Origin of the sequence: Paenibacillus sp. FSL M8-0334 (assembly GCF_038000405.1) — a bacterium.
Classification (GTDB): domain Bacteria; phylum Bacillota; class Bacilli; order Paenibacillales; family Paenibacillaceae; genus Paenibacillus_AQ; species Paenibacillus_AQ campinasensis.
Window position 1 is genome coordinate 2,017,104 of record NZ_JBBOCH010000001.1, and the last position, 115,343, is coordinate 2,132,446.

Consider the following 115,343-nt stretch of genomic DNA (forward strand, 5'->3'; position numbering starts at 1 on the left):
TTCCTCAAAATTTGCTCGATGCTGGCCGTGGTCCCGTCACCATCCGCGGACACGGGCGACACCGGCGGCAGCAGAAGTCCAACCGCGGACAGCACCACAGTGAAGGCCAGAATCGCCGACACATACCTTGAGAGCGTTCGTTTCATCATCACATCTCCTCTGTAATGGAATACAACCCAGCGACACGTGCAGCTATAGGAAGCATCACCTCTTTCGGGAAATGGTAGGGGGATACACTAGTTGCTAGTAAAGGTAAGTAAAAGATATATCTATGATTGTAAGCGCTTACTATAAGTATAATTTAGATGTAATATTATGTCTATAGTATATTTATTTGTAAAATACTACTCTGCATCTGTCCATGCAAAAAAGAGAAACCCTTCAAACTTCCGGGTTTCTCTATCCACGGTGCAGTGACGTTCATCTTCCCAAGCAGCAAGTTTCAATTCAATCTCGTAAACTTCCACAGCTGGGCATCGGATCCGTTGTCCTCCCACTGCTGTACAGCTGCCCCATCAGCCCTGGAAGCCCCGGACACATCCATCACCAGTCCGCTCGCCTTGGACACCAGTTTGTAATATCCCCCGCCTACAGAGACGATTCGCCATCGCTGGGCATCGGTGCCATTATCGGTCCACTGCTGGAGCTGCACGCCACTATTCCTGCTGGAGCTGGGCACATCAACCACCTTCCCGCTGTGCATCGCTACCAGCTTGTAGTAGCCGTCTCCCGTACTCTCTAATCTGAAACGCTGGTTGTTGCTGTTGAAATTCGTCCACTGCTGCATCTTCGCCCCATCTGCTGTCGACACTTCAGCCACGTCCAGCACTTTGCCGCTGGCTTTGGACGCCAAAGTATACACGCCACCATTCACAATACTGGACAGGTTACTATCCTGGTAAACGCGTACGTAGTCTACCAGCAACTGAGCCGGGAATGGTGTCGATGCATTCGGGCTCCCTGGCCAATTGCCACCTACCGCCAAGTTCAGAATAATAAAAAATGGTCTTTGAAACTCTTCCGTGTTCCCAGTTCCATTCGCAATGTAGAACTCGTTATATTGGACCCCATCGACGAACCAGCGAATATAATTCGGGTCCCATTCCACACTGTAGGTATGATATTGCGAGAAATCCAGATTCCCCGATGTCCGTCCGTACTCTGCATGACCGTTCGCATCCCAATGGACCGTTCCGTTCACATGCGGATTATTGTTCACCCGCTCCATAATATCGATCTCACCACAGTACGGCCAGCCTACCGAGCTGAAATCCTCCCCAAGCATCCAGAATGCCGGCCACAGTCCCTGACCGGACGGCAGCTTAATTCTCGCTTCGATCTTGCCATACGTAAAGCTCTGCAGTCCTTGGGTTTTAATTCGTGCAGAGGTGTAATTCATCCCTCCGTATGACTCCCTTTGTGCTGTAATGATCAGATTGCCGCCGCTCACCTGCAGGTTCTGAGGGCGACTCGTATAATACTGCAGCTCGTTGTTGCCCCAGCCCCCACTGCCAGTTCCGATCTCGGCGGTCCAGTTGGCCGGGTTCAGCGAATTTCCGTTGAATTCGTCACTCCAGACCAAACTCCAGTTAGGTGCAGCATTGGCGTTTCCAGCAGGCACGAAAGCAAAGAGGAGTGTAAACATCAGAAATAGGCACAACGGTTTACCTCGTTTCAACATTTCAATCGCTCCTTTAATGAAATATTGCCTTGCAAATTCCCTACACACACTGCACCCTGAAGCTAATCGACACTTGGATGACTGTATCATCTTCTATTTCTATCATTTTATGTAATCTCATTATAAGATAGATAATAATGCGCTTACAACCTATTTTTGGAATTTAAAGCGGGGTAGTATCGCTAAACGGTCCACACCTGGAGCTGCCCTACATATCACAGCAAAAACCCGACCTTGGACAATCCAAAGACGGGTTCAGTAAGCAACGATTTCAATTAGCCTTGACTCACTTCACAATGCTAGAATCGAATATGTCTTATTTTCGTGATAAACCGATCGAGCTTCCTTCGAAATCGCCCACGAGGATCGGGCTGGATCTCAATCCCGCACGCCCCTGCAATCCGATCAATCACCTGTTCCGGTGTTAAATCATCCGTATGAAGATGCATGCGAAACATATCCTCAGACAAGCTGGATACACAGCGGTCAATTTGCTGGGCAGGCCATGACTATGCATGGTCGCCTCTGCTCTTCAGCCGCTTCAGCAGCCTCTCCGGGCTTGCCCCTGTGGGGTACAACGCTGGGTACAGACCCCAGTCATTTCGCTGTTCACAACAAGTTTTTACCCGCAATATAGTTTAGAAATTTTTTTCAATAGCAGCCACAGGTCCAAGCATATTAAGCCTTTGACGTGTCTATTTAACCGACTTATTTTTAAACATTACATTCGTAATCGTGCCAAAAATAAAACTAACAAAAATAGAGATAATGACCGAAGCCACAACAGCCCCCATAATTGAATTTGTCCCCGCAATATTTAGAAGTGTTAAAATAAGAGAAAAGGTAAAAAATATAATATAATCCAACATCCTAAACTTTTTCATACATTCCGACACTCCGTTTCTTCAAATAGCCAGAGGAAGCTATTTACATATAGTATCCAAATAGTAGGATATTCCTGTAATATCATACCATATTTAGGGAGTGGGAATGAAAAAAGCTTTTGTCCGCCTTTTATTCATTGTTCTTGTCATTTCATTAATGTCAACGGTACTCGCTGCAAAAGATAAAAAAGAAAACGCTCTAGTAAAGAACAGAAACAGCCCGAGTTACACTTCCCAAAGGTTTGAATGTAACGCCCTTGTAATCAAGCACCCTCTCAATAGCCGCCAGGAACTCAATATCGTTTATAACCCAGTAGGAAAACATATCGCTATCCGCGAACTTACTAACACTGCTGATTTCCTCATCAGTTAAGTTACTAACGAATTTAGCGAAGATATTACTACAACGTGACCTTTTAAATAAAGATTTCAATTGGACTCCGCTTCTGTCCATGTCGTCCTGACATAACCCAGCTTCATCCCGGCCCGCTCCATATTGCGTTGGCTTTGAGATAGGAAAGCACACTGGCCAACCACCAGCTCACAATTTTGCTGATACGCCCGCGCAATTCGGGTATTCAGCAGAAGCTGATGCAGGCCTTGTCCTCTGTACTCCGGCAAAGTCGCCGCAAAGGTCAATGAGCAGATGCCATCCCGGATATACATGACGGCCGCTGCCGCAGGCTGCCCGGAAGCATAGGCGATGTAAAATTCCCAGCCCGGCCGCCGCCACAATACGTGATTATTGCGAGCCACATGCGGAATCCCCTCTTCCGGCAGTCCTGTCCCGCGACAATGGATGGCCGCATAGGTCCTAAAGTCCCCCTCTTCGACCTTCCTAATCTCAATATGATCCGGCCTGCTCAGCAGTTCCTTAGAGGGGACACCATAGGTGGAGGCATGGAAGCCCGATGGGTACAATCCGCGGCGGGTTAACTCGGCCAACAGATGGCCATCCACTCTGGTCGGGACCATTTCAAATTGCATCTTCCGCCCCCGGCTTCTGTAGAAGGCTATGATCTCATCCAGATAAATCCGATCCTCAGATGTCATTCCTTTCACCGTGTTAAAAGAAGGCCAGGGCATCGTCCGGCTATATAAACACAGCGCTTGCCCGAAACGGACCATTTCAATCCCTTCCGGATTCCCTTCTCGCTCTTGAATCGCTAACATTCTGTCGCTCATATAATCTTTCTCTGACTGTTCAATCTGCATGATTAGTTCTGGAGAAGGCAGTCGCATATTCAACCTCATCACCTCATTATGTACGGATAGGTCGCCCTTTTCCTTGCAGACGATATCTACTTGCGCTCTTCTTGGGATCCCGCTTTATTCATCCCTTCCTGCTTCCGAATCTTGTGCACAATATGGTTCGTTCCCCATTCATGCATTGCTTCGAGAATCGGCTCCAGGCTTCTTCCATACGCCGTGATCGAATACTCGACCTTCGGCGGGACTTCCGGATACACGATACGCTCCACGATATCCTCCTCCTCTAATTCCCGCAGCTTTTGGGTAAGCATTTTCTGCGTGATCCCCGGCATACTCCGCTTCAGCTCGCTGAAGCGCTTCGTTCCTTGCTGAAGCAGATGCAATAGAATAATCGGCTTCCACTTCCCCACCAATATGTCCAAGGCGTCCTCAACACGACACAGATCAGGTTGCTTTTCCATAGGAAACCTCCTTGGTATCTTTTTAGATACTATACCACTTTTAAGTGTGTACTTACTATCAACAATAATGACTTATATAATAGCAGCATGAAGGGCATAGTCCCGTCAAGAATGAACACCATAAATCAAGAGGTGATGACATCATGGAACAATACCGTCTGGACCCTCACAAGGGACTGGAGTTTGGCATATATACACTGGGCGACCATCTGCCCGATCCGAATACGGGAGAACGGATATCGACCCAGGCACGAATCCATCAGATTATTGAATACGCGAAGCTTGCAGAACAGGCAGGGCTCGATTTCTTTAGTGTGGGTGAAAGCCATCAGGATTATTTTGCGACCCAGGCTCACTCGGTAGTGCTGGCGGCGATCGCGCAGGCCACCCGGAAGATCAAAATTGCCAGCTCCTCCACCATTATCAGTACGTCAGATCCGGTTCGCGTCTATGAAGACTTTGCCACCATCGATCTGATCTCGGGGGGACGCGCGGAAATCGTCGCAGGGCGTGCTTCGAGAATCGGCCTGTTCGAGCTTCTCGGTTACGATGTTCGGGACTATGAAGAATTGTTTGAGGAAAAATTCGAGCTATTGCTGCAAATCAACGAGCAGGAGATTGTGAATTGGAGCGGAGAGTATCGTGCCTCACTGCGCAATGCGAAGGTGCTACCACGACCGCAAGGCGGCTCGATGCCGATATGGCGGGCCGTCGGCGGCAGTCCTGCCAGTGCCATCAAAGCCGGGATGGCCGGCGTTCCGATGTTTATGGCGCATCTGGGCGGCCCCGTATCCGTCTTCAAGCAGACGATTGACGCTTACCGCCAAGCGGCCCGTCAGGCAGGGCATGACCCCGCTCAGCTGCCGGTTGCCACCGCAGGCTTCTTCTATGCGGCAGATACATCGCAGCAAGCGCTGCAGGAGCTGTACCCCTATATCAACGAGGGCATGAAGAAAACGAACGGACAAGGCTTCTCCAAGCAGCTGTTTGCCCAGGGCATCGACACACGCAGCATTATGAATATCGGCAGTCCGCAGCAAATCATCGAGAAAATATTGTACCAGCATGAAATGTTCGGTCACCAGCGCTATATCGCCCAGATTGATTTTGGCGGCATGCCGTTTGATAAGCTGCAGCGAAATATCGAGTTAATCGGCACCGAAATTTTACCTGCCATTCGAAAATATACAGCTAAACCATGAATAGGAGGCCCGGCAGATGAACATTGTATTGTTATCCGGTTCCATCGTCGGTTCCAAGACGCGAACAGCCATGAATGAAGCCATGCAGGTCCTGGCCGACAAATATCCTGACGTAACCGCCACGATGATCGACCTTGCCGAATATGATGTGCAATTCAGTGACGGTCGAAACTATCTGGAATATCCAGGGGACACCGGCTATGTGACAAGCGCGATCATGAGCGCCGACGCACTGATGATCGGGACCCCCGTGTTTCAGGCATCCATTCCTGCTACATTGAAAAACATTTTTGATCTGCTTCCGCAGAACGCATTGCTGGATAAAGTGGTCAGCATGATTGTGACCGCTGGGTCCCCCAAGCATTTTCTAATGCCGGAGCAGCAGCTGAAGCCGATTCTGGCTTATATGAAGGCCCATATCGTTCAGACTTATGTATTTATCGAGGAAAAGGATTTTATGCGCAAACAGATCGTCAACGATGATGTGAAATTCCGCATTGAGCGGCTGGTTGAGGATACCGTCACGCTGACCGAGACCCATGCGCAAATCCGGGAGACGAAGGAAGCTGCATACGATTTCTAGCAAGGACTGGCGTATATTCCCGCCTCGCCATACAAGAACCCGCTATGATCAGCCAAAGCGCTGCCATTAGCGGGTTCTTTTTTATTTCATACACTTATTCGAGTTTCATACACTTATTCGAGGCACAGCTCCAAGTACCATGTGTAAGCACCCATACCCGGAGCTTCGGCGGCTGCGTAGGCGATATCGATCTGTCTCCTGTCCAGAGTCACATCTTGTATGAGATGAATCGTCAACAATAGATCGTCCATGAAGCTAATAGCCGACGCTCGGCATCGATATTACGACGCTCAGCCGTCAAATCCAGCCCTTAATCAAACTGAAGCTAGTACAAAAAACACCGATACCTCGGATCGAAGAGTAGACATTTTATCGCTGACCCGCAGAAGGAAAATTCGTAGCAACAACCATTGATCATTAATGAACACATATGGAGATGAGGTCATTTCTTACATGAGTGAGTTCGACTGAGAAATGGTGATGTGTTCTATTAATGCATGCTGATCGATGTTATGATCATGGAGAATTTATTGTAGTGCCGCTCACAAGTGCTTCCACCACACCCCCGCACACTCTGGCACGGTTGACCATTGATTGACCGTAATCTGATGTGCGATACTTTCACCGAAGAAAAAGGCCATGTTCTCCTTCGCCTCCTCCACGTCCCGGAATGTATAATCCGTGCGTATCCATGTATGTTGAAATCCGTAGTCCTTTTCAAGAGAACTGTAGTATAGCTTCAAAATTTCTGGGGGATCTGGAGTTATCGTCCCCGTACCCAGCGTCTCGAAAATGACGATCGTTCCATGCACCCTGACGACACGGTATAATTCTGACATTATACGTTCAAGATTGCTTCTCCATTCCGGGTTGCCCGAGTTTGTTAAATAACTGATGCTCCAACCGGAAACCGCTAAATCTACGGATTCGTCCGGAATAGGAAGCTGACGGTGATCAGCCACAACAGTCTGCCAGTGACGAGCCGTTCCCTGCTGAATGAACTTACGCTCTAATAAGTCCAGCATCGAAGAAGAACGGTCCGTACACACCAATGAACGGGCCTTCTGGGCAAGAATCATCGCCAACCTCCCAGACCCTGCCCCCAGATCAAGTACATCCAGATCGTGAAAACCTTTGATCTCACTTATCACTTCGGTCAAATCAGGCTGCCGGCTAATCATCAAATCATAAGCAACCGCTTGGTTTGCATAGATCTCTTCATGTGTTGTCATCCGTTATCCCCCCTGTAAAATGCATCGCTACAAACTCCATATCGCGCTCGCCGACTTTGCTGCTGAACTTTTTGCCTTTCACAAATCCCGACCGTTCATAAACGGCTATCGCTCTCTTGTTAAACAGAGCGACGACCAGCTGGAGCCGCTTAGGCTCAAACCGTTCCTTCAGGAAGGCGATTCCCTCCAGCAGAAAGTCCCGTCCCTTCCCCCTCCCTGTGACATCGGGTCTTAACCCCAGCCCCATATCCATAACATCAGCATCATCATAGAGGCCGGCCTGTACCCCGCCGGGAACCCGGGCTGAATTGCCCTTGCATATAAATCCTGCCAGAGCATTCTGCATATCCAAAGCGTAGAAATAATCTCCATTCATCAGTTCAGCGATATCTTCATCACTGTGCTCCATACTGTATAACGAGTAAGGCTCCGGGTATTTCCAAGTCGAGAATTCGGCTGCATATTCCTCAGTCATTGGGTGGAATCGATATTCTGTCATGGTTATCCTCATTCCTATTATAATTCTTATAACACCTTAATCTATCAACCAGCTCGTGAGTGAACGCATGCTATTCCCGGATATAATCCAACACATCTTGGATATAACTGTCGAGTGGCTGGGAAGAATTCACTACCAAGCTTTTGATATGGGATGGAGGCCGCTTGCTGTCCTGAATGGCAGCTATAAAATCGGCTTCCGCCGTCTCCGAGATTTGGCTGATCATCCGCTGGCGGGTCCGCAATCGGCGGTTGATTTCGTTGAAATCATGAAATAGACACTCCACATATTTATATGTAGCTCCATACTTTTCCGCTAGATTCATGCCATTCTCAATCATCTCGGAATATAAACATGGACTATCAAAAATCACATCATACCCTTGTGATAAATAAAACTCAACCAATGCCCAATCCACCGTGTATGAGAGCCTGCCGAGTGTCCTCAATTCGATTCCTTCGCCCTCTGACGCCTTTAATAGTGCGGTTTTGGAAACATCATGATCAATAATGAGCGCCCCCGTCATGGCGGCGATTCGTCTGCTCAGCGTCGATTTCCCGGAACCGGGGAAACCCGACATTTGAAGAAAATACATGAAAGCACCCCGCTTTATATGTTCGCTCCCATCGTTTTACATAGCGAAGAAAGTTTGCCTTGATCAGAAGCATGAGCAGCGTGAATGCCTTGTTGAACATCCCGCTAGCCTATATCAAGAAATCCGACCTGTCCCTCACGCCCTCTCATCTCATAACCATTCGATGTAAACGTTCCTGTCAGCGCCCAGTCGATGTGTGGAATTATGTCCTTAGACCATGGGAGCTGCGCGAATTCACCGAACTCTGCCGCTAATGCTTCCTCTTCCACCAGAACAACCCGCTCGCGATCCCCGGCAGCCTCACCACCCAGTCCCGAGCATCCGGTCACTACTACGATAACCAGAACAAAGAGTAGGTATCGCTGCTTCCTTTCATCATAACCCCTCCGCTCTACACCATTTTATTTCGAGGTTGCAAAATAGGGCCCGCACATAGCTTCATGCGTGTGTATATAGGTCCAGCTAAATTCCCTGTCAAAAACATAGATATCCTGCTGTGCATCAAAATCCGTGGATATCAGATCCTTCGCATGCTCATATAGGAATACATCAGGCCCATGCTGATACATCACATACAAGTCACCTTTCATCATCGAATCGAAGGCTGCTCTGGCCTCCTCGGCCTGAAGACAGTCGGCCTGTTCATAGCTGAACAGATGCCACTTGTATTGGTCATAGTGGATGGCTTCCTTGATCTCGTCCGGAACATGATGAGCAAATGCTTTGTCCCAACATGCTTTGATATGTTCTCTATCCTCGTACAGCGGAGAGATGACCACACCTTTATCCTGTATGGTTCTGTTGAAGGCATAATGTTCATGAAAAATCCGAATAGACCAATACAGCTTCTGCAGCTCCTCATCCGGCAGTTCATCCAATATCTCATTGATGGCATCCCTTATCTTCATAATAAGCTCCTCCTGCAGTGACGTTCTCGCTATGGCTCCTGACCGTGACCTTCGTTTCTTTTCGTTTCCATATGATACCATTTAATGGATCTGTAAAGGTATCAAAAACGTTATAAAAAGACTGCCATAAAAATGGCAGTCTCGTTCTTATCTATGATGTTATTTCCTCGCATGAAGAATAAACTTCTCAAGCTGTTCGGTATCGGTAATGCTCTGATTGCAAGCCTGGTTATCCATGCATACGTACTGACCGATCGCGGAGATATTATCCGGCGAAGAGTGGGACGGCTTGGTTCTGACCGAGAAGAACGCCAGCTCCTGATGCCGATTGCAGAACATGCAGTAGCCTTTCTTGTTGGTCGGCGTAATTCTCCCCTCAATGCCCACAAACTGGCCTTCTAGCGGATAGACAATAAACAACCTGCTCGTGGCAATATCCACCCAGCTCAGATACGTGATATAACGGAAATCTACCGATGGGAGATCCGGAATTTTCAGCTTCTTGCTCTTGGGGAACAGCTTCTGGATCTGTCTCTCCGTAATCGCCGGGAAAGGCTCCAAATACCGTTCAAACCCGCTCAGATAGCTCTGGAAATCATAGGCCGTCTCGCAGGCCAATATGGATTCCAGCATCCGTCTCTGCTCCTCGGTGACAACAGGAAAAGCCTCCACAATGTTCGTCACGGCACTGTATCTTACCGTCTCCAACACTCCCCGATCCGCAACAGATCGCAATGTCTTCAGGAGGAACTCGGATTGTTTCTTAATGACGTTGTACTGATGGTTTCTAATAAATGGTGTGCTCATCGCTTTTTACGCCCCTTATTATGATTTTAAAAAATTCAATAAGGCGCAAAGCCAATCATTAGAAACGATAATATGAAGTTTGGGCGATCGAATTTCATCCTAACCGCACCTCACGCAAAGTATCGCCCCAAATCAGGCTTTGCATGAGGACTTCCTAGCAAATGAGCAAGTTAACACTGCCACAAAACCTACCCCCAATCCTATCTCATACGCAAAAGTATAGCAGCAGGAAACGAGGGAGGCAATTTGATTGACTTCTTTTGACTTCTTTTGATTTCTTTCGAGCAGTGCATCGCCTTAAACGAAAGGTAGCTACCTTCCAGAAAATGAGGTTTGAGAGATCCGCTCACCCTCCAGATCAAATCTGTGCAATCTATCGCCAGACACATCATGATAATACCAGTGAATAGGGGTGTCATCCGTTAACCCCGGGTTGAGATTATTCAGGTCCATACGCTCTATATCCGACACCAAGCCTTCTCGTACAAGAACTTCTGCAATTTGCTCATAGGTTAAACGCCCTTCCATTCCCAGCGGAATCTCGGTCCATTCAGCAGAGGGAGAGATGACCACGATATACTGCTGGCCATTAAGCTCGGAACATAAGCAGAGCCAGGGCCGCTCTTGGTGTTCAAAGTTCTGGCTTTGATTCAGCTTTAATGGTTGATAGGCACGCTCCTCCAGCAGTTCCTCCACCTGTTCGACGGAAATGCCTTTACCGCTTTGGCATCCCATAATGGCAAACAACATGGTGAGTAACAATACGACCCTTTTCACACATTCCATAGATTCACCTTAGTTTCGGGAATATCTCCAGCCCTACGCTTGGTCCAGGAGCTTATACAGCTCCCTTTTCGTTACAGGATGGTAGGTTAGCAGCTTGCCGTTATAAATCACATTGAACGACCCGTAGGCCGATACAGCGTGCTGCGCGTCCCCCGAGCTTTCCATATCCATCACCTGGATCGGTATATTTCGTTCTTGGGCAACCTCCACGATGGTTGTCACCGCATCCTGAATGTAAGGGCATTGGTCCGATTTCAGAATGGTCAAGCCTTCACGATAACTGGCAGCCCTCTCCTCCCATCCATGAACCAACCGGGGCACAGGAGAATCGTCAAATCGCCTTGCAAGCAGCTCGAAGCCAGACGGAGTCTGATCGACCAGCTCGAACCCTTGTTTAGTAAAAAAGCTTTTGTCAGCCAACCAGGTCTGACTGCTTGTCATGATGGAAACTCCTGATTTACGGCTGCGCCTGGCGTCTTCCATGCAATCATTCAGCAGCTGCTTGCCGTATCCTTTGCCTTTGCCCCGGCCTACAATCCACAGACAGTGGATAAACAAATAATTCTCCCCGGTAACCCCACGCCAGGCAAACTCAATGGGGGTGTACTCCATAAACCCCCGAGGATAACCATCTTCCTCGATGATCTTCAGCTTCAGCCCTTCCTCAAATCGGCGAAGCAGCCACTCCTGCTTTCGTTGATAGCCCTCCGTTTTCGGTTTGCTTCGCATGCAGAAAAAACCCTTGTCCTGGATATTATCCGCCGTTACCTCGACAATTTCGATCAACCCGGCTCCTCCTCGATCCGTTGGTTATGATATAGACACCCGTTTGCTATAGCTCTTTGATCATATGGATATCATAAGGCTCCTTTTGAAAAAGCTCCTCATCTACCTCCTCTGCAATGGCGCTCCCCATATGCTGATAGAAGAATACCGCTAATCCGCAATCAAGGTCAGCTGAGGCCATAGCTCCAGCCATCCCTTCTTCTGTACGCGATTCAAGAATACATCCCTCTTCTTGAACAGCGGGCTTTGTCTAACTTTCAGTTCAAAAAGATCATCCACCCCATACGGCGCAACCAGAACCAGATGGTCACGCTCGTCCAGGCGAACCCCCACCGCTGTGGCCGTTTCCGGCCAATGCGCCATCGCATTCGCAGTATCGGCATACGGCGAGTCCCCATTGTTCACATGCATTCTGGCTTGATTTTTAACCGACCACTTCCCGTTTCCGGTCACTTCGCGCAAATGCCGTTCAAGCAAGCGATCTCTGTCTTCGGACAGATTCTGGCGATCATAATAGACGACATCAATATCGCTGTGGTTATCCCGGACGTCGTAACCGTGTAATCGGTCCCACACGTAGTTGCGGATATATCCTGCGGCGATGCACCAGTCCGGCAGCTCCAGCGCTCTGACCCGCTTCAGGTCTGATATCAGCGATGCATGCTCTGACAGGCAGGCTTGCAATCGATCCTCCATCCGCTGCAAAAAGGCACCTCCATTCCGTGAAGCTCTTCTCGTTAACGCTATTGTATCACTTAGTTGATGTCCTCCTCCTTAGTGAGCCTGACGGTTGTGTGAATACTGCCAGATTATCCCGTCCAGGCCAGAAGATTGGTCATCCATCCAGGTATCCCTGGTAAAGCTTGTTACTCCCAGTAGAACGGACCATACCCTTTCAATCGCGCCAGACCCTCTACAAAGTAGAAATCGCCGTAAATCAGCGGAACGTCTATATTGGTGCCCTGCGGGTAATTGCTGGTGCCGGACAGGATCAGCCCCTCCTCATCCGGACGATCCCAGGCGCCGTAATTTTCGTATAGCGACTTCAGGATTCGCACAGCACCTGCTCGGTAAGCTTCGGCATCTCCGCCTTCACTTTTATCCGCGAGAAGAAGCAGACCGCTTGCGGCACATGACCCAGCCGAGGTGTCCCGCAAGCTGCGCAGCTCCTCCGGAGCACGAAAATCCCAAGCCGGCACCTGGTCCTCCGGCAGCCTGCTGAGGAAGAAGTTCGCCACCCGTGTGGCTGCTTGGTAATATTCGTCCTTGCCGGTATGGTGATAAGCCAGCGTCAAACCATAGATCGCCCATGCCGCTCCCCGCGACCAGGCTGACTCTGGCGCATAGCCTTGCCCTCCTACCGCCTTCCGTCTTTCTCCCGTATGGGGATCAAAAATCACGATATGATATACGGAACCATCCGCACGGATAAAATGCTTCAGCACCGTATCCAGATGTGCCTCGGCAATATGCGCATACCGCGGATCACCGCTGATGCGCGATGCCCAGAACAGCAGCGGCATGTTCATACAGCAGTCGATAATCGCCCATCCCTCGTTGCGCTCGCCTTCCGACCATGGATTCCAGGCCCGGATGTATTGTCCTTTGACATTGAAGCGGGCGGCTAAATAGTTCGCTGCTTTTAAGCCCCTGATCCGTGAAGCCTCACTGCCGGTCAACTTGTAATTAGCCACGCTCGTTAACGTCCACATAAACCCGATATCATGGTCCAGCCGCACATATCCGTCCAGCACTTCGTCCAGCTTCGCCTCACACGCTTCGGCCAGTGCTCTCAGCTCTTCCTTCCCGCTCTGGGCATATAACAGCCACAGCTGCCCCGGCCAGAAACCGGCGGTCCACCAAGCCGGCTCCGCCAGCTGGTATACACCGTCCTGACTGGCATGCGGAAACCCCGAACCGATCCTAGTCGTATTGCGCAGCGTCTTGTCGAGCGACCTCTGCCACGCTTCGTCCACCCACGCATTCACCATTTCCATCCCTCTCCCTTCTCATTTGCCGTATCCCATGTGTCACTAAGCGTCAGCCTGCTGCTTGTTTAACGTCTTACAAACTGAAATATAAAGTCCAATTCCACATGCCGCTCTGGCCGAAGCACATGAAAATCCAGCGTATACCATACCTCGTCCTCCCCATCATGATTGCGCCAGATTCGTTCGGTCACCTCCAGCCGCAGCAGCTCCCGGTCATAGGCGAGCTTCAATGCAAGCGTCCCGCGGTCCAGCAGCAGCTGCCCTTCGTCATCCTCCGCTTGCTCCGGTCGAATCAGCGTCACGAATCGCTCCAGCAGCGCGTCCGGTCTGTCAGTCAGCACAAAGACATCCTTTAATTCCAGGCACGGAAGCTCATGCTTATGCCACCGCCAGGTGCGCCGCAAGCTCTGAAGCGAAGGACATTCATAGGCGGCGGCCAGCTCAATCGTAAGCCGAGCCTCCTGACCGGTGATCGCCTGCTCCACGACAGATGCCTTCCGCTGCCTTCCCGCAGCTTGCAGACAGCCGTTCACGATCGGAACCGAATGCCCCTGAGCACCATTGCAATCGTAGACATAACGGCCAGCACTGAAGTAACCCTTCGTATATTCTCCACAGCCCAGATCCGATAGATAAAACTCCCCGTCTCCTGCGAGCATAAACTGCCCGAGATCCAGATGGTTATGCGGCTCGTCATTATGACCGCCCTTGGCAGCGAAGCCGAAGATTCCGGCGCTCGATACCGTGCGGGAGATCAGCCAGCCGGCATCCTCCAGCATGTAGTCTCGGGGGGGCCAATCCGGTACGTCGCCAGCCTGCTCCCGCCACATCAAATTGCGAAGGGCCGGTGCCCACCTGCTGCAATGATCCTTCCGGTAATCTGCGCGAAGCGCGGACGGTGGCGACTGCACGCTGTCATAACGGCCGGCAAGATAACGGGACAGCCCAAGCTGCACCTGCTCATGTGGGAATGAATCCGAGAAATTGACGACGGCGTTTCCGCCCAGGAAACACTTCTGCTGGAACCCCGCAATCGCCTCAACTTTCTCGAGGCTGAACCAGTCCAGCTCCCCTTGGGTACGCTTGAACAACAGATCCGCGTAATACACAAAATAACCGAACCCGTAGTTCCAATAGCCAAGCCCCTCCAGGCATCCCCCGTCTTCCCCGAAGCCCTTCAGGTAACAGGCCATACTGCGCTCGGTTTTCTCCAGAATCCGGATCAGCAGGTCCTGCTCCCGCTCTTCTTGCAGCAGCAACAGGGAAGCAGCGCCAATGGATCCCGCGCATACTGCCGCCCAGTTATGCTCAGCTTCCTCCCATTCATACGGGCCCTTCTCAAGGAATGGCAGAAGCAGCCTGCGGTGCACCAGCTCCAGGATGTGCGCCTTCAGCATCTTCGGCAGCCGATCCCCGAGCAGCAGCGTAAGCTCAGCGAGTGTAAACCCGGTCTCCGCCGAGAAAAGATCTATCGTATCCGCAACCGGACGCCGCTCGCCAACATGCGCAGGCAGACACCAGGTCAGTTCACTGCAGATCGCCCAAACCGCATTCAGCAGCTCCTCCACATAATCCTCGCGTTCCGGCTCCAGCAGACCTAACAGCGCAAAAGTGTTCAGCCGCCGTCTCCGCTCAAAATAAACCCGCTCATATTCCAGTCTCGAACCCTGCTTCGCAAACAAAGAGAACAAGGCATAGGTTAGCTCCGGGACCGCTTGCCCCAGAAGGTGCTCGCCTTCCGCCTTGATTTCGGCTACATCAGTAGCATACGCCTTGCTTTCCCTAACCCTTTGCCAGAATGCCGGTCCATCCCCGTCAGGGTAATAGAAATGCAGCCCTGGAGGTACCATCCTCTCAACTACATCCGATAGTTGGCGCTGCCCGATTCTGTTCACATTCGGATTGTCCATGACGATTCCTTTCCTCATCTAAATCTAGTAGAGCTGGGTCGTTCTATGTAACAAAGTGAGACCACGATCATCGTCGTGCTTTTAGAATTGCTGCCGATCTAGCGGCAGCCTAAGCTTGATCTTCTTGTCCCGCCCGCTATAAATGATCATATCATCCTGACCGATTTCCACATTCAGCCCGATCTGCGACAAACCGTCCAGCCCATCTTCAGTCAGAACGAATGGCTGCTTGGCACAAGCGCGGCCGCTTTCTGTCTTATCCATCACCGGACTGCCGTATATAGCAGAGGCCAGCCAGTGAACGCCGGGCTGAAGCGACGCGGTCAGCGTCGGAATCACGGTGCGCGGCCGCAGCACGTTGGTATTCGCATTCGGCCAGATGAGGCGGGCCCCGTCATAGCCAAGCAGGCTCCTCACCCCGCTGATGCCCCAGGCACTCCCTGCCCAGGCTTCGTCATCCCCGACGCGCTGAAAGGGCGGTTGCTCAATACCCAGCGCAAATCCTCCCTCGGCTGCATCCAGCACCCGCTGGGTCGCGATCCGATGAATCCGGATATGCCACGGCAGCCCTGCGATGAGCCATGTGCTGACCTCTACATCGGACCATGGCTTCCACACGGCATGGAGCAGATCATCCTCGATCAAAGTGCTCCTATTATGTCGTCTCACCCGGTACAGATTGTCCCCGCCCTCGCTCAGGGCAAGCATGGAGTCAAAGGCCCCCTGGGACAACCCCCACTCGGAGCGCGGCACGCTGAACCCGAACCCCGTCGAATACACAAACTTCTCATACTTGGCCGACGTAAGCGTATGTTCATTCGTCCCGGCATGCCCGCTGTTGAATGCCGCCACATGCCCCGATGCCGGATCCCGCACCAATACCAGATGAGCGGGCTTCTGAACGTCCACGGCAGCCATCTCTGGTAAAGGCTGCTCCTCCGAGACCCAGAACGGGTGGTCAGCAGGCAAAGCCAGCGGCAGAAACGCCTTGAGCGCCCAGTAAGGAGAGCCTGGCGAATTGTAGTTCTCCGCCATCACCAAATTCGGGTAGGCGTATCCAATGGACAAGAGCCCTCCGGAATCCACAATCGGCTGGCTGAACCACCAGCGCAAATGGCGGAGGAGCAGCCCTTTTAACACGCCCGGTGCCACTCCATCCGTATCCGCAAAAGCCATCGCCCCCCAGAACGCCGCTTGTGAGAAGCGGTACGTCAGGCTGCGTCCATAAGGAAGCGCCGCGCCGTTCGGGGAGAACCAGGCCATGAAATGCGGAGCAAAGGCATTCGCCCGCTCCCGGTACAGCGCCGCTCGCTCCGGATCCTCCCCGGACATGAGCTTGGAATAGAGCAGCCCATAGTAATGAAAGGCAAACGGCACGTAATAATCGCTATGTCCCTCCGGCCCGTCACTGTACCAACCGTCCCCCAGATAAAAAGTGTCAAGCCGCTCCAAATTCCGCTGCAGCTGCACTTTATCATAGGGAAGACCGGCTTTGTGAAATCCGATATTCACCAGCACCTGAAAGAACAGCCAGTTGCAGTCATGACAAGGATGCGCATTGATTTGATGAAGCCAGGTGTACAGGTTATGCCGCGCCTTCTCCCCAAGCGGCTTCCAGATTCGATCCGGAATCAGGGCCAGCGCATAACCGAACACCGCCATTTCCACCAACCGCTGGTCATAGTCCGAAACAACGCCCCAGTACTCCTCGTGCTCAGGGTCCGTACCGTTTGCAATGCCTTCAAGCACATGCTCCCACAACTCACTCTCTCCCCCGCCGGCGAGCAAAGGCACCAGTCCCCACAGCACCCGAGAGAACGCTTCCATCTCAGCGATGGCGGATGGATAGCTTGCTCCGGAGTGGCCCAGCGCAAGCCGGGCCTTCCCCTGACTGTAGTACGGCTCCAAAGGTGCAAGCAGCTGCTGAAGCAGGGCTTCCATGTCCTCGCGGGACCGAAGCGGATTCGCCGCCAGCGCTGCACGGATATCCTTATCCCCCGTATTGCATGCCATCTTGGCCACTTCCCTTCATTAGAATCTGATCCTAATAGCCTGCCACTATCCTTTAATGCCGGTGGAAGCCACGCCTTGCACAAAGTTTTTCTGCAGCACCAGGAACACAATCAGCACCGGTATAATCGATATGACGCTGGCCGCCATGATCAGCCCATATTCCGCTGAATATTGAGAGATGAACATTCGCAGACCGATCTGGATCGTTTTGAGCTCGGTTTTCGTCAGATAAATCATCGGTCCCAGAAAGTCGTTCCAGGTGGAAACGAAGGTGAAAATAGTCAGCGTGGACAACGCCGGCTTGGACAGGGGCACCATAATCCGCGCCCAGATGCCGTACTCGCTCAGCCCGTCAATGCGGGCTGCCTCGCACAGCTCATCCGGAATGCTCTGGTAGAACTGCCGCATCAGAAATACGCCAAAAGCCGAAAATGCCTGCAGTAAAATAATCGCCAGGTGCGTATTGTTCAGCCCCATGGAACGCATCATGATAAACTGCGGCACCATGTACGCCTGCCAAGGAATCGCAATGGTCGCGATATAACCAAGGAACAGCGCATGCTTGCCTGTAAAATTAAGCTTCGAGAACGCATAGGCGGCAAAGCTCGAGGTCAGAATCTGAAGCGCGGTCACGATCACCGACAACTTGGCCGTATTGTAAATAAAGGTTCCCAGCGGAATGCGCGTCCAAATCTCCTTATAGTTGTTCCAACGCGGAGATTCCGGGATCCACTGCATCGGAAAGGTGAACACGTCCTTGTTCAGCTTGAGCGAAGAGGAAAGCATCCATAAATAGGGAACAAGCATACATAGGACAACAACAAACAATATCAAATAGGCCAGCACCTTGACCCCGATTTTAACCCTTTTGTTAGTTCCTACCATATCTGTTTATCCTCCTATTGTCCATACTTCTTCTCACCCTGGAACTGAATCAACGTAATTCCAAGGACGAGCAGGAATAATACGATGGCGATGGCACTGGCATAACCGTAATCCAACGAACGAAATGCCGTATTGTAGATTTGATAGACCAGGACCCTTGTCGCATCGTTCAGCTGGTTATCCGCACCGGCAAACAGGTTGATGAAGATATCGTAGACTTTAAACGAGTTAATGATCAGAATCATCAGGACAAAAAAGCTCGTTGGCGCTAACTGAGGAATCGTCACATTCCGGAATCGCTGCCAGGCATTTGCGCCGTCGAGCTCGGCGGCTTCATACAGTTCGGGGTTGACGCCCTGAAGCCCGGCCAAATAAATCACCATATAATAGCCCATGTTCTTCCATACGGTGAACAGCACGACCGTGAACATGGCCCAATCTTTATCCGCAGCCCAGCGAGGCAGATCCTCGATCGGCACGCCTGTCAGTGCGTGCAGGAGATTGTTTACGGGGCCCATCGTCGGACTGAATATAAAGTTCCACACCGCAGCAACCGCAACGAGGGAGGCCACATACGGGAAGAAGAACACCGTTCTCATAAAATCGCGGGCGAACAGCTTCTGATTGAGCAGAATCGCCAGCCCCAGCGCACACACCATCGTCAGCGGCACGACGCCGACGGTATAAACAATGGTGTTCCACAACGCTTTATGAAAAGTGGGGTCCTTCCATAAACGAATAAAATGACTGACCCCGGTAAATTCCATCGGGTTTGCGCCATCCCATTTTACAAAGGCCAGAATAAACGCAAATACCATCGGCACCAGCGTAAAGAGCGCAAAGCCGATAAAGTTCGGGGCAATAAAGCTATAGGCAATCAAATGCTCTCGGGTCTTTTTGGATAAGCGACTCTTTCTTATCGTTTTCGGATTGATTGTCGTTTCGTTCCGCATCCGTTCTCCTCCAAACTTGTTGGCGCTACATAGGAAGGGCGGGCTGCTATAGCCCGCCCTCGATACATGCCCTTAGGTTGCTTGATGCCGCGCGCTTGCACCGCTGGTCAAGACCGTCAATTCATCGGTACCCGGCATACTGTCTCAGTTGTTCAGAATCAGCTGTACCCGTGTTGTCATATCCTCCAACCCTTGTTCGATGGTGGTGTTTTGGGTCATAATGCTGTCATGTGCTTCATTAAGAATGACTTCGATGTCCGCGCTCTTGTCATGCAGAGGCATCTCGAGATAGGTGGTTGCCGTCGTTAATGCTTCCTTGCTCGCTTCATCCGTCGGGAATCCATCCATGGATGCAATCGAGTTGATCACTTCCTCGTTCTTGATCGCCGGAAGCGTGCCTGTGGAGGCAATGACGGCTGCGCCTTCTTCACCGGTCACGAATTTCAGGAAATCTAGCGCCGCCGCTTTATTCGCGGATTTCTGGTTTACCGCCAACGAGGTGATGGTGCCGAGCGTCGTGCCTGCTTCTACCCCCTCCGGATGCGGATACTTCACAATCCCCCAGTTGGTTGCCTGTGATTCACCACTCTTAACCTTCTCGATTTGAGTGGATATGAACCAGCTGCCCATGTTCATCATCGCCACCGAATTGTTGTAGAACACGCCGGAGTAGTGGGTGCTGGATGTTTTCAGTGTCGCGTAATCCATCACGATCCCGTCCTCCTGCTGCTTCAGAATTCGCTCATAGGTCGGCTTCAGGAAATCATACTCCCCCTCAACCACCGTATGCTGCCCGTCCAGAATGCCGAATAACTGAACCGCGCTTCGCCACGTGTGATAATGAGCGCCATATACTTTCTCCGCTCCGCTGCCGGAGGTTACCTTCCGGGCCAGCTCATCATATTGGTCCAAGGTCATGTCATTCGTCGGATAAGGAACGCCCGCTTGGTCGAACAGATCCTTGTTGTAATAAATAATCCAGAAGTCACTGCGGAAAGGAAGCGCATACACTTCATCGTTCATTACGATCTGCTCAACGGTTCCGTCATAGCGCGCCGGATCGATGTTCTGCTCGCTCATGAACGCTTTCAGCGGCTCCAGATGATTCTGCTTCACCAGGTTGGCGTAACCCGGAATGTCCTTTACGGTCAAAATGTCCAGATCGGCCCCTCCCGAAAGCTGCGTGCTGAGCATCGTCATATAATCGGTGGAGCCCAGATCCACGTATTCAATCGTGACATTCGGATTCTTCTCCCGATACGCGTCGATCAATGGCTGATAATACGTCGTTGCCTCCCAGTCCCACAGCGCCCACTTCAAAGTGACCGGGTCTGTCGACGGAGACTCGGAAGCGCTTCCAGATTGGTCCGGCGCAGGAGACTCGGCCGAAGGTGTGGTGCTTTTCTGACCGGAGCAACCGGCCAGCAGAGTGAATGACAGGATCACCGTCAACGTCATTCCTAACAATTTACGCATGCTCATATGTGCTCCCCTTTTCGTCTGGTTTGGATGCCTGACTTCCTTGTCGAACTTCTATAAATATCCTAGTTGAATTTATAATGAAAGGGCATACATTTTTGTTGTCTGTTCATTCACTTTTGTGTTGCTTTCTCTAAGCTCAGGTCAGAAAGCTGTATTATTGTGATGAAAACCTGTAAAAATTGCAGTTTCTGTCCTGAGAGGAGTATCAGCTGAAAAATGATTCTGGTATGGTAAGAATACCCACACTTTGGAAGCGCTTTTAATTTTGCCGGCAAGGAGGAGGCGGTTCTGACGAGACGAAAAGCGACCATCAAACGTCGAATTATTATGCTGATGACGATTTTTGCCCTGCTCATGGCTTCGTTGCTGTCGTTTTTCAGCTATGAGCTGATCTCCTATTTTCAGCGGAAAACGACGATCCAGGCGACCGAGTTCAATCTGCAGCTGGTGTCTCATATTATCGAACAGGATTTTATCAATTTGTCCATGCTGGCGATGACCAGCAGCACCAATTCCTCGACGAACCGGATGCTGAATGAATATTTTCGTTCGAGCCCGGCCAGCTCCGCTATGGGGGCGATACATGCGTTCACCTCGCTGCAGGAGGACTTCCGGGTGAACCGCTCCAACAGCTATGTGCGTCGGCTGATCGTAACCGACAATGAGGATAAGTTTATTCAGGTGGACAATTCCGTCAGTGCCTCCGTTCCCTTAACCATTCATAATCTTAGCCAGCTGACCGGGCTGTTTCCGGACGTCTCCGAGGAGTGGGTGCGAATCATTCAAGACCCGTTCTCCCTCACCCAGACCATCCCGTTTGTCTTGCCGATTTACGGAGACCGGGCCAGCCACACCGGGACCGTATACCTGCTGGCGAGCACCAACATCATCACTGACAAATTGAAAGGTTACCCTCTGCCGTCAGATTCGAGGCTGCTGCTGACCCTGGGCAGCAACAGCTATGAAATTCAAGGGGATCGCATTCTCCCCATAACGGCGAGCTATACGGTCTCCCCGTATGAAGAAGATACGGCCAGCGGCAGCGTGACATCCGTATCTCTGCTGGAGAATGAAGCTGGGGACCGAATGATCTCGGTGACGTATCCGATACGCAAAGGGGTTGCTTTATCACAGACCTTAATGAAAGGACAATTCGCCCCCCAATGGAATATCTGGCTGCTGCTGATGATCGGAGTATGCCTGCTTGTCCTGGCTTCCAGCGGGTTCATTACGGTGTATTTGACGAGAACTATCAGTCTCCCGGTCGAAAAGCTGAAGAAACGCATCGATAAAATCGCACAAGGAAACTTCCTCGTTGACCGTAATATGGAATGGAACAGCGAGCTGGGCGATGTCGGTCGGGGAATTAACCGGTTGTCCCAAGATATCGTTGCTCTTATGGAAAGACGGGTGGCTGACGAGAAGCTGAGGCAGGAGCTGGAATATCGCATGCTTCAGAGTCAGATTAACCCGCACTTCCTCTACAACACACTCAACTCCATCAAGTGGATGGCCACCATCCAGAACGCAACCGGGATTGCCGAGATGACAACGTCCCTCTCGCGCCTTCTGCGGAGCGTCGCCAAGGATATGCGCAAGCTGGTGACGCTTAAGGAGGAGCTCAGTCTGCTGGATGATTATTTCCTGATTCAGAACTACCGTTACGGCAATAAAATCACGATGGAAACGGCCATCGAGGATGAACGGCTGCTGTCCGGGCTAATCCCAAGGTTTACGCTCCAGCCGCTCGTGGAAAACGCAATCTTTCACGGGGTTGAACCGAAAGGCGGCGGCCATATCAGGCTCAGTGTAAAGCGCAGCGGAATGAACGAAATTATGATTGTGCTGGAGGATAACGGCGTGGGGATGAGCGAAGCACAGATTGCCAGCATCTTATCAAAGCACGCTCCTGACCCGGAGGGCTTGACCACTGAAGGTATGGGCCTGCGCAATGTCAACGAGCGGCTCCGCCTGACCTACGGCGAGAGATACGGCATATCGATTGAGAGTGTCCTGAACGAATACACCAGGATGCGCATTCTGCTGCCCCATCTCCGAACCGAGTCGCCCGGCCGATTCTGACACTCCCCTTACTGCCAGATAAGGGCAGAGCAGTACCAGGATAATGAAGAGAAACGGAGGATGTCATCATGATCAAATTGCTGATTGCCGATGATGAAGCGCTGGTCTGTATCGGGCTGCAGTCCATGCTGAAATGGGAGGATTACCATATCGAGATTGTTGGGGTCGCTCATAATGGCGCGCAGGCCGAGGAGATGATCGAAGCCCTTCGTCCTGATATCGTTCTCTCGGATATCAAAATGCCGGTCAAGTCTGGCCTCGAGGTTGCGGCTTCCGCCCGCGAGCGGTATGGACGCCTTCCGCTGTTCATTATGCTGACCAGCTATGAGGAATTTGAATATGCCCGCAGCGCCATCGAGCTGCAGGCGGTGGATTATCTCGTCAAGCTTGATTTGACTCCGCAATCGCTGGGCGAGTCCATCCGCAAGGCGGCTTCCTTGCTCCGGGATTACCGAACGATGGAGACTTATCCCGAGCTGCTGCAGCGAGGCAATTTGCAGGCACAGCGGGATAAATTTTTCATCCGTCTGTTCAACCATCTGTTTGAAAGCAAAAGCCAGTATGCGCTTCAGAAGGAAGACCTGGGGATCGAATTTCCGGCTCCAGCTTACCTGGTTTGCACCTGCCGTATTCTTGGGCCGGATACCGTACCGTCTCGGGGTGACAAACTGGTGGCCTTATGCGCCAGCACCGTACAGATGGCCAAGGACACCCTGAGCACGGTCAGCGACTGCTATGTCACCAGTCTGGACCTGCGCAATTTCGCCATCACCCTGCCGGCCCTAGGAACGGCCCCGGACACCTGGATGCCGGAAGTACAGAAGCTGCTAGCGGACATGGCAGGCGTCCTGCATAATTACTTCAACGTCACCGTGATTGGCGCGGCGGGCTTTGCGGTAGAAGACCCGTACCAGCTGCGGGACAGTTACTGGGCCGCCCGGAAGATATTGCCGGCAGCCGTGAAGGAGCAGTCATTCGTCTTCTATGACCAAGCGGAGCATGGGGATGCAGAGCAGCCCCTGTTCGATTTCACCGAACTTCGTGCCGAGATCCGGCGCGCCTTCGAGGAGCTTGATACGCACGCTCTACATTCGGTAATATCCAGCATGATCAACAGTTTCGAGGAGCGGCCTGACCTGCTCGTTCCGGCCATGGACGCCGCTTGCAGCGTCCTGTACATGGCCACATCGCTGCTGACAGACGGCGAGGACATCGTCGAATCGATTTTCGAACATGAACCGGAAGGATATCGCGCCCTCTACCAAATGAAATCCATCGATGGCATTGTAAGCTGGCTGGTCCGCTTCCGCGACGGCTGCTGCGAGATGCTCGCCTCGCGTAAGACGAGTTACAAAGAACAGGTGGTGCGAAACGTTCAGGCATATATTCGCCGGAATCTCGATACCAAGCTGTCCCTGAACCAAGTCGCCGATGTGTTCAACTTCAGTCCGAATTACTTGAGTCATCTGTTCTCCAGAATTGCCAAGGTCAACTTTGTGGAGTATGTGACGAATACCAAAATCGCCGCAGCCAAGGACATGATGCTTCGCGGTGAGGGAAGAATCTACGAGATCTCCCAGAAGCTCGGGTACGAAAGTGCATTCTATTTTAGCAAGGTGTTTAAGAAAGTGGAGGGCGTCTCGCCAAGGGAATACATGCAGCGCATGGAGTCGGTTCGATGAGTTAGAGGAAGGTCATAACGTAAAGCCGGAAATACTTAGCGAGGAAAGAAAAAAGACTCGATGTCTGGGTAAGTAAACATCGAGTCCAAATTATGTAGGGATACCTTTGGGGTGACTGCGCCTTCTTGCGTCATTATCCCTTTTGCTCAGGGGCTTAGTGTGACTGCGTCTCCTTGCGTCATTATCCCTTTTGCTCAGGAACTTGGTGTGACTGCGTCTCCTTGCACCGTTATCCCTTTCGCTCAGGAAATTGGTGTGGCTGCATTTCCTTGCACCGTTATCCCTTTCGCTCAGGAAATTGGTGTGGCTGCATTTCCTTGCACCGTTATCCCTTTCGTTCAGGAGACAAGGGGCCGGAGGTGGAAATAGAGCGGTGGAAATGGAATGGGTAGTGTGCCGTTGCCGCCCTGATCAAACGGGATAATGATACAAAGCGGCCGGGGTGTTGATCTACCGCCAACCCACCGGCCACCGTCCATTGGCACCGACCTGCTTTTGTACACACGCTCTTATTGCCCTTCCACGTTTCTTGCCACCTTCCACGTTCCTGCCACGATCTGTTACGGGACGAACTGGCGTACAAGGAGGATAAAGTCCCCTAATTTCCTTACTTGTGCTGTTCTTCCATCAACCCGCACTGTCTTATTGAGCGAACACGTAGATCCTGGGCACAGCCACTTTCTCGCTTATATCTTTACTCCGCGAACAATCTAAACGTATGTGTAATCGGTGCTGCCTCCGTAACCTCCGCCGAAGGGAGTGTGACCACCAGTCCCGCCGCAGTGCGCTCATAGGCCAATTCGTCACTCGTACCCACAAGCTCGATCCGCTTCACGCCTCCGGTATAAGGAATCACCAGCTGCTGCTGCACGTCCTCGTCCTTCTTGTATAGACGGAAAGCATAGGTGACGTTCTCCTTGCGTGTAAAAGCCCAGCCATCTGTAAAATAAGGATCACAGATTCGGGTTCCGTAAATCCCTTCTCCGTGAACTTTCAGCCATTCGCCAAGCGCCTTGATGCTTCGAATCGCGCCGGCGGGCAGCCGTCCATCCGGCTGCGGCCCCACGTTCAAGGCCAGATTGCCGCCTTTGGCCACCACTTCCAGCAGGATGTGGGCCAGCTGTCTGGCCGATTTGTACTGGTCATCATATCCGAAGGCAAATGAATGCCCCACCGTAATGCAGCTCTCCCACGGAATATTCATCGGCCGATCCGGGATGGTCTGCTCTGGTGTTACGATATTTTCGTACGGGCCTCCTACCGTGCGGTCTGCCACCAGCAGCCATGGCTGGTGCTTCCGGGCTCTCTCCACGACCTCGCCCAGACGAATGTCCTGAGGGACACGTCCTCCGTCACGGACCCAGCCCGCGTCAAGCCACAGGCACTCGATCCGGCCGTACCGGGTCATCAGCTCCATGATCTGCTCATGCGTAAACTGTACGAATTGCTCCCATAGCCACGGGTATTTCTGCGGGTCATAGGATGGCCCGCGCCACATATGCCGCCCACGCTCCATCCCTGGCGCCCAGTAGTATGGCGTGTGCCAGTCCGCCTTGGAGAAGTATGCCGAGATGCCCAGCCCCTTGGCGCGGAAGGCATCAAACAGCTCCCGGCAAATATCGGCATATCTATGTCTATGGAACGGCGTGTCCGTCCCTGTAATCCGGTAGTCGGTCGTATGCGTGTCCCACATGCAGAAGCCGTCATGATGCTTGGTGGTGAACAGCAAATATTTGAAGCCGTTATCGGCAGCAAGGTCCGCCCACTTATCCGGCTGAAACCGGATCGGGTTGAACGTCTTGTTCAGGTCGAAGTATTCCCGCTTGAACTCTTCCATATCGTCAGTCCAATCCACATGATCCCTGGACCAATCGCCGTCTTCGTCACTCAGCGCCCAGGATTCCACCATCCCGAGCTGGGAGTATGGACCCCAGTGCATCATCAGACCAAGCTTCTGATCCTTGAACCATTCCAGCCGCTCGTTCAGCAGCGGCTCTTCCGGCTTGACCCATGACTCCTCCTTGCTGAAGTTATGTACTCCGGCTTCAACCACTTGCTCTTCCGCTTCCTGCAGCGTTTCCTTGATCTCACTCATCTCTATCATCTCCCCATCTCGTTTTAACCCAAATCAGGCTCGTCCACGAAACGAACCACTGGCTCTGCCGTACCGTGCAGTTCAAACACTACGATCTCATTCTTGCCTTCCCGCAGAAGCGGCCCTGGCACATACAGCGTCTGCTGCGGGCCGCGATGCCAGTAGCGTCCTATATTGAACCCGTTCACATACGCCACGCCTTTCGTCCAACCATCAAGCCGCAGGAATGTGTCCTTCACCTCATCAACAAGCAGCGTTCCCCTATAGAAGGTTGGTTGCTCCTTCTGGTCGTTCCCTGACAGGCTGCTATATTGCAGTGAGGACAAGTCCTCCAGCGGAAGACAGTGGATCGTCCAGTCATACAGGAACTGAAATCCATGCCGAACCCCTTCCGTGATGCCCTTGGGGTCTCTCAAGTACGGCCCATAATTGACCCGCCCCATGTTTTCAACGAAAATGGACAGCTCCGCGCCCCCCGCTGGCACTTCAAATGCAAGGCTTGTTTCCGTATCATTGCGCTCCAGCACACCCTGCAGCTTCCCATCCAGGAAGACCAACGCCCGGTCCCGTACCTCCTGCACGACAAGCTCCTGCTTCTCTCTCGGGCCGGTGATTCGTGTACGGTACAGAATATAACCGTAATGCTGCCCCAGCTTCTCCATCGGCTCCGGGGTCGTCCGCCGCACGGGTGTAGCTAACTGCTCTACCTGGGCAAACAGCCCTGCTTGCTCCGTCATCTCCACCTTGCCGTAGGCGCGTGTTCCGATTCGCTCCGGCAGCGTCAGCGGACCGATATCCTTATAACGCGCAATCACCTCGCGCACGGCGTGAAATTTTGCCGTCGGTTCCCCCGATTCACTGAGCAGCGAGTCATAATCATAACTCGTGATGGTCGGCTCATATTGATTCTTCTTCTGACAGTTCGCCCCGTTGTAAAACCCGAAGTTGGTCCCGCCATGAAACATGTAGAAATTGACCGACGCCTGCTCCTCCAGCATCTCCTCGAACACACGGGCCACATCAGCAGCGTCTCTCGTATGATGCTCCTCGCCCCAATGGTCGAACCAGCCGTTCCAGTATTCCATGCACATCAGCGGCCCATCCGGCTGATATTCACGCAATTTGGCGAATGCCTCTTTCGTTCCTGACCCGAAATTGACGGTCATCAGCATCCCCGGCACCGGTCCGCCCTGCAGCATATGATCGGTCGGACCGTCCGAGGTGAACAGCAGCACATCCATGCCGCGCCGGATCATCCCTTCACGAAGGTAAGCTAAATACTGTGCGTCATTGCCATAGCTTCCATACTCGTTCTCGATCTGCAGCGCAATGATCGGACCGCCGTTCGTGCTCAGCAAAGGCCTTAATCTCGGCAGCAGCTCATCATAATAGCGATCCACATGCTCCAGAAACCTCTCATCGTAACAGCGAAGCTGAATCCGGTCATCTGCCAGCAGCCAGGCAGGCAATCCCCCAAACTCCCACTCCGCGCAAATATATGGGCTGGGGCGAACAATGACCCACAACCCCAGCCCTCCGGCCAGGCGAATGAATCGCTCAAGGTCAGCCATGCCATCAAAACGATACTCCCCCGGCCGAGGCTCGTGGAAATTCCAGGGCACATACGTCTCGACCGTATTCAGTCCGCATGCCTTGAGTTTCAGAAGCCGGTCCTCCCAGTATTCCGGAACGATCCGGAAGTAGTGCAGCGCTCCGGACAATAGCTGAACAGGCTTGCCATCATATACAAACTGAGATTCCTTCACTTCAAGATTTGCCATCTGCCAGTCCCTCCTCCTGTTCGCTCATATATATCCCGATCCTGGACAGGGTTGGATACCATCTGGATTCATGGATCGTAAGACGAATCCACCTTGCCGTTACCGGTGCAAAGCGGCAGATCCGCTTGTACCCCACAACCGTCCCATTACACAATTCAGTCCATTCCTCGCTGCCCTGCCTCCGCGCCTCCAATGTAAACCGTTCAATCCGCTGACCCGAGCGAATATGCTCCATCAGCACGACATGGTCGAAGGTCGCCTTTTCCCGGAGGTCGATCTCCAGCCAAGCCTGCTCCGTCCCTTCCCGCGGTCGCCAGTAGGAGTGAGGATCATCGCTCAATATCGCAGACGCTGCGTACAGCTCATCCGCCGTCTCCGATGCCTGAATAATCGCCGGCTTGGCCAGGTTGTGGCGAAATATGCTCCGCAGCCTGTCGCCGAGGGCCTGCAACCGCTCCGCATCCGTCTCGTGAATCCGTCCCCGCTTGTCAGGCGGCAGATTGAGCAGGAAGTTCGCATTCCCTCCAACGGAGCCATAGTAAATACGCATCAGCTCATCCACCGATTTTACAAGCTCACCCTCGGAGGCATGGTAGAACCAGCCGGGGCGGATCGACGTATTCACTTCTGCCGGATACCAGATCAGATCTCGCTGCCCCCTGATCACATCCCGGCTGCCAAGGTCGATATCCTGCGTATCCATTCTGCTGGCAAAGGTACCGTCATCCACCTGCTGTGACTCCTTCTGGATCTTCTCATTATCCTGAAGATAGGCAGGTACAACGCTCCATTCCGACGGCCGGGTATGTCCCGCCTCGTTGCCGCACCAGCGCACATCCGGGCCGCACACCGAAATGACCGCCTCAGGCTGGAGTTCCCGAATGAGTGCATAGTATGCATCCCAGTCATAGACCTGCTTTTTGCCGTTCGGCCCCTCCCCGCAAGCGCCGTCAAACCAGACGCAGAACACCTCCCCGTAATTCGTTAACAGCTCGCGCAGCTGATGCAGGAAAAATTCATTATATACGTCCGAGTCTCCATACGAGCGCTCATGACGGTCCCATGGCGACAGGTAAATCCCAAACTTCAAACCGCCTTCCCGGCAGGCATCGGCGACTTCCTTCACCAGATCTCCTCTGCCGCTGCGCCATGGGCTGGCAGCCACCGTATGATCCGTGTACTTGCTCGGCCATAAACAGAACCCGTCATGATGCTTGCAGGTCAGAATGAGCCCCGTCATGCCCGCAGATTTGCATACCTCTACCCATTGCCGTGCATCCAGGTCGGTCGGGTTGAAGATCTGAGGCTCCTCGCTCCCCAGCCCCCATTCCCGGTCCGTAAACGTATTGACTGTAAAATGGATAAACGCATACAACTCCATCTCCTGCCACCTTACTTGGCGTTCCGACGGCACGATCTGCGCTGCCGCTTTTATCCAACCCGGAGTGCTCGCACTGTTGCTCATGGCACATCTCTCCTTTCCCTGCCCCTATTCGCTGTGAAGTCGGTTACCTGGTCCTCACGAGCACCGCTTTCCTTTCAATATAAAAGCACGGTCCGGGCCCTGCCATTCACAAAACGTCCGAGTTTTTGACCTTTTGTGCCGGGTTTGATGATATAATCCAGGTGTGTTGAGCAACAAGGCGAGGAAGTGAATCCCATGTACCCTGACATCATCTTTCCGGATATGACCAGCACGCTGCAAATTACAGGATGCCATTTCGGGAACAAGCCTGCAGGCTGGCACTACCCGAAGCATCATCACCATTTATATGAAGTACTCCACTGCCAGGAAGGCGAAGCCGGGCTGGTCATCAATCGTGCGGAGCTGACGCTTTATGCTGGGGACTGGCTGCTGATCCGCGCCGGTGTCCGGCATGAGATCCGTAACGGATCGCCGAAGGGCAGCTTTTCATTTTTCAATATACACTTTGATATCGACGATGCGGATATGCGCAGGTCTTTAAGCCGTACTGACTACAGTCTGCTTCAGGCTTCCGTCGCTGCCACAACGAAGCTCCCGAGCTATATTCAGGCCATCGAGTCGCAGATGCATCGGAGCCTGGATCCGGAACGATCCAGCCCCTCTTCCTCACCTACAGAGCGTAGGCTGACCCTGACTCCAGTGCAGAAAATCAACCTGCAAGCCCATATTCTCCTGATCATTCAGGAGATCATCTCCCTGGAGCAGGCGGATAGTGCAGAGCAGAGGACGGTCGCCCCGGTCACAATCCATGCAGCCGATACGGCCCACCTTATCGAGGAGCAGCTGCGGCGTCTCGTCTCTGCCGACGGCTCCATCGCGCAAATTGCGGACGAACTGAACATGAGCCGCAGCCAGTTCAGCAAACTATTCAAGCAAATCTACGGGGTATCCCCTCGCCAATATGTGACCGACATGAAGCTGAATCTGGCCAAGCAGCTGCTGGTCAGCACCAACCGTACCATTGAGGATATCGCGGATGAGCTTGGCTATCACTCGGCGAGCCATTTTTCCAGACAATTTCGGCGGGGCACCGGCCTGTCTCCCAACCAGTTCCGCCCGCGGCACAGAATATGATATCAAGATAGGCTGCGGTACAGCTTCGTAATCCTCTAATAAAAACACCCCCTGACAGCTTGGTATGCGTCAGGGGGATTGCGTCGTTATGGACAGTGATGGCTCTCCACCAATTAGGGAATTAGAGGATGACCGCTTGTTTTTCAATATCTTGTTACAGGAAAGATAAACTATAAAAAATCGAGACTATTAAAAATAAGCAGCAGGCCGACAATACACATGACCCAGGATAGCGCAGACCCGGACATCGCACCTACCTTCTCGCTGAGGCGGTTCAGCGGCCTCCATGCCCGGCGTCCAAACAGCAAGTACATACCGTACAGAAATAGCGGCGGGAGCACCATCACGAAATTGTAGCCGAACAGGATTGGCAACCATTGCAGCATGTTCAGCTCCGCGCTGGCCATGAGTCCAATCGCCGCAAAATACGGAAACGCCGTCCCCGCCTCCACCAAGGAGGTCGTCAACCCAAGGATCGCCATGGCTCCCAAGCTGTATGATCTTACCCTTGGCAGCTCCTTCCGTTTCTTCGTTGGCACATAGAAGCTGGCGATGAACAAGAGAGCGCCTATACCGAACAAGATCCAGCTGACCAGACGATTTTGAAAAAAAGAGGTGAACGTATGGGCCAGCGCTTCCATCCCGAGCATCAGACACACCCCGATAACAAAGTACACGCCAGCCACCACCGACAGGTAGACAAATAGCCGGGAACCAAGCCGCCGCGTCTCGCTGAGCAGCAAATAGAGCGTCACGCCGATCGTCGCCGGACTCAACGTATCCAGCAGTGCAAGTCCGCCAATCGTAACCAGCAGCTGGATACTCATAAGGATGCTTCTTCCTGGTCCTGCGAATCCTGCTGCAAGCCGGAATGATATAGTTCAAATGCTTTCTCCAGAAAATGAAGCACTTCGGCATCTATCGGATAAAACCCCAACTGTTCCGAAGCTTCCGGTGATTTGCGAAGCTCCCACAGCTTGTCCAGAAACTCCGGCTCCTCTGCAAATTTCTCTTCTGTTTTTTCAGCCATACGCCTTATAATGCTCTGTATTCTAGGCGAGGACGGTCCCTCCTTCATGCAGCGCTGCACCTGCCCAATCAGGGCGATCCATTCCAGCGAATCCGGATCTTCCGCTTTCATACGTGGGAGCTGCTGCCATAAGCCCATCTCCTTCTCACTCAACACAGCCGTCTTAAAAGCCGCTTGCTTCTCCCTGTCCTGCCGCGACAGACGGATCAGCTTCTGCATCGCCATTAGATTTCCTTCCCCGTCCATTGCAATCCCGCTAATCAGCTCACGCAGGGAGGATTCCATATGACGCAGCCGCTCCTGCTCTTCCAGCACGTAAGCCAGCTGACTTTTCAGTGCCGAGTTCCAGTTCCAATCCGGCTTGAGCAGCATCGACTTGATTTCGTCCAGCCGAAAGCCCATCTCTTTTAGAAAACGGATCTGCTGCAGCTTCTTCAAATTATCCTCGGTGTACAGACGGTGTCCGCCCTCGGTTTTCGACACAGCCTTCAGCAAGCCGATCTGGTCATAATATCGCAACGTCCGGACGGTGATACCCAACTGTTTCGCTACCTGCTGAATTGGGATCATCTCCCTCATGGCCCTCGCCACCTCCTTCTGTTATGCATTGCCGAGTTACCGGTCGCCCTTCGGCTTGATCCCTTCCTTGATGAGATAGCCGAGACTAAGACCGATCAGAACCCCGGGGATCGCATTGTCCAGATACAAACCAACACCTGCCCCGATAATAACACAAGCGTAGATCACCACATCTCCTTTGTTCAAATCCATGTCTCCTTCAACCGATATTGGTAGCTGCTTCCCAACCAGTATATAAAATGACGTAACGTCACTTTCAACCCCTAAAATCTTGCTTGAAAGTGACGTTGCGTCATCGCTTATGATGAGAGACGTAATGGATGGATGATGGATGCCTATCTGCTAGCTTGGTCTTTAACGCATGTTATCAGGTGAGGCAGTCCTTTATATTAGGAGGGGAACCCAATGAAGCATACCCAGCTCATGTCACGTTTATCGCTTCTATGCGTGCTCATGGTCACACTACTTCTCAGTGCTTGTACGAGTGATGATACAGCAGAAGATATCCGGCATGCATCACTTGAAGATATTCATACGGTTCACATTGACCACGGCAGCACACCGCTCACCCTGGAGGTTGCGGATGTCGATTCGCTAAAGGCCTCGCTGCTGCTTCCTCGGGGCGGGGAAGGCATAATCGTGGATGAAAGTCAGAAATCCTTAAACATTCGATTGAACAGTGATATCTCACGATTGATCAATCTCGGAAAAAAGCCGCGGCTGCATGTTGTCATTCCTGCTTCTTTTGAAAGAAGAGTTGTGGTCAAGGGGAGTTCGGGCAGCGTCACAGGGCGAGAGCTTCGCTCGCATAGTCTCCATATTGAAGGGAAAAGCGGGGGCATCTTGCTTGAATATGCGGAGCTGAATCAGGATCTGAACGTATCTGTCCATAGCGGCAATGTGCGTTTACGACTAGCGGACAGCGAGCCTGATGCTTCCTGGCGGCTTCAATCCTCAAGCGGCAGGCGATCTGTCGCCTTTCCCTTAGACGGTCAGCGCGAGCAGAAACGACGGACGGAGGGGACGACCGGCAGCGGCTCGGTTCATGTGAGCATTGAAACCAAGTCCGGCAGCATTACAGTGGAATAGATGTTTCCTGAACGAAAGGGATAATCGCACAAAGGCAGCAGGCCGGACACCGGATGTTGGGTGAGATCGGCATAAAAAAAGCTGGATGACGGGAAACACCTCGTGATTCCGCTGTCCAGCTTTGTATTATACGGATTATTGATTCCGAATCATGTAATCGAATGCGCCCAGTGCAGCTGTTGCACCCGATCCCATGGAAATGATAATTTGCTTGTACGCGCTGTTCGTGCAGTCGCCTGCCGCGAATACGCCAGGGATGCTAGTCATACCATGATTGTCAACGACAATCTCACCCATGCGTGTACGTTCCACAGTATCCGCGAGCCAGTCTGTATTCGGTACAAGACCGATTTGGACAAATACGCCCTGCAGTTCAATATGCTTATCTTCGCCGCTTTCACGGTCCGTGTAGGTAATCCCGTCTACTTTAGTAGCACCTGTGATTTCCTTCACTTGTGCATTTTTGATGACAGTCGTATTTGGCAAACTATTGAGGCGATCCTGCAGTACCGAGTCCGCTTTCAACTCAGACATGAATTCCAGAACGGTAACATGTGCTGCAACACCAGCAAGATCAATCGCTGCTTCAACACCGGAGTTGCCTCCGCCCACCACCGCAACATGCTTGCCTGCGAACAGAGGACCATCACAGTGCGGGCAGTAAGCCACGCCCTTGTTCTTGAATTCGGCTTCTCCCGGCACACCCAGGTTGCGCCAACGGGCTCCCGTGGAGAGGATGACGGTTTTGCTCTTCAGCACCGCGCCATTTTCCAATTCAATTTCAACAAGATCCTTCTTCTCCAGACGTTTCGCACGCTGGGACTTCATGATGTCAATGCCATATTCCTTCGCATGCTCTTCAAGGCTAGCTGCGAGTTTAGGACCTTCGGTGTACTTCACGCTGATAAAGTTCTCGATACCCAAAGTATCATTCACTTGTCCGCCAAAACGCTCCGCTACGATGCCTGTGCGAATCCCTTTACGAGCAGCATAGATCGCCGCGCTTGCGCCAGCTGGGCCGCCTCCGACAACCAGTACGTCGTATGGCTCCTTGTTCTCGAACTCCGATGCATCCGAGGTGCCAAGCTTAGCCAGGATATCCTCGATCGTCATTCTGCCGCTCTCGAAGAACTCGCCGTTCAGGTGAACCGTAGGCACGGCCATGATCTCTTTGCTTTCCACTTCTTCCTTGAAGGCAGCGCCGTCGATCATCGTGTGGGTAATGCCAGGGTTCAGGACGCTCATCATGTTGAGTGCCTGCACAACGTCAGGGCAGTTATGGCAGGACAGGCTGACATAAGTCTCGAAATGATACTCGCCTTTAATGCTCTTAATCCGGTCAATGACGTCTTGTTCAACTTTTGGTGCTCTTCCGCTGACCTGAAGCAATGCCAGAACGAGCGAAGTAAATTCATGCCCAAGAGGGACACCGGCAAAGGTAACACCGGTGTCTTCTTCACCAACGCGATTCACGCTAAAGCTTGGTGTTCTAGGCAATGATGCTTGCTCAACTGTAATTTTATCCGACATGCTGGACAGTTCATTCACCAGATCCAGCATGTCAGCCGATACAGAGTCGGTTCCCGCATTGACCTTCAGCAGAACATTCCCTTCCAAAAGCTGCAAGTACTGCTCAAGCTGCTGTTTGATGTCTGCTTCCAGTTTCATAGTTCGTCTCCTTAAATCTTGCCTACAAGATCAAGGCTTGGTTTCAAAGTTTCAGAACCTTCTTTCCACTTAGCAGGGCAAACTTCGCCTGGATGGTTGCGTACATATTGAGCCGCTTTTACTTTGTCGATCAGCGTGCTTGCATCACGTCCGATGCCTTCAGCTGTAATTTCGATAGCTTGTACAACACCGTCTGGGTCGATGATGAATGTACCGCGGTTCGCAACGCCCTCTTCCTCGATCAGAACGTCGAAGTTACGGGAAATGGTATGTGATGGGTCGCCAATCATGATGTAAGTTACTTTTCCGATAGCTTCGGAGCTGTCATGCCAAGCTTTGTGTGTGAAGTGAGTGTCTGTGGATACAGAGTATACTTCAACGCCAAGCTCTTTAAGCGCTGCATATTGGTTCTGCAGATCTTCAAGCTCAGTTGGGCAAACGAAAGTGAAGTCAGCCGGATAGAAGCAAACGATGCTCCATTGACCTTTGAAATTTTCCTCAGTAACTTCGATAAATTTGCCGTTGTGATAAGCTTGTGCTTTAAATGGGAGTACTTCTTTTCCAATCAATGACATGGCAATCTCTCCTTTGGATTATGGTATGGTTTCGAAACAGCACAGCGTCAGGACCCTCAACTACCTTTAGCCCCCGACCATCTGCACTACTTATAACTATTATTATATGGGAACGATTCTCAACGTTCAATTCCCTTCACCAAGTCTTCATAATTAAAACGGAAAAAATGAAAAGAGCTTGAACAACTGCGCGTCCGGGAATACGTACCTTGCAGGCGGTGCATACTAAAGTTCGCACCTGATATGACAAGGAGGATCTTCTCATAGTGAACAGAAACGAGCCAGATAAGAACCTCATCAATACGGTGAAAGAACTGGAGACGACACCTGTAAACAGTTTAGACGCCCAGCAACAACAGCAAGACCGCAATGACCGCCGCAAAATGGCGCTGCATGACGGCGACGAAAAGTACAATGAAAGTGAATCGGATAACCATCGTTAGTCGTAACAACTATCCGAATACACAATCTAAAAAAGCGACCGATCACGGTCGCTTTTTTAGTGCGGGATCAGCAGCGAACCACGGCTCTTGCAGTTGAAGCCTTTCGTGTTCAAGCGCTGGACTATCTGCTCAAGCGGATGACGCTGAATATGGTGAATCAGCTGGATGAACGTCTTCAGAAATACTATGGACAGAGACCAAAACAGACGGCGAGGAACGAACTTTCAACCATACCATCATTATGGAACCGAAAGAAAAACCGGATGACATGCGGCTGGAATCGAAAGGATACTTATGGGCGTATCACTGCTAGGTAGCTTTTTCTGCTATCGAAGAAGCTCGCACGGGAGCTCCCGCGCTTGTAAGAACAAAATTGGACTCTACGAAGCTGGCGGAGCTGTTTCAAAACACTAAAGAGGAACTGTACCAAAATGGTTATCCGGCACCACAAAGTAGAACCCTATTAACAGCCAGGAACCCGCGGCATAAGCGCCGCCTTATGGTTTCTGGCTGGTTGGGGTGTAAAGAGAAGCAAACCTCAACTTAAACATATATCCCTTGTACCAAAATTCTTTAACAAACCCTAAATTTCTAGCGACCGCATTCGATGGATGATTGTCTTCCATACAGTCCCAGTATGGCCTGTACCCCCTGGCAAAACAGTGATCCACGAAATAAGACGCAGCCTTGTACGCCAGTTTCCTTCCTCGATACGATGGAAGGGTTTCGATCGCAATCCCGTGAACGTCCTTATATCGGTATCCTGACATGCAGATGCTGACAATCGACTGATTGTGAAGAATACAGTATCCCATTCCCTGTTCAAAGAACCTTTCTTCGCTTTCCCAGCAGTCCAGGATTTTGGTTATAGCAAACGCCACATTCTCGATAGTCCCTTGATGTAGAAGCTCCTTCGTCAGCTGGGCAACGGTAAACTCATCATCCTGATGCCGCTCTTTCCCTATAGCGTTAAACGTGTCCGGGCATATCATATATACATTCTGATCCCACGAATCCAGTTTCTTATCGTGGAAGATGTCATGAAATGCTGTATACCAGCTTGAATGATTGCCGATGCATTCGAACCAGTTCAGCCCTTGCGCCTTCGCCTCAAATGCGATGGCTTCATCAACGTATCTTTTCACATCCTGATTGAATGCTTCATTTCTTGAATCTCCAACAAATATAAACCCATCATGATTCCCCTGCCAGATGAGACCGCTCCTTGGCTTCTCGATGTGATCCACAAAGATTCTGCCCGGATTTATCCCTTCTACAATCGCCTTCTCTTCGATGTTCACCCCACGGTTTACGAGGTCCCTGCATCTATGAAACTGATGGTTGTCGAGTTCATATATCATTTTCACCGCTCCAATTCTTCAGGATTCACTGTCCTGTAAAAATTGTACGGATTCACTCCTTCTTTATATAGAGAGACAACAAGTATAGGTGTTTAATACACAATAAAGCCCGGCAGCGGAAACTGCCGGGCCTTGGCTTTAACATTTCTTCGAATAGACGATCTTCCTTATCGTTTCATGGGATAGATGGTACAGCTTCGTAAGTCGCTCAATGGACTCGCCTTTCATGTACAACTCACGAATTTCGTTATTTCGGCGATCCAATTGTTCTCTTAGACCTGACTTTTCACCCCATCGTTTACGTGATCCTGGTTGTGGAATGTATACGAACTCACCTTGAATATACTGCTGAATTTCCTTGAGCAAAGACTCAGGAAATATAACATTCCCGTTTACATATTTCATGCTGTTCCGCTCCTTATTTAGATGTTCTATAAGGGAAAGCGGAACGGTTAACTATGATTAACACAAGAAGAACAACAGCATCATATCCACCCTCTTTCAACCATCCATAAACTGGGACTTTGTATATGTACTTTATTATAACACACCCGAATCATCATGGTCGGTATAGATGCTGCCAGCGAAGGAGGACGACACCGGTTGTGGAATATCGATATGGAGTCCCGGATTCGTACCCCGCTGTGATGAGAATTTCCTGAATGTTGATGGTGGAGTAATGACATTCATCACTTCCAGTATGATCTGGTTTGATGACACGTTTGAACAGGTAATATTGCGAGTAATTGGGGACACCACAAGGAACTGTAGTGGTTCATCGTTTCTGGATCTTCTTATTGAGGAGGCCATTGTTGATGCAACAGCAGTGCGTGATGCGTATGGCTCGACGTTTGTCCCGCGAGAGTAGACGTGACAGGCTACCATTCGAGCCAAGAAAAACAGAAAACCCGCTCATAGAGCGAGTTTGTTATATGAAGGAAATGGCGCGCTGTTATTCTTTCTCGATCTGAATGCCCTTCTTGAGGAATTTCTGATCCTCTCTCTTATTCACGAGCACAGGCAGCTCACTCATGCTTCTCTTCATAGGAGACTGACATTGATGGCAGGTCGGTACCTCCGCAAAAGCAAAATTGTCCCTGATCCATCCGTTACAATCCTCCTGAATACAGGACCATATTGCGGTAGCCTCTTGGGGGATATCCTCCAACCTTTTCCGCGAATAGTACATAAACGTACCCTCCCTCTTGGTATCTTGTCGCTCTGTACCTAAGGCAAATCTGGCCATGCTTTCAGCTGTCCATATCCGTTTACGATGATCATCTATTCATCAAACAAAAAGAATAAATGCCCCAAAACACAGGGTTCGGGGCATTAGCTTCATTCTTTTTTACAGTACTACGACATTCTCAGCCTGCGGTCCACGATTACCCTGTACCACATTAAATTCAACACGTTGACCTTCGTCCAACGACTTATAGCCGTCGCCTACAATCGCACTGAAATGAACGAAAACGTCGTTACCGCCTTCAACCTCGATAAAACCGAAGCCTTTCTCCGCATTAAACCATTTCACTGTTCCAGCTTCCATCGGAACACCTCCTTCAAAATTTATATGAGCTCTTATTCAGAAAATAAAAATTCACATATTGCACAAGGTCGTTTCCATAAAATAACAACCCTCTGCAAAATGTGAATTTATAGGCAGGTCAGTATTCCATTGACTCCATCATACCCCACCTGGGGCCGAATAGCAAGGATTACTTCACTGTGGCCTCTCCCTCCAGGCTGCGAACAGTGTAGATATATATTATATATACAGACATGGCGGTGACTGGCCTATCGCTGGGCAAGCCTCACAGCTTCACCATGCCGGACATCGCTCGCGATGCCCGGACTGCCATTTCCATACTAGGCATCGTATTGCCATACTAGCCCAGATCCAATCCTAATGCTTCAAAACTTTACACACTTTAACCTTCGAAATCATTCTTCCATCGACTTCCTCAATCTTAAATACCAATCCGGCATACTCAATGGAATCTCTATCTCCAAGCTTAGGAATCCGGCCGAGTTGGCCAATCATAAACCCATTCAACGTCTCGTATTGCTCAATCGGCAGATCTACCTTGAAATAGTCCACAACATCATCCAGGCTGATGCCTCCATTCACATAGAATGTGTTGTCATCTACCTTAATGATATCCCTAACAATCTCATCGTCCTCATCAAATATTTCGCCGACAATTTCCTCCAATAAATCTTCAAGGGTTACAATACCTGCCGTACCCCCAAACTCGTCGATAATGATCGCAATATGGATTTTGTTCTGCTGGAAGTCCTTGAATAGTTGATCCATCGTCTTGTACATGGGTGCGATATAAGCTGTTCTGCTGAAATCCCGTACATTAAATTCGTCCACAGTATGAGGACCACTTAAGTACTTAATGAGATCTTTGGCATGCAGAATCCCTACAATATTGTCTATGCTGTCTTCGTAAATTGGCAATCTGGAGTATTTCTCCTTGCTGACCACAGATACAACCTCGTCCAGAGAAGCGTTCACGGAAAGGGCGACAATATCGGTACGATGCGTCATGACCTCATGTACTCTGATTGCCTTACGTTTGATGATGCTTTGGATGATTTTGTTCTCGTCTGCCTCGAATACACCCTCTTCCGTACCTACATTCGCCAACACAGATAATTCCTCTCTGCTCGTCGTTGTGGACACGTGAGATTTATTAGCTATTATTTTGGTAATGTATTCAGATATGATAACTAAAGGATATGTGATATAGATGAGATACTGAATCAGTTGAGCAGAGACAAGCGCTAAGCTTCTCCAATACCTGGCCCCTATCGTTTTAGGAATGATTTCCGAAAAAACAAGAATCAGTATAGTCAGCACAACGGAGATAATGCCAAAGTACACTTCGCCAAATACTTTAGTCGCTTGCGCCCCGACCCCTGCGGCACCAACGGTATGGGCTATTGTATTCAGTGTAAGAATTGCGGAAAGGGGGCGGTCCACATTTTTCTTCAACTCGATGAACAATCCCGCTCTTTTGTTACCGTTCTCCAGCTTGACATTTAAATACGATGGGGTTGTGGATAGCAAAACTGCCTCGAGCACAGAACAAAGAAACGAAATACCCAATGCAAGAAACAGATAAATCAATAGGAGCGTCATACCTCAACCTCTTTCTTTCGTATAGTATCCCTATGCAAAACGGCGATGAGTATACCACACCATCGATCATTACGGCATGCCCGATCGCCCAAGTCGCCTTTCATTTCATCCATCAGGTAATATTTACCCACGGTCTTGCACATCCATTTCTGAACGAGATAAACAGTCTACCTTATGTAAAGAAATCACTTTCGTTGCATTTCAACTGACTTATGTATAATTCCTTCCTATAAATCCCCCCAAACTTATTGTATATATTGTATACATTCTCTAATCGATATTCAAATTGCACAGAATGACTGGGAAAATGTCTGACCGCTGACCTACTTACACGCATTTGTAACAGATTCCCTGAATAGAATGGGCTATTTCAAAACCTCTCATTTCTACAGGGGCGATGTATCATGCTCCAGAAAACAAAAACCCGACCTCGTGAGGCCGGGTTTCTTCCGAAGATGTGGTGCAGGGCACCATGGCTGTGTACAACCACCATATACTGCTGAGTACTCAGATTCGATTTTGAATGGGATACAGACTACAAGCCTCAACAGCACATGTTATAAAAAGACCGATGTTAAAACTCCCTGTGAGCTGGCCGCATCGTCCCTTGAGCGGGATAATCCTCTTCGTACTCATCATATTGCGACGGTATGGGTTCGTGTACTTGTTCCTCCATTAGCGACGTTGACTGCCGCTGATAGGGCTCATCCACATACATGACTCTACGCAGAACTTGCATAAGCCCGTTCACGACGCGCAGCGCGATCCAGAACAGGATAAGGCCCACGCCAACGTACAGCAGATATTGCTGGTTATACGTCCAATCGATATGAAAATAACTGAACAAGCTCTTCTCCAAAATATCAACCTGAATTTCATTCATTAAAATGATATGGACGACGGGAAGAGTGATGAATCCTAGTCCGAGTGCAATGGCCGTTACCGTAATCACGAAGAATACGATACCCGTAACAAATCTTAGGAATACGAGGAGCAGATTACGAATAAAGAGTGCTCCGTCAAAGCCTCCCACCATTCGTTTCAACCAGTTCTGCCCCGCTTCAGACCGTGGATTGGAGGGATACGCTGCTGAAGGAGCAGGTAAACCCAAAATTTGTCGAATCATGCTTTGTTCGAAAACCACAATCCCATTCAACAGCTTGGCTACTGCAAAAAACAGCGGAATCCCGATAAAGATTGGCGTTAATCCAATGGATAGTACAACTCCTGTTATTGCCACTGTAAAATAGATAATCCCTAACGGGAGGGATAACAGGAAGTATAGGAGGGTGGCATAGGTTTTTGGATTAAACAGCACCCAATTCACCTTGCCTGCCTGCTCCATTGCAGCCGTTTCTGTTGCCTTCATATTCAAACACCCCTTATGGCTTCATAAGTCACGCTCCAAGTTATAGATCCATTATATCTGTGTGATTTGGCTGACATAACCGTCTTAGGGGGTATCTGAACCTAGACTTTAGACTAGGGAGTGGGCTAAACTAACGCACTGCCTATAAGATACTTCAGAGTATTGCTATCTCTTTACCATTGGGTATCAATTTTATTCGAAAATAATCAAGCCTGCTATCTCTTAAAACTCGTTTCATCAAGGCTATGCTCCGTTATCCCACTCAGTCATTCCAGCTAATACAACATAGAGTTTAATAGCTCCCTGATCCTCTGTTCCTCCCCGCTCTCGTTTGTACGAAACCTTGCTAATTCTATTCCAAATTTCTTGAAAATCTCTTCTTTTTTCTTATCTCGCTTTAGTTGTTCAGGATTGTTCTCATGAAAGGCAAATCCATCGACTTCAATTGCCAGTGCTAGCGATCTGTCCAGTTTATGATAAATCACAAAATCAACAGAAGAACGCTGTTTCACAAATTTACGTTCTTCCTCATCTAACCGTTCTAGGTCAGTAAACAAATTCATCAGTAAAATCTGATTTCCTAATTCAAAATCCTTAAACATAGGCTCCTGTAACATCTCATCGAGCAAGGCGTGCATAATATTCTCGCTGCGATGCCTTGATTTATTAAAGAAACGAACACGTTCTCGAAATTGCTGGAGATTATCAGAGTATTCCTTGTACAACAAGTCAAAAACAGAATGAATCTCACTCTCCACGACATTGTCGTCCATCGTGCTATATTCCATATATCGCATGAGATCTCCCACTTCATTCCCATACTTGTGAAACGCAGACTGATCGGTCACCAGAATAAATCTCGCCTGCGCACGGGACACAGCCACATTAATCATGCAAGGATCATTAACAAACCTCATCCCCATTCCACCTGCTCTTGTTCGATCGAGTACCGTAGACATGATCATAACAGACTTCTCACGTCCCTGATATTTATGGATTGTATCGCTCTCGATACCAATAGTGAATTGCTCGGTCGCTTTCTCAACCTGCTTGCGATATGGCGTCACAAAGCCGATATCCTCATGACCGGATGCCGCTTCGAGGTACCCTAACAGGATCTCCTGTTCAATAACATCAAGTTCCCTGGCATTGAACTTCCCTTTTTTGCCATGGGTCACCTCCCTCATGTGATTACCCGGTGACGTCTTATAGATCAATAAAGGGGATTCGGAAATCCCGGGATCGGTAAAAGCGATCAATTCGCCGTCGTAATATTTCCTGTTGCAGAATTCAATAATTTGGGGATGACAGCGGTAATGCTCTCGTAACATTACTTTCGGAACCGAATCCCCGTATAAGGCCAACATGGACGACAACAAATTATGCTCAATATAATCGTAAGCTTCATCCATGTCAGGAACCGTATGGTTCTGGATCCTATGTTCAATCTCCTTCTCCACGATATGCGGCAGTTGCTTAGTATCGCCGACGATAATAGCCTGCTTGCAGCAGGATAAAGCCAGAGCCCCTGTCAGCAAATCAACCTGCGAGGATTCATCAATGATGCAATAATCAAACAAGTAATTCGCAGGTATACAATTACGCAAAGAATGCGTTGTACTAAGCACAATCGGATAATGCTCGATAAACGTTTTAAATTTGTTGCTATAAGTGTATGTCTTCTCATTGCATTCCACAGCCGGGCGGTTATGATATTTCTCGTGTAATCGGTGCCGAAAAAGCGTTTCGGAGAGCTGCTGGTGCTGATTCATTAAGGCTTGATAGTCCTGGGCCTCTAATTCTTTTTCAAGCTTCTGTATACGATCTGATAGCTCCTCAACTTTTAATGTGTAAAATTCACGCTGAACATTCAGAATGACATCCAGCCCCTGCTCCTTCAAACGTTTGAAATCCGTAAAACCATGTCTGAAGAATAACTTAAATTGGTATAGGAACTTGTATTTCCTTGTCACCTCTACAGCCAGAAAACTATCTTTCATAAACTCCAATATTCGTTTCGGTGTCTGCCTATAAAATGACCACTTCTCTATAGGCTGGATATCCTGCCTAGCATAATAATGTTCAAAATGCTCCTGCTCAAGCAAATAAGCCGACAGTTTTTGCCTAAGCTGTGCCTTCTCCCTATCCAGTTCCATCAAACGATGAATACGCTGATTCAATTCTTGTAATTTGGCGTTTAATTCATCCTCTGGTACGTCACTTGACCATTCCGATACATCCCAATTGGGTAAGTTGGCAAAAAACTTTTTCTTGTTCTCTTGTTTGCCCAAACTAGCTACAAAAAAGTGGTACCCGTGCCGTTCCATCTTTTCTTGTACATTCAGAACTGCAGCGTTGTTACCAGAAACAACCGCTATCTTTTTCCCCTGCATAACCGCCAGATTCGCGAGGATGTTCAAAATCGTCTGGGTTTTACCCGTACCTGGAGGACCTTCGATAATACTGATAGTACTTTTTAAAGATTGCTCAAGCGCGGTCCTTTGGCTCAAATTGTACCTGAAAGGGAAAATCGGTTCTGTTGTAACCGGGATATCGCTCTTTATAGGTTTTTTCAGAAGATAATGGCTCAAAGCACTATCCGGATCTACGTAATTTAGGTTCGCAAATTGCTTGGCCAAAAATGTTCCTTTGTTCTCCTGTTCATCCTCACTTTTCGCATATTTTGAAATCTCGCGCCAATAGTCCAGAATCTTACGTCCTTCAGCGTTTTGAGTGCTACTACTTCTAATTTGAATACGTTCCCTATCATATGTACGAATACTCCCATTGTTAAAACACACCCGAACCCTTTGGCCGAAATCTAGCACCCGTTCTACATTATAAAAAGGATATCCCTCATGAAAAACAGCCGTATCCTCCGTTATGTCCTGAATGGTTGGCGTCAGTAGCTGTACATCACTGGACTGATAAGTATAAACCTTGGAAGACCCTTTATATACAATCCTTACGATTGGAGGATCTTTTTCGTATGAAGATACGTCCTGTGTTTTGTCCTCACCTTTAACAATTATCATAAATCTCTCTTGGTCCATAGCAGCCTCTCTGTATGAAATCAATGTTATATACAGAGTCTTCTATAAATTTGTGCTACATTCCTGCCATGGAAGGATTATTAGCACACAAATACCTTATCTAAGAGCAGAAAATGGAAACCGTGTGATCGTCCACACAACAATAAAACAAACGGACGCCGGCAGAGTACCGACGCCCGATTACGTTTCGTTTTATAAATGTCCATAATAGGGGGTTTATCATTAAGCCATTGATGTTCATCAGGTTAACTGCGGCACACCGAATCCGCAATACGCTCTCTTATGACGTAGAAAGTATCCTTTTTTGACCCGTGAGCTCCTGTATCGGTTTAATGTTTTGGGTGAATTCAAGCGTTCCTAAGTACGTTCCTTCTTGATCCCTTATGGCAAAATAACGAATATACACAAACTTATCTTTAACCGGAATCCAGAAATCTTCTACATCTTTAACACCGGCTTTGAAATCAGCAAGCAGCTGATTGACGACGTGTACGCTTTGCGGAGGATGGCAGTTCTGCACACTTCGGCCGATCACCGCTTTGGTCCGAACGAAGATTCGTTCTTTGCCCTGGGAGAAATATCGGACGATATCGTGTTCATCAATAAAGGTCAGGTCGACCGGCAAATGATTCAATATGGCTTCCATCTGTTTGACCGATACAATGCCTGTGCTCAGCCGGATATATCCCTCTTGCAGCGGAGAAGCATCCAATCCCTGGCCTGTGCCAGGTTCATCTGCTCTTTCTGGAATCCACGTTTGATCCGGCGCAATCAAGCAATAACCGACCTCTTCACTTTGGTCAGCAATTTGAAGCCATTCGTCTTCCGTCAGCTTTTCCAGAGCCATAGGTAATAAAATATGTTCTTCTTTATAGATCATTTCTGTTACTTCGTTTAAGACGCGTTTGGCAAGGTCCACTACAAGCTCGGCATTCCCTTCAAAGTGAGTGAGTTTAGATTTCACCTCTTTTATTCCCATTCGGATGCCGTCATCGACTGCCCACATCACCTTGGTCGGTCCATAAATTCCGTATTTCTCAAGAAAGGGAAACAGCAAGTTTTCCTTGCGGCTGTAGTGTTTGTCCACATCATAGAGGAGACTGAAATCCTCCAGCAATTTGAGACGATTCGCCTCCCCCGGATCGTTCAGAAATTGATCGAGATGCAGCGCGATTTTAAAATTCGCCAGTCGATCGATTTCTTGGTTCTCCCTTTTAAACGTATACACGGGATGCCCAGGCTGGTCCTCAGGCTTATGCGCTCTGTGGATGTCTTGGATGGAACCTTTGAATACAGCCGCATGGACACTGCACAGTCGCTGTACTTCGGTGACTGGTATTCCTTCCTCCTGCATCAGCACTTGCTCCAGCTCCGAAATTTCGTCAACCGATATTTCACCTACAGCTTGGTTGAATTTTGACTTAACTTCCTCCACGCTTTTTCCATGGTGCAGCTCCTTAATGATTTCCTTGAGCAAATGGATACGGGCTGTTCGATGAGCAGAAATTCCTTCCTCACGGTTATTAATGAGTTCACTCATGTTCATCACCTCTGTCTTATTTCAATGTATATAAAGACCAAGCTCTATCTTGTTTACCTCTCTTCTCTAAGCTAGCACCCTCATGCCCCACGACTTGTGATTAAAAGCACAGAGGGAATGAACATTCAATGACTAAGGAAGGATGAATAGTGACCCAAGTTCTTCGAAAGTTCTTCTTCCTACTCCCCTTGTATTCTGGGTGTTTCTGTACGCTGTCGAGCCGGTTTGTTCGTTTCGCCAACAAAAAAGCGACCGAGTCGCGGTCGCTTTAATAACGGTATGAGAGACGAGGGAGCCTAACCCTGGCCGAAACGTTGGCACACCATCCCCCCAAGTGGCCACCATGAAATGTCGGCAAAATGAATGAGCACGTTACAATTTCTGCATAGACTTCAGTCGGTCGAAACCACAGTTTCCAATCCTTTTTACTCAGTTGTCCTTTTTTTCATTGGACGATGTCTGTAGTTAGCGATACAGATACGCCAGATCAGCTTCATAAGATTGGGAACAGTGCGTGCGTTTTCTTTGAGATAGGACCATGCCGGACGGTTCCCTCGTTTCGTATTGCATTCGCTGCATGAAGCGATGAGGTTATGGGGAAGGTCCGAGCCCCCTTTGCTTGAGGGGATTATATGGTCCACGGTCGTCGCGTGTTGTCCGCACCACAAACAAGTGTGATGATCTCGTTTCAGGGCAGCTTTTCGATAGTCCCGAAATAAGAACGGATTATACAGCAATTGGATCGTCTGCTCATCAATCCAAACTGCTCGCGAGCGCTCAACTTCCCGCCAAGCCCGATGAGGCAAGCATGGTGTTAGCTGTTGACCATCCATATTGAGCACCTTTATCAATTGATCCTCTCCATCATGACCCTGATTCATCGACTTCCCCCCACCTGTACGACATGCTCCTGCCTATAGTATTAATATAAAACAAAAACACCATTCTCATGCGGATAGTCTTCATGATAGTGGAGGGGAGAGGAGTAAGCCCCCTCTTGTTAGGGAAAGTCAAGCTTGCGATGACTTCTGCTTTGTACGTCGACCCTTGATTCCCGTTCTCCCGTTGAGACAAAATCCCGACCAGAACCAATCTGGTCAATATCACTCCTGCCTCCGAACGATGACTATCGATTTCAGCGAGATTTTGACTGATGGCTCCAACGCAATTTGATCCCTGCCCCTCACCAGGCCAACACGGTTTCTCCCAACCACAACACATAAGATAATGCAAAAAAGCGACCTTGACAGGTCGCAGGCAAAGTTATATCTCGCTGGAATGCATTGAATTATTCTACCAGTTCTCCATTAATAAATGTCATCGACTTATCTTTGAATTCTAGAATAAATGAGTGCTGATAATCCGGTTCGTTACTGAGCTGTGTCCCTAACATATATTCATTACCGACATTATCAAAAGGGTTATGAAGCACACCTTTAGGGATGTATCTTGTTTCATGTCCTATTACATTGCCATTTTCATCATAAATAAATGTGCTTTTACTTGAGACCAGCAAGTCCTTGCCGTTCTCCAATGTTAAATGAACCTCCAGACGACCGTTGGACATATGATGAGCAATGTTTACATCTTCAGACGACACCCGAGTCCCAATGGCGAAAAGCCAAATAACAGCTACAGCCAGTAGGAGTACCGCAGAGACGGAGAGAATAATCTTTCTTTTGTTTATTTTTCTCACTTTTTTTAAGTAATTAAGTTTTTGTGCCTCATCTTTATCAATTGAGGGCATATAGAGACCTGTTTCCTCGGTCATTTCTCGATAAAACTGACGGCATGCCTCGCATGATTCCAGATGCTTATCGATTTCTTCATTACTGTATGAAGAGGTTAGCTTTTCAATATAGGAAGGCAATAGATCCCGAATCATATCACATTTCATGATGATCTTCCTTTCATCAACTTTTGTTTTCCGCGGTAAAAGGTAACTCGTGCCCATGTTTCATCTCTGCCGAGAATTTCTCCAATCTCTCGAAAACTAAATTCCCCGGTCAAACGCAGGTACAATACTTCTTTCGTATTCGGATCCAGCAAATGAAGCTGTTTGAATAAGTCCATTTTGTTCTGAGCCAAAATAAACTGTGATTCTGGCGAATTTGAATCGGTAAAGGAAGGATCCTCTAGTACGTCAGAGGAACTCTTCCGCCGCTTGTCCAGTTCCTGGTACCAAACATGCTTAGCAATCTGACAAAGCCAAACGTATACTTTACAGCTTCCATCGTATCTATGTATTGACTTTATCGCTCTATAAAAGGTTTCTTGGGTGATCTCTTCCGCCAACAAATGGTTATGGCAAAAGCTAAATATGAATTTATATACTTGGGTCGAATATTCCCTGTATAATTCCTCGGTGTCCCGCATCTATTCACCTCCTCAAGTATATATCCATAAATGTTGATAAACGTTACAACTTATTTTGCAGTCAAGCTAATTTTTTTCTAAACAACTTCATTTATCCTATACCCCTCAAGCCAATCCCATCAAGCTTTTCGCCTGAAATGTTATCTTCATTGAACCCCAGAAATGCAGAAAGACCACCTCTCGGGTGGTCTCACTGATAATATAAAATAGAGGCGAGGGGATTGGAACCCCTGCCGGAAGATAACGACAACACAAGTTTCTACGGATGTAGTGACTTGAGATGTTTTCCCCTAGAGAGCTGCCAAGTCACCCGCTACTCCCTAGACTAGTCTGATTGTCTTCTTCCGCTAGCCCCTGACGGAGACTAAATGGCGTATCCCACTAAAGTTGAGACCTAATCCAGTTTTGAAGTCCACGCAGCCAGTGTTGTATACGCGGTGGCCTACAATGTACCGAAGAGTTCGAAAGCCTACTTCTGTCAGGCATTCGGACACTTTTCCTTTCCTTATGCGACCCTTTTTCCGAGTATTATCAGCTGTTTGCTACTGCCAAATACGCATGTCAAAACACATTATGTATAAGAAGTATCTGTTGGGATGGAGCGGAGATAGTTTTCCCAATCTTCTGGGAAACCTATTCTGTATAATTCACACACATGGTTATAGCGATCGAGCAGCGAATTCAACTCTGTAATCCAACTACTCCACGTGGTCTGGTCTTGAACAAGGTACTTTAAAGTGAAGATTGCCCCAAATAGCGTATTTGGCTTAATCTTTAATTTTTGAGCGTCGAAAGTAAGAGCCACTTGATGAGTCAGCTTGGTATCATATATTCTGGAAAAATGAGCGCATCGATTTCGCAGAATACATAAGGAATGCAACCAGCTATCCATAAGCTTGTTCGTCTTCAAGCCAAATTGTTTACAAATCACCCGTTTATCTTCTGGTTTCATATTAGTGTACAAAATGGATAAACTGGAGAACGAAAGCACTTCAACCGCAACCCAGATAGGATATCTTTGGCGATAGTTGTGCTTATGATGTGAAACAAATATTTCTTTGCTTCGATCCAGTTCTTCGTACAATTTGGAGATAAGCTTATCGTAATCAATGGACTTTCGAAAAGAAAAATTTGCAGGTTCGTTGTAACATTCCACACCGTATTTATGAGCAAGATGATATGAAATCAATGAGCGCATACTTATTTCTACATATTCAAAGATGTCCAACAAAAGAGACCGTAAACGCATATCGAAATGATACAGGTCTACAATGTTTTCGAAAGCCGTCCCTTCCCTGTACTGATTTTCGTCCAATTTGTAAGGAAGCAAATAACCTGTTAAACGGTAATAATTGATTCGTTTTAGTATCCCTACGGCTTTAATCTCATCTTGAATGATCAGGCCGCGATCTTTGAATTTATCGAGCATTTCAGTATAAGTCGCAGGAGGCTTTAAATTTGTTTCATGGTTTCCTTCCACATTAAGCACCCCTGAAAATAAAATGGCCCGCCCAGTTTCGCATTGTTAAGAGGCGCGGGCGGGATCTGTTAATGCAAGTATACGGTATGAAGAACTGATCGTCAAGGGAACAGTACCATCCCAATCTCTCCTTTTCTTTTCCATGTAAAGTGAGATTTTAATCGAAGAATTCAGTTGTCTTCTTGATCATTGTTTCCCTTTTCGAAGAAAAATGGATTACTGTTCAACATTAAACCTAAACGTAAGTTGTCGAATGGCTTTTGCATTTCTTTTATACTTAGTTGAAAACTCTTAAGAAGTACTGATATTGTATCTTGGAAGTTTTTTGTAAATATCTTCATAGTATTTGATATTTTACTTAGCGTGTTCGTTAAATATTCTGGTTTTTAAGTACAAAGTCCCGTTCTTCAGTGAGGAGGATTGCTTTATCGAATCTTTGATGAGCTTAGCAACTTCATAATTTCTCGATATTCAACTTTATCAAGCTCTTTACAGTGAGCCACTTTCTTTATACATGGAGGCCAGGGGAGTATCGATATCTCGATTAAACTTACAAAGACGCTACCGCAACGATGCAATACACTAAGGTAGAATTAGAGGCCGTGCCCGTCCGCTGAAGCAATCTTCTGTAGCCAATTCATTCGCTCCCTGCGCGGGACGAACCTTCGGTTCTCCTCCCCTCTTCGACGCCTGTACATAAAGAAAGCCCCGACCTTACGGCCGGGACTTTCTTTATTATGTATGGAGGCGAGGGGAGTCGAACCCCTGTCCGAAGATAACGACAACACAAGCTTCTACGGGTGTAGTCACGGTTTTGATGTCACCTGGATCAGCGCCCCGTAACCGGCTCTATTCCAGGTCAGCCTGATTGTCTTCTTCAGCTAGCCCCAGGCGGAGACTAGACAGCGTATCCCACTATAAGTTGAGCCCTCATCCCGGCACATGGGCGATGCAGAGCGAGAGCACGCGTGCAGGTTATTAAGCTGCTACAGCGTAAGAAGTTTGTTGTTTGCCATTTAATTGGCTTTAGCGTTGATGAAGTGGACGCGTCCCCACTACCCGCTACTCATGCCCGAACTATCCCCGTCGAATCCAAAAACGCCCCCTTAAATAGGAGAAATGTCAGCGTATCTACGCACGCAAACCTTCCTGCCAAAAAGGGTTTCCGGATTAGATCATCGACGCATTCAGCATGGCAGTCGATCTATTCCGCATCCTTTCCCTCCAAGAAAGGATGACGAAGCATAATCTTATGGTTGTCAAAGATCTGATGATCTTTCGTACATCACTTAGTATATCACATTCCGCATCATAATGATATATAGATACCAGGCAGAGCAGCTAAATGCTGCCACCTGCAGCTCATCCCTCTATTCATTAAACGATATTCCCAGCTGCATAACATAAGACCTAAGACATTTATCTCGCAATCTTCTGCTTCTCCCGCAGGGCACGCTGGATATCACGCTGCGCATCGCGCTTGGCTGCATCGGCGCGCTTGTCATACTGCTTCTTCCCTTTACCGAGACCGAGCAGCAGCTTGGCATAGCCATTGCGGATGTAGACCTTGAGCGGCACGATGGTGTACCCCTCCTGCTTGGACAGGCCCAGCAGCTTGGTAATCTGCTCCTTGTGCAGCAGCAGCTTCCTTGCGCGGGTAGGGTCGGTCGGGTTGAACCGGTTCCCCTGCTCGAACGGGCTGATATGCATGTTGTGGATGTGAATCTCGCCATTTCGGATCGTTGCAAAAGCATCAGCAATGTTCGCGCGGCCGTTGCGGATCGACTTGATCTCCGTTCCGGTCAGCACCATGCCTGCCTCGTACGTATCCTCGATGAAGTAATCATGGGAAGCTTTTTTGTTCTGGGCCAGAACCTTCCCGTCACTTTTCTTACCCATGGTCTCACTCCTTATCATCACGGTCTTAATGGGAAAAAGGACTTCCGGCAGACCGCCACCAATGCAATCTCACCAGAAGTCCATTGTATCAAACTGCCACCTGCAAAATCAAGGCAGAGCCCAGCGTTACGCAATGAAAAAGGCGGGGAAAAACAGCTATATTCATATTCAACCAGAGAATCTGGTGAAGCGAAGCCCCTTACTTTTTCTTCTTGCGGACAAAGGCAGCGGTGCCCCCGCCCTTGCCCTTGCGCTTACGGCCGCCCGCGGCGGGAGCGCCGCCAACGCCAGGGCCTGGCGTCGGGCCGTCGCCGATGAAGATGCCGCTGCGCGACGTCTTCTTCCGGCGGCTCTTGGCGCCGCCCTGGCGGGCGTTGCGGTCAAAGCCGAGGGAGCCGCCCCCGGACGAGCTGTACCCGCCTTTGCCAGAGCCAAAGGCGAAGCTCCGCTGCTCGCCCCCAGCGGCTTCCTCGGCGGCCCGCCCGCCGCCGGCGCCCTCGCGGCGCTTACCTGGCAACGGGCCACCGCCCGGGCCTGCCGCGCCGCCGCCTTCCGCCACGGCGCTGCGCTTGCCGCGGCCTTTGCGCGCCCCGCCATCGCGGGCGCGCCCCTCACGGCCACCGGCTCCACCACGGTCGCCGCCGCCTTCACTGCCACGTCCACGCCGGCGCGGCTTCATATCCACCATCTCAAAATCGATGGTGTGCTCATCCATGTTCACGTTGGCTACACGCACCTTCACATCATCGCCGATGCGGAACACCTTGGATGTCCGCTCGCCGATCAGCGCCATATGCCCTTCGTCGAAGTGGTAATAATCATCCGTCAGCGCACTGAGCCGGATGAGGCCTTCGACGGTATTCTCCAACTCGATGAACATGCCGAAGCTGGTCACGCTGCTGATAATGCCTTCGAATTCCTCGCCAATCTTGTCGAGCATGAACTCGGCCTTCTTCAGCGCCTCGGTATCGCGCTCCGCATCCACAGCCACGCGCTCGCGCTCCGAGGACTGCTGCGCGATATCCGCCATCCGGCCCGCCAAGTACTCCTGGCGCTCCTCGGTCAGCATGTTGCCGCTTTCGATCACTTCGCGAATGACGCGGTGGATGACCAGATCCGGATAACGCCGGATCGGGGATGTGAAATGCGTGTAATACTCCGCCGCCAGGCCGAAATGGCCCGTGCTCTCGGCATCGTACTTCGCCTGCTTCATCGATCGCAGCATCATCGTGCTGAGCACAGTCTGCTCTTTCGTGCCGTGGATGTCATCCAGCAGATTTTGCAGCGCGCGCGGATGAATCTGGTTGCCCCGGCCTTTCACATGATGGCCGAAATTGGCCGCAAACGCCATAAAGTTCTGCAGCTTCTCCGGATCCGGGTCCTCGTGAATCCGGTAGATGAACGGCACCTTCAGCCAGTGGAAATGCTCCGCCACCGTCTCATTGGCCGCCAGCATGAATTCCTCGATGATTTGCTCCGCGATGGAGCGCTCTCTTTTGACAATATCAACCGGCTTGCCGTTCTCGTCCACAATGACCTTGGACTCCACGAAATCAAAATCCACCGCGCCCCGCCGCATCCGGCGGTCACGAAGCTTCAGCGCCAGCTCGCGCATCAGGCGGAAATCCTCCACCAGATCGCTGTAGCGCTCGATCAGTTCAGGGTCCTCGTCCACAAGGATCTTGCGCACATTGTTGTACGTCATCCGCTCCTTGGTCCGAATCACACTTGTGAACACGTCATGACTGACAACCTTCATCTGGTCGTTGAACTCCATCTCACAGGACAGCGTCAGTCGGTCCACCTGCGGGTTCAAACTGCATATCCCGTTGGAGAGCCGGTGCGGCAGCATCGGAATTACCCGGTCCACCAGGTACACACTGCAGCCCCGGTTATAGGCCTCCTTGTCCAGCTCCGAGCGCTCGCGCACATAGTAGCCGACGTCGGCGATATGCACGCCCAGGCGGTAGTTGCCGTTCGGAAGCCGCTCCACATTCACCGCATCGTCCAGGTCCTTGGCATCCTCACCGTCGATGGTGACGATGTTTTTGCCGCGCAGGTCGCGACGGCCCTGCTGAGCGATCTCCTCCTCGGTAATGGTGTCCGGCACGGCATCCGCCTCAGCCAGCACCTCTTCCGGGAAGCCTTCCGGCAGCTGATGCTTGCGTATGATGGACAGAATATCGACGCCCGGATCATTCTTATGACCGAGAATTTCGACAACCTCGCCCTCGGCCGCCGCTCTCCCTTCCGGGTAGCTCACCAGCTTCACCACAACCTTCACGCCGTCAACCGCACCGTTCATGGCATGCTTCGGGATAAAAATGTCCCGGTTAATCCGCTTGTCATCCGGCAGCACAAATCCATACGCCTCATGGTTCTGGAACACGCCGACCACCTGCGTGATGGCGCGTGTGACGATCCGGACGACCTCGCCCTCCATGCGGCCGCCGTCGCTGCCTTGCGAGCTGATGCGCACCAGAACAGTGTCACCGTTCATGGCACTCTTCAGATCGTTGGCATGAATGTACACATCCGGATGCTCTCTGTCATCAGGAATCAGAAAAGCAAAGCCCTTCGGATGGGCCTGCAAGCGACCGCGCAGCAGCGACATCCGCTCTGGGACGCCATAGCGCTGCGTGCTGGTCAGAATGATTTTGCCGGATTGCTCCAGCTCATTCAGCAGCTTCAGAAACTCCCTGAATTCATTGGCATCCTCAATTTGAAAATGCTTCTCCAGCTCCTGGTACGTCATCGGTTTATATGCAGTTTCCCGCATAAAATCCAGTAATATTTGTTCCGTTATCATTATGATCACCTCGGGGAACCTGCAGTATCATTGTTCCTCTATCCATTCTTTACCTAAATATACACTACCCTAGTATACACGAATTTAATCCGCGGTATCCTTACATTCACTGCCAGTTCTCGCTAGAACCGCCACTTTGCCCGCAACATAGAGCCACAGGGCGCTCTCCTGCAGCTTCCCGGGTATTAAAAAACCTCCGCTCTTCCATAAAATGAAAAAGCGAAGGTTATTGTTCCGAGAGTTATTTCAATACGGCAACGACAATGGCCAAAATCATAAATGCGCTCGCAAGACCAACGGTGATCCGCTGGAGCACCAGATCCAAACCGCGCGCCTTGGTTTTACCAAAAAGATGTTCCGCACCGCCGGAGATGGCACCGGCCAGACCTGCACTTTTCCCTTTTTGGAGAAGAACGACAGTAATCAATGCGATGGAGACAATAACAAGCAGCACTTCAAACAATACAACCATGAATTCCACCTCCTACGTATGTAAACATCTTGATCATTCAGAATCTATCCTTCAAATCAACATTCCGTAATAGTAATTAGAAAACAGCATTTTTATTGTACCACAGCTATTCTCCCCTGACAAGGATTGTTGGCGTATTCTCGCACGCCTCCTTATCCTTACCATCATAACAACTCTTCGTGACCCAAAGCCACTGAATTTCGATGTTTATCGTTACGATCAATCCACAGCGTTCTCCGCTATTCTCAGGTATACTGTACACACCTTCGCCGCCAAACCGATTCCTTAATTTTAAAAATCCAAATAAAAGGCCCGCCCCTCAAGCAGGACAGACCTTCAACGCGATCATCATCTTCTCATACACCTTCGCAGGCTTGGCATGGCGTCCCTTACCTTACCCGAAAAGATCCCGTGCTCAGCGCGACAAGCTCCCCGCGCTCATTGGTGATCCGGCTTTCCGTGGTGACAGAGCGATGTGTCTGGTGCACGATATGCGCGGTGACGTACAGCCGCCCTCCCCGGGCCGGCTTCACAAAATGCACATTCAAATTGCTCGTCACCGTGGACTCCCCCGGCCGCTGCAGCATGACCGCGATGCCCATCGCGTTGTCCATCAGGGAGGACAGCACGCCGCCGTGCACAATGCCCATCATATTCATATGGTGCGGCTCGGTATCGAGTGTGACCACGACTTCTTCCTCACTCGCAGATTCGAGCTTGCAGCCAAGGTAGCCCCAGAACGTAGGCTCTGCTGCGCGGGTCATCTCTTCAATGTAAGACTCCAGATTCCCGCCGTGCGCAGGCTGCCTGCTCTCCTTGTTTGCCAGACCCCCTCGCTGCTGCTTGCCCTGCCCCGGCGCAATACGAGTGGCCTCTCCCTCGGTATGCTGCTCTCGGTTTGCCTCCTGCCTCTGCGCTTCCTCTGTCTGCGCCTCCTGCTGCAGTACGGCCTTTTCTTCAGCACCAGAATGTCGATTCTCCATCAGGCCGCCTCCTTTCCGGCATACATCTCCAGTCCCGCTGCCTTCTCATTCGCCTCAACTAGCCGCTCGCCGCAGTGAATCCCGGCCTGCTTGCGGCATGCCCGCGTCCCACCTGGCCTTCACAATGGATGCTTTGCCAAGCGGGCTTCATGCCTTCAGCAGCATGCGCTCCTTACGCGGTCGGCTTGCCTTCCTCCTCTTCCTCCAGCAGCTTGCGCCGCAGCACCTTTCCGACAAGCGTCTTCGGCAGCGAATCCCGGAACACGAACTCCCTCGGCACTTTATAGGCCGCGAGCTGCTTGCGGCAGAACTTCTCCAGCCCGGCGGGGTCCGGCGCAGCCCCATCCTTCAGCACGATATAGGCTTTGACCGTCTCGCCCCGGTATTCGTCCTTGGTGCCCACCACCACCGCTTCCTTCACGGACGGGTGCTCGTAGAGCACCTCCTCGATTTCTCTCGGATAGATATTGTAACCGCTTGCGATTATCATATCCTTTTTGCGGTCGATAATTCGGAAGTACCCTTCCTCATCCATCGTGGCCATATCCCCGGTAAACAGCCAGCCGCCCCGAAGCGTGTCAAACGTATCCTCAGGCCGCTTCCAATACCCCTTCATCACCTGAGGCCCCTTTACGATGAGTTCCCCAGGCTCGCCCACCGGCACTTCATCCCCGGTGTCCGGATTGACAACCTTGGCCTCCGTATCCGGCAGGGGGATCCCGATGGTGCCGATTTTGCGATGCCCCCAGATCGGGTTCGCATGGGTGACCGGGGCGGCCTCCGTTAAGCCGTAGCCCTCGATCAGACGTCCTTTGGTCAGCTCCTCGAACGTGTCCTGCACCTCCACCGGAAGCCCGGCAGAGCCGCTGATACAGGCATTAATGGAAGACAGATCATAATCCTTGATTTGCGGATGGTTGATCAGGGCAATGTACATCGTCGGAGCACCGGGAAAGAGCGTCGCTTTCTTTTTTCGGATCAGATCCAGAATCATCTTCGGTTCGAACCTCGGCACCATCAGCAGCTCGCTGGCTCTGTACACCGCCTGATTCAGCAGCACCGTCAAGCCGAATACGTGAAAACAAGGCAGCGCCGCCAAATACCGCTCCTTGCCCTCCTCCACCTTGTAGCACCACATGGAGGATTGCAGCGTGTTGGCAATGAGATTGTAATGCGTAAGCATGACGCCTTTCGGGACCCCGGTGGTTCCGCCGGTATACTGAAGCAGCGCCAGGTCCTTCTCGGCATGGACCGATTCGCACACAGGGGCATCCAGCGCTTGCTCCAGCAGTTTTTTGAAGGGATATACCCCTTCTCGATAATGAATGACCGGCAGGGGCCCTTGCTTCTTGGCCTTGATCGGGAACAGCAGGTTTTTCGGAAAAGGCAAATAGTCCGCGATGCTTGTCACAATGATATGCTTCAGCTCCGTCTCGCCCTGCACCTTCTCCACCCGGGCAACAAAATGGTCAAGCGTAATGATCGCTTTAGCCCCGGAATCCTGCATCTGATGTGCAATCTCCCGCTCCATATAGAGCGGATTGGTCATCACCACCACGGCGCCTGACAGCAGTGCGCCAAAATACGAAATAACGACCTGAGGACAGTTGGGCAGCATGATCGCTACCCGGTCCCCTTTGTTAATTCCCTTGCCCCGGAGCGCGTTCGCCATTCGATAGGACGCCTCCAGGAGCTGTTTGTAGGTTAACGTCTTGCCCATAAAATAAACTGCCGGCCGATTCGGATATTTCTGCGCGGACGTTACAAGAAACAGTCCCAGGTTATGCTTCGGGTACTCGTACGAGGGGGCTACTTCCGGCGGATAAAATGGCAGCCAAGGCTTTGCATCCATACAAAACCATCCCTTTCCTCCCAGGTAAACTTCCAGATCCTCTTTCGTTGCACGGTTAATTTACAACGTTCTCCTTGTTACACCGTGTACCGCTCCCTGCTCACAACCCGCGCCGCGATGCTCCGCTTTAGCGCCACGGTGTCGAGCGGTGCGGTTCGGGTCAATTTTTTCAGCACCGACAGCTGCATGCGCAGCATATCGCCGGTTTCAACTGCGGCGAGCGTCTCTCTGGCCAGCCCTTCAATACGCTGGAACGCCTCATACGCAAACACCTGCGTCATTTCGATCATCCCAGCAGCCTTCTCCTCCGTAGTCCGCGTCAGGTGCTTGCGGGTGCGAAGCAGTGCGCTTTCCAGCGCATAGATATCTGTCATGATATCTGCCAGGTTCGAGAGCAGCTCCTGCTCCTTCTCCAGCTTCGTCCCCAGCTTCTGAACCGCGAGGCCGCCGACGAGCAGGAAGATTTTTTTGCTCATATCCAGGAAGTGCGCTTCCCTGGCCAGCGTCTCCTCGAACGACTGACCCGGCACCATCTGCAGCAGCTCGACTTGAAGCGCCTGCGCCTTTTCCAGAAGGGCGATTTCGCCTTTCATCGCTTTTTTCACGAGCGTGCCCGGGATGAGCAGGCGGTTGATTTCGTTGGTCCCTTCAAAAATCCGGTTGATCCGCGAATCGCGATAAATCCGTTCGATTTTGTACTCCTGGATATAGCCGTAGCCCCCGTGAATCTGCACCCCTTCATCCGCGACAAAATCCAGTCCCTCGGACGCAAACACCTTGTTGATCGAGCATTCAATCGCGTAATCGGCGATAGCCGCCGCCACCTGAACGCCGGAATCCGGCTGTTCATAATCGATGTCCTGCAGCGCCTCATCGAGCAGGCCCGCCGTGCGGTACACCATGCTTTCCATGACAAAAGCGGCGATGTTCATCTCGGCCAGCTTTTTGCGCATGAGCGGGAACTGGGAGATCGGGGTGTCGAACTGCTTGCGGGTATTCGCATATTTCGAGCTCAGTTCAATCGCCTCTTTAGCCGCGCCCACGGCTCCAGCAGCCAGTTTGTACCGTCCGATGTTCAGGATGTTGAAGGCAATCCGGTGGCCTTTGCCAATCTCCCCGAGCAGATTCTCCTTCGGCACCTTCACATCTTCGAAGAAGAGCGGCCGCGTGGACGAGCCCTTAATGCCCATCTTCTTCTCCTCGGGCCCGAGCGTAAAGCCCTCCATCCCTTTCTCCACGATGAATGCGGTGAAATGCTCGCCGTCAATCTTCGCATAAACGATGAAAATGTCAGCAAATCCTGCGTTCGTGATATACAGCTTCGATCCGTTCAAAATATAAAACTCCCCGTCCTCCGACAACTTCGCGGTCGTCTTGGCGCTGAGCGCATCCGAGCCGGAGGTCGGCTCCGTGAGGCAGTATGCGGCGATCAAGGCGCCGCTGGCGAGATCCGGGAGGTATTTGCGCTTCTGCTCCGGCGTTCCGAAGAACACAATCGGCAGCGTGCCGATGCCGACATGAGCTCCGAAGGACAGCGCAAAGGAGGAGCCCCGGGCCAGCGTCTCATTGATAATGGTCGAGCTGACCTTATCCAGCCCGACGCCGCCGAACGCTTCCGGCACATCTGCGCCGAGCAGCCCTAGCTCCCCGGACTTGCGAAGCAGCTCCACGGTCAGCTCATAATCCAGCTTCTCAATCTCTTCGTCACGGGGCATAATCTCCCCGTCGACAAAATCCCGCACCGTCTCAGCAATCATCCGGTGCTCATCCGTAAAATCCTCGGGTGTCATCACCCGTTCCAGCTCCGGCGTCTCAATAACAAAGCTTCCACCTTTGATTTTCGGTTCTTTGGTTTGGTTATCGCTCATTGTGAGGACTCCTTTCGGGATAGTATGGCGGTGGCAGAGGCACTTCCTTCGGGCGATGACTGCTGCGAGGGTAGGGGGCTGGCATAGTCTAGTGTTGCTTCGAAGCTCTTTTGTCCGCTCAGGCGCGGATCGTCCTTCCGATCGCTGTTGTTTTCGGATTTCCTTGAACCCCCATTCCACCGTCGAAATCCGAAAACAAAGGCGAACGCTTGCGCTTCTTCAGGCCGATTCCGCTTTCTTCGCTCGGCTTCCCTCCGCAGCACCCCAGCCTCCGGCGGCTCTGCCTCCGCCTGGGTGGGGGTGGGACTCGTGGCCGAGCCGTGCTCGGCGGCGGCCACTTCGTTGAGGGCGCGCGTTGGCCTGCTCCAGCTTCGCTATGGAGCGCCAACGCTGGTACCGGGCTGCGCCCCCTTGGCCTCGCAGCACGGCCACGGGATGCTCTGGCTGTTGCTCTGCAGCCAATTTGCCCACGGCCTCGGCCGGGCAGGACCGGGTGCTGCGCTTCGCAGCCCTTTCTCCGCTCAGGCGCGGATCGTCCTTCCGATCGCTGTTGTTTTCGGATTTCCTTGAACTCTCATTCCACCGTCGAAATCCGAAAACAAAGGCGAACGCTTGCGCTTCTTCAGGCCGATTCCGCTTTCTTCGCTCGGTTTCCCTTCGCAGCACCCCAGCCTCCGGCGGCTCTGCCTCCGCCTGGGTGGGGGTGGGCTCGTGGCCGAGCCGTGCTCGGCGGCGGCCACGGAGTGCTGGGTCTCGCTTCGATGTGCTGTATCTGCGCTTCGCAGCCCTTTGTCCGCTCAGGCGCGGATCGTCCTTCCGATCGCTGTTGTTTTCGGATTTCCTTGAACTCCATTCCACCGTCGAAATCCGAAAACAAAGGCGAACGCTTGCGCTTCTTCAGGCCGATTCCGCTCTCCTCGCTCGGCTTCCCTCCGCAGCACCCCAACCTCCGGCGGCTCTGCCTCCGCCTGGGTGGGGGTGAGACTCGTGGCCGGGCCGTGTTCGGCGGCGGCCACTTCGTTGAGGGGGAGCGTTGGCCTGCTCCATCTTCGCTATGGAGCGCCAACGCTGGTACCGGGCTGCGCCCCCTTGGCCCTGTAGCAAGGACCCGGGGTATTCTGGGGGTTGCTTTGCTGCCAATTTGTCCACGGCCTCGCGACTGCTGATTGGCCGGGCAGGACCGGTGCTGCGCTTCGCAGCCCTTTGTCCGCTCAGGCCGCGGATCGTCCTTCCGATCGCTGTTGTTTTCGGATTTCCTTGAACCCCCATTCCACCGTCGAAATCCGAAAACAAAGGCGAACGCTTGCGCTTCTTCAGGCCGATTCCGCTTTCTTCGCTCGGTTTCCCTCCGCAGCACCCCAGCCTCCGGCGGCTCGGCCTCCGCCTGGGTGGGGTGGGGCTCGTGGCCAGGCCGTGTTCGGCTGCTGCCACGCTCACTCGGCGGGACGGCGATAGTGGGCGACGGCCTACAACCAGCCGCCGAAGCGGCTGGAGTGCATCGGGGCGTTTCTACGCGAGGCCGCGCAATCTTGGCCCACAGCATCACCCGCCCGCGCCGGGCCAATCCAGCGGCTACGCCACGGTGCGAGCCGAGCGGCCCTCACCGGACCGGCTAGGCTGGCTGCACGGCGTCGGCGGCGAACACCTCGAACACGCCGGCTGCGCCCATGCCGCCGCCGATGCACATGCTCACGACGCCGTAGCCGCCGCCGCGGCGGGCCAGCTCGGATACGAGGCTGACGGTAAGCTTGGCGCCGGTGCAGCCGAGGGGGTGGCCAAGCGCAATTGCGCCGCCGTTAACGTTGACTTTGCTCTCATCCAGCTCCAGCGCCTGAATAATGTGCAGGCATTGGGAAGCAAAGGCTTCGTTAATCTCGAACGCAGCCACCTGATCCAGATCAATGCCCGCCATGCGGAGCGCCTTCGGGATGGCTTCCACAGGCCCCACTCCCATAATTTCTGGCTCCACACCCGCTAGGGCAAAGGACCGGAAGGCCGCCAGCGGCCTTAGACCCAGCTCCTCCGCCTTCTCGCGGCTCATGACCGCCACCGCCGCAGCGCCGTCGCTCGTCTGCGATGCATTGCCCGCGGTCACCGTCCCGCCGAGGGCGAAGGCCGGCTTCAGCCGGGCGAGCACATCGGTGGAAGTGTCCGGGCGGACACCTTCATCCATACGGAAGGTGAAGCTCGTGGCGCGCGGCTTGCCGCGCTCATCGGCTGCCGTGAGCGTGACGTCGAGCGGCACAATTTCCGCTTCGAATTTGCCACTGGCGATGGCAGCTGCTGCCTTGCGATGGCTGCTTGCTGCGAAGGCATCCTGCGCTTCGCGGGTAATCCCGAACCGCCGCGCCACCTCCTCAGCGGTATGCCCCATAGCCATATACACCTCGGGCATATCCTCGACGATGCCCGGGTGCGGTGCCGGCTTGAAGCCGGTCATAGGCACATGGCTCATGCTTTCCACGCCACCGGCCACGATGACATCGGCATAGCCCAGCATAATCCGCTCGGCTGCAAAAGCGATGGCCTGCAGGCCCGATGAGCAAAAACGGTTCACCGTCATCGCCGGAACGGTAACCGGATAATTCGCATACAAGGAAATAATGCGGGCCACGTTAAGCCCCTGTTCACCCTCCGGCATGGCGCAGCCCAGAATAACATCATCCACGTCCTCTTTTTGCAGCCCAGGAGCACGCTCGATGACGGCTTCCAGAACCGCCTTGCCAAGGTCCTCCACCCTCGTCTGGGCCAGGCTTCCCTTCTTGGCCCTGCCGACCGGCGTGCGGGCCAGTGATACGATGACCGCTTCTCTCATGCCATTCACCTCAACTTGAATTGTTGGATTGCCACACTCACTGGTTTTTTCGATAACGACCAGACCGGCCGCGATCAGCTCATACCGGTTGCCGAATCTCTCATTTGACGGCCCGCCCGCCAGGACCGGGCCCAGCCAATTCCCTAATTCCGCAGCGGCTTGCCCTTGGCCAGCATGTGCTGCATGCGCTGCTGCGTCTTGACCTCGCCCAGCAGGCTCAGGAACGCCTCGCGCTCCAGGTCGAGCAGATGCTGCTCGCTCACGACCGTTCCGGCTGGCACATCGCCGCCGGTGAGCACGTGGGCGAGCTTCTTCGCGATCAGATAGTCATGATCGCTAATATAACCGCCCTGCTTGAGCGAGAGCGCGCCCATCTGGAGCACCGCCCGGCCATCGCGGCCCGTGACGCGGATGCGGCCCGGATCACGCGGCGCATATCCGGCGCGATCCATCTCCAGCACAGCCTGCTTCGCTTCATAGATACGATAGTCCTGATTCATGACCACCGTATCCCCCGGCCGGCCATACCCCATCCGGATCGCGTCAGGCCCGCTTGTCGATGTTTTTGCCATCGCAATCATTTCAAAGACGCGATTGATCGCCGGCTGCAGATCGGCCTCCGGGTCCGGATGGCTGTCGCTGATCATCAGCGTCAGCTCCTTGCAGCCGCCGCCCGCCGGAATGAGGCCGACCCCTGTCTCGACCAGGCCGAAATACGTCTCAGCCGAGAAGATGATCCGGTCTGCCGGCAGGCAGGCTTCCACGCCCCCGCCCAGGGTCATCCGGTGCGGCGCGGCGACCACCGGCTTTTCCAGCTGCTTTAGCTTCATCATGCTGCCCTGGAACAGATGGATAATGTCATCCACCTCATCCCAATCTCCGCTCTGGGCCTCCATCAGCATCAGCATCAGATTTGCGCCCACACAGAAGTTGCGGCCTTCATTGGCTATGACCAGCCCGCGGTAATTGGCGCGCACCTCGTCCACGCTCTGTTGGATCATGACAAGAATGTCCGCTCCGATGGCATTGTTGGGTGAAGTGAATTCAAGACAAGCCACCTCATCCCCGAGGTCGATCAGATTGGCCCCGCTGTTGGCGCGAATGATGCGGTTTTGCTGTTTTAACAAGCTAAGCGATATCCGCTCCGGCTCTGTTTCAACACCGCGATAAGCTCCTTTATGATAGTGGAACAGCTGGCCCTCCTCCGTTTTGTAGAACGAGCGGTTTCCGGACGCAATCCATTCCTTCACCCATGCCGGCACCGTCAAGCCCTCGGCTTCCATCCGCTGCACCGACGCCGGCAGTCCGATCAGATCCCAGGTCTCGAACGGGCCCAGCTCCCAGTTGAAGCCCCATTTCATGGCATTATCGACATCCTGGACTGAATCGGCGATTTCGCCAAGCTTCTCGGCCGCGTAGACCAGCACCTGCTTCAGCACATGCCAGGCCAGCTCCGAATATCGGTCCGGGGTGCTGAGGAAGGCTTTGACCTTCTTCCGGGCCCCCTTTACGGCCTTGGCCGCTTCGAGCGATCCCGAGCTCACTTTGGCCACCGGATGATATTCCATGGAGTCCAGGTGAAGGGACAGAATCTGGCTCCCTTGCTCACCCTTGATTTTTTTGTAAAATCCCTGACCGGACTTCTCCCCGATCCAGCCCCGGGCGACAAGCTGCTCCATGACATGCGGAACCGCGAAGACCTCGCGCTCCTTCCCGGCTGGCGCCTGATCGTAGACGTTGCGGGCAACATGGCCGAAAGTGTCGATGCCCACAAGATCAAGCGTGCGGAAGGTCGCGCTCTTCGGCCGCCCCAGCACCGGTCCGGTCGCCGCATCCACCTCCTCGACCGTGTATCCGCCCCGGATCATTTCCTGCAGCGTCACGAGCAGGCCGTATGTGCCAATCCGGTTGGCGATGAAGTTTGGTGTATCCTTCGCCACCACCACCCCTTTGCCTAGACGCTTGGTACAGAACTGGACCATAAACGCTGTGATCTCAGGGTCGGTATCATAACCCGGAATAATCTCCAGCAGCTTCATATGCCTTGGCGGATTGAAGAAATGCGTTCCGAGAAAATGGCGCCGGAACTCCTCGCTGCAATCCTCGGCCATCGCATTTACGGAAATACCGGACGTGTTGGTACTGACGATTGCCCCTTCCTTGCGAACCGATTCGATCTGCTTCAGGATGCTTTTCTTAATATCCAGGCGCTCCGTGACGACCTCGATGATCCAATCGGCGTCCCTCAGCTGCGCCAGATGATCCTCCGTATTGCCAGGTGTAATTCTGGCGGCATCATCCGCCCGATACAGCGGTGCCGTGCTCGATTTCGGCAGAGCAGCTACAGCTTTTGCAGCCAGCCGGTTTCGGACCTGAGGATGCTCCAGTGTCAGGCCCTTCTGTTCCTCTTCGGGCGTCAGTGACGTTGGCACAATGTCGAGCAGCAGGCATGGAATGCCTGCATTAGCCAGATGGGCAGCGATGCCCGCTCCCATTACCCCGGAGCCGATCACGGCTGCTTTAGCGATGGTCCGGGTGGTCACCCCGGCACCCGCGGGCGTTCTTGCGATGGTTTTGTTCATTGCACGACAACCTCCTGTTCTTGAGTTTGAGACAGACCAAAGACCGATTCCTCCAAAATCTCCGCGATATCCCGCGTTCTGACGTGCTCCTCAACCTCCTTCAGCTTCGTGCCGTCCTCCAGCATCGTCAGACAGTAGGGGCAGGCGGAGCTGATCATCGTTGGCGATACGGCCAGCGCCTGCTCGGTTCGGGCCAGATTGACCCGCTTGCCCTCGTCTTCCTCCATCCACATCCGGCCGCCTCCCGCACCGCAGCACATGCCGTTCTCCCGGCTGCGCGCCATCTCCAGCAGCTCTACGCCAGGGATCGCGCGCAGCACATTGCGGGGCTGATCGTACACATCGTTGTAGCGCCCAAGGTAGCAGGAATCGTGGTATGTGATTTTTTCCCGGACCGGATGTGTTGGCACCAGCCGACCTTCCTTCAGCAGCTGATCCAGCAGTTCCGTGTGATGAATCACCTCGGCTTCCAGCCCGAAATCGGGGTATTCGTTCTTGAATATATTGAAGGTGTGCGGACAGGCGGTAACGATTTTGGTCACGTTGTATTTGCGGAAGATCTCGACGTTCTCCTGACACAATTGCTGAAACAGAAACTCGTTGCCGAGTCGGCGCGGCGTATCGCCGGAGTTCTTCTCCTCATTGCCGAGGATGGCGAAGTTGACATTTGCTTCGTTCATGAGCCGGACGAAGGCGCGGGTGATTTTGCGGCTGCGGTTATCGTAGGAGCCCATCGAGCCGACAAAGAACAGCACCTCAAAATCCGGGTTGTCCTTGACGGTGGGGATGCTCAAGTCCATCGTTCCTTCCGGATCGATCTCCTGCACCCATTTGCTCCGTTCCGAGCGGCTGATTCCCCACGGATTGCCCTGGCGCTCGATGTTCTGCATCGCCCGCTGGCCCTCCTGCGGCACGCTGCCCTCCATCAGGACGAGATGGCGGCGAAGGTCGACGATTTTGTCAACATGCTCGTTCGCCACAGGACACTGATCCTCACAATTCCGGCAAGTTGTACAGGCCCATATTTCCTCCTCGGTCATGACCCCCCCGATCAGCTGGACATCCCTCGGGCTTACACCTTCCACTTGATGCCAGGCGCGCTGCTGCACGGCCATCGTCGGCCCGATGTCTGTCATCCCCTCCCCCTTCCAGCCGACAAGCGCCAGATCCGTGGCAGCCATGCGGTGGACGCCCGGGGAACCGAATATGGCCTGCGGCATCCACGGGGATTTGGAGGTGAGGGCTGCGCCCTTCTCCGTAAGGTGATCGCGGAGTTTTACAATCATGTGCATGGGGGACAGCAGTTTACCGGTGCTGGAAGCCGGGCAGACGCTGGTGCATCTCCCGCATTCCACGCAGGCGTATAGATCAAGCAGCTGTTTTTGCGTAAAATGCTCAATCGTCCCCGTGCCGAACGACTCTGCCTCCTCATCCTCCAGATCCAGCTTGCTGAGCTTGCTCGGAGGGTCGGTGCGGCGGACCAGAATGTTGACTGGCGCGGTAATGAGATGAAAATGCTTCGACTGAGGTACGTACACCAGAAACGAGAGCAAAATCAGCAGATGAACCCACCAGAACCCATAATAAGCAGCCGCAACAGCCGCCTCCGGCATCCAGGCGAACCCGGCGGCAATGCTCGAAGATACCGGAGCCAAGGCCGACCACGGATGCCCTTCATGCAATCGCTCAAAAGCCATCGTCAGCAGCACCGACACCATCAGCGAGGTGATAAAATAGACCACAACGCTCGGCTTCCACCCCCGTTTCAGCCGTTTCAGCTTCTCGCCATAGCGGCGGTAGGCGGCATATCCGATGGCTGCCAGAATGAGCACCACGGTGATCTCCTGCATCAGAATAAAAGCTTCGTACCCCGGAATCGGCAGCGCATGCCCGCTTAATCCTTTCCAGATGATGTCCAGCGCCCCGAATTGCAAAATAATAAATCCATAAAACACAATGAAGTGCATGACCCCGCTCCTGCGGTCTTTCAACAGCTTGCTCTGGCCGAACACCTGAATGGCAAACTGGGACAGACGTGCTTTCAGCTCCCTTGTCAGCCGAACCGGCTTTCCCAGCCGAATGTACAAGTACCGGCGGTAAACCACGGCGGCAAACATATAGACCGCCCAGCCCGTAATTCCGACAAAGAGCAGGGCGTTGATCCATTGCAGTAACATAGCTTCTCAGCTCCTTGCGTTAATTTCCTCCTCTTCACCTGAGTGTGAACGGTTGAATGGTTTTACTGATCAATAGACATGGTGCAGGTGCTGTTGTTCCGGTTGTCATCGGCATTTCACTCCTTCCGGCATGTGCGGGATGTCCAATATTGTAACAACCACCATATTAAGCGCTTACATATAAGGAGCATGATTAGACCTTCCATGATCGCCCTGTGCGGTACCTGCGATGTCAGCTAAACGTCTGTCCTAGCGGAGTACGGATACTGCATGCTGCTTGCTGCTTGCTGAGCTCTCTGCCGGAGCACCATTCACAACGTGCTTAAAATGCTGCGTACTTCTACTGTACGCCGTTGTACTGAGTGCTGAGTACTGAGTGCTGAGTGCTGAGTACTGAGTGCTGAGTCCTAAAGCTAGGCTGAGCCCAGACACGGAGTCCCGTACTCGTTGCTGTTCCGGGCTGCTGTCACCGTTTCCGACTCCTCTCGCTGCCGAGCTCAGCAGTACACTGCCATCTTGATATTGCGATATGAAGGTCTATGTTATTCGATCCCAGAGGATGCCTGCTGCTCCATTTACGCCCGCTTGATCCTGGTTGGGCACAACCCGCCGTTGACAATGACCTGAACGTATTTTATGATGGAAAGCAAGAAATGAATGAGTATTCATTCATAATTTTAACTGTATTCTAACACCGGGGTGAACATATGACAAGTAAAAAAAATGAGAAGTATCACATGATCCTCCAGGGCGCCCTGAAAGTATTCGCCGAGAATGGCTACCATCGCTCACAGGTTTCCAAGATCGCCAAGGCGGCCGGTGTCGCAGACGGCACCATCTATCTGTATTTCAAACGGAAAGAGGATATTCTGATCCGCCTGTTCCAGGAGAAGCTCGGCGAGCTGGTCGGAAAGTTCCACGCCAGCGTGGAAGGAACATCCGGCGCAGTCGAGGCGCTTCGGACCGTGTGCAGCATTCACTTCTCGGAGCTGGAGAGCAATCCCGAGCTGGCTTACGTGACACAGATCGAGCTCCGGCAGAGCGACCTGGAGCTGCGCAAGGAAATTGGCAGTGCCTTGAAGCCATATATTGTGTTGATCGAGAATATTTTGGAACAGGGCATTCGGGAGCAGACCTTTCGTTCTGACCTGAACGTCAAGCTGGTGCGCAACCTCATTTTCGGTGCGATGGACGAAGCGGTAACCTCCTGGCTCATATCGGGACGCAAGTATTCCCTGTCCGAGCAGGTGGAGGAGACGCTGGAGTTTTTTCTGAATGGTGTGTCCAGCAGGAAATAACGCACGGCCTGCTGATTTTCATATTGATGAAGGCACCACTCGAAAGGAGAGCTGAACCGATGAAGATTGTTGTTCTGCTGAAACAAACGTTTGATACGGAGGAGAGAATTGAGATCGATAACGGATCTATTGCCGAAGACGGTGTCAAATTCGTCATCAACCCGTACGACGAGTATGCCGTGGAAGAAGCCGTCAAGCTTCGTGATGAAGCTGGCGGCAGCGTAACGCTCCTCTCCGTCGGGCCCGATCGGACGGTAGAGGCATTGCGGACCGCGCTGGCCATGGGTGCGGACGATGCCGTCCTGATCTCCGATGCGCGCATCCCCGATGACGAGCATGCGGTATCGAAAGTGCTCCATGCCTACCTGGCAACAGCCGCACCGGACCTGATCCTCGGCGGCAACTTCTCGGTGGACCGCGGCTCGGGCCAGGTGGCAATCCGGCTGGCACAGCTGCTCGGATTCGCTCATGCCGGCTCGATCACCAAGCTTGCGATCCGCGGCACGACCGCCGAGGTGCACCGGGACGCCGAGGGCGATCTGGAGGTGCTGGAGGTTCAGCTGCCTGCGGTCTTTACCGCGCAGCAGGGCCTGAACGAGCCGCGCTATCCGTCCTTGCCCGGCATTATGAAAGCGAAGAAGAAGCCGCTGCAGACGCTTACGCTGGATGACCTCGGCCTGTCTGAGGACGATGTCCTCCCGGCTACACGGCGCAGCGACCTGTCGCTTCCGCCGGAGCGAAGCGCCGGCCGTATGCTGAAAGGCGAGCCGGCTGAGGTTGCGCGCGAGCTGGTCACCCTGCTGCGGACACAATCCAAGGTGATCTAGGGAGGACAGCGGGGTCTACACGCTAGCGCGGTTGTCTTTTTACCCGCTTATCCACGTATCCGCTGCCTGCTTGCCGGACCCTAATTCACTCATCCAGCAGCTTGCTTGTAGGGATCGCTGCTATTCTTGCTGGCTTATGCGCCATCTGGCAGCAACTGTTCACACGCAATTGCAATTGTATGCGGTTACATCTCTTGAGCCAGCTATCCTTTGTTTGGCTGTGTACTCTGATTGTATGGCCTACGGGATGTCCGTCATGCACGCTTTTCACCATGCTTTCACCCGCCCTCACGCCAGCCTGCCGCTTGTTTCACTGCTTCAAGATGTGGCATGGGGAAACGGTCTTTTCCAATCTCGATAGGAACCTAAGGAGGTAATGTGATGAGCAAAACGATATTGGTATATGCGGAGAACCGCGACGGGAAGCTGCGTCAGGTCGCGCTGGAAACGCTGGGAGCTGCCCGCCGGATCGCCGCAGACGGAGACAGCATCCGCCTCGTGGTCATCGGCTCGAATGTCACGGAGGCCGTGACCGCGCTGAAGCCGTATGGCGCGGAGACCATATACACCGTGGAGCATGACGACCTGGAGCACTATAATCCGGACGCCTATGTCGCTGCCATAGCTGCTGTGCTGAACGAAGCCAAGCCGGATGCCGTGCTGTTCGGGCACACGGCGATTGGCCGCGATCTAGCCCCGCTCATAGCGGCGTCGCTTGGCGCAGGCCAAATCTCGGATGTCACCACCATCGAAAGCGAGGACGGTCAGGTGGTGTTCACGCGCCCGCTCTATGCTGGCAAGGCCTTTGAGAAGCGCGTGTTCGAGAACGGCCCCTGGGTCGTCACCGTTCGCCCGAACAACATTCCACCAGCCGAACCGTCCGGCAGCGGCGACCCTGCGATTGAGGACGTGGCATACCCCACACCCTCCCTTCGCGCCGTAATCAAGGAGGTCGTCCGGAACACCACAGGCACAATCGACCTCTCCGAAGCCAAGGTTGTCGTCTCGGGCGGCCGGGGCGTAAAGAGCGCGGAAGGCTTCAAGCCGCTGGAGGAGCTGGCCGACCTGCTTGGCGGAGCCGTTGGCGCTTCCCGCGGCGCATGCGATGCCGGATACTGTGATTATGCTCTTCAAATCGGCCAGACAGGCAAAGTGGTAACGCCAGAAATTTATATCGCCTGCGGCATCAGCGGGGCCATCCAGCACTTGGCCGGCATGAGCCAATCGCGGGTCATTATCGCGATTAACAAAGATCCCGAAGCGCCGATCTTCAAGGTGGCCGATTACGGCATCGTCGGCGACCTGTTCGACATCGTGCCGCTGCTGACCGAGGAATTCCGCAAGGTGCTGGTGTCTTAGTCAGCCCGCTGTCTATTCCCACACCTGACGATTTCCTCCCGGATACGGCCGGGCGTTGTATGATCGACTGCGCCCCACTGTCATTATGCGCATAGGCAACTCATAAAGGGCAGCTCCCGTATATCCGATGTGGCCGCGGATGTCGGGGGCTGTCTCTCGTTGTGATGTCATAAATTTTACATATAGAGGGAATCTTCTAGCAAGAGGTTTAACATAAGGCGAGTAGTATAATAACAGGGCTATCCTAGTATGAAGGGGCAGATACTGACCTTATCATGACATATTTTTCTATATATTGTATAATCATTCAGTGATATCACAACATCTTGTTAGGAGTGGCTTATTTGAAATCGATATGTGTATTTGCAGGTTCCAATCCGGGCGAGCACCCGGATTATAAAGCAACAGCAGCTGAGCTTGGCGAGCTGATTGCCCGCCGCGGATACCGGCTCGTGTACGGCGGATCGCGCGTCGGATTGATGGGGGAGGTTGCCAACACGGTTCTTGCCCTTGGCGGTGAAGTGATCGGTGTCATGCCCCGGGGGCTGTTCCGGGGGGGAAATCGTACATAACGGCTTGACCCAGCTTATCGAAGTGGAAGATATGCATGAGCGCAAGGCCACGATGGGCAAATATGCGGACGGATTCATCGCCCTTCCCGGCGGCTTCGGCACCTATGAAGAGCTGTTCGAGGTATTATGCTGGTCCCAAATCGGGATTCATCATAAGCCGATCGGACTGCTGAATGTCCGCGGCTATTATGAGCCGCTGATGAATCTTATCCAATACAGCATTACAGAAGGCTTCGTCAATGCCTCGCATTTAAATCTCATCAACATATCCGAAGACCCTTTGAAACTGCTGGAGTTGATGAAGAGCTACACGCCCCCAACGCTGGATATGAAATGGAAGGAGCTTGACTAAACGAAGAGGTCCCTATCGGGGCCTCTCGACATTTCAAACGGACAGGAAGCGAGCCAACTATCCTCAAGCTCGCACACGCACGGTTCAGCAACACCATCGTTACTCCGGCCCCCAAGTGTCAAGAATCCCGCTAGCGGAAACGACTCATGCTCCAAAACCCGGCTTATCTCGTAGGCCTGTGACCATTTTTTAAGGTATAATCGGACTATAACTTTCATAACTGAACAACCTTAAAAGGAGAGTCATCCTATGCTGCCTTACCCTGCCGCTACGACGAGAGAAGCTAAGATGGAAATCATTGATCGCGTAACACAACGGCTGCTTGATCTATACGGAGACGATATTCTGGCCATTGGCCTGTACGGCTCGGTCGCGCAAGGAATTGACGGGCCTTATTCTGACATTGAACTTCGTGTGATCACGAAGGACGGGGTCTCCCTTCCCGGCCACGAATTTATCTATCATCCATTCAAAATCGAAATCGGCATGAAGCAGAAGCACGAAGCATGGCGATCCGCTTCAGCGGTCGACGATGCGTGGGCCATCAAGGCCGGCGCTTATGTTCACCTGCAGGCCCTTTATGATCCGCAGCATCTGCTGGACGAGCTTCGCGCGCTGCCGCTGCAAGCCTCCGATGAAGCCATCCGGGATGTGATGCGAGAGTTCATGATTTGGGAAGCGTATGAAACGATGGGCAAAATCCGCAACAGCAAGCAAGCGGGCAACTACAGCTACCTCCCCCTCGGGGCCAAGGATCTGGCCTGGCAAAGCGCCAAGCTGATCGGCCTCGCGAACAGAGCCTTCTACAATACGAGAGCACGGACATTCGAGGAGTCGCTTCAGATGCCGTCAAGGCCTGCCGGATACGAGGAACTGGTCGAGCTTGTGATGAGCGGGCAGCTGCATGATGCGGAGCTGGTATATGCACGCTGCGAACAGATATGGACAGGACTGAACGAGTGGTATGAAGAGCTCGGTATCGAATACAGGGTGAAGGAGCTTCCTTTTTAACCCCCCATGCAACTGAGCGTCATCGGAACCCGTACATAGCCAATATAATATATAAAAGAGGTTAGTCACCCATGCTATCAGCCATTATCATTTTGTGTACGATCATGTTCATCCTTGTGGCCGCGAGCTTTTACTTCTATCAAGTTGGCGTTGCCCGCGCGGAGAAGGACTTTCTGGAAGGAAACCCGGACCTTGCGGCGAATGCAGATGTCGAGGACCCCTTCGCGGGCAGCAAGGAATGGTGGAGCGCGCAGCGCTTCGAGAGCTGGAGTCAGGTCTCCGAGGATGGACTGAAGCTCCATGCATACTACCTGCCGGCGAAGACGGGCACCGACAGAACCGTCATTCTTGCCCACGGGTACTCGGGCCATGCTGAACAGATGAGCAGCTTTGCCCAAATCTATCATGAGGATTTCGGCTACAACGTGCTGTTGCCCGATGCCCGGGGGCACGGCCTGAGCGAAGGCCATTACATCGGCTTTGGCTGGCCGGAACGAAAGGATATCGTCAAGTGGATTCGGCTGGTCATGGAGCGAACCGGAGCGAATGCACAGATCGTCCTGCACGGGGTGTCGATGGGCGCGGCGACCGTTATGATGGCCAGCGGCGAGCCGCTCCCGCCGAATGTCAAAGCGATCATCGAAGACTGCGGATACACTTCCGTCCGAGATCAGCTGCGCTATCAGCTGAAAAGAATGTACCGGCTACCTGCATTCCCTCTCCTTCAGACGACCAGCCTGCTTACCAAGCTGAGGGCCGGGTACTTCTTCGGGGAGGCCTCCGCCCTGACTCAGGTTCGGCAGTCCAAGACGCCGATCCTGTTCATCCACGGCAGCGGTGACCTGTTCGTCCCTGTCGATATGGGTTATGAATTATATGAGAACGGACCGGCGGAGAAGCGGCTGTTCATCGTACCGGATGCCGGTCATGCGAAGGCGCTGTCGTTCGATCCGGAAGGGTACCAACGAGAGATCGCCGAATTCCTTTCAGCCTATGTATCCACTCGCCCGCAAGAAGCTGAGGAGGCAGGCAATAACTCCCGCAAGCATGCCGTGCAGGTTCAGGGCGCGGGCAGCTAAGTACAGCACTAGATTTCCAAACCAATCCGTTACGCAGCTAGGGACAGCGCATAGGTTTCAACCTCAGACAAGGGCCTCTGTCATCATCAGCAGGCCAAGTCACACGGTTAGAGGAGGGAGAACGATGAATATCGGATCCGCAAGAGCCGCAGCAGCCGACTGGGTCATGCGCTATGCCGCAGGGAGCCCTGGATATGTGGGCGCTTATTTCAGCGGTTCTACCGTAGGTAAGCCGGATCATGACGAGCTTGCCCCGGCATCGGACATCGATGTGGTGATTGTCACCGATGAGGACAGTCCGAGGCTCAAGCCGGGAAAGCTGATTCACCAGGATGCGCTGCTGGAGGTGACCTATATGCCGTGGGAGAGCCTCGGCACACCGGAACGGGTTCTTGGTTCATATCATCTTGCAGGCAGCTTCCGGGTCGATTCTTTAATCTCCGATCCGTCAGGCCGGCTCCGCCGACTACAATCCGAGGTATCCCGTCAATTCGCCGATCGCACCTGGGTTGTCCGCCGCTGTGAGCATGTGCGGCAGCGAATCGTCGACGGCCTTCGCACCATAAACCCTGCATCTGCCTGGCATGAGCAGGTGACATCATGGCTGTTTCCGACCGGTGTCACGACCCATATGCTGCTCGTGGCGGCCTTACGCAACCCAACTGTCAGGCTTCGCTACACTGCCGTTCACGATGTGCTGAAGCAATACGGACATCCGGATCTGTACGAGGAGCTGCTGCAGCTTCTCGGCTGTGCACAGATGACGCCGGAGCAGGCATCGGGTCATCTGGACGGCTTGGCTCGTACCTTCGATGCTGCTGCCAAGGTTGCCAGCACTCCTTTCTTCTTCAGCAGCGACATCACGGCTGCGGCCAGACGTGTAGCCATTGACGGCAGCCAGGCGTTAATTCAGAGCGGCAGCCACCGGGAGGCTGTGTTCTGGATGACGGCCACCTATGCGCGCTGCCACTTCATTCTGGCAGCAGATGCCCCGCCGGAGATGCAGCAGGAGTACCTGCCGCTATTTGAGGATCTGACCCGCGAACTCGGTCTGTCTACAAGCAGCGATCTGCATGAGCGGGCCGCCGATGTGCTTCGTTATTTGCCGAAGCTCTGGAAGGTCACGATGGCGATTGTGGATGCCAACCCGGAAGTGAAGGGCAGCGGCCGCCTGTAGCGATTTCGTCCGGGTATGATGATCGGTAGCATGAACGATCGGCAGATACCTGAGATCACACGCGGCCTACGAGCCTCTGGCACTCGTAGTTTCCCGATTCAACAAGCACCTTAACCCCGTGATTCCCTATCACATAGAAAGAAACAAGCAGCCTCCCGACTACATGCCGGGAGGCTGTTTTGTGATGTTCGCTGCAGCACCAGGTATGCAATACGTGTCGTTGTCGCGAATCCTTCGGCACAGGCAACCTGCTTCTTCCCCTTATACTAGGACTTAAAATAGCCGAACGCATGTCACATTAGGCAGGCGATCATTCGTAGTAATACATGACTAGCGATTATAGGAGGTGAAACATTGTGGATGATCATCCATTGTCCCGGATCGTGGCGGACGTGCTTGGAGGAAAAGTTGATCAATATGAGATCATTATGCGCAAATACCAACGGAGCATTTTTCAATACTGTTATCATATGCTCGGGAACTATGCGGAAGCGGAGGATTGCAGTCAGGAGGTGTTTCTGAAGGCATATCGCTCCTTGAAAGCTTACAAGCAGGACATGCCGTTTGAAGCCTGGCTGTACACCATCGCAGGCAATCAATGCATTGACGTGCTCCGCAAACGGAAACTTTCACGCTACCTGCCCTTTCTGTATCAGAAAGACCAAGACAACACCCCTATCGATCAGCACATTGACGCCAAGTACTATCATCACTCCGTCGTTCAGGCGATGTCCAAGCTGTCGCCCGAGGAGCGAAGCCTGTTGATATTGCGATGTGTTGAAGAGAAGAGTTACCAAGAAATCAGCCTCATTATGCAGAAGAACAGCGCCAGCTTACGAAAGAAATATGAACGGTGCGCGGCTAAATTCCGCAAGTATTATACCCAGGTGAAAGGAGAAAAAAAGTCCCATGAAGATACCCAGCGATCAGGAACTGAGAAACATCATCCAGCAGGCTTCCCCGCCAGAGCCCGACTTCACCCGTCAGGTCATGAACAAGCTCCAGACCGGGCATAAACCTAAGGAGAGATTTTATATGAAATATAAAGTGGGGTTGCTGGCCCTTGCAGGCATGCTGCTTACGGCTTCTACCGGCTTTGCGGCGATTCAGTACTATACGCTGCAGAATGAAAAAGGCGAGACGGTATACGAAGAGAAGAATGCGCAAGATTTCCCTGAGAGACCTCAGGTGACCGAGGAAGAGTATAAACGGGTTCATATCTCCAACAAGGTATGGACAGATGAGATTGGACCAGGGGAAGCCGCCGCGATCTATGTTGTTCCCCATAATCCCGATCAGAAAATCGATATACGTGCAAATCCGCTTGACGTCAATAATTTAGCCGATCTTCGTTCCATGATTAAAGACCCTTCGGTCACCATACCGGATGAGCTGACAGGCAGCTATACGTTTGAGACGGGCAGTATTCAAATGTTCATGCAGAACGATATAACCCCGTTGACGGAAGAGGAACGAACAACGATCGCCAAACAGCTTCACGAAGAAGCCGTCGCCTCAGGCAAAGACTATGCCACGATGCCTGTCCCGCTGGCGGATACGTTCTGGAGAGTGACCAGCACCTACAAGAAAGGGGATCTCGGGGTTGATCTCCGGGTAGTCAACCTCGGTCCAGACGGTACGCTCACAACGTATTGGAATGATGAGACGCAAGTAACCAAGAAGAAATTGAATATCAACCAGGTGGAAGTTATCCAGACAAACTGGTTGTCATCGAACTCAGTATCTCTCGATTGGGTTGCGGAACTGCCGGACGGAACAAGACATGCCTATACCTTGGCCACACTGGATCAGCAGGTTACCGAGGACGAATTGATTCAGATCGCTGAAGCCTATATCAGAAAATGATCCCCTGATTACAAAAAAAGAAGCAGTCTCCGCTTGCTAACCGCAAGCCCTGGAGAACTGCTTCTTTATTATGTTGCAGAACAAGCCTTATGTCCCGCTCGGGTGCCGGTCATGTACACCCGAGCATCGCAGGCGTTTCCATTCACTTCGGAGCAAGCTCCGCAGCCTGGCGAAGCGCCTCCATCAGACTCTTCTCGTCCGCAATTCCCTTGCCGGCGATGTCAAATGCCGTACCGTGGTCCACACTCGTGCGGATAATCGGCAGGCCTACTGTAATGTTAACCCCTGCATCAAGGCCAAGCACCTTGACCGGTCCGTGCCCCTGGTCGTGATACATCGCGACCACGATATCGAAATCGCCGCGCACCGTCCGGAAGAAGAGTGTATCCGCAGGCAGCGGTCCTACGACGTTAATGCCCTCGGACTGTGCTTTCTCAACACCCGGAATAACCTTCTCTTCCTCTTCTCCGTAGCCGAACAGCCCATTCTCGCCCGCATGCGGGTTGATGCCGCATACCGCGATTTTCGGTTGCTGGATGCCCGCTTTTTGCAGCGTATCATGCGCAAGCTTGATCACATGGTAGACCCGCTCGGGGTGAATCATTTTCACCGCATCGATCAGTCCGACGTGCGTGGTGACATGGATGACCTTCAAATTCGGTGCCGACAGCATCATGGAGAAATCCTGCGTGCCGGTCAGATCCGCCAAAATCTCGGTATGGCCCGGATATTTATGGCCTCCCTTGTGCAGCGCTTCCTTGTTCAGCGGAGCCGTGCAGATCGCCTGAATCTTATTGTCCTTCGCTAGCGTAATCGCCGTCTCCAAATATTTAAATGCAGCATGTCCCGCCTCTGCGGACACCTGTCCTACCGGAAGATCTGCAGGCAGCAGATCCAGATCCAGCACATGGACTGTCCCTTGCTGATAGGATACCTGATCCAGCTGATCCACTGTGATGGTCTCAATGTTCAGCTCACTGCCTACGAACGCTTTGGCCCGCTCGAGAATTTTGCGGTCACCGATGACGAGCGGATTGCTGATCTGATACATTTCTTCATAACTCAAGCTTTTCAAAATAATTTCAGGACCCACGCCAGCCGCATCGCCCATCGTAATCCCGATCACGGGTTTATGGTTGCTCATACTCTCACCTTTTTCTGTTTTGTCATATATTTCAATGCATCCACCAAGGATTCATCATTTCCGAACCCGCCGGCCTTCGTAATCGCCCAGTAGCTTCCGCTCTCTCCATGAAGCCTTCCGAACGGCAGCCCCGGCTCCACTTCGGAGTACAGCTGCATCTCCCCGGATTCCAGCTCCGTGCAGACCGCTTTGGCCGTATCACCGCCGGTTAAGATCAGACCCTCGATCTCACCGGACGCCTTCAGCAGCGCTTTCGTAATCTGTCCAAGCCCGCTGGATATCGCTTCACTTACTTCATTCAGGGACAGGCCAAGCTCCGCCCCGACCTCTCTGCCAAGCACACGATTGCTTTCCGAGGCATCGACATACAGGACATAATAGTCCTTATCCGAATGGTTCAGCATCTCTTCAACATACGAAGCTGACGAACCGTTCTGCCGAATCAGCTCCTCCGGACTCACTTCCATGAAATGCGCCTGTTCCATCTCCTTCACCCGCTGAAGCTGGCCTCTTGTCGTCTGGGACAAGCTGCCGGACACAACAAGCGTCTTCTTCGTCAAGGCAACCTCTTCGTCTCCGCTGCCTGCTGGCGACAGCTGCAGCGCTTCCGGCAAATATTCTATCAATCCGGCCGAACCGGTCCACAGGATCTGTTTGTCCAGCTTGGCGAAGAAGGATGCGATCGCCACCAGTTCCTCCTCCGACTGGCTGTCGCAGACGAACCAGGTGCTGCCGTTCTCCAGCTCCGCTGTCACTCGGGCCCGGAGTTCACTTTCCGGCAAGCGCAGCATATCCGAGTCTATCAGACTTACCTTGCGATCGGCATCCGCCTGAAGCAGCTTCGGAATGTAGCTTTCCTGAACCGGCGTCTTCGGATCCCTCGCAAATTCCGTTTCTGTAATCAGCACGCCGCCGACATAATGATGTCCGTTCACCGTGGTGCGGTTCATCTTGGGAAAAGCGGGCGCAATCAGCACCAGATCCGGCTGGAACACCTGCTCCACCGCCAGCAGCTCTGCCGCCATGTTACCGCGAAGCGTGGAGTCCACCTTCTTGTATATATGCCGGGAGCCCCGATCCTTCAGGAAACGGGCGGCGCCAAGCGCCGCTTCATAGGCTTCCTCCCGGCTGCGGGCCCGGCTGTCCGTATCGACGACCAGCACATCGGAGACGGCGTCGGCCTTGGCATGACGGTAGTCAAAGACAACCGTCGAGCTCAGGCCCTTCTTCGCCAACTGTACACCCGAATCGTTGGCTCCCGTTAAATCATCTGCAATAATTCCGATTTGATTCATCACTGTTGATCACACCTTTTATGAGTCGGTCTCGGCTGTCTTAGCCTCAAATGAATACCCCTTCTTCTCCAGTCGTTTCACCAAAAATCCGACATAGATCGGCAGCAATATCGCCGAAGTAACCACCGATGCCGCAACCTGTACCGTCGCAATATCGGTGAACGCCGCGAAGGACGCGTTCGCTACCGCAATCGCCGCAGGCGTCGCTACCGCATTTCCTGCCGTCGAGCCTTCCGCTGCGCCGACAATCGGATTCCATTTCAGCGCCTTAAACACGAAGTAACCTGCAGTACCTGTTACGAATACAGTCAACAGACCCAGAATAATACCGGACAACCCGCCTTCGACAATCGCACCGAAATCAATGCCCATACCAAGCGCGAATGCAAAGAATGGAATCAGCATCGAGCTTCCTTTGTCCAGGAACTTGCGCATCTCTTCATCCAGATTCCCCAGCACCATACCGACAATAATCGGCAGCAGCACGGAGATGAAGGAAACGAAGGAGAACATTCCGTCCACAAAGCCCATCGCACCAAAGATCGACAAAGCTACCATCGTCAGAAACGGTCCGTCATTCAGCGCCAGCAGCGAGTATGCTGCACGGTCTTCCTTATTGCCATACTGACCGACCAGCGCCACGAACAATCCGCCGTTACTGTTGGTCATTGCCGCAATGACAGCGATCGGCGCAAGTCCGAGCCATAAGCCATTGTCTCCTGCGAACATATACGCGATGAGACCGAATATCGCACCGACAGCCCATTTGGTCACGAGCAGTGTGGCACCTTTTCCTACAGATACACCGAACGACTTCACATTAATCTGCGCTCCTGTGCAGAGCAAGAACAGGGCAATCAACGCGCTCGCACCGTTAACAAACAAAGCCTCGGTAAAATTCCCGATACGAAGCAGATCTGGAGCTAATGTATTGATCGTTGCTGCAATTAGCAACGGAACAACCATCATACCTCCAGGAATTCGTTCTAACGTCGCTTTAATCTTCATTATATTAACACTCCCCCACATATTGTTTCAATATGAAACACTTTTTCATTAGTTGAAATCGTTTACAGGGATTATTGTAAATGCTTACTTAAAATTTTGCAACATATTTTAAAATAATTGTTGCAATTTTAAACACTCGAATGTGCGAGATGTCCTAGACGGTATGATACCTGATGCAATGCACGCGTATATGCTTGGTAAGCGAAACGGGTATAATATTTTGTATGCGATATCCCTACCTTCCACTTTGCATGATTATCCCTTTCGTTCAGAAGACGGCCGAGAGGAACCCAGAGAAAAGAAAAGGCTAGAGCTAGAAACGGACGAATATAGATCGAGAAGAAATGAGCATTCCCTGGCAAAGCCCTTCTCCTTCCTAACCTGATCAAAGGGGATACGGTGGCAAGCGTTCGAAAAGCAAGCCTCAACAAGCAGCTGTACGCAGATCTGCCCGGAACTGATTTTCGCCTTTCTCAAAGGCGGAGTGATTGACATTACTAGTTGAAAGGAGATTATCAACTATGAAAATCATCGTGATTTCCGACACGCATCTGCCAACCAGAGCCCGCAGTCTTCCAGAACCTCTACTCAAAGTATTGCCCGGAGCTGACCTGATTCTGCATGCCGGTGACTGGTCCGACTGGAGCGTCTATGAGCTGCTTAGCCGCTACGCTCCCGTAACCGGAGTTGCCGGCAATACCGATCCGCCCGCGATCCGGGAGAAGCTCGGCCTGACCCGCATTGTAGAAGCCGATACATGCCGGATCGGGCTCGTGCATGGCCATATCGGCTCGCGTTCAACCGAGCAGAATGCCCGCAGCGCGTTTGATCAGCAGCCCGTGGACGCCATCGTGTTCGGCCACTCCCATATCCCGGTACACAAAAGGGTCGACGGCATACTCCTGTTCAACCCCGGCTCGCCCACGGACCGCCGGCGGCAGCCGAAGTTCTCCTTCGGCATTCTGACGACCGATAACGGGCAGCTGCAGGCAAGGCATGTGTTCTTTGACCGCAAGTAAACAGGCGGCTTCATGTGGCGGCATTCGGTGTAATGACGGCTGCCGCACGATAATCATCATCCGCTCAACGCAACAGGACCGGCTCATGCTGCGGGAGAGGCCCGGCAAGGAGGCCAACTGCCGCATGGGCCACCATACAAAAAAAGAAAGCTGAGCTTACTGCTTCAGCTTTCTCCATAACGTCGAGCGGTTAATCCCGAGCCTCTCCGCAACCCGCGTCTGATTGTCATTCTCTTCCTTCATAATGGCGTGGATGATCCGCTTTTCAATCTCATCAAGCGTTCCCTGCAGGAATTCCCGGGATTCGGGCACTTCTGCCTGCGCCGGTTTCTTCGCGAGCAGCCCGGCAATTTTCGCCTTGCCGATCACATACCCCTTCTCCCCGGTAACGGCATCCTTGAGCAGCGCCTTCAGCTCATCCACATTCCCCGGCCAATGATACGCCTCCAGCAGCGCCAGCGCCTCCTCCTTGATCTTGATGGGCGAAGTGCCCAGTGTTCCGTGGAAGGCGGCAATGTAATAGGTCGCCAGCGGCCTGATATCCTCCTTGCGCTCCTGCAGGGAGGGAATATGCACGCGGACACTTCGTTCATCGAACAGAAGCGGCCGGTAGGCCGGCGTTTCCTGTTCCAGTGCGAGCACATAAGTCCGGTGAGGATCATGCTGAGCTCCGAGCACCGACACCAGTCTGGATATGTCCTCAGGCGACAATTCATCCAGGCCGTTGATATAGACCGTTCTTACATCCGGATCCACGGCGTCCATCGCATCCAGCACATGCCGGGCCGTCAGATGCGCATAAAGCCCTTCCCCGGTATGCTTCTTATAATGGATATACTGCGATAGCAGCCGTTTCCCAGTTCCCGCTTCCCCGATCAGCACGAGACAGGTGCTGGACAGGTGACGCGCGATACCATCCAGTGTCTCACTCATCGATGGGCTCTTCGCCACAATCATCGGAAGCTGAGACACCGCCTCGATTCGCTCCCCGCTCAGGCCGGCGCGCTCCCGCAGCTCGGAGAAGGTGTACAGATCATACACTTGGCCCCGAACGACCTTCCGCACCCGCTTCTGCTTCAGCTTGCCTTGAGGTACCTCCCGGATTTCGGTGGCGCCCTGCGTTTCCGAATCCTGAAGGCCGCCGCCTCGCAGCTCGCTGACCGGAACGGGACATGCTGCAAAATCCGTCCAATGCTCGTATACCACTTGCCCTTGCGGGCCCAGCACGACAAAGTTCGAGGCTGTTTCCTGAAGCAGCGCATGCAGCAACGAAATTTCCTGCTGCTTGCTCTGATACAAGCGATAAGTGGATTTCACCTTCATGAACGCCTCGAATATCGCTTCGCGCCCGGACTGGATAAGAATGCCCTCCAGACTGTATCTCGCCGCTGCCTCGATCGTAACGACATCGCCCATGATCAGCTCATAACCGTTCATTTTCAGGTCTTTGACCAGCTCGTCCACTTCCTGCGCCTTCTCGATGGTAAACACCTCTACCCCGATGTCCAGCACGTCGGTAATCGCTTTGGCCCCCAGCGTAATGTTGGAGAAGCCAACAATCGCTTTTTTGCCTGGAAAATCATTGGCCAAGGTCAGCACCCGCAGCATATCGTACCCGGAAACATGCACATCAATGACCGGAATGCCTACCTCGGCTTCAATCAGCTTCGCCGTACCGCCCCGGCTAATAATGACATCATAGCCTTGGCGCTCACCTTCCTTCGCAACCGGAATCGCTTCCTGCAGGTTGCCAAGCTCAATATGAATGTCCAGATCCTGCTCCTCCTGCTGACATTCCTCAATCAGCGGAATCATTGCCGGATAAGGAGCTATAAACAATGTTTTAATCGTCATGATATATCCACCTATAAATTCATTAGACCTATTCCTTTATTCTAACGTTTCCGCCGCAAATAACCAACTGACCTTGTGAAAACGAAAAGGAGATTTCCAGAAAGTGATATGCTCCCCATACGGTAGACAGGTGAAATAATAAGACCTATTTTCCGGAAGGGGCCTCCGCCTCGCTGCATTCCTCCAATAGCAGGCACACAAAAAAGGCTGGACGGATAACTTTACGTTTTTTCGCCCAACCTTTTTATTTTAGAGACTTATTGGAATCAGACAGCTCCGACGATCATCCTTAAACGCCAGGAGTCAGGCGGTGCAGAAGGTAAGCGCACTCTTCGGCTCCATGCTGAAGCGCAGGCATTCCTCGCCTCTCACCTGCAGCGTCACGTTCTCGGCCTTATCGCTGTCGTTAAACAGCACGACCGCTACCGACCCGTCGGTGTTCTTGAAAGCGACGGATCGCACGAGTTCACCGCTGGTGGAAGCCACACGCACCGCTTTCGGGCGGATGCATTTGCTGAAATGAGCCAGGGCGTAATAATCCAGCGTATAGGTCAGATCCTTCGTTTGCTGATTGACCGTTACGATCCCGCGGCATGTGCTCGTTCCGAACCCGGGCACGGTTGGGCCATTCTGCTCATCCAGCGCCATATTCCATAACACCAAGGATTTGCTGTAGTTCCGCAAAATTTCGATTCCCGTGCGCATCACGTTGGAGAAGGCCTGCTCGAACGGCGGAATCCACTCCCCGCCGGACCCTTCTGTGAAATGCACCTCTTTGTCCGGGAAGGCTTCATACACCTGGGTCTGCGCTGAAGGTTTACCGCCATACCAATGCCAGGCCACACCGTCCACCTCTTCCCCCGCCTGCTCCAGCACTTCCAGCGGGTATTCCGGCTTATCCCAGTTATGATCATAGCAAAGGATCTTGGTGTGGATTCCATGCGCCCGGAACCGCGGCTTCAGATGATGCTTGATGAAATCCGCCTGCGCTGCCGGCAGCATAATCATCCCCGGATAGTGGCCCGGGGAATACAGAGCCTCGTTCTGCGGGGTAATCGCGTAGATCGACAGACCATGCTCCGCATAACCCTGAATATAGCGTACAAAATAATCCGCATACACCGAATAATATTCCTGCTTCAGCTCCCCGCCAATCATGGAGCCGCTCGTTTTCATCCAGCCTGGCGGACTCCATGGCGAAGCCATTAGCTTCAGGTCCGGATTCAGCTTCATCGCCTCTTGCAGCAGCGGAATGATGTCCGCTTCGTCATGCTCGATGGAGAATTGCTTCAGCTCCAGGTCTGTTTCCCCAGCAGGCAGATCATTATAACTGTAGAAATCGCGGGCATAGTCCGAGGCGCCCATCGGGTTGCGCAGAACGGACAGGCCGATGCCTTGCTTGGCATCAAACAGCTTAACCATAAGCTCTGCCCGCTGCTTTGAATCGAGCACCTGATAGATCAGGTAAGCTGCGGAGTCCGTGAAGGACGCGCCGAAGCCATCCATTTCCTGATAGGTCTGCGCTTCGTCCACAACGACCGTATGGGACTGTTCACCGGAAGCTTGGGGAGGAAGCTCATCCCTTGTCTTTTGTATGAACAGTTCATTCTCCCCGCTTGATTGATAGATGACGGTATCCAACATGTCATTCCCTCCAGATGTAATTTACTTCCTATCCTAACAAAGCTGACGAGCTCCTCTTATTGCAGGCCCAGCTTCTCCTTGTTCGCTTTCATTTTTTCGTTGCGAATCTCCAGAATTTTGTTCCAGTTATTATCTTCGATGAAGGCTTTGTATTCACTCAAAATATTGTTGAAATGGGCTTCGTCGCTGGCGCGAATCAAGCTTACAAGCGTGGTGTTCCACTTGGTATCGATCGTGCTGAGCGACCGCGCTTCCGGTGTGCCTTGAGCCGGGTTGATATTCTCCAGAATGAAATGCGGCTTCAGCTTGCCTTTGCCCCATTCCTGCATCTGCTTGATCGCATCCGGGAAGGCATCTCCGCTCAGCGCCTTGTGACGGTCGTGACCGAAGAACATGAATTCACCCATGCGGTAGTCTTTCTTGAATGCATCCGGGTTGTTCAGCTGAATCTCCTTCACCTCCGGCAGGAACTCTACCGTGCCGTCCGCGTTCACTTTATAGGTCTCGCCTTCGATGCCATAGTTCATCAGCATTTGGCCTTCCTCACTCAGAAGATAGGTGAAGAGCTGAATCGACTTGGCCGGGTCGGCGTTTGATTTCGTAATGAAGCTGATCATCCAGCCGGTAATTCCGGACTGGTTCAGGGTCGGTTCGTTGCCAACCGTGCTTTGCGGGCCGTCAATCGCGATATATTCCTTGCCGGGATTGTGGGTCATGAAGCTTTGCAGGTTGCCCCCCTGCTGCGGTGTACCGTCCAGCAGAATCGTAGCGTATTTGCCGGCCTTCACTTTTTCCTCAAATGCCGTGCCGTCATCCGCGAAGCTATCATCGCTGATGGCATCGCTGCGATATACTTCATTCAATGTTTTCAGCCAGGTAATGTAGTCTTCATCCAGATTGCGGTTATAGAAGTTGCCGTTCTCATCCTCAAGCGGCACACCGATGAAATCCTGAAGCACATCGCCCAGGGACCCGGTACCTTCACCGATCGAATTGAAGCCAAACGGAATCAGCTGCGGGAATTCACGCTTAATCTCGCTAAGCGTCTGTTTGAACTCCTCCGGCGTGCCCATGCTTGGCTTACCAAGCGCCTCGTACACGTCCTTGCGGATAATGAACGCTGTTTTGGCCGGAATGTTACCGCTGTCATAATCCTCCTGGGTATTGGAGTAGTTCGGGTAACCGTACGTCTTGCCATCCGATAGCTGGAACCAATTCAGCGTATCCTGCGCCGCTACCTGATTGAAATGCGGATCATATTTCTCAGCCAGATCGTTCAGCGGAAGCGCCCAGTTTGCCGCCTTCTGCACCACCGGAGAGTTGGAGTCAAAGGTTGTAATCAGGTCCGGCATATCGCCGCCAGCAAAAAACGTATTCAATTTCGTATCGTCGCCGGTAATGAATTTAATATCGATGTTCAGGTCTTCTTTAATTTTTTGGGTCACCACATCCTTGCCAAAATCGGTGTTCCACCAATCCGCATTCACATACCAGGTCAGCTCGGTGATCTCTTCCTTCGTATCCAGCTGCCAGGCCGGCGTGTTCGGGTCCGGTGTGTACCGGTCCTCAATCGAAATCCAGTTCTCTTTATTCGAATTGCTGTCACCGCCTGATCCGCAGCCCGTGACAACCAGCGCAAGTGTCAGTACGCCGGTGAATAGTCCCATCCCTTTTTTCCAAAACGCTTGTTTGTTGCCCATCTTCTTGTCCTCCTTTATAGTAGGTAAAGCGCTTACCTCAATTCGGGACATCGTGATTGGTCCCCCGTTATTCGGGCATGCCTATTCCTTGACCGCCCCTAGCATAATGCCTGAGATGAAGTACCGCTGCAGCAGCGGGTAAATTATGACAATCGGCAGCGTTGTCACTACAATGGTGGCCAGCTGAACCCCTTTGGTGGTCGTCTGGATGGCCACTGAGCCCATATTCTGCATCGTCTGCGTCTGGGACTGGACTATGATCTCATACAGCATCATCTGCAGCGGGTACAATGACTGATCCGTAATGTAGAGCTTGGTCGTCATAAAATCGTTCCATTGCCCGACCCCGTTGAACAGGGCGATCGTTGCCATCGCCGGCATGGACAGTGGGATGAAGATGCTGAGGAAAATGCGCCAGTCTCCCCCGCCGTCAATCTTCGCCGACTCTTCCAGCGAATCCGGCACGTTGCGGAAAAAGTTCATCAGAATAATGACATCATAGAAACTCAATAGCGCCGGGATGATATATACCCAGAAGCTGTTCAGCAATCCGAGCGATTTGATCAACAGATAAGTCGGAATCATACCGCCGGAGAAGAACATGGTAATGACTCCCATCACCACATACAGCTTCCGTCCGCGAACATACTTTTTGCTCAAGCCGTAGCCGACCATCGCACAGAAAAAGACGTGGGTGGCCACCCCGATCACCGTTTTGGCAACCGAAATAAAGAATGCCTGCCAAATCGAGTCGTCCCGGAACACGGCCTGATAGTTTTCCAGGGAAAACTCCTTGGGCCAGAATATAAATCCGCCTTCCGCCAAGGATCTGCCCGAGCTGAAGGATGACACAACAACATTCCAGAGCGGAACGACGATGATAATCGTAAACAGCACCAGCAGCACGGTATTGACGACATCAAAGATTCGGCTGTCCAGATCCCCTTTTGCAATCTTTGAATTCAAGCGTAAAGCCTCCTCTCGTTTGCCATTACAGAACGGACTGATTATCGTTTAATTTGCTCGTGATTTTGTTCGCGGTAACAAGCAGAATGACCGACACGATCGATACGCCCAGCCCGACGGCCGTCGCATAAGAGAAGTCCCCTTGCGTCATCCCCATCCGATATACGTAGGAGTTGATGACCTCGGCCTTCTCCCGGTTCTGCGAGTTCATCAGCACCAGTGTCTGATCGAGATTCGAGCCTAATAAACCGCTTACAGTGAGGATCAAATTCAAACTGATAATCGTCTTCATGTTCGGGATCGTAATATACCAGATCTGACGCAGACGACTTGCCCCGTCGATCTTGGCCGCTTCGTAGTATGTGGGATCGATTTTGGCCATAATCGCCAGATACAGAATCGTTCCCCAGCCCGCCTCTTTCCACACATCCGACAGCGTGGCAATCCACCAGTACTTGCCTGGATCAAGCAGGATGTTCTGCGGCTTCGAGATCAGTCCGAGCTCCACCAGAATCTGATTGAACAGCCCCGACGTCGAAAGCCAAGTGATCAGCATCCCGCCGAGTACAATCCAAGATAGAAAGTGCGGAAGGTAAGAAACGGTTTGCACGAATTTCTTGAAGCGCCCCCATCTGACCTCATAAATCATGACCGCCAGAATAATCGGAATGACAAATCCTATCGCCAGTTTCAAGAAGCTGATGCCCAGCGTGTTGACCACCGAATCCCAGAAATACCGGTCCGACATAATAATTCTGAAGTTCTCTAATCCAACCCATGGCGCAGAGTCCAGCGTGTCGATCACGGTGTAATGCTTGAATGCGATAGTCAGCCCATAAATCGGTATGTAGCAAAAGATAATCATGAAAATGACGCCTGGCCATATCATGGACTGAAGCTCCCATTGCCGCATGAAGTCTACCGCAAACTCCTTGACTCTTTGGCCCATCGGCTTCTTGCCGTTCAGACCGGCCTTAGCGGGCCCGGTTGAGTGAACTGCAGCCGGCTTGCCCATTGGCTTCGCCCCCCTTTAAACTGCTATGAGAATGATTTTTGCATCTCCAAGTTATTAAAACGTTTTTATTTTTTGGCGATCGCCTCCCTTCATGCATTAAAAAAACAGACCGGCATCGATCTTGCAGCTTCATTCTTCTTCAGATACCGGTCCTTAGCCGTAACAAAACGTCGGTTCACACGTGAGCCGCTTCCTTGTGCAGACGCGAGCCGCTGCCTGGGAACGGAGCAGGCCCGCCGCGCCGCGCCTTCTCTGCCTTCGCTGCTTCAAGACGGCCGGGACAACTTGATATGGCTCGATCCGCGCACGATCAGCTCGCCAGCCAGCTTCTCCACCTTGCCCTGCTCCTTGTTCTGAATCATCCGGACCAGATGGTTCACCACCAGCATGCCCTGTCTGGCAATCTGATTTCGCACCGTCGTGAGCGGCGGCGAAAAATACTGCGCAATATCAATGTCGTCAAAGCCTACGACGCTAATATCGTTCGGAACGTCATAGCCAAGGGATTTCAGCGCGCGTATGCAGCCGATTGCACTCAAGTCATTCCCCGCCAGGAAGGCGTCAGGCAATTTGCCCGGATGGTTGTGAATGAATGATTTGACGGCATTGTAAGAGCCCTCTTCTTCAAAATAGCCTTGCAAAATATAGTCCTCGTCCACCGGAAACTGGGCCTCGCGCAGTGCCGCCAGGTAGCCTTCCTTCCGCTGCACGCTGTCAAACATCGTATCGACGCCTGAAATATAGGCGATCTTGCGGTGCCCCAGACTGATCAAATACCGGGTTGCCTCATAGCCGGCCTCATAGGAGTCGAAGATCACGCTTCCCATGCCTTCACTGCGAATGACGCGATCAAGAAAGACCGCCTTCACCTTGTTCTTCTCCATCGCGGCGATATCCTGATCGTCAATTCTCAATTCTTCGAATATAACGACCCCATCCACGCGCCCGCCAAGAATATTACTCATAATGATCTGCTTATCCGTTGTAACGAACACGTTCAAGCCGTAGCCGAGCCGGTCGCACTCCCGCGACATCGATTCCACCAGCGTGTAGAAATACGGACCCGCCACGCTTGTTGTGAAGAACCCAAGCATCTTGGTCGTTCCGGACTTCAACAGCTTGCCATTCAGATTCGGCACGTAATTGAGCCGCTTGGCCACTTCCAGCACATGGGATTTGGTCTCCGGATTAAGCACATCCACATCATTCAAGGCATTGGACACCGTCGAAATGGAGACTCCCGCCTCCCTTGCCACATCTTTAATGGTTACCTTCCCCATATCCTTCGTCCTTTTCTCTAAAAACGTTTTAATAAAATCAAATTAGCATAAAAACGTTTTCAGCACAATGTTTTTTTTCGTTTATTAGCCAGAAACCGGTCGTGCCGGGAGCGCGAAGCCTGTCGTCCTGAGGCCTGGCACCATTATCCCGTTTGATCAGGCAGCCCCCTGAATCAAAGGGATAATGGTGCTAAGGGGGGGAGACAACAAACACTCTTCAGGCAACGATCATACCTTATTGTGCCCTAGTGAGCCTTGCCTCCACACATAGAGCCCCTCTTCTCAAGCTTCGACTCCAGACACTTGCCCGTTCCCCGTCACGCACCTCATCCGGACTCATCAAGCACTTCAGGAATCTTTAAGCACTTCAGCCTTCATTCAGCACTTCAGACTCATGAAGAACTTCAGTCTTCCTTCAGCACGTCAGCCAATCCCTGCACATCCAGTCCATCCACCGCAAAGGCGGTGCGGACCAGCTGCGGCGGCACAAACTCATCATATTTTCCAAGATAAGGAGCCTCGTCGGCATCCAGCAAATCGCTTGCGTCCTGGCAAGCTTTCAGTTCATTAAGAATTTGCTCCATCAGCGTCCTGTCATCCGTCCCGCCGGCAACCACCATGTAATACGGCTCCATCGGGACAATGGACCGCAAGGCAAGCCGATCCGACAGATTATGCTTCAGCAAGCGCTCAAGAGTACGAAACTGCTTGCTGCCCGCCCAGGGCAAAATAAAAAGCGAGTCTCCGCCTGCCGGGATGACCACGCTGCTGAGCAGCCCGCTCTCCCGCGCCAGCCTGCGAGCGCGCTCCAGCCGGTTCACAGCCCCTGGCGCCAAATAAGGGTAAATCGTGCTGTCCATCAGCACTTCCTTTATCTTCTGCATGATCCGGGTATGCACATCCCCGCCGGCTCCAAGCCAGAGGGTGTCCACCTTCCCTTTGGCGGCTTTCACATACAGCGCCTTATGCTTCGTGTCCACCTCTTCGACCTTCCACAGCTTGCCCGCCAGCGAGAAACAGTAGCCCGGGGGCGGCACGGTCGTAATGGAGCCAATCTCCTCTGAGCCGTTGTATACGACATGCTCCTCGTCATCCTTGAACACGGCATAAAACCGGTAGTTGTTCACGATCTTCTCCCCGCCAAGGCCGATGATGAGGCTGCCTTCCTCCGTCCGCTGGATATGATCGGTTTGCAGCAGATATTGAAGCAGCTGCTTGTATTCCTCGGGCTCAATGCCGCGGAAAGCGGGCAGCGTCAGCACTTCCCTGGCCAGGTCCGCAGGCGCAGCTTCTCCCATGCTCTTGAGGACGCTCATCGTCTGATGATACAGCACGCCGACCGGCTTCTTCCGTAGGGATAGCGGCTCCACCCACTTCTCGCGGACGTACAGCTCGATGACCGCGATGGCTCGCAGCAGCGTCCACGGCATCCGTGCCGGCAGCTGCGCCTCTTCGTCCTCTTCCTCCGGACAGAGGAACATCATCTCGGACGTCTGGCTCCCCCGGCGTCCGGAGCGGCCGAGCCGCTGCACAAAGCTGGAGCAGCTGTACGGTGCGCCGAGCTGGATGACCCGCTCCAGCTCGCCAAGATCGATGCCGAGCTCCAGCGTCAAGGTCGCGGCGGCAACGGCAGGGCCAGGCCCGCTGCGAAGGGCGGCCTCCGTCTCCTCGCGCAGCATGGCGGATATGCTTCCATGATGAACATGGAACACATCCGGATCCTGCCGCTTGGCCGCAATCCGGCGCAGCTCCAGCGTTGTCAGCTCCGCATCGGAGCGGCTGTTGGTGAAGACAAGGGCTTTCTTATGATGGGTGTTGTCATACACAAAATCATAATAAGCCTTGCGCGCCAGCTCCAGCTGCTCCGCCTGCTTCTCATCCCTGGCGTCAGGGAAAGAGAAATGCTCCACCGACAGGCGCAGCTTGCGCGCCCCTTGCGGCGCGATCACCTCAACGGCTTGCTTCGTGCCTGCACCGAGCCAGCCTGCGGCGGTGTCGTAGTCGCGAAGCGTGGCCGACAAGCCGATCCGTCTCGGCGCGCATGAGGCCATCCGCTGGATGCGGGCAAGCTGACTGAGCACCTGAATTCCGCGATCGGCCCCCATGAAGGCGTGAACCTCGTCGATAATGACGTACCGCAGGTCCTGGAACAGGGCCGGGATCGCATTCGGACGGTTCATCAGCAGCCCTTCCAGCGATTCCGGCGTAATTTGCAGCACGCCGGAGGGCTTCTGCATCAGCTTGGTTTTCTCGGCCTGTGCCACATCCCCATGCCAGTGCCAGACCGGAACCTGGCCCTCCTTCAGCAGCTCGGTGATCCGCTCGAACTGATCGTTGATCAGCGCCTTCAGCGGCCCGATATACAGGATGCCCACCGAGCTTGGAGGCCGGTTGTACAGCTCTGTCAGCGCCGGGAAGAACGCCGCCTCCGTCTTGCCCGAGGCCGTCCCGGAGGCGATCAGCAGATGATTCGGCGTATCAAACAGAACGCGGCAGGCCTCCACCTGGGCTTCCCGCAGCGTTTCCCAACGTTTTTTGTAAATAAACTCCTGAATAAACGGCGCTAGCCTGGAGAACGGATGCCCGCTCATAACTCAAACTCCGCCAGCAGATCATCCAGTTCATCCGCCGGCTGCTCCTTCCGCTCCTTGTCATCCGGCCGCATCGCGGCCCGCTCGCCCAGAAGCTCCTCGAAGGTCACATCATGATGCTGATGCAGCGTATGCAGCACGTCCATGAAGTCGCGGACCACCTCCCGGGTCGTCAGCAGCTCCTCTGCGCCCAGACGCCCCACAGCCATCTGCATAAAGGCGATCAGCTGTTCATCCGTCAGGCTCACCTCATACTGAAAATGCAGCGCATGGATATCGCGCAGCTTCTGCAGCAGCACGAGAATTTCCTCATGGGACAGCATGTCCAGCTTCAGGATCGGGGATGTGTAGGTTCTGAGCGCGCTGCTCCCATAGCGCCCGTCGATCAGCCGGGAGCGGAGCGCGTCATAGCTGAACAGTCCGCGGCGCTCATCCTCCACAAACTGCGGCGTGCCGCCCAAATAGATGCCCAGGTGCTCCGCCTTGCCCTGCATCGTGTCGTTAAACATCGTCAGCAGCTTCTCGTAGTTGCTGTGACGCGAGATGCTGTTCGTTATTTTGTACAGGTTCACACCTTCATCAATAAACAGCAGAAGCCCTCTATACCCGATGGCTGCCGTAAACTCGGCCCACAGCTTCATGTAATCGTACCAGTTGTCGTCATCGATGATGACCCCGACGCCGAGATCCTTGCGCGCCTCCGTCCGTGTCGGGTATTCCCCGCGCAGCCAGCGCAGCGCCGCTCCCTTCCGGTCATCGTCAGCCAGCTTGTAACCGCTCCAGTAAGCGGCCAGCACCTTGGCAAAATCGAATCCGTGCACCAGGTTGCGCATGCTGTTTGCCACCGCATAAATCTTAAGCTCAACCTCCTGATCCAGTTCCGCATCCCCGGGACGCAGCCCCTTCTCCTGCATGATCCCCTGCTGAACGGAGGCGATCCATTTCTGGAGAATGGCTTCCAGCGCACCGCCGTCCGGGCGGGTCTTCGTCGAGAGATGTGTCATCAGCTCCCGGTACGTAGCCAGCCCCTGTCCCTTCGTTCCTACCAGCCTCCGCTCCGGCGACAGATCGGCATCGGCCACGACGAAATCGCGATCTGTGGCGTAGTTGCGGATCATTTGCAGCAGGAAGCTTTTGCCGCTGCCATAGCGCCCTGTAATCAGGCGAAAGGCTGCCCCGCCCTCGGCGATGTTGTCCATGTCTCTGAGGATCGACTCAACCTCGGGCTTGCGTCCAACCGCGATATACTCAAGCCCCACTCTCGGCACGACCCCGGCTGTGAGCGAATTGACGATCGCCGTCGTGAGCCGCTTGGGAATCTTCAGCTCGTTCATCATTCATCACCTCTTCTGGTTCTCCACTTAAAGCTTATCGTTCTGATCCTTCCTCCGGCCCTCCGCGTAGCATGCTGTTTCACATGCTGATTTCTAAGCCGACTAAAACTTTATCCTCATCTTCATTTCCTCAGATACGCATCAAAGTTTCGAACTTGTCCCTATATTCATCCACAATGGCATCCCCGTCGACCAACAGGTCTCCAATCGTATCCATTGCAGCATCGTTAATCTCATCCAGCAGCAGCTCCGGCATGGAGCCTGCCTGATCCGCCGCCCGCTGCATCGCTTCCCGGTCCGGCCCGTGCTTGAGCGCAAGCAGCAGCGCCAGATGAACAGGCGCAAGCCGCTCAGCAAGCTGCTGCCACTCCTCATCCAGCGAGGCGGTGTTCCACATCACCTCGCCTTGCTTAGGCACATGAAGCGGCCGCTCTGGCGGTAATGCAGGCGGTACAGGCAACTTTGGCGAATCTGATGTTGCTAACGATTCTCGCGAATCTGACGATTTTGACGATTTTGACGACTTTGACGATTCTGAAGACGCTGGCACCTCTGCCGAGTTTGGCGATGCCGCCGCCGCTGGATGCGCGGAAGTCTCTGCCAACGGCGCTCGTACTCGCGGTTCGGCATCAAAATCCATCACCGCTTGGAACAGCGGCGCCTCCTCGCTGCCGCCACGCTTGGCAGGCGGGGTCTCCCGCTCCAGCGGTTTCGCCTCCCCAGCTGCCTCGCGCACTCCTTGCCGCTCCTCCGGCGGATCGGTCAACGCCGCAGCAGCCGATACCGCTGCATCCGTATGCGCAGCGTCCGTGAGCAGCATATCTCGCACCTCGTCCGATTCCCGCTGCAGCCGCCGCAGCTTCCGGCTGTCAATCTTCACGGCCGGTGCGGATTTCTTGCGCTCAGCCTCGGCTTCCTGATGCAGCTCTTTTTTCAGAAAACGGCCTACCAGCTCCTCCAGTCCCGCTGGCACCTCAATCCCTCGGAGCCTGCCTTTATAACCTTTCAGCTCCCGCAGCTTGTTCTCCGTCAGCCGGACAAGCTGGGTCATGTAACTTCGAAGCGGAGCATGCTCGCTGAGCATCAGCACCGTCACGCTTGCCGTCCGTCCATACATCTCATGATCATATACAGCGCTGCGGAACAAATACCGAGTCACCTGGCGGGGACGGGGGCGATAACGTTCAATCAGGCGCCCCCCCTCATAGCGGGCCGAGTAGCTGTCCGCCAGCGCAATCACCTTCGGAGACAGCTGCTGCAGCGCCTTGCGTCCGCCCTCCCGATAGAAGCGGCTTTTCTCCACATCATAATCGATGATGTCGAGCAGGTAATCCCAGCCGAGGTCCACCGGATCAGCCGAGTAGCGCCGCAGCCATTCGAGCTCCTTCAGCACGCTGGACAGGCTTCGCGGCAGACGCTGCGGAATCTCCTTCACCGGCATATCCAGGCCATGAACGAGCATAAAATCATATAGCCACTCCCGCAAGTACGTATCCAGCTTCGGATAACGTCCGCGATAAGCTTCCCATACCGCATTCATCAGCGCGTAGCCCTGCGCCGGATCGCTCCAGCCTATGCCGTGAATCAGCTCATACACATAGATAAACAGGTAGGACAAGTCCGTGTCGGGATAGCGGCCGGACCGCACCTCCTCCCGCCAGTAGAAATACCACCTGTGCTGGTCGCGCGTCATCTGATCATAGGTAGGCCAGTAGCTTTTGAACGGGACAAACGGCGCCGCTTCCTCCACATGCCAGGCCAGCTCTCTGGCCTGCTGCACAAACTGCTGCTCCCTGGATATGTAGCGAAAGCTTTCATTCCAGTCCAAGTCCAGCGACTCCTCCGGCTGTACAAGAGAGGCAGGGCTATCGCCGACACCGGACTGTCCCGTACCGGAACGCGCCGCATCGCTCCCCTGCCCCGGCTGCGAATCGAACAGATCCGGCTCCCGGGTCGGAAGCGGCAGATCCCGCTCCTCGCCGCCCAGCTCGATTTCAGCAAACCGGACGCCGCCCTCGGTCACGACTTTATGGCGCACATGTCTATTGTGAATGTCATTAGGTTTACTCGTTTCACTCATCCTTAACGAACCTCCATCATAACTCCAATTATACCATTTTACGAGCGGACCCGAATGTATTTTCGCATTTTTCCGGGAGCGAACGGCGCGAATCTTTAACCGAACCCGATCATGTTATAATATACTGAATCCATTTGTCAGCCGACGATAGCTGGAAAGGAAACTTCCCAATGAATAAATGGCTCAAAGCAGTGCTATTTCTTGCAGTCGCCGCGTTCTTGACCCGGCTAATTCCATTCTCCTCCTGGTTCCGCATCCTGGATACGATGATTCACGAACTCGGGCACGCCTTTGTGACGCTTCTGATGTCAGGGCGTGTGCTCAGCATTGAGCTGAACCCGGACCACAGCGGTGTTACCTACTCTGTTCTGACTGCCGGCTGGGGACCGATCATCGTGTCTCTGGCAGGATATATATCTGCATCGTTATTTGCCATCCTTATGTTTTATTTGTATGCCAAGAAGAAGCAGGAGCAGGGGTTGCTGCTCATTACCGGGCTTGCGCTGGTGATGCTCATCTTCTTCGTGCGCTCGGGGTACGGTGTTTGGTGGCTTGGCATCTTCATCGTCATCAACCTGATCTTTTACTTCCTCGGTGTCCGGATACGCAACTTTTATTATCTGCTGCTCGCCTTCCTCTGTCTGGAGGAATCCGTTGTCGGGCCGTTAAGCCTGGGCATGCGGGCGCTGACCGCCCCCGGGCATGCGGGCGATGCCACCAATCTGGCGAATTTAACCTTTCTGCCTGCGATTGTGTGGGCGCTGCTCTTCTTTCTCTTTGCCCTGTGGTGTGCCAAGGTGGCGCTTCAGTTCTTCTGGCAAAAAAGATAGGTGCTGACAGAAGTCAGAACTAGACCAGTACCAGAAGCGAGTCAAATGACTGCAACACCATTCGTTCGCCTTCCGGTACTCATCAATATGAATAAAAGGAGCAGTCCTAAACGTAGTTTTTTCTAGGCAGGGATGGCCTTGTCTCTAACTTTAAGCATAAAAGCGCGAGTCTTGAAGGTTACTTAGCCCCCGAGACTCGCGCTTTTTGGTTCATCATTGCCTATTTGAGCAGATTATGGGCAAACGAAAGCCACCCGACTTCCAACTTACTTTTGGTAAGCCGCGAAGCAAGAGTCGCCGGAAATTCCGGTTGCTCTTCATTAGCGACAGAACCTATCCCAGCAGTTCTTTGGCTCCGTTCATCACTAAGGGCATAGTCTGCTCAACGAATGTTTCCGCACTTATTAGACGCCCCTCATTGTTCCATACGTAAGCCGCACCATACATCCCCCAACTTAACATGATAGAAGCCGTATTTATTAAGAATTGCGTGTTTGGAGTCAGTAGCATCTTGTCTTTGTCTATCAAGGAAAGAAGTATCGCTTGAATTTTTTTCTTTATTTGAATTTCGAATGCAGGTACAAGCGATGTATTTCTTTTTTTGCATATAGTGCCTAGATCCTTATGAAATTCGCATAACCCCAGGAAAATACTCCGAATTGTTTCTTCAGTTAAAACTTCATGACCACTTATTTTACGATTTATGATCGTCATAAATGATTCCATTAATCTGGCCTCAAGAATTTCGAATTTATCTACAAAGTGCGCATAAAAAGTCGTTCTGTTAACAGTAGCCCGCTCTGCAATATCCCTAACGGTTATCGAATCAAAATCTTTTTCTTGAATTAAGGAATCAAAAGCGTCTTGAAGGAGCCGCCGTGTACGTATCACACGAGGATCTGCTTGATTCTTATTAATTGTCATGGTTAAGATCCCCCCAGTAAAACGACATTATAGAAACGGTGTTGTCTATACAACGGTTCAAGATTATTGATGATTGCGAACCATTCGGTTGTTATTATAGCATACAAATACAACACGTGTTGTTCAAGCTACTAGTGATGTATAGAAGCAATACGAATGTCGCTTTTTACAAAAGGAGAGAGAACCATGTCCGTTTCATAACAGTCGCTACGAAGGAGCACAAACGTTTTTATATTATTCGAGACCGCCTGTCGGTTAGTAACGATAGTCCCGAGATTTTTAAAACACATCAGGAGTGTGAATGATGAAAAGCACATGGAAAATTTACGTTCTCGTCTTGATCACCTTTTTAGTAGGAACATCTAATTATGTTATTTCCGGGATTTTGGACAGGATCGCAGGGGCATTAGGAACAAGCGTTGCGGCAGCAGGCCAGCTCATTACAGTCTATTCTCTGGCCTATGCGGTCGGCACGCCTATTCTAATGGCGCTGACGGCTAAAATGGACCGGCGCAAGCTCCTCCTTTATTCCCTGGGCTTCTTTATTGCTGCAAATCTGCTGACATTTATATTGTCCGGCTTTGGTTTCTTCATTGCGGCGAGAATCATTACGGCGTTAGGTGCCGGGGTGGTTACTGTTAACGCGCTCAGCATCGCCGCCAAAATCGCTTCGCCAGGCAAGCAGGCCAGCGCTATCGCCAACGTCACCATGGGCTTAACTGCATCGCTCATCATCGGAGTCCCGCTCGGCAGATTGGTAGCCTCGGCTTTTGGCTGGAAATCTGTATTTCTGGCCATCGCAATTGTCGGGGTCATGGCCATGTTTGTTATTGCTTCGGTCTTTCCACGTATTCAGGGCGACAAGCCTGTTCGTCTGATCAAGCAATTAGCTTTGTTAAAAGAACCTCAGGTTTTGGTTGCATTGGCGATTACTTTTTTCTGGTTAGGGGGATATTCTCTCGCTTATACCTACATCTCCCCTTTTCTGCTAGAAGTGACTCATTTAGATGAATCATTGATTAGCGCAGCCCTGCTCGTGTTCGGCATCGCTAGCTTGATTGGGTCGAAAGTCGGCGGCTACAGCGCGGATAAACGTGGCGTTCTTTTCACGCTCGTTTCAGGGATGGTACTTCACGTCATTTCGTTGATTTTGCTATCCTTCGTCGGACAGTCGGTCACTGCCGTATTCGCCATTTTGATCCTCTGGTCTTTTGCCGCCTGGTCATCGGCTCCGGCACAGCAATTCAATCTGATTACGCTCGTTCCTGAATCCTCGGGCGTCATGCTAAGCTTGAACAGTTCCATGATGCAGCTTGCCATGGCCTTCGGCGCAGGAATCGGCGGGCTGATCGTTAACCATATTTCTCTTGCATCCATTACTTGGTTCGGTATAATCGGCGTACTCATCGCTATCATTGCCGTGTTTGTATTGTCCAGCATGTCATCACGGTATCCGGCGATAGAGTCAGCGAATTAATGCTTAACATCGAATATTTAATAACAGAAGAAATGGATTTATAGCGGAGGCTACAATTTTAATATTTATTACTTCCTTAATAAAAGAGGCCGTCCCTAGTCATCTACGATGACTTTGGGACAGCCTCTTTCGTGATTCGGTCAACCCGGAAGTCCCTGGTCGCCTTCTATGATGCTTACCTCCTTACTGCCAGCCAGACATCGGTCTGCCGCCTGGATGTTACCGGCAACGCACCTGCAGATCCAGCGGATAGCGGCCGGCATTGCGGCCGTACAGACTGATGCCGCCTTCCTCTGCCCGCAGCTCCAGCTGGAAGCTGCGCTTGTGGTTCAGCGACGCGGCCAGTCTCCCCGGCACCTGTGCCCGGCACAGGTATCCGTAAGAGCCGGCTTCCTCAAGCCGGTTATGAACCGGCTGGTAATGCCAGGAGAGCACGCCGCGGCTGTCGGCCGGATCGTCCATCAGCACGAACTGGCCTACTTGTTCACCGTCCACCCAGACCGATACGCGGGAGGAGTGCATCTCTTCATCCGTCATGTAATAGGTGCTCGGATTGTATTCCACGTTAGCCGATGCCCCGTGCATATAGTCCGTACCATCCGGATTCAGCCGCTCGCCTTCGATGTTGCGCGCCAGCAGATGCTTCGCCCCGGCTTCGAACAGCACCTCAATATCGCGGATGAACGGCATTTCTTCCTGACCCGGAAGCTGGACGTCATAGACGAACCGCCCTTCGCCGCCGCCATTTACCTTGGCGCCCTGGAGCGCATCCCACATATATTCGAAGGAGTGCTCGCGGAAGTCGCCGACCGGAATGCGGATCGTTGTTCCTTCTCCATCCGTGTCCCCGTCCTGTGCACCACGCACATCAAATGTAATAAAGTTCCGCGTCACTACACGCCCTTCGGCATCCAGGAGCCGAACGCCCAGAACGGCTACCGCATCCTGCTGCGGCATCCGCGGATTCAGATCCGCCAGAGGGGATACGCCGTAACCCTTCCATGCCACATCCAGTGAACCCGAATCGGAGACAATCCGCGTCCCCAGATCGTCATGCGACAGTTCCCACTCAAGGCGGAGCTGCTGACCATGATACTGATCCGAGTAGCTTGATCCCAGCAGCGAGACGGCCACCGTCGATCCCTGTTCCACCGTTTGGCAAGGCGGAGCGTCGATAACAACAAAATCAGCCGTATGCAAATCTGCAATCGTCATACCGGGCACAAAATCCTCATATCCGAATTTTTTGTCCGTACCGTCCAGACGGTAGTACCCGTTAAACTCATTTGTCACGTCGCGGAACTCCGTAAATACGAAGCCGCACATCTTGTCATGGCGACGGAACTCGTTCAGCATGTACCGGTAGTGCCAAGCCAGGTCGCTGTCGCCAGCGCCGCCCTGAATGCCCCACACATTGCCGCATTCGCTGTTCATCAGCGGCGCGTCGCTTTGCACATTGCCGTCGATATAGTTAAAGCTCGATCCCGGATAGGTCTTCTGCACAACCTCCTCCAGATGCTCCCGAACGACCTCATATCCATTGAGATAGAAGTGCCATGTATTGATGTCCGACTCGACATGATCATAGTTGCACGGGGAGTTGTCCTCTACAATACGGGTCGGATCAAGCTCCTTGGCCCATTTGTACTTGGCTCGCACCCATTCCTGGGTCTCCGGCAGATAGAATCTCTGCTGCGATGCATCTCCTGTGACTCCGGCAGCCTCGCCATCCGTGCGCAGACCCCACGTTTCGTTAAACATCACCCAAGAGAAAATGGAAGGATGGTTCCAGTCGCGCTGGATCACCTCAAGCGCCTCGCTCTCATAAGCGGAACGCGCCTGCTCATCCGGATTGCCCCAGAAGCAAGGCATATCCTCCATCACCAGAATGCCCAGCTTATCCGCCCAGTACAGCTTGCGCGGCTCCTCCGGCTTAATGTGAATACGGACAAAATTCAGCCCGAGCCGCTTCATCAAATAGATCTCATCGCGCATTTCCTCATCGGTCGGATACGTAAAGTAGCCTGTCGCATGATAGGACTGATCCAGCGTGCCGTTCAGGTAGACCGGCTTGCCATTCAGCGTAATCCAGCGATAGTCCCGCCCTTCGAATGCGGCTGTGCCGATCTCGCGTATGCCAAAATACGTATGAACCACATCTTCCCCGAACGATCCGGACAGACGGAGCGCGCCTTCATACAGATGCGGGTTCTCCGGGCTCCATAGCTGCGGATCGCTCACCTGAAACCGGGTCGTGTGCTCGTTCAATCCCTGCTCCAGCTCCCACTCATCCTTATGGCTCACTGCCCCTTCTCTGAAAGACAGCTCAAGCTCTGCCTTCCCCGCTTCATGCGCATGAATGACCGTGGTGAGCTGAACCGTTCCGTCAATAGCCGTCTCAAACTTGAATTGACGAATATGCGTATGCGGTCTGGACTCCAGCCATACCGGCTGCCAAATGCCCCTGATCTCCCCGTACCCCTGCTTGCCCCGGGTCTGGTAGTCATGATCATTATCCTCCGCACGCACAACAATGACATTCTCCTGCTCTGCTTGCCACACAGCGGTCACATCGAACTCGAACGGGCTGTAGCCACCCTGGTGAGCGCCAACATGTTGGCCGTTCACCCACACATCACAGCGGTAGTCCACGGCGCCAAACTTCAGAACAACATTCGCCCCCTCTTCAGAAGGCTTCCATTGCACGGCCCGCCGATACCAGCCGACGCCCTTCGTGTCGCTTCCGATACCGGACAACGGGCTTGCCCAGGAAAACGGCACCTGGATCTCGGAGTCGAACAGAGCCGCCGCACCGCCAGCCCGCTGCGCATATGCTTCGTCAGAGCCGCTTCCTTGCTGCGTTGCATCTGCTGCCGAATCTTCAAGCTGGAATGACCATTTGCCGTTCAGGTTCAACCAATCGGTTCGTTCAAAATCCGGTCGAGGATACTCCGGACGCGGGATTTCTGTAGAAATGGCAGGTGCTGCAGGGATCGCCATAATAACAACACAACCTTTCTTTGGTTTCAATTTGCCCCTATTCTAGCATCTATATATAAAAACCGCAATGTATATTATAAATTTACAATATATAAATTTCAGTGTACACTTGGAACCATACAATCTCTTCAGTAAAGGAACGAGACGATGAGTGAATGGAAACAGGAAACCTACCGTTATCCCGCCTCGCGGATTGTAGAAGTAGCCAAAGCATTGTCTAGCGATGTCCGGGTTCGGATTCTCGAAGCGCTGGGGGAAAAACCGATGAGTGTCGGTCAACTTGCCGAGGTGCTTGGCGTTGCGCAGCCGACCGTTTCCATCAATGTTCAGATGCTGGAGCAGGCCGATCTCGTTGTGTCCAGTCAAGGGGCGAATCGGGAGAAGATTTGCGCCGTCACCTGCCGCTCGATCTTCCTAGAGCTGCCGACCAGGCCGGGTGAGGGACTGCAGCGAATCGAGGAAATTCATATGCCGATCGGCATGTTCTCACACTGCTCGATTGAGCCTACCTGCGGCATGGCCGCGAGGGACGGATCGTTGATCGGCTCGCCTGACGATCCGCGCGCGTTCTACATGCCAGAGAGAACCGAGGCCGCACTTCTGTGGTTCTCGGGCGCGGGCTATGTCGAATATTATTTTGCCAATCCGATGCCGCCCGGCGCTGCACTCGACGAGCTTCGCCTGCGCGCGGAGCTGTGCTCGGAGGCCCCTTCCTTCAATTCGAATTGGCCCTCCGATATTTCGCTGATCATTAACGATCTCCCTGTCGGAACGTGGACGAGCCCCGCCGATTTCGGAGACCGCAAAGGCAAGCTCACCCCCGAGCGATGGAGGAGCGGAAGCGAGTACGGCCTGTTGACCGAATGGCGCATCACCGGCAGCGGAAGCCAGGTCAACGGACAGGATGCGAGTCCTACGACCATCGGGGACCTGGAGCTGTCGTTCAACCGTCCGATCCGCGTACGCTTCGAGGTGAGCCGGGATGCTGCTCATCCCAATGGCATGAACCTGTTCGGCTCCGGCTTCGGGGATCATCCCCAGGACATCGTGCTGTCCTTTGTACGCAATCATGAGGAAGCCTAGCTGGGGGCACCTCCTTCACAGCCGCAACAACCAAACAACCCCCGGTGCCATCCGCTATACGGATGGCACCGGGGGTTCGTTGTGCAGCATGAGACTATAAACCGTTGTTCATCAGTTCCTCGGCCAGCTTGAGCAGCTGTTCCTTGGTTAATGTTTTCCCGCCATCCATGGTCAGGGAGTAGTAGGCATCCTGTTCTTCGTTGTACCAGTTCAGATAACGGTATTGAACATGCTCCTTCTGAACATCATTGTAAATGATGGTGCGGGAGCCCAGTACCAATACTTCGGCCTCATTCTCCGCCTCTTGCTGAACTTTGACATCCGCGCCGTACAGCATCATGGCATGGATGCCGATATGCGCCCCTTCCAGGGAGTATATCCCGCTTACCGACGACGCTCGCGTCCACGGGATCGACGCCATGAACAGGCGGCCTTCCTCCGACTGCGCCCTGGCTGTCAATTCAGCGACCGTGCGGTTGTATAACGAGACATCCCCGTCAATCGAATTGACCGTGTAATAGGGGCGTACCGTGCCGTAGTCAAACAGGTATTCTCCGATCTTCTCCGGCATCACAGGGACGTCCACTCTGTTCATCTCCCGGACAAACGCTCCATAATCCTCCAGCTTCCGTTCCTTATAGGCGAACTTCAACGAAGCCTGCTCTCCGGCAGCCTTGGCTCCGCCCACACGTTTGTCCTTGACGTAATAAGCGATAAGCTCTCCGGGCTGCGCCTCGGCCAGCACCTGCTTCTTAAACCTGTCGTCCCCTGACGCGGCCTCCGGCCTGGACTCCGGGGAGACGTACTGAACCTTGACTTCTCCGGCTGCGTTCCGAATCTGAATAAACTCGGCGGTAGCGTAAGCCGTTGCTGATACCAGCAGCAGGACACACATCCCTATTACGGCGCCCATAGGGCTGAGCAGCCTCCGCCATGGCCTGGAAGACGATCTGTGATGAATTCGCTGCATGACCCTCTCCGTCACATCGATGTTTGGCAAATGCTCTTCACGGGCAAGCTTTCGTATCATATTTTCGTGCTCATGACCGAATTCGGTTCTTGGCATGTCATCTCCTCCTCTGCAGCCATTGCCGCCTGCACCTTGCGTTTAATTGTTGTCATCCGTTTCGTCAGCGCATTCGCGCTAATATGCAAAATCTCACTCATCTCGGCAAAAGACCGCTGCTCCAGCACACGCAATACGAGGATGTTTCGTTCCTCCGGTGTCAACTCCGCCAGCGCCTTCTCCAAGGGATAGCTGTACAGGCGTTTCTCCATCTCCTGCTCGGGACTTGCGGCCAGAAGCGACGGTCTGAAAATGTTCATGATCTGCCTATGCAGCTTGCGCCTCCGCAATAGATTCAGGCAGTGATTGGAGGCGATACGGTACAGCCAAGCAGAGAAGCTGACTTCCGGCCTGTACCTCGAGATCGATTGGTAGGCTTTCACCATAATATCCTGAACAGCGTCCTCCGCATCCTGCACATTGCCCAGCATTCTGCAGCAATAACGGAATATCTGCTGCTGATAGGCATCGATGATGATAGCAAACCGCTCGGTTTCACCCCGCTGGACACTCGCAACGACGCTCTCGATCTGCCTGGCGTCTTGTTGATTTTCCTGTAACGTGAGACCCACCTCCTTTAGGTATCTATCTGTATAACAATTAACGAGTGAAAAATCTGCCTGCCAACCATCCTGATGCGGCCGCTATTTTTATGATGAAGAGAGAGGTTAATGCCCGATTTCGTATACCAAATTTAGTTTCAGAAGGAAGTATTGACCATTGTAAGGTTAGTATATATTATTTTGATATACGTGATTTATTGGTCCAGATAATGGATTCCAAGGATGGTGTTCTATATGGTACTGAACACAATACGAGCAGAGATATTAAAATACATACAAAACAATAATTTAACGCTGACTCAGTTCGCTGCTAAAGCTAACATCAATTCTGGATCATTAAGCCGAATCGCGAACCAAAATCAACCTCTTTCCGTAAGTCAACTGGATGCCATCACCAATGCTATGGAATTAAAAGAGGACTATTTCTACTCCCGCTTTGCTGAAGAGTGCTTTACCTTATCCGCACCGAACTGGCGGAGACTGCGCCCTTTTCTGATCCGCTCCGCGGAAATTGGACGGCTCGACTGTATTGAAATCATTTTACATAATCTGCTGGAAGATATCAGCTATGGTTCTATGATTTTTGATGTGGCAGAGGAACTCTTTGCCAAGGATATGAAAGAAGCAGCAAAGCTACTCTACCGCGGTGTAAGTATTATTGAGAAATATCAGCACTCGGAGCGGCTGGCTCAAACACACTGATCAAAAACAACCCGCTCGCCCTATATATTTTTATATGCTTTATGCTCGACTGTTGCAATCTGGCGTTTACGAGCATTTCGGAGAGTATAAAAAAGCAACATATTATGCCACATTATATTGCAATGCGGACAGTTGGATTCAGGAGGATTCGGAAGAATCCAGGATTGTTATTAAGCAATTTAACGAGTTCTCGATTGCCAACCAGTATCTGTTTAGGCTGCTGTCGGGAGAACTGGAAGTGTTGAACGATTATATCGAATTCCTGGCCAAGCGGCCTGGCGAAATTTTTAATGGGCTCTGCGATATTGTTAGAGTAGCCAACAAGCACAACTACAACATCGATTCGATATTAGTCCGTTTTCAGGATTATATTCCCTATAAGACTTATTACACCGCATTCGGAGAATACAATAAACCGATCATGGCTGAACAATATGCAGAGTTCCTGGTTGATCTGGGGAAATATTATTTGCGGAACAATCACCCCGAGGGCTATGATTTTTTTCTTAGGAGCATAGCACTTTCCTCCGAAATGAACAGCGCCCGCAGCATCATCCATTGCTTGAGCGAGATTGTGCTTCATGCTGATTTACCCCTTCCAAGTCCCGACATTCAGACTATCCTTTTAAAAACACTGCAAAATACGAACAAGACCCCTTGACCGCGCCTAAACAAGGCACGACCAAAGGGTCTTTCGTCTATAAAATCACACAAGAAAAGATCAATCCACTATCAACGGCACCACTTTACCGGCATTCACATCAATCAGGCCATGATCCGTGATCTTCAAGGCCGGGCTGACGGCAAGCGAGTGCGTGCTGAGCGACATAATCGGGTTGTAATGCACATACCCGAGTGACAGCATCGCCGAGCGAAGCTCCTTCACCTGCCGGGACACCTCAGTCAGCGGCTCTTCCGTCAGAATGCCGCCCACCGGCAGCTTCAGCATGGACAGCACCTGCCCGTCCTCAACCACACAGAAGCCGCCCTGGCTCTCAATTACCTGGTTCGCAGCCAGCACCATGTCAGCCCGATTCCGTCCAACAACCAGCAGGTTATGGTTGTCATGTGAATAGGTTGTGGCAATGGCCCCGCGCTTAATGGTGTCGCCTCCAATGAGACCGTAAGCACGGTTGCCGTTCATACCGTAGCGCTCAAAGGTCGCGATCAGGCCATACTCGCTGCCTTCCCACTGCAGTTCTCCGTCAACCGCCTTCACCTGGGCAATATGCTCTTCAACAAAGGTAGATCCGTCCTTCACCATCATCACCCGGCAGCGGAATACATCCTCTTCCGGAACGGCAGCCGAACCACTCTCCCGGACAGCTTCCGTTCTGCTATGCACCTGATCCCCAGCTCTCGTTCCGTTAACCCTGTCATTGCCGCCGGCGTCGGCGACACGGATCACAAAATCATCCGCACCCAGTGAAGACAGCTTCACACTCCGGTAAAAATGCGGCGGGAACTGTCCGCTGCTGCGCTGCTGCTCATAAGGCTCTGATGCGTCGTACACCTTCCGTCCATTTTTGTACACCCGCTCAATCGCCAGTGCGCTAATATCCGACAGCAGCATATAGTCTGCCACCTTGCCCGGAGCAATGCTGCCGCGGTCGGTCATTTTCATGCGCAAGGCCGGGGTGGATGTCGCCGCATAAATCGCATCCTCAGGGCGCATGCCCATGCTTATTGCCTTACGAACGATATGATCCAGATGCCCGCGCGCAACGAAGGTATCCGGCATCACATCATCCGTAACAAAGCAGAAATGCTGAGATACCTCATGCTCCATTAAATATTTCATCACTTCCAGCGTCATCGATTTCTCCTGAATCTCAATGAACATACCCGCTGCAATTCTCGCCTCCAATCCCTCAATACTCTGATGGGTATGGTCGGAATCAACTCCGGCATAAATCAGCCGATGCAGGTCCAGTCCTAGCAATTTCGGAGTATGTCCTTCAATGACAAGGTCCGGATAGTTCTGGCGGATATGTCGCAAAATCTGATTTGTCTTGCAATCAGGGTCCCGGATAACATCCACGTAGTTCATGATCTCCCCGAGGCAGATGATCTCCCCCGTCGCAAGCAGCACATCCATATCCTCAATCTCGATGGAGCCGCCAGTTGTCTCCATCGGCGTGGCCGGAACGGAGCTAGGAATGGAATAGAACATGTCCACCACCGTCTCGCGGCTGGCGGCCATCATCTCCTGCACCCCTTCCAGTCCGAACACATTGGCCATCTCATGCGGCTCAGCAACAATCGTAGTGACCCCGCACTGAAGCAGCCCATGAGAAAATGTAGCCGGCGTCACCATCGAGCTCTCGATGTGCAGATGGATGTCGATCAGCCCGGGGATCATATACTTCCCCTGGCCGTCGATCACCTCATCCGCCTCCAGCAGCTCCGGGCCGCCGGGCCCGATATACATGAACTTGCCATTCAGAACCGCTACGTTATTCGGCTCGAATCTTTTATAGGAACTGTTATACACGTTCACATTCACAATCAGTTGATCTGCACGCATCGGCATAATCTCCTTCTTCATCTGCTGCTTCCTGCTGCCTGCTCTATTCCACGAGCACGAGCTTGTCCTGCGGGAAAATCAGGTTCACCCGTTGCCCGCTGAAGTATGGCGTCTCCATCTCCTGATTGGCGGTGAAATCACCCAGCTCGGTCTCAACCACATACTGATAGCTGCGGCCCAGGTACGTGCTGACCTTGATCATCCCAGGCAGCGCATTCGCGGCCTCCTGGCCAGTATCTCCGCTGACGATGAGGTCGTCGGGACGAATGGCGCCTTTGCGAGCGCCTGGACGCACCGTTCCAGGATTCGCGGTTGCCGTGAACAGCCGGCCACCCACCTTGAGCGAGATCGCATCTCCTGCATCGGACCGCTCGTCAAATTCAATAAAGTTGTGAAATCCGATAAATCGTGCCACAAACTCAGTCGCAGGATATTTGAAGATCGTCTCCGGACGATCCAGCTGCTCCACAATACCCTTGTTCATAATGGCCACCTGATCCGAGATGGAGAAGCATTCCTCTTGATCATGGGATACGTACAGGGTCGTAATGCCAAGCTCCTGCTGGATGCGGCGAATTTCCACCCGCATGTTGACCCGAAGGTTGGCATCCAGGTTGCTGAGCGGCTCATCGAACAGCAGCAGATCCGGTTCAATCACCAGCGCCCGGGCGATCGCCACCCGCTGACGCTGACCACCCGACAGCTCTTGCGGAAACCGCTTCTCGAAGCCGTTCAGGTTCACAACCTCCAGCATGCGCATCACCCGCTCGGAAACATCGCGGTCCTTCACCTTCCGCATCCGCAAACCGAAAGCGACGTTGTCATAGACGGACAAATGCGGGAAAAGCGCATAGCTCTGAAACACAAAACCGAAATTCCGCTTATTCACCGGAACCCGGGTATAATCCTTGCCGCCGAACAGGAACTTGCCCTGCCTCGCTTCCAGGAAACCTGCGATGAGGCGCAGGGTTGTTGTTTTGCCGCAGCCGCTCGGTCCGAGCAGGGAGAGCAGCTTGCCTTTTTCCAGCTCCAGACTGAAATCCTTGAGAATCGTCTGGTTGTCATACGCGACCGATACCTGGTCCAATGTCAGCAATGCCATCACTTGTGCGCCTCCAATTATCGTTTAGTGAAATAGGTCAGTCCGCCCATAATCCGTTCAATGAAGAACATGAGCAGCCCGGTCAGCACCATCAGCAGCACAGATATGGCCGCAATGGTCGGGTCAAAATAGTTCTCGACATACGTCAGCATCTGAATCGGCAGCGTGCTTACGCCCGGCCCGGTCATGAAGACCGAGATGTCCACGTTGTTGAACGACTCCAGAAAAGCGATCAGCACCGCTGCCAGAATCCCCGAACGGATATTAGGCAGCACCACCTGGAAGAACGTTCTCACGCGTCCCGCCCCCAGACTGAGCGCCGCTTCCTCAACCGCAAAGTCGAAGCTCGACAAGCTGGAAGCAATGACCCGGATGATGAACGGCAGCATGATAATCGTATGGCCGATCAGCAGCCCGAGATACATCGGCAATTGGTACACGACGATCAAATATTTCATCAGGGTAAAACCAAGCACGATCCCGGGAATGAGCACCGGGGACAGGAAGATGGCGTTCAGAAGCGATTTGCCCTTGAAATCATAACGGCTCAGCGCATACGCAGCCGGGATGCCGAGGATCAACGCCAGCAGGTTCCCAAGCAGCGAAACGACGATCGATATTTGAAACGTGCGGATAAATCCGCCTGTCTTAAAAATATTCTCATACCAGCGAAGCGAAAAGCCCTCCGGCGGAAACTTGAGCACCGTCCCGGGCTCAAATGAAGTGACGGATATGATCAGCAGCGGCCCTAACAGAAAGATAAAGACCAGCAGGCTGAACAGGCCTAGACCGAAATGTTTCTCCCGCATATGTCTACCCCTTCGGATTCAAAGTTTTGGCCATTCTGTTCATGACGCCGACCACAATAAACGTAATGGCAATCATAATCGCTGCGATGACCGAAGCCAGGTACCAGTCATTGAGCGTCATGGCATTCTGGTACAGGAACGTGGCGATCACCCGCTGCTTGCCTCCAAGCAGCGCCGGCGTTGTATACGCGGTCAGGCTGCCTACGAAGACGAGCACAGCCCCGATCACAAGTCCCGGTACCGCCAGCGGGAATACCACCCGGCGAAAGGCTGTAAAGCGCGAGGCGCCCAGGCTCTGGGCTGCCTTAAGCAGATCCTGATCAATATTCTCCAGCACCCCGACAAGAGAAATAATCATCAGCGGCAGGAACAGATGTGTCAAACCAATCATCATCGCTGCCGGGGTGTACAATATATCCAGCGGCTGATCAATCAGGCCAAGCCCAACCAGGGCATTGTTAATCAGCCCTTTGCGCCCCAGGATGATCATCCAGCTGAATGAGCGCACAACCGGGCTCGTTAACAGCGGAAAAATCGCGAGCGCGAGCAGTATCCCTTTCCGCCGCGGCGCCTTGCGCGAAATATAGTAAGCCGTCGGAAATCCGAGCACCACACACACCAGGGTGGTGACGACACTGACCTGCAGTGTTGTCAGCAATATTTTCAGAAAGTAGGGGTCCTTGAAGAAATGCAGATACCCGTCAAGGGTGAACGCATTCTCCTGAACAAAAGTCGACCCGATGGTCAGGACGATCGGAATGACCATGAACGCCGCCAGGAACACAAATCCGGGCAGCAGTAGCCAGTACACTGCTGATTTTTTCATCGTGATACTCCTGTACATTAGGAATGGGTGTTATAACATACCAAACATCATTACATCAATATCCTGTTGTTCTGCTGCATGCAACACATCTTGCTGTCGATCGCGCCGCCCCGAAGGGGGCGGGGATCAGGAATTCAGAACCCCGATGAACATCTCCAGAAACCGATCGGCATCCACCGTCTCACAGACCAGCAGGTTGGGCTCCTGCCCCAGCCGATTCTGTATGTCGCACACCATTTGTCCATCACACAGCCGGCTTGCGGTCTCGACGTCCACATAATACTTCCTGCGGCCCACCAGCTCCGGATTCAGCGCCACGCCCACAGCCAGAGGATCATGCAGGGCACAAGCCCGCACGCCATTCATCTGCTCATAGCGGTTGATGTAAATCTCCGTGCTCTTCGCCACATAACTGCGAAGTGTCGAATCCGTCAGCTTCGCGATGGCCGCATCGTTCAGCAGCGTCTGCCTGGTGACATCCAGCCCGACCTGTGTAAGCTGATCGATCCCGGCATGCAGCACCATCCTGGCCGCCTCCGGATCGGCGAAGGTGTTATATTCCGCCGTCGGGGTCACATTGCCATGCCCGCGTACGACACCGCCCATGAAGATGACCTCTTTCAGATAACGAGGCAGCTCCGGACACTTCATCAGCGCCAGTGCCAGGTTCGTCAGCGGGGCGGTCATGATCAGGGTGACTTCACCCGGGTATTTCATCACCTGCTCGATGATGAAGTCCGGAGCGAATCCTTCCTGCGCCTGCATGGACACAGGCGGCTCGGGCAGTGCCCCGCCGAGCCCGTCCTGGCCATGAACGCGGTGCTCATAATGGGACTTGCGAATCAGCGGGCTGGCCGCGCCGGCAATCACCGGCACGTCAGCCGCATCTATCAGCTCCAGCACCTTGCAGGTATTCTCTGTCGCCTGCTGCAACGATACATTTCCGCAGACGGTTGTAATCCCGAGCATGTCCAGCTTGCGGCTTTTGACGGCCAGTATAATCGCCAGTGCATCATCAATTCCGGTATCTACATCAAGGATGATCCGGCTATTCATATTCAATCAACTCCTGTTAGCAGGCCATTAGCGGGCAATCTCACGGTTCCAGCGATCCGTCCACTCTTTGGCCTTGCGGTTTACAAACTCCATGTCCAGCTTGTTCAGCGATTCCACGAGCTCCGCACCATACGTAATGCCCTCCGCCTCTTCCGCTGTCAGCTCCACCTTGGTATTGACCGGAGAGTCTACCTTGGCTTTAGCCGATGCAGTCTGTACTTCCTGGCTCAGCTGCCAGTTAATGAACTTCTCAGCCAGCTCTTTGTTCTTGGTGCCCTTCACGACATTGATCGTATTCATAACCGCATAACCGCCTTCGCTTGGCGTAACGAATTTGGCATCAGGGACAGCCACCTGCAGATCCTTAAAGTACATCTCCATGATCGGGCCTCCGGCAATCTCCTCCTGAGCGAACATGTTCACGAATTCAGAGGTCTGGCTGTAGAACTTGACGATGTTGCCGCTAAGCTCTTGAAGCTTGGCAAAAGCCGCCTCCTCATCAAAGCTGTCTTTGCCTGCAGCATACGATGCCGCATCCACAACCATCGGACCTGCTGTCGCCGTAATGTTAGGCATAGTCAGGTTGTTCGCAAATGCCGGATCCCACAGATCGCTCCAGGACGAGACTTCTATGGACACCAGGTTTGGATTGTAAGCAATCCCGAGCTGGCCTACCGTGTACGCGGGCCCATAATTCTCACCGAGCGGAGCTTGGGCAATTTCATAGATATCGTTAACGTTTGGAATGTTCGCGCGGTCAATGAATTCGAACAATCCTTCATCAATGGCCTGCTGTGCATAATAATCCGACAGATAAATCACATCAACCTCGGATGTGCCTTGACGAACCTTGTTCAGACGTTCCGCGTTGTTGCCGACCTCAACCACGATATCGACATTATGCTCTTTCTCAAATGGACCGAACACTTCTTCGTTGAAAAAATCCTCAGAGAATCCCCAAGTAGAAACAACCAGCTTCGTTGGCGCCGCAGCGCTGCCGCCCGTATCTCCTGCCGTTTCATTATCACTTGTGTTGCCTGCACCACCACAACCTGCCAGCAATACCGATGTCATAACGACTGCAGTTACCCCGCTCAACCATTTTTTCATCATTGTTCTATAGACCTCCTGAAATATAATGTTAGTTTAAGGTTTGGCTTGTTTCTTCTCGTCCATCCTCTGATCGGTGGAATGATCGCATGGCTAAGATGATCCTGCCCCGTCCCTCCTTTTGCCCCTCTGAGATGATTTCTTATTATAAAAAAACAAAAAGAAAAGCATTCTTGTAGAAAACAAGAACACTTTTCTTCGTAAACAAAGGAAAGCGATACCCGCCAGTCAATCGTATCATCGGTTTTTGCCTCAGAATCAATCCGAAGTCAAACGCCATCATATGAAATTGTCAGGGATTGTCATCCTGTGAACCTTCCGGGCCTTGAGACCGTCAAGACTTCAAAATGACATTCGTGATCGCCCACTGTGTAGACGCATCATAATCCCGCAATATAGCTTCAATGGATAGCCCCATGTGCTCCTCCAGCTTCTCCCGGAATTTCTTCTTATACAAGACAGACATGCGGAAGTCCACTTCCAGCTTTAAGCCGGGGGCCTCCCCTTCCAGGGCGTCGGAGCGCGGCGAGCGCCGGTGTTTCGCATAGAAGGTCACAATATTCTGATCGATGCTCACTCTCAGGAGAGTGGTACCGAAGCCGAACAGTTCCTTCGAGATTTCATTGTAATACTGGCACATCTTCTTCTTGCTCTCATTGCTGTCCAGCAGTTCCATGATACCACCTTCATCATTTACTACCGTACATTCGAAGCGTTGACACGTTTGATTATACATAAATATTCGGCATTGGGCAAGCTTTAAGAACAATTTTAGCTTCAAAAAACCTATAAAACCCGAACAATGAAGGTTTAAGCAACCAGGGAATGTCCGGCATTAGCCATCCGAATCAATGATATCCTTCCAGGAAAGAGACAAAAAGCTGCTCTATGGTATCGATATCAGTTGCCCCTACAAGCTCCTGTATAACGTTCCCCTCCGAATCGAAAAAATACAGCGATGGAAATCCGTTTCCGGCATATTGAGCGTATACCTCACCGTCTTCATCGAGCAAGATAGGATATTCGATTTGAAACGATTGAACATATTGCTTCACTTCACTTTCTTCATCACGGTGAGCAAGATTAATGCCATACAGATTAAGTTGGTCCTTGTATTTCTCGTGTAGCGTGACCATCTTGGGTGCATCTTCCTGGCAATATGGGCACCATGATGTAAAAAACAACAGCACCGTCGGCTTCTCCGCAAAATCAACGGTCACCGGCTCCAGATCCTGAAGGCGATTAAGCGTCAGCTGTGCAGCAACCGATTCCCGAGATTTCGCCGGAGCCTTATAATCCGTCACTACCATAAGAACAGCCGCGATAAAAGCCAGCAAAATGATGCCTGTTCCAATTAGACTCCATTTTCCCCTCATAAAAGCTCCTCCACCCTTTAAATATCAGAACCTGTAATTCCTATCGGCAATAAGCCATCGTACCTTTAGGTGAAAATGATATTGCCTAATCAAAAGTTTACCACCTAGTACAATTGATTCCAGTAACAGAGATTACATGCCTGCATGATGTACGCAAAAAAACCCATAAGAAGGCCACTT

95 protein-coding genes, 1 other RNA gene and 2 pseudogenes (1 of these 98 only partly in view) are annotated in these 115,343 nt (G+C 52.4%); 23 read left to right on the forward strand and 75 right to left on the reverse strand.

Annotated features, from left to right (window positions below; all coding sequences use genetic code 11):
- On the reverse strand, positions 1–149 hold the 5' portion of the coding sequence (gene pelA, locus MKX64_RS08755) for a pectate lyase (RefSeq protein ID WP_095398315.1). It extends 817 nt beyond the left edge of the window; the window shows 149 of its 966 coding nt (coding positions 1–149); the start codon lies at positions 147–149; the stop codon falls past the left edge of the window.
- A gap of 293 nt (positions 150–442) precedes the next feature.
- Complete coding sequence (locus MKX64_RS08760; protein WP_341035663.1) at positions 443–1,681, reverse strand: RICIN domain-containing protein; 1,239 nt, start codon at positions 1,679–1,681, stop codon at positions 443–445.
- A 990-nt stretch (positions 1,682–2,671) separates the two neighbouring features.
- On the opposite strand from MKX64_RS08760, the gene MKX64_RS08765 reads away from it, so the two are divergent.
- On the forward strand, positions 2,672–2,938 hold the full coding sequence (locus MKX64_RS08765) for a hypothetical protein (protein ID WP_341035664.1): 267 nt from the start codon (positions 2,672–2,674) through the stop codon (positions 2,936–2,938).
- A gap of 56 nt (positions 2,939–2,994) precedes the next feature.
- Here the strand turns inward: MKX64_RS08765 and MKX64_RS08770 are convergent, their stop codons facing one another.
- Together MKX64_RS08770 and MKX64_RS08775 are read right to left on the reverse strand one after the other, a co-directional pair.
- Complete coding sequence (locus MKX64_RS08770) at positions 2,995–3,807, reverse strand: GNAT family N-acetyltransferase (protein WP_341036277.1); 813 nt, start codon at positions 3,805–3,807, stop codon at positions 2,995–2,997.
- Between the two features lie 59 nt (positions 3,808–3,866).
- Positions 3,867–4,238 (reverse strand): winged helix-turn-helix transcriptional regulator, encoded by a 372-nt coding sequence (locus tag MKX64_RS08775; RefSeq protein WP_095264246.1) that lies wholly within the window; start codon positions 4,236–4,238, stop codon positions 3,867–3,869.
- 143 nt (positions 4,239–4,381) lie between these two features.
- Here MKX64_RS08775 and MKX64_RS08780 point away from each other — a divergent pair, with 143 nt between their 5' ends.
- Positions 4,382–5,440, forward strand: a complete 1,059-nt coding sequence (locus MKX64_RS08780) for an LLM class flavin-dependent oxidoreductase (RefSeq protein WP_155617500.1) — start codon at positions 4,382–4,384, stop codon at positions 5,438–5,440.
- A gap of 16 nt (positions 5,441–5,456) precedes the next feature.
- Positions 5,457–6,023: an NADPH-dependent FMN reductase gene (locus MKX64_RS08785; RefSeq protein ID WP_095264244.1), complete on the forward strand. Its 567-nt coding sequence runs from the start codon at positions 5,457–5,459 to the stop codon at positions 6,021–6,023.
- A 542-nt stretch (positions 6,024–6,565) separates the two neighbouring features.
- Here MKX64_RS08785 and MKX64_RS08790 read toward each other — a convergent pair.
- The 15 genes from MKX64_RS08790 to MKX64_RS08860 all read right to left on the reverse strand — a co-directional run bounded on the left by MKX64_RS08790 (position 6,566) and on the right by MKX64_RS08860 (position 20,864).
- Positions 6,566–7,255, reverse strand: coding sequence for a class I SAM-dependent methyltransferase (locus MKX64_RS08790; protein WP_095264243.1), 690 nt, complete (start codon positions 7,253–7,255; stop codon positions 6,566–6,568).
- A complete protein-coding gene (locus tag MKX64_RS08795; RefSeq protein ID WP_341035665.1) occupies positions 7,242–7,754 on the reverse strand; it encodes a GNAT family N-acetyltransferase in 513 nt (170 codons plus the stop codon). The genes MKX64_RS08790 and MKX64_RS08795 overlap by 14 nt, the downstream gene beginning before the upstream one ends.
- A gap of 70 nt (positions 7,755–7,824) precedes the next feature.
- Positions 7,825–8,349, reverse strand: a complete 525-nt coding sequence (locus tag MKX64_RS08800; protein WP_095264241.1) for an AAA family ATPase — start codon at positions 8,347–8,349, stop codon at positions 7,825–7,827.
- Positions 8,350–8,453: 104 nt separating this feature from the next.
- Positions 8,454–8,678 (reverse strand): hypothetical protein, encoded by a 225-nt coding sequence (locus tag MKX64_RS08805; protein WP_095264240.1) that lies wholly within the window; start codon positions 8,676–8,678, stop codon positions 8,454–8,456.
- A gap of 72 nt (positions 8,679–8,750) precedes the next feature.
- Positions 8,751–9,257 (reverse strand): DUF4275 family protein, encoded by a 507-nt coding sequence (locus MKX64_RS08810; protein WP_095264239.1) that lies wholly within the window; start codon positions 9,255–9,257, stop codon positions 8,751–8,753.
- 159 nt (positions 9,258–9,416) lie between these two features.
- Positions 9,417–10,064, reverse strand: a complete 648-nt coding sequence (locus tag MKX64_RS08815; RefSeq protein WP_341035667.1) for a FusB/FusC family EF-G-binding protein — start codon at positions 10,062–10,064, stop codon at positions 9,417–9,419.
- Positions 10,065–10,376: 312 nt separating this feature from the next.
- The gene (locus MKX64_RS08820) at positions 10,377–10,850 is read right to left on the reverse strand and encodes a hypothetical protein (RefSeq protein WP_095264237.1); all 474 of its coding nucleotides are present in this window, start codon (positions 10,848–10,850) and stop codon (positions 10,377–10,379) included.
- A gap of 33 nt (positions 10,851–10,883) precedes the next feature.
- Positions 10,884–11,636 carry a GNAT family N-acetyltransferase gene (locus tag MKX64_RS08825; protein ID WP_341035668.1) on the reverse strand — a complete coding sequence of 251 codons (753 nt, stop codon included), beginning with the start codon at positions 11,634–11,636 and terminating at the stop codon, positions 10,884–10,886.
- A 150-nt stretch (positions 11,637–11,786) separates the two neighbouring features.
- Complete coding sequence (locus MKX64_RS08830; RefSeq protein ID WP_095264403.1) at positions 11,787–12,332, reverse strand: nucleotidyltransferase family protein; 546 nt, start codon at positions 12,330–12,332, stop codon at positions 11,787–11,789.
- 170 nt (positions 12,333–12,502) lie between these two features.
- Positions 12,503–13,633, reverse strand: a complete 1,131-nt coding sequence (locus MKX64_RS08835) for a glycoside hydrolase family 88 protein (RefSeq protein ID WP_095398328.1) — start codon at positions 13,631–13,633, stop codon at positions 12,503–12,505.
- 59 nt (positions 13,634–13,692) lie between these two features.
- The gene (locus MKX64_RS08840) at positions 13,693–15,537 is read right to left on the reverse strand and encodes a hypothetical protein (RefSeq protein WP_341035669.1); all 1,845 of its coding nucleotides are present in this window, start codon (positions 15,535–15,537) and stop codon (positions 13,693–13,695) included.
- Positions 15,538–15,618: 81 nt separating this feature from the next.
- Positions 15,619–17,550: a DUF2264 domain-containing protein gene (locus MKX64_RS08845; protein ID WP_341035670.1), complete on the reverse strand. Its 1,932-nt coding sequence runs from the start codon at positions 17,548–17,550 to the stop codon at positions 15,619–15,621.
- A 45-nt stretch (positions 17,551–17,595) separates the two neighbouring features.
- Positions 17,596–18,435, reverse strand: a complete 840-nt coding sequence (locus tag MKX64_RS08850) for a carbohydrate ABC transporter permease (RefSeq protein ID WP_341035671.1) — start codon at positions 18,433–18,435, stop codon at positions 17,596–17,598.
- Positions 18,436–18,449: 14 nt separating this feature from the next.
- Positions 18,450–19,388 (reverse strand): carbohydrate ABC transporter permease, encoded by a 939-nt coding sequence (locus MKX64_RS08855; RefSeq protein WP_341035672.1) that lies wholly within the window; start codon positions 19,386–19,388, stop codon positions 18,450–18,452.
- Positions 19,389–19,532: 144 nt separating this feature from the next.
- Positions 19,533–20,864, reverse strand: coding sequence for an ABC transporter substrate-binding protein (locus MKX64_RS08860; RefSeq protein WP_230875585.1), 1,332 nt, complete (start codon positions 20,862–20,864; stop codon positions 19,533–19,535).
- Between the two features lie 333 nt (positions 20,865–21,197).
- Here MKX64_RS08860 and MKX64_RS08865 point away from each other — a divergent pair, with 333 nt between their 5' ends.
- The gene (locus MKX64_RS08865; RefSeq protein WP_341035673.1) at positions 21,198–22,952 is read left to right on the forward strand and encodes a sensor histidine kinase; all 1,755 of its coding nucleotides are present in this window, start codon (positions 21,198–21,200) and stop codon (positions 22,950–22,952) included.
- A gap of 68 nt (positions 22,953–23,020) precedes the next feature.
- Positions 23,021–24,634, forward strand: coding sequence for a response regulator transcription factor (locus MKX64_RS08870; protein WP_341035674.1), 1,614 nt, complete (start codon positions 23,021–23,023; stop codon positions 24,632–24,634).
- A 694-nt stretch (positions 24,635–25,328) separates the two neighbouring features.
- Here the strand turns inward: MKX64_RS08870 and MKX64_RS08875 are convergent.
- The 3 genes from MKX64_RS08875 to MKX64_RS08885 are packed head-to-tail and all read right to left on the reverse strand — an operon-like array spanning position 25,329 to position 29,975.
- Entirely contained in the window at positions 25,329–26,729 is a 1,401-nt protein-coding gene (locus MKX64_RS08875; protein ID WP_095264229.1) for an alpha-L-fucosidase, read from the reverse strand.
- 23 nt (positions 26,730–26,752) lie between these two features.
- Positions 26,753–28,510 carry a glycoside hydrolase family 35 protein gene (locus MKX64_RS08880; protein WP_341035676.1) on the reverse strand — a complete coding sequence of 586 codons (1,758 nt, stop codon included), beginning with the start codon at positions 28,508–28,510 and terminating at the stop codon, positions 26,753–26,755.
- Positions 28,497–29,975 (reverse strand): alpha-L-fucosidase, encoded by a 1,479-nt coding sequence (locus MKX64_RS08885; protein ID WP_341035677.1) that lies wholly within the window; start codon positions 29,973–29,975, stop codon positions 28,497–28,499. The genes MKX64_RS08880 and MKX64_RS08885 overlap by 14 nt, the downstream gene beginning before the upstream one ends.
- Before the next feature lie 195 nt (positions 29,976–30,170).
- Between MKX64_RS08885 and MKX64_RS08890 the strand changes: the two genes are divergently transcribed.
- Positions 30,171–31,070 carry an AraC family transcriptional regulator gene (locus tag MKX64_RS08890; protein ID WP_341035678.1) on the forward strand — a complete coding sequence of 300 codons (900 nt, stop codon included), beginning with the start codon at positions 30,171–30,173 and terminating at the stop codon, positions 31,068–31,070.
- 170 nt (positions 31,071–31,240) lie between these two features.
- On the opposite strand, the gene MKX64_RS08895 is transcribed toward MKX64_RS08890, so the two are convergent.
- Genes MKX64_RS08895 through MKX64_RS08905 form a run of 3 tightly spaced genes read right to left on the reverse strand, consistent with a single transcriptional unit; the run spans position 31,241 to position 32,865 of the window.
- A complete protein-coding gene (locus MKX64_RS08895) occupies positions 31,241–31,897 on the reverse strand; it encodes a GAP family protein (protein ID WP_341035679.1) in 657 nt (218 codons plus the stop codon).
- A complete protein-coding gene (locus MKX64_RS08900) occupies positions 31,894–32,670 on the reverse strand; it encodes a MerR family transcriptional regulator (protein ID WP_095264396.1) in 777 nt (258 codons plus the stop codon). Before MKX64_RS08900 ends, MKX64_RS08895 begins: the two co-directional genes overlap by 4 nt.
- A gap of 45 nt (positions 32,671–32,715) precedes the next feature.
- Positions 32,716–32,865 carry a hypothetical protein gene (locus MKX64_RS08905; RefSeq protein WP_176475550.1) on the reverse strand — a complete coding sequence of 50 codons (150 nt, stop codon included), beginning with the start codon at positions 32,863–32,865 and terminating at the stop codon, positions 32,716–32,718.
- A gap of 219 nt (positions 32,866–33,084) precedes the next feature.
- On the opposite strand from MKX64_RS08905, the gene MKX64_RS08910 reads away from it, so the two are divergent.
- The gene (locus MKX64_RS08910; RefSeq protein WP_095264224.1) at positions 33,085–33,768 is read left to right on the forward strand and encodes a DUF4097 family beta strand repeat-containing protein; all 684 of its coding nucleotides are present in this window, start codon (positions 33,085–33,087) and stop codon (positions 33,766–33,768) included.
- A 135-nt stretch (positions 33,769–33,903) separates the two neighbouring features.
- On the opposite strand, the gene ahpF is transcribed toward MKX64_RS08910, so the two are convergent.
- A complete protein-coding gene (ahpF, locus tag MKX64_RS08915) occupies positions 33,904–35,436 on the reverse strand; it encodes an alkyl hydroperoxide reductase subunit F (RefSeq protein WP_341035680.1) in 1,533 nt (510 codons plus the stop codon).
- 11 nt (positions 35,437–35,447) lie between these two features.
- The gene (gene ahpC / locus MKX64_RS08920) at positions 35,448–36,011 is read right to left on the reverse strand and encodes an alkyl hydroperoxide reductase subunit C (RefSeq protein WP_095264222.1); all 564 of its coding nucleotides are present in this window, start codon (positions 36,009–36,011) and stop codon (positions 35,448–35,450) included.
- 266 nt (positions 36,012–36,277) lie between these two features.
- Here ahpC and MKX64_RS08925 point away from each other — a divergent pair, with 266 nt between their 5' ends.
- Positions 36,278–36,454 (forward strand): hypothetical protein, encoded by a 177-nt coding sequence (locus tag MKX64_RS08925; RefSeq protein WP_155617479.1) that lies wholly within the window; start codon positions 36,278–36,280, stop codon positions 36,452–36,454.
- 497 nt (positions 36,455–36,951) lie between these two features.
- On the opposite strand, the gene MKX64_RS08930 is transcribed toward MKX64_RS08925, so the two are convergent.
- The 23 genes from MKX64_RS08930 to MKX64_RS09040 form a co-directional block, all read right to left on the reverse strand.
- A complete protein-coding gene (locus tag MKX64_RS08930; protein ID WP_155617478.1) occupies positions 36,952–37,815 on the reverse strand; it encodes a GNAT family N-acetyltransferase in 864 nt (287 codons plus the stop codon).
- 138 nt (positions 37,816–37,953) lie between these two features.
- Positions 37,954–38,220, reverse strand: a complete 267-nt coding sequence (locus tag MKX64_RS08935) for a CD3324 family protein (RefSeq protein WP_095264220.1) — start codon at positions 38,218–38,220, stop codon at positions 37,954–37,956.
- A 547-nt stretch (positions 38,221–38,767) separates the two neighbouring features.
- Positions 38,768–39,061: a cold-shock protein gene (locus MKX64_RS08940; protein WP_341035681.1), complete on the reverse strand. Its 294-nt coding sequence runs from the start codon at positions 39,059–39,061 to the stop codon at positions 38,768–38,770.
- A gap of 102 nt (positions 39,062–39,163) precedes the next feature.
- Positions 39,164–39,364, reverse strand: coding sequence for a cold-shock protein (locus MKX64_RS08945; protein WP_095264218.1), 201 nt, complete (start codon positions 39,362–39,364; stop codon positions 39,164–39,166).
- Positions 39,365–39,721: 357 nt separating this feature from the next.
- Entirely contained in the window at positions 39,722–40,966 is a 1,245-nt protein-coding gene (locus MKX64_RS08950; RefSeq protein ID WP_341035683.1) for a hemolysin family protein, read from the reverse strand.
- Between the two features lie 574 nt (positions 40,967–41,540).
- The gene (locus MKX64_RS08955; RefSeq protein WP_341035684.1) at positions 41,541–42,335 is read right to left on the reverse strand and encodes a sensor domain-containing protein; all 795 of its coding nucleotides are present in this window, start codon (positions 42,333–42,335) and stop codon (positions 41,541–41,543) included.
- A 275-nt stretch (positions 42,336–42,610) separates the two neighbouring features.
- Complete coding sequence (locus MKX64_RS08960) at positions 42,611–45,388, reverse strand: AAA domain-containing protein (RefSeq protein ID WP_155619121.1); 2,778 nt, start codon at positions 45,386–45,388, stop codon at positions 42,611–42,613.
- 280 nt (positions 45,389–45,668) lie between these two features.
- Positions 45,669–46,928 (reverse strand): DUF438 domain-containing protein, encoded by a 1,260-nt coding sequence (locus MKX64_RS08965; RefSeq protein WP_155619123.1) that lies wholly within the window; start codon positions 46,926–46,928, stop codon positions 45,669–45,671.
- 425 nt (positions 46,929–47,353) lie between these two features.
- Positions 47,354–47,809, reverse strand: a complete 456-nt coding sequence (locus tag MKX64_RS08970) for an HNH endonuclease (protein ID WP_095268121.1) — start codon at positions 47,807–47,809, stop codon at positions 47,354–47,356.
- 407 nt (positions 47,810–48,216) lie between these two features.
- A complete protein-coding gene (locus MKX64_RS08975; RefSeq protein WP_196426475.1) occupies positions 48,217–48,825 on the reverse strand; it encodes a zf-HC2 domain-containing protein in 609 nt (202 codons plus the stop codon).
- Positions 48,822–49,304, reverse strand: coding sequence for an RNA polymerase sigma factor (locus MKX64_RS08980; RefSeq protein WP_095268119.1), 483 nt, complete (start codon positions 49,302–49,304; stop codon positions 48,822–48,824). Before MKX64_RS08980 ends, MKX64_RS08975 begins: the two co-directional genes overlap by 4 nt.
- A gap of 571 nt (positions 49,305–49,875) precedes the next feature.
- On the reverse strand, positions 49,876–50,784 hold the full coding sequence (locus MKX64_RS08985) for an Abi family protein (RefSeq protein WP_341035686.1): 909 nt from the start codon (positions 50,782–50,784) through the stop codon (positions 49,876–49,878).
- 739 nt (positions 50,785–51,523) lie between these two features.
- Positions 51,524–51,890: a transfer-messenger RNA gene (gene ssrA, locus MKX64_RS08990) on the reverse strand.
- 313 nt (positions 51,891–52,203) lie between these two features.
- Complete coding sequence (gene smpB, locus MKX64_RS08995; RefSeq protein ID WP_095268116.1) at positions 52,204–52,683, reverse strand: SsrA-binding protein SmpB; 480 nt, start codon at positions 52,681–52,683, stop codon at positions 52,204–52,206.
- A 199-nt stretch (positions 52,684–52,882) separates the two neighbouring features.
- A complete protein-coding gene (gene rnr / locus MKX64_RS09000; RefSeq protein WP_155618357.1) occupies positions 52,883–55,492 on the reverse strand; it encodes a ribonuclease R in 2,610 nt (869 codons plus the stop codon).
- Between the two features lie 241 nt (positions 55,493–55,733).
- Positions 55,734–55,964 carry a preprotein translocase subunit SecG gene (gene secG, locus MKX64_RS09005; protein WP_095268114.1) on the reverse strand — a complete coding sequence of 77 codons (231 nt, stop codon included), beginning with the start codon at positions 55,962–55,964 and terminating at the stop codon, positions 55,734–55,736.
- Between the two features lie 389 nt (positions 55,965–56,353).
- Positions 56,354–56,728 carry a PaaI family thioesterase gene (locus MKX64_RS09010; protein ID WP_095268125.1) on the reverse strand — a complete coding sequence of 125 codons (375 nt, stop codon included), beginning with the start codon at positions 56,726–56,728 and terminating at the stop codon, positions 56,354–56,356.
- Positions 56,729–57,119: 391 nt separating this feature from the next.
- Positions 57,120–58,799: a long-chain-fatty-acid--CoA ligase gene (locus tag MKX64_RS09015; RefSeq protein ID WP_095268113.1), complete on the reverse strand. Its 1,680-nt coding sequence runs from the start codon at positions 58,797–58,799 to the stop codon at positions 57,120–57,122.
- A gap of 77 nt (positions 58,800–58,876) precedes the next feature.
- Entirely contained in the window at positions 58,877–60,667 is a 1,791-nt protein-coding gene (locus tag MKX64_RS09020) for an acyl-CoA dehydrogenase family protein (RefSeq protein WP_341035687.1), read from the reverse strand.
- A gap of 219 nt (positions 60,668–60,886) precedes the next feature.
- Positions 60,887–61,525: a hypothetical protein gene (locus MKX64_RS09025; protein WP_341035688.1), complete on the reverse strand. Its 639-nt coding sequence runs from the start codon at positions 61,523–61,525 to the stop codon at positions 60,887–60,889.
- 754 nt (positions 61,526–62,279) lie between these two features.
- On the reverse strand, positions 62,280–63,482 hold the full coding sequence (locus MKX64_RS09030) for an acetyl-CoA C-acyltransferase (RefSeq protein ID WP_341035689.1): 1,203 nt from the start codon (positions 63,480–63,482) through the stop codon (positions 62,280–62,282).
- Between the two features lie 143 nt (positions 63,483–63,625).
- A complete protein-coding gene (locus MKX64_RS09035) occupies positions 63,626–66,064 on the reverse strand; it encodes a 3-hydroxyacyl-CoA dehydrogenase/enoyl-CoA hydratase family protein (RefSeq protein ID WP_095267758.1) in 2,439 nt (812 codons plus the stop codon).
- Positions 66,061–68,241 carry a (Fe-S)-binding protein gene (locus MKX64_RS09040; protein ID WP_095267757.1) on the reverse strand — a complete coding sequence of 727 codons (2,181 nt, stop codon included), beginning with the start codon at positions 68,239–68,241 and terminating at the stop codon, positions 66,061–66,063. The genes MKX64_RS09035 and MKX64_RS09040 overlap by 4 nt, the downstream gene beginning before the upstream one ends.
- A gap of 707 nt (positions 68,242–68,948) precedes the next feature.
- On the opposite strand from MKX64_RS09040, the gene MKX64_RS09045 reads away from it, so the two are divergent.
- The 9 genes and pseudogenes from MKX64_RS09045 to MKX64_RS09085 all read left to right on the forward strand — a co-directional run bounded on the left by MKX64_RS09045 (position 68,949) and on the right by MKX64_RS09085 (position 77,782).
- A complete protein-coding gene (locus MKX64_RS09045) occupies positions 68,949–69,539 on the forward strand; it encodes a TetR/AcrR family transcriptional regulator (RefSeq protein WP_095267756.1) in 591 nt (196 codons plus the stop codon).
- A 59-nt stretch (positions 69,540–69,598) separates the two neighbouring features.
- On the forward strand, positions 69,599–70,366 hold the full coding sequence (locus MKX64_RS09050; RefSeq protein WP_095267755.1) for an electron transfer flavoprotein subunit beta/FixA family protein: 768 nt from the start codon (positions 69,599–69,601) through the stop codon (positions 70,364–70,366).
- A gap of 381 nt (positions 70,367–70,747) precedes the next feature.
- Entirely contained in the window at positions 70,748–71,725 is a 978-nt protein-coding gene (locus tag MKX64_RS09055) for an electron transfer flavoprotein subunit alpha/FixB family protein (RefSeq protein WP_095267754.1), read from the forward strand.
- A gap of 344 nt (positions 71,726–72,069) precedes the next feature.
- Positions 72,070–72,649: pseudogene (locus MKX64_RS09060) on the forward strand (LOG family protein).
- A gap of 249 nt (positions 72,650–72,898) precedes the next feature.
- On the forward strand, positions 72,899–73,660 hold the full coding sequence (locus MKX64_RS09065) for a kanamycin nucleotidyltransferase C-terminal domain-containing protein (RefSeq protein ID WP_095267751.1): 762 nt from the start codon (positions 72,899–72,901) through the stop codon (positions 73,658–73,660).
- A 71-nt stretch (positions 73,661–73,731) separates the two neighbouring features.
- Complete coding sequence (locus MKX64_RS09070) at positions 73,732–74,739, forward strand: alpha/beta hydrolase (protein ID WP_095267750.1); 1,008 nt, start codon at positions 73,732–73,734, stop codon at positions 74,737–74,739.
- Positions 74,740–74,863: 124 nt separating this feature from the next.
- Complete coding sequence (locus MKX64_RS09075; RefSeq protein WP_341035690.1) at positions 74,864–75,916, forward strand: hypothetical protein; 1,053 nt, start codon at positions 74,864–74,866, stop codon at positions 75,914–75,916.
- Between the two features lie 356 nt (positions 75,917–76,272).
- Positions 76,273–76,932, forward strand: coding sequence for an RNA polymerase sigma factor (locus tag MKX64_RS09080; protein ID WP_244908310.1), 660 nt, complete (start codon positions 76,273–76,275; stop codon positions 76,930–76,932).
- Positions 76,933–76,951: 19 nt separating this feature from the next.
- Positions 76,952–77,782 carry a DUF4367 domain-containing protein gene (locus tag MKX64_RS09085; protein WP_095267748.1) on the forward strand — a complete coding sequence of 277 codons (831 nt, stop codon included), beginning with the start codon at positions 76,952–76,954 and terminating at the stop codon, positions 77,780–77,782.
- A 142-nt stretch (positions 77,783–77,924) separates the two neighbouring features.
- Here the strand turns inward: MKX64_RS09085 and pdxA are convergent, their stop codons facing one another.
- From pdxA to MKX64_RS09100, 3 genes are read right to left on the reverse strand one after another with little or no spacing between them, the layout of a single operon-like run.
- On the reverse strand, positions 77,925–78,926 hold the full coding sequence (gene pdxA, locus MKX64_RS09090) for a 4-hydroxythreonine-4-phosphate dehydrogenase PdxA (protein ID WP_095399132.1): 1,002 nt from the start codon (positions 78,924–78,926) through the stop codon (positions 77,925–77,927).
- Positions 78,923–80,221 (reverse strand): four-carbon acid sugar kinase family protein, encoded by a 1,299-nt coding sequence (locus tag MKX64_RS09095; RefSeq protein ID WP_155618348.1) that lies wholly within the window; start codon positions 80,219–80,221, stop codon positions 78,923–78,925. The genes pdxA and MKX64_RS09095 overlap by 4 nt, the downstream gene beginning before the upstream one ends.
- 18 nt (positions 80,222–80,239) lie before the next feature.
- On the reverse strand, positions 80,240–81,229 hold the full coding sequence (locus MKX64_RS09100; protein ID WP_095267745.1) for a 2-keto-3-deoxygluconate permease: 990 nt from the start codon (positions 81,227–81,229) through the stop codon (positions 80,240–80,242).
- A gap of 521 nt (positions 81,230–81,750) precedes the next feature.
- Here MKX64_RS09100 and MKX64_RS09105 point away from each other — a divergent pair.
- The gene (locus tag MKX64_RS09105; protein WP_341035691.1) at positions 81,751–82,248 is read left to right on the forward strand and encodes a metallophosphoesterase family protein; all 498 of its coding nucleotides are present in this window, start codon (positions 81,751–81,753) and stop codon (positions 82,246–82,248) included.
- Between the two features lie 156 nt (positions 82,249–82,404).
- On the opposite strand, the gene MKX64_RS09110 is transcribed toward MKX64_RS09105, so the two are convergent.
- The 9 genes from MKX64_RS09110 to MKX64_RS09150 all read right to left on the reverse strand — a co-directional run bounded on the left by MKX64_RS09110 (position 82,405) and on the right by MKX64_RS09150 (position 96,712).
- A complete protein-coding gene (locus MKX64_RS09110; RefSeq protein ID WP_341035692.1) occupies positions 82,405–84,102 on the reverse strand; it encodes a sigma-54-dependent transcriptional regulator in 1,698 nt (565 codons plus the stop codon).
- 303 nt (positions 84,103–84,405) lie between these two features.
- Positions 84,406–85,746: a glycoside hydrolase family 30 protein gene (locus tag MKX64_RS09115; RefSeq protein WP_095267742.1), complete on the reverse strand. Its 1,341-nt coding sequence runs from the start codon at positions 85,744–85,746 to the stop codon at positions 84,406–84,408.
- Between the two features lie 56 nt (positions 85,747–85,802).
- Positions 85,803–87,413 (reverse strand): sugar ABC transporter substrate-binding protein, encoded by a 1,611-nt coding sequence (locus MKX64_RS09120; protein WP_445670833.1) that lies wholly within the window; start codon positions 87,411–87,413, stop codon positions 85,803–85,805.
- A gap of 114 nt (positions 87,414–87,527) precedes the next feature.
- On the reverse strand, positions 87,528–88,412 hold the full coding sequence (locus tag MKX64_RS09125; protein ID WP_095267740.1) for a carbohydrate ABC transporter permease: 885 nt from the start codon (positions 88,410–88,412) through the stop codon (positions 87,528–87,530).
- Positions 88,413–88,437: 25 nt separating this feature from the next.
- On the reverse strand, positions 88,438–89,427 hold the full coding sequence (locus MKX64_RS09130; protein WP_179292210.1) for an ABC transporter permease: 990 nt from the start codon (positions 89,425–89,427) through the stop codon (positions 88,438–88,440).
- 266 nt (positions 89,428–89,693) lie between these two features.
- Positions 89,694–90,707 (reverse strand): LacI family DNA-binding transcriptional regulator, encoded by a 1,014-nt coding sequence (locus MKX64_RS09135; RefSeq protein ID WP_095267739.1) that lies wholly within the window; start codon positions 90,705–90,707, stop codon positions 89,694–89,696.
- Between the two features lie 404 nt (positions 90,708–91,111).
- The gene (locus MKX64_RS09140) at positions 91,112–93,298 is read right to left on the reverse strand and encodes a DEAD/DEAH box helicase (protein ID WP_341035694.1); all 2,187 of its coding nucleotides are present in this window, start codon (positions 93,296–93,298) and stop codon (positions 91,112–91,114) included.
- Positions 93,295–94,632 carry an ATP-binding protein gene (locus MKX64_RS09145; RefSeq protein WP_155618380.1) on the reverse strand — a complete coding sequence of 446 codons (1,338 nt, stop codon included), beginning with the start codon at positions 94,630–94,632 and terminating at the stop codon, positions 93,295–93,297. Before MKX64_RS09145 ends, MKX64_RS09140 begins: the two co-directional genes overlap by 4 nt.
- A 130-nt stretch (positions 94,633–94,762) precedes the next feature.
- The gene (locus tag MKX64_RS09150) at positions 94,763–96,712 is read right to left on the reverse strand and encodes a TerB N-terminal domain-containing protein (RefSeq protein WP_341035695.1); all 1,950 of its coding nucleotides are present in this window, start codon (positions 96,710–96,712) and stop codon (positions 94,763–94,765) included.
- A gap of 170 nt (positions 96,713–96,882) precedes the next feature.
- Here MKX64_RS09150 and MKX64_RS09155 point away from each other — a divergent pair, with 170 nt between their 5' ends.
- Positions 96,883–97,542 (forward strand): M50 family metallopeptidase, encoded by a 660-nt coding sequence (locus MKX64_RS09155; protein ID WP_095267736.1) that lies wholly within the window; start codon positions 96,883–96,885, stop codon positions 97,540–97,542.
- A 220-nt stretch (positions 97,543–97,762) separates the two neighbouring features.
- On the opposite strand, the pseudogene MKX64_RS24295 reads toward MKX64_RS09155, so the two are convergent.
- Positions 97,763–97,860 (reverse strand): annotated as a pseudogene (locus MKX64_RS24295) (transposase); the annotation flags it as partial.
- Positions 97,861–97,875: 15 nt separating this feature from the next.
- The gene (locus tag MKX64_RS09160) at positions 97,876–98,466 is read right to left on the reverse strand and encodes a TetR/AcrR family transcriptional regulator (protein ID WP_155618343.1); all 591 of its coding nucleotides are present in this window, start codon (positions 98,464–98,466) and stop codon (positions 97,876–97,878) included.
- A 304-nt stretch (positions 98,467–98,770) separates the two neighbouring features.
- On the opposite strand from MKX64_RS09160, the gene MKX64_RS09165 reads away from it, so the two are divergent.
- Complete coding sequence (locus MKX64_RS09165; protein WP_341036279.1) at positions 98,771–99,943, forward strand: MFS transporter; 1,173 nt, start codon at positions 98,771–98,773, stop codon at positions 99,941–99,943.
- A gap of 219 nt (positions 99,944–100,162) precedes the next feature.
- Here the strand turns inward: MKX64_RS09165 and MKX64_RS09170 are convergent, their stop codons facing one another.
- A complete protein-coding gene (locus tag MKX64_RS09170) occupies positions 100,163–102,943 on the reverse strand; it encodes a glycoside hydrolase family 2 protein (RefSeq protein ID WP_341035696.1) in 2,781 nt (926 codons plus the stop codon).
- Positions 102,944–103,090: 147 nt separating this feature from the next.
- Between MKX64_RS09170 and MKX64_RS09175 the strand changes: the two genes are divergently transcribed.
- Positions 103,091–104,026 (forward strand): ArsR/SmtB family transcription factor, encoded by a 936-nt coding sequence (locus tag MKX64_RS09175; protein WP_155618341.1) that lies wholly within the window; start codon positions 103,091–103,093, stop codon positions 104,024–104,026.
- Positions 104,027–104,120: 94 nt separating this feature from the next.
- Here the strand turns inward: MKX64_RS09175 and MKX64_RS09180 are convergent, their stop codons facing one another.
- Together MKX64_RS09180 and MKX64_RS09185 are read right to left on the reverse strand one after the other, a co-directional pair.
- Positions 104,121–105,092, reverse strand: a complete 972-nt coding sequence (locus MKX64_RS09180; RefSeq protein WP_341035697.1) for a hypothetical protein — start codon at positions 105,090–105,092, stop codon at positions 104,121–104,123.
- On the reverse strand, positions 105,053–105,664 hold the full coding sequence (locus MKX64_RS09185) for an RNA polymerase sigma factor (protein WP_341035698.1): 612 nt from the start codon (positions 105,662–105,664) through the stop codon (positions 105,053–105,055). The genes MKX64_RS09180 and MKX64_RS09185 overlap by 40 nt, the downstream gene beginning before the upstream one ends.
- Positions 105,665–105,889: 225 nt before the next feature.
- Between MKX64_RS09185 and MKX64_RS09190 the strand changes: the two genes are divergently transcribed.
- Together MKX64_RS09190 and MKX64_RS09195 are read left to right on the forward strand one after the other, a co-directional pair.
- On the forward strand, positions 105,890–106,357 hold the full coding sequence (locus MKX64_RS09190) for a helix-turn-helix domain-containing protein (RefSeq protein WP_341035699.1): 468 nt from the start codon (positions 105,890–105,892) through the stop codon (positions 106,355–106,357).
- Positions 106,314–107,018: a hypothetical protein gene (locus MKX64_RS09195; RefSeq protein ID WP_341035700.1), complete on the forward strand. Its 705-nt coding sequence runs from the start codon at positions 106,314–106,316 to the stop codon at positions 107,016–107,018. Before MKX64_RS09190 ends, MKX64_RS09195 begins: the two co-directional genes overlap by 44 nt.
- Before the next feature lie 60 nt (positions 107,019–107,078).
- On the opposite strand, the gene MKX64_RS09200 is transcribed toward MKX64_RS09195, so the two are convergent.
- The 8 genes from MKX64_RS09200 to MKX64_RS09235 form a co-directional block, all read right to left on the reverse strand.
- Positions 107,079–108,884 (reverse strand): adenine deaminase C-terminal domain-containing protein, encoded by a 1,806-nt coding sequence (locus MKX64_RS09200; RefSeq protein WP_341036280.1) that lies wholly within the window; start codon positions 108,882–108,884, stop codon positions 107,079–107,081.
- Positions 108,885–108,927: 43 nt separating this feature from the next.
- Positions 108,928–109,986, reverse strand: coding sequence for an ABC transporter ATP-binding protein (locus MKX64_RS09205; protein ID WP_155618377.1), 1,059 nt, complete (start codon positions 109,984–109,986; stop codon positions 108,928–108,930).
- Between the two features lie 17 nt (positions 109,987–110,003).
- Positions 110,004–110,795, reverse strand: coding sequence for an ABC transporter permease (locus MKX64_RS09210; protein ID WP_155618338.1), 792 nt, complete (start codon positions 110,793–110,795; stop codon positions 110,004–110,006).
- 4 nt (positions 110,796–110,799) lie between these two features.
- Positions 110,800–111,621: an ABC transporter permease gene (locus MKX64_RS09215; protein WP_095267726.1), complete on the reverse strand. Its 822-nt coding sequence runs from the start codon at positions 111,619–111,621 to the stop codon at positions 110,800–110,802.
- A 126-nt stretch (positions 111,622–111,747) separates the two neighbouring features.
- Positions 111,748–112,677: a nucleoside hydrolase gene (locus MKX64_RS09220; RefSeq protein ID WP_155618337.1), complete on the reverse strand. Its 930-nt coding sequence runs from the start codon at positions 112,675–112,677 to the stop codon at positions 111,748–111,750.
- 27 nt (positions 112,678–112,704) lie between these two features.
- Positions 112,705–113,787 carry an ABC transporter substrate-binding protein gene (locus MKX64_RS09225; RefSeq protein ID WP_095267760.1) on the reverse strand — a complete coding sequence of 361 codons (1,083 nt, stop codon included), beginning with the start codon at positions 113,785–113,787 and terminating at the stop codon, positions 112,705–112,707.
- Positions 113,788–114,121: 334 nt separating this feature from the next.
- Positions 114,122–114,463 carry a Na-translocating system protein MpsC family protein gene (locus tag MKX64_RS09230; protein ID WP_095267724.1) on the reverse strand — a complete coding sequence of 114 codons (342 nt, stop codon included), beginning with the start codon at positions 114,461–114,463 and terminating at the stop codon, positions 114,122–114,124.
- Between the two features lie 172 nt (positions 114,464–114,635).
- Positions 114,636–115,163, reverse strand: coding sequence for a TlpA family protein disulfide reductase (locus MKX64_RS09235; protein ID WP_341035701.1), 528 nt, complete (start codon positions 115,161–115,163; stop codon positions 114,636–114,638).
- Positions 115,164–115,343 lie beyond the last annotated feature (180 nt).

Excerpts from the sequence above, each read along its gene's own strand:
- MKX64_RS08760 (WP_341035663.1), bottom strand. The coding sequence starts at position 1,681 with ATGTTGAAACGAGGTAAACCGTTGTGCCTATTTCTGATGTTTACACTC.
- MKX64_RS08765 (WP_341035664.1), top strand. The coding sequence starts at position 2,672 with ATGAAAAAAGCTTTTGTCCGCCTTTTATTCATTGTTCTTGTCATTTCA.
- MKX64_RS08770 (WP_341036277.1), bottom strand. The coding sequence starts at position 3,807 with ATGCGACTGCCTTCTCCAGAACTAATCATGCAGATTGAACAGTCAGAG.
- MKX64_RS08775 (WP_095264246.1), bottom strand. The coding sequence starts at position 4,238 with ATGGAAAAGCAACCTGATCTGTGTCGTGTTGAGGACGCCTTGGACATA.
- MKX64_RS08780 (WP_155617500.1), top strand. The coding sequence starts at position 4,382 with ATGGAACAATACCGTCTGGACCCTCACAAGGGACTGGAGTTTGGCATA.
- MKX64_RS08785 (WP_095264244.1), top strand. The coding sequence starts at position 5,457 with ATGAACATTGTATTGTTATCCGGTTCCATCGTCGGTTCCAAGACGCGA.
- MKX64_RS08790 (WP_095264243.1), bottom strand. The coding sequence starts at position 7,255 with ATGACAACACATGAAGAGATCTATGCAAACCAAGCGGTTGCTTATGAT.
- MKX64_RS08795 (WP_341035665.1), bottom strand. The coding sequence starts at position 7,754 with ATGACAGAATATCGATTCCACCCAATGACTGAGGAATATGCAGCCGAA.
- MKX64_RS08800 (WP_095264241.1), bottom strand. The coding sequence starts at position 8,349 with ATGTATTTTCTTCAAATGTCGGGTTTCCCCGGTTCCGGGAAATCGACG.
- MKX64_RS08810 (WP_095264239.1), bottom strand. The coding sequence starts at position 9,257 with ATGAAGATAAGGGATGCCATCAATGAGATATTGGATGAACTGCCGGAT.
- MKX64_RS08815 (WP_341035667.1), bottom strand. The coding sequence starts at position 10,064 with ATGAGCACACCATTTATTAGAAACCATCAGTACAACGTCATTAAGAAA.
- MKX64_RS08820 (WP_095264237.1), bottom strand. The coding sequence starts at position 10,850 with ATGGAATGTGTGAAAAGGGTCGTATTGTTACTCACCATGTTGTTTGCC.
- MKX64_RS08830 (WP_095264403.1), bottom strand. The coding sequence starts at position 12,332 with ATGGAGGATCGATTGCAAGCCTGCCTGTCAGAGCATGCATCGCTGATA.
- MKX64_RS08835 (WP_095398328.1), bottom strand. The coding sequence starts at position 13,633 with ATGGAAATGGTGAATGCGTGGGTGGACGAAGCGTGGCAGAGGTCGCTC.
- MKX64_RS08840 (WP_341035669.1), bottom strand. The coding sequence starts at position 15,537 with ATGGACAATCCGAATGTGAACAGAATCGGGCAGCGCCAACTATCGGAT.
- MKX64_RS08845 (WP_341035670.1), bottom strand. The coding sequence starts at position 17,550 with ATGGCATGCAATACGGGGGATAAGGATATCCGTGCAGCGCTGGCGGCG.
- MKX64_RS08850 (WP_341035671.1), bottom strand. The coding sequence starts at position 18,435 with ATGGTAGGAACTAACAAAAGGGTTAAAATCGGGGTCAAGGTGCTGGCC.
- MKX64_RS08855 (WP_341035672.1), bottom strand. The coding sequence starts at position 19,388 with ATGCGGAACGAAACGACAATCAATCCGAAAACGATAAGAAAGAGTCGC.
- MKX64_RS08860 (WP_230875585.1), bottom strand. The coding sequence starts at position 20,864 with ATGCGTAAATTGTTAGGAATGACGTTGACGGTGATCCTGTCATTCACT.
- MKX64_RS08865 (WP_341035673.1), top strand. The coding sequence starts at position 21,198 with ATGCTGATGACGATTTTTGCCCTGCTCATGGCTTCGTTGCTGTCGTTT.
- MKX64_RS08870 (WP_341035674.1), top strand. The coding sequence starts at position 23,021 with ATGATCAAATTGCTGATTGCCGATGATGAAGCGCTGGTCTGTATCGGG.
- MKX64_RS08875 (WP_095264229.1), bottom strand. The coding sequence starts at position 26,729 with ATGAGTGAGATCAAGGAAACGCTGCAGGAAGCGGAAGAGCAAGTGGTT.
- MKX64_RS08880 (WP_341035676.1), bottom strand. The coding sequence starts at position 28,510 with ATGGCAAATCTTGAAGTGAAGGAATCTCAGTTTGTATATGATGGCAAG.
- MKX64_RS08885 (WP_341035677.1), bottom strand. The coding sequence starts at position 29,975 with ATGAGCAACAGTGCGAGCACTCCGGGTTGGATAAAAGCGGCAGCGCAG.
- MKX64_RS08890 (WP_341035678.1), top strand. The coding sequence starts at position 30,171 with ATGTACCCTGACATCATCTTTCCGGATATGACCAGCACGCTGCAAATT.
- MKX64_RS08895 (WP_341035679.1), bottom strand. The coding sequence starts at position 31,897 with ATGAGTATCCAGCTGCTGGTTACGATTGGCGGACTTGCACTGCTGGAT.
- MKX64_RS08900 (WP_095264396.1), bottom strand. The coding sequence starts at position 32,670 with ATGATCCCAATTCAGCAGGTAGCGAAACAGTTGGGTATCACCGTCCGG.
- MKX64_RS08910 (WP_095264224.1), top strand. The coding sequence starts at position 33,085 with ATGAAGCATACCCAGCTCATGTCACGTTTATCGCTTCTATGCGTGCTC.
- ahpF (WP_341035680.1), bottom strand. The coding sequence starts at position 35,436 with ATGAAACTGGAAGCAGACATCAAACAGCAGCTTGAGCAGTACTTGCAG.
- ahpC (WP_095264222.1), bottom strand. The coding sequence starts at position 36,011 with ATGTCATTGATTGGAAAAGAAGTACTCCCATTTAAAGCACAAGCTTAT.
- MKX64_RS08930 (WP_155617478.1), bottom strand. The coding sequence starts at position 37,815 with ATGATATATGAACTCGACAACCATCAGTTTCATAGATGCAGGGACCTC.
- MKX64_RS08935 (WP_095264220.1), bottom strand. The coding sequence starts at position 38,220 with ATGAAATATGTAAACGGGAATGTTATATTTCCTGAGTCTTTGCTCAAG.
- MKX64_RS08940 (WP_341035681.1), bottom strand. The coding sequence starts at position 39,061 with ATGGCCAGATTTGCCTTAGGTACAGAGCGACAAGATACCAAGAGGGAG.
- MKX64_RS08945 (WP_095264218.1), bottom strand. The coding sequence starts at position 39,364 with ATGGAAGCTGGAACAGTGAAATGGTTTAATGCGGAGAAAGGCTTCGGT.
- MKX64_RS08950 (WP_341035683.1), bottom strand. The coding sequence starts at position 40,966 with ATGACGCTCCTATTGATTTATCTGTTTCTTGCATTGGGTATTTCGTTT.
- MKX64_RS08955 (WP_341035684.1), bottom strand. The coding sequence starts at position 42,335 with ATGAAGGCAACAGAAACGGCTGCAATGGAGCAGGCAGGCAAGGTGAAT.
- MKX64_RS08960 (WP_155619121.1), bottom strand. The coding sequence starts at position 45,388 with ATGGACCAAGAGAGATTTATGATAATTGTTAAAGGTGAGGACAAAACA.
- MKX64_RS08965 (WP_155619123.1), bottom strand. The coding sequence starts at position 46,928 with ATGAGTGAACTCATTAATAACCGTGAGGAAGGAATTTCTGCTCATCGA.
- MKX64_RS08970 (WP_095268121.1), bottom strand. The coding sequence starts at position 47,809 with ATGAATCAGGGTCATGATGGAGAGGATCAATTGATAAAGGTGCTCAAT.
- MKX64_RS08975 (WP_196426475.1), bottom strand. The coding sequence starts at position 48,825 with ATGAAATGTGATATGATTCGGGATCTATTGCCTTCCTATATTGAAAAG.
- MKX64_RS08980 (WP_095268119.1), bottom strand. The coding sequence starts at position 49,304 with ATGCGGGACACCGAGGAATTATACAGGGAATATTCGACCCAAGTATAT.
- smpB (WP_095268116.1), bottom strand. The coding sequence starts at position 52,683 with ATGGGTAAGAAAAGTGACGGGAAGGTTCTGGCCCAGAACAAAAAAGCT.
- rnr (WP_155618357.1), bottom strand. The coding sequence starts at position 55,492 with ATGATAACGGAACAAATATTACTGGATTTTATGCGGGAAACTGCATAT.
- secG (WP_095268114.1), bottom strand. The coding sequence starts at position 55,964 with ATGGTTGTATTGTTTGAAGTGCTGCTTGTTATTGTCTCCATCGCATTG.
- MKX64_RS09010 (WP_095268125.1), bottom strand. The coding sequence starts at position 56,728 with ATGACCCGCGCAGCAGAGCCTACGTTCTGGGGCTACCTTGGCTGCAAG.
- MKX64_RS09015 (WP_095268113.1), bottom strand. The coding sequence starts at position 58,799 with ATGGATGCAAAGCCTTGGCTGCCATTTTATCCGCCGGAAGTAGCCCCC.
- MKX64_RS09020 (WP_341035687.1), bottom strand. The coding sequence starts at position 60,667 with ATGAGCGATAACCAAACCAAAGAACCGAAAATCAAAGGTGGAAGCTTT.
- MKX64_RS09030 (WP_341035689.1), bottom strand. The coding sequence starts at position 63,482 with ATGAGAGAAGCGGTCATCGTATCACTGGCCCGCACGCCGGTCGGCAGG.
- MKX64_RS09035 (WP_095267758.1), bottom strand. The coding sequence starts at position 66,064 with ATGAACAAAACCATCGCAAGAACGCCCGCGGGTGCCGGGGTGACCACC.
- MKX64_RS09040 (WP_095267757.1), bottom strand. The coding sequence starts at position 68,241 with ATGTTACTGCAATGGATCAACGCCCTGCTCTTTGTCGGAATTACGGGC.
- MKX64_RS09045 (WP_095267756.1), top strand. The coding sequence starts at position 68,949 with ATGACAAGTAAAAAAAATGAGAAGTATCACATGATCCTCCAGGGCGCC.
- MKX64_RS09050 (WP_095267755.1), top strand. The coding sequence starts at position 69,599 with ATGAAGATTGTTGTTCTGCTGAAACAAACGTTTGATACGGAGGAGAGA.
- MKX64_RS09055 (WP_095267754.1), top strand. The coding sequence starts at position 70,748 with ATGAGCAAAACGATATTGGTATATGCGGAGAACCGCGACGGGAAGCTG.
- MKX64_RS09065 (WP_095267751.1), top strand. The coding sequence starts at position 72,899 with ATGCTGCCTTACCCTGCCGCTACGACGAGAGAAGCTAAGATGGAAATC.
- MKX64_RS09070 (WP_095267750.1), top strand. The coding sequence starts at position 73,732 with ATGCTATCAGCCATTATCATTTTGTGTACGATCATGTTCATCCTTGTG.
- MKX64_RS09075 (WP_341035690.1), top strand. The coding sequence starts at position 74,864 with ATGAATATCGGATCCGCAAGAGCCGCAGCAGCCGACTGGGTCATGCGC.
- MKX64_RS09085 (WP_095267748.1), top strand. The coding sequence starts at position 76,952 with ATGAAATATAAAGTGGGGTTGCTGGCCCTTGCAGGCATGCTGCTTACG.
- pdxA (WP_095399132.1), bottom strand. The coding sequence starts at position 78,926 with ATGAGCAACCATAAACCCGTGATCGGGATTACGATGGGCGATGCGGCT.
- MKX64_RS09095 (WP_155618348.1), bottom strand. The coding sequence starts at position 80,221 with ATGAATCAAATCGGAATTATTGCAGATGATTTAACGGGAGCCAACGAT.
- MKX64_RS09100 (WP_095267745.1), bottom strand. The coding sequence starts at position 81,229 with ATGAAGATTAAAGCGACGTTAGAACGAATTCCTGGAGGTATGATGGTT.
- MKX64_RS09105 (WP_341035691.1), top strand. The coding sequence starts at position 81,751 with ATGAAAATCATCGTGATTTCCGACACGCATCTGCCAACCAGAGCCCGC.
- MKX64_RS09110 (WP_341035692.1), bottom strand. The coding sequence starts at position 84,102 with ATGACGATTAAAACATTGTTTATAGCTCCTTATCCGGCAATGATTCCG.
- MKX64_RS09115 (WP_095267742.1), bottom strand. The coding sequence starts at position 85,746 with ATGTTGGATACCGTCATCTATCAATCAAGCGGGGAGAATGAACTGTTC.
- MKX64_RS09120 (WP_445670833.1), bottom strand. The coding sequence starts at position 87,413 with ATGGGACTATTCACCGGCGTACTGACACTTGCGCTGGTTGTCACGGGC.
- MKX64_RS09130 (WP_179292210.1), bottom strand. The coding sequence starts at position 89,427 with ATGGGCAAGCCGGCTGCAGTTCACTCAACCGGGCCCGCTAAGGCCGGT.
- MKX64_RS09135 (WP_095267739.1), bottom strand. The coding sequence starts at position 90,707 with ATGGGGAAGGTAACCATTAAAGATGTGGCAAGGGAGGCGGGAGTCTCC.
- MKX64_RS09140 (WP_341035694.1), bottom strand. The coding sequence starts at position 93,298 with ATGAGCGGGCATCCGTTCTCCAGGCTAGCGCCGTTTATTCAGGAGTTT.
- MKX64_RS09145 (WP_155618380.1), bottom strand. The coding sequence starts at position 94,632 with ATGAACGAGCTGAAGATTCCCAAGCGGCTCACGACGGCGATCGTCAAT.
- MKX64_RS09150 (WP_341035695.1), bottom strand. The coding sequence starts at position 96,712 with ATGAGTGAAACGAGTAAACCTAATGACATTCACAATAGACATGTGCGC.
- MKX64_RS09155 (WP_095267736.1), top strand. The coding sequence starts at position 96,883 with ATGAATAAATGGCTCAAAGCAGTGCTATTTCTTGCAGTCGCCGCGTTC.
- MKX64_RS09160 (WP_155618343.1), bottom strand. The coding sequence starts at position 98,466 with ATGACAATTAATAAGAATCAAGCAGATCCTCGTGTGATACGTACACGG.
- MKX64_RS09165 (WP_341036279.1), top strand. The coding sequence starts at position 98,771 with ATGAAAAGCACATGGAAAATTTACGTTCTCGTCTTGATCACCTTTTTA.
- MKX64_RS09170 (WP_341035696.1), bottom strand. The coding sequence starts at position 102,943 with ATGGCGATCCCTGCAGCACCTGCCATTTCTACAGAAATCCCGCGTCCG.
- MKX64_RS09175 (WP_155618341.1), top strand. The coding sequence starts at position 103,091 with ATGAGTGAATGGAAACAGGAAACCTACCGTTATCCCGCCTCGCGGATT.
- MKX64_RS09180 (WP_341035697.1), bottom strand. The coding sequence starts at position 105,092 with ATGCCAAGAACCGAATTCGGTCATGAGCACGAAAATATGATACGAAAG.
- MKX64_RS09190 (WP_341035699.1), top strand. The coding sequence starts at position 105,890 with ATGGTACTGAACACAATACGAGCAGAGATATTAAAATACATACAAAAC.
- MKX64_RS09200 (WP_341036280.1), bottom strand. The coding sequence starts at position 108,884 with ATGCGTGCAGATCAACTGATTGTGAATGTGAACGTGTATAACAGTTCC.
- MKX64_RS09205 (WP_155618377.1), bottom strand. The coding sequence starts at position 109,986 with ATGGCATTGCTGACATTGGACCAGGTATCGGTCGCGTATGACAACCAG.
- MKX64_RS09210 (WP_155618338.1), bottom strand. The coding sequence starts at position 110,795 with ATGCGGGAGAAACATTTCGGTCTAGGCCTGTTCAGCCTGCTGGTCTTT.
- MKX64_RS09215 (WP_095267726.1), bottom strand. The coding sequence starts at position 111,621 with ATGAAAAAATCAGCAGTGTACTGGCTACTGCTGCCCGGATTTGTGTTC.
- MKX64_RS09220 (WP_155618337.1), bottom strand. The coding sequence starts at position 112,677 with ATGAATAGCCGGATCATCCTTGATGTAGATACCGGAATTGATGATGCA.
- MKX64_RS09225 (WP_095267760.1), bottom strand. The coding sequence starts at position 113,787 with ATGAAAAAATGGTTGAGCGGGGTAACTGCAGTCGTTATGACATCGGTA.
- MKX64_RS09230 (WP_095267724.1), bottom strand. The coding sequence starts at position 114,463 with ATGGAACTGCTGGACAGCAATGAGAGCAAGAAGAAGATGTGCCAGTAT.
- MKX64_RS09235 (WP_341035701.1), bottom strand. The coding sequence starts at position 115,163 with ATGAGGGGAAAATGGAGTCTAATTGGAACAGGCATCATTTTGCTGGCT.